Here is a 113,676-nt window from a genome sequence, read left to right as displayed (position 1 = left end):
AATGATAACGATTTTCATTTGAATTTAGGTGTCAAGAATTGGTTAATAAATATCAGTGAAGTGGGCAGAGGGAATATAGCAATGGCTATATTCCCTCTGCCGAAATGGGCTGAAATATAGCGCAGGCTATATTTTTAACTTATTGAGTAGAAACGAGAAGTTTGTATATTTTTTCCAGATCGTCGATATTTCGTACGCGAATAAGCAGGCGTCTTTGCTCTAATTGCATCACCAGCACGCCGTCTTCCGATAAATTCATCTCTTTAATACGCTTATATTCAATCCAGATATTGGCGAAGAAAAAGCCAGCCGGCTTGAAGATGATCTTTGGCGTGCGGATCCAGAACAGGTAGAGTCCCATTAATGCCAGAGCAGATAACAACCAGGTGGTGATGAGCGCGCCGTGGCTAACAATGTTGTTATAAATCAGGATGGCGGTGAGGCCGACGAAGATTATCCCGTCAACGCGGCTGCGGCGGAGCAGGGGAATGGCCAGCAGCTGCGGGCCGTTGCGGCGCGGCATAATAAACTGGTCATAAATCGCAAATGCCAGCAGAAGCAAAATAAACAGCACCAGCACCAGATCCGTGAGAGTCATCCATCCTCCGAACAAAAGCTAAAAAAAAAGCCGGGGGCAGGCCCCCGGCGTACAGCAGGATAATTACAGCCCCAGCAGGCCGATGGCGTAGCCAACGATACCGATGACGAAGAAGCCAACGATGATCCACAGGGCGTTAACTTTCTTACGCAGCAGCCACATACAGGCGAAGGTCAGCAGCAGAGGCACCAGGCCCGGCATCAGCTGGTCAAGGATAGTCTGCACGGTGGTCACGCGAGTCTGGCCATCCTGACCGGTGATGGTGGATACCACCAGCGGGATGTTCACGTGCGTCCACTTGTTAACCAGTGCCCCCATGACAAACAGGCCGAGAATCGATGCCCCCTCGGTCAGTTTCTGCAGGAAGCCGCCGCCCATATCCTTAACGATGTCGATACCTTTACGGTAACCGTACGCGACGCCGTAGTAACGGGTCAGCAGACGTACCGCGTTAAACAGGATAAAGAACAGCAGAGGACCGAGCAGGCTGCCGCTCATCGCGATACCGGCGCCCAGCGCCGCGAATACCGGACGCACGGTACCCCAGAAGATCGGGTCGCCTACGCCTGCCAGCGGACCCATCAGGCCGACTTTGATACCGTTGATGGCACCATCGTCGATCTCCGCGCCGTTAGCACGCTGCTCTTCCATCGCCAGCGTTACGCCGAGAACCGGCGCCGCAACGTAAGGGTGAGTGTTAAAGAACTCAAGGTGACGCTTAATCGCCTGTTTACGCGCATCGTTATTCTCCGGGTACAGGCGACGAATTGCCGGCACCATAGAGAAGCAGAAGCCCAGCGCCTGCATACGTTCGAAGTTCCATGAACCCTGGAACAGGTTAGAACGAATGAACACGCCACGAATATCACTCTGAGTGAGTTTTTTCTCGGTGGTATTTTTAGTCATATCAACCATTTCGCTCACCTGTTAGTCCAGTTCGTTATCGAGATCGTTATTACCAGCAGCCTGCGCTGGCGCACCCGCTACGCGGTTGTATTTCGGGCTAAGCTGGATGTAGAGGATGGCCATTACGGTACCAATCACGCCCAGAGCAACCAGGTTGAAGTTGGTGAACGCAGCGGTAACGAAGCCGAGGTAGAAGAACGGCATCAGATAGCCTGCGCGCATCATGTTGATGACCATCGCGTAACCAACGACCACGATCATGCCACCCGCGATGTTCAGACCGCCGGTGACCACTTCAGGAATGGCGTTCAGCAGGCCCTGGACTTCGCTGGTACCGACGGAGATAGCGACGATAACGGCCGGGATAGCGATACGCATGGCCTGCAGGAACAGAGACGAAACGTGAAGCCAGGAAATGGCCGTCAGGTTTCCGCTCTCCGCCGCTTTATCCGCAGCGTGCTGGAAGGCAACGGTGATCGTACGAACGATAATGGTCAGAACCTGGCCTGCTGCTGCCAGCGGGATAGCCAGCGCGATACCGGCACCAATGCTCTGGTGGCCGGCGATAACCAGCACGGTCGAGATGATGGACGCGAGGGCGGCATCCGGCGCAACGGCGGCGCCGATGTTCATCCAGCCCAGGGCGATCATTTCCAGGGTACCACCGATGATAATACCGGTTTTCATATCCCCGAGAACGGCGCCAATCAGCGTACAGGCCACCAGAGGACGGTGGAACTGAAATTCATCAAGTACCGACTCCATACCCGCAATACACGCGACGATGAACACCAGCACAATCTGAAGAAGGGTAATCTCCATTGTACTTCTCCTGTTGATTAAGTCTTAAGTTGAAAAGTCAGGCGCGAGCGCAGGGTTATTTATTAACCTTGGCGATCAGGTCCATCATTTTCAGTTTCTGGTCGGTGGAAACTTTTCGTGCTTCCAGTTCGATACCGCGGGCGTTCAGCTTCCTGAACGCTTCAATATCTTTCTCATCGACCGAAATCGCGTTGTTCACCTGCGTTTTGCCCTGGCGGAAAGCCATGCCGCCGATGTTAACGGTGGTGATATTCACGCCACCTTCAACAACGCGTTCAACGTCAGTTGGGTTAGTGAACAGCAGCATAATGCGCTCGCCGGCGTATTTGGGGTTGTTGTAGACGCGGATCATTTTAGCCACATCGACAACGTGGGCGGTGACGCCCGGAGGTGCAACCTGAGTCAGCAACGTTTTGCGTACGGTATCGGCGGCGACTTCATCGCTGACGACAATAATACGGGTGACGTTGGTTTCTTTGGTCCAGCGGGTCGCGACCTGTCCGTGGATAAGACGATCGTCGATACGCGCCAGGCCGATAACCATGTAATCGTTTGGACCCATCGGTTTAGCTGGGGTTGCCGCTTGCGGCGCTGCCGCCTGAACGGGAGCCGGAGCCGCTTTTTCTACCGCTTTCGCTTTCAGCGCCTTAACGCCTTCACGACCGGTTTCCACCGCTAACGCCACCAGCTCGTCGAACGACGGATCGTCGTCACGGGCCATCAGCGTTTCAACCAGCATTGGAATGTTAACGCCGGCGATGACTTCGTAGTGTTCTTTATCGACGACAATGCGGCTCGCCGCGTTGAACGGGCTGCCTCCCCACGTATCGACGAGAAACAACGCGCCTTTAGTCGTGTCCAGCTTCGCCAGCTGTGCGTTGTACTTCTCGATCAGCGTTTCGGCGTTTTCACCGGGAACGAAATCAATCCAGCCAACGTTTTCCTGCTCGCCCAACAGCATTTCTGCCGTCTTCAGCAGCTGTTCTGCAGCCCAACCATGTGTGCCTATTACAATAGCAATCGTCACTTGCTACCTCCTTTATTATGGTGAATGCATCATCTGTTGTGATACATCCTGAATCACTCTTGCGAACAAAATCGATTCAGTAAGGGTGTAAGATCTAAAATAATCACTACAGCGAATTATTTTAGATAGTGAAAAAATAATTAATGTGATGAAGATCCGTTAATCACGCATCTACGAATAATAATTTCGCGGCGCAAAAAATAGCCTTAGCTATTGCAAAAACAGGTAAATTTTTTTCCAATCCGCTTCTGTTTTTTGCTATGTTTAGCTTCCGTTTAACTACTCAGGAGTATAGGGCATAAGCCCGCTGTATGGACCCTCATCGACGTCTTTTCACCCTTTGGCACCTTTCTGCCACCGCTACCTGCTACGCTTTTTTACCAGCAACAATTGTCTCGCCTGTGCATGACATAGCGATGACTGCGTCCGTCGTTAACTGGAGCAACTCATGGAATTCTTAATGGATCCCTCTATTTGGGTCGGCCTGTTGACGCTGGTCGTCCTCGAGATCGTGCTCGGTATCGACAACCTGGTATTTATCGCCATCCTTGCGGATAAACTGCCGCCAAAGCAGCGTGATAAAGCACGCCTGATTGGCCTGTCGCTGGCGCTGTTCATGCGTCTGGGGCTGCTGTCGGTTATTTCGTGGATGGTGACCTTAACCAAACCGCTGTTCAGCATCGCTGATTTTTCCTTCTCCGGGCGCGATCTTATTATGCTGCTGGGGGGGATATTCCTGCTGTTCAAGGCGACGACCGAGCTGCACGAGCGGCTGGAAAACCGCCAGCACGATGCCGGTCATGGGAAAGGTTACGCCAGCTTCTGGGTGGTGGTGCTGCAGATTGTCGTGCTTGATGCCGTGTTCTCGCTGGATGCGGTGATTACCGCCGTGGGCATGGTGAACCATCTCCCGGTGATGATGGCGGCGGTGGTGATTGCGATGATGGTAATGCTGCTGGCCTCGAAGCCGCTGACCCGCTTCGTGAACCAGCATCCGACGGTGGTGGTGCTGTGCCTTAGCTTCCTGCTGATGATTGGCCTGAGCCTGGTGGCTGAAGGCTTTGGTTTCCATATACCGAAAGGCTACCTGTACGCCGCGATTGGCTTCTCGATAACCATCGAGTTCTTCAACCAGGTGGCGCGCCGTAACTTTATCCGCCATCAGTCGACGCTGCCGCTGCGCGCGCGAACCGCCGATGCGATCCTGCGCCTGATGGGCAGCCGCAAGCAGAATCAGGTCACGCACGATGGCGACATGCCTTCTGCGGTACCGGTACCGGAAGGCGAGTTTGCCGAGGAAGAGCGCTACATGATTAACGGCGTGCTGACGCTTGCCCAGCGCTCGCTGCGCGGCATCATGACGCCGCGCGGTGAAATCAGCTGGGTTGACGCCGAGCAGAGCGAAGATGAGATTCGCCGCCAGCTGCTCTCTTCCCCGCACAGCCTGTTCCCGGTGTGCCGGGGCGAGCTGGATGAGATCATCGGCATCGTTCGTGCCAAAGAGATGCTGGTGGCCCTGGAGGCCGGTGAGAACGTGGCGGCGCTCGCTTCGGCGTCGCCGGCGATTGTGGTTCCGGAAACCCTGGACCCGATCAATCTGCTGGGCGTTCTGCGCCGGGCCCGCGGCAGCTTCGTCATTGTCACCAACGAGTTCGGAGTGGTGCAGGGGCTGGTGACGCCGCTGGACGTGCTGGAGGCGATTGCCGGCGAGTTCCCGGATGCCGATGAGACGCCGGAGATCGTTGCCGATGGCGACGGCTGGCTGATCAAAGGCTCGACCGATCTCCACGCGCTGCAGCAGACGCTGGGGCTGGATGATATCGTCAACGAAGAAGAGGATATTGCGACGGTTGCCGGGCTGGTTATCGCCGTCAACGGCCATATCCCGCGCACCGGCGACGTCGTTGAGCTGGCGCCGCTGCAGTTCACTATCGTTGAGGCTAACAGCTATCGTGTCGATCTGGTCCGCGTCGTCAAAACGCGCCACGAGCACGACGAAGAAGAGTAATCCCGCCGACCTGCCGGCCTCCGCAAGGGGCCGGCAGGCTATTCGCTATCCTTTTCCCCCACAGTCGCCAGGCTGTGCATCGCCAGCCATTGCGGGAATTCGTTTATCGGCATCGGCCGGGCGTAGCGAAACCCCTGCAGGATATCGACGCCCTGGTCACGCAAATACTCCGCCTGCTCATGCGTTTCAACGCCTTCCGCGATAGTGACAATTTCCAGGCGATGCGCGAGGGCAATAATCATATCCGTTACCGTCGAATTTACGCTGTCGATGCCGATAGCGCTGGTGAAGGACTTATCAATTTTTAAGATATCGGGGCGCAGTTTTTTCAGCCATGACAGCGAGCTGTTGCCGGTACCGAAATCATCGATTGCCAGCTGCACGCCTTTGTAATGCAGGTGTTCGGCCATATGACGATCGCCATCCTGCAGCACGTCGCGCTCCGTCAGCTCCACCACCAGCTGCTGGATGGGATGAGCGCTAAACCAGTAGTGATGCAGATCGCGCAGCAGCTCGCCGTTAGCAAAGTGGCGGGCGGCGACGTTGATCGAAATATGGAAGCGCTTGTCCTGGGGGAAGAGGTTGAGCTGGCGCGCGGTCTCCGCGATGACGTAGCGGGTGAGGGGAACGATAAGATTATAGCCCTCGGCAATGGGAATAAAAACGTCGGGGGAAATTTTCCCGCGACGCGGATTGTTCCAGCGCAGCAGGATCTCGACTCCGCAGCACCTTTGGCTGCGCGCATCCTCCAGCGGCTGGCACCAAAGCTCGAACTCGCGAGAAGCGATCCCGAGGCTGATTTCACGGGAGAAGCTGAGCCTGCCGGCGGTGGTTAGCCAGGCAATGCCGGTCATCAACAGCGTAAGGATCAGCGCCAGCGGCAGCTCGGCGGGCAGGTCGTTGAGGGCGATGGCCGAGGCGCCCGGGCCGCTGACGTTGATGGTAAAGGGAAACTGCGAAGAGCTCTGGCGATAGATAATGCGCTCGCCGGGAATGGCGTCGCGGTCCACCAGGCCGAGGCCGTAAATAAAGCTTTTATCTCCCACCTGCAGCCCAATACCGGTAATCAGCGGTGATTTCGCGTTGAGAATTAACTCCCCCAGCAGCTCAATGTTAATCATCAGCATGACGCCGTCGGCGCCGCTGAGAGAGACCGGATACCAGCGAATTAATACCGGCGAGCCGACCAGCAGCGACCCGTCGGTGGAGAAGGCCAGAAGAGGGCGGTTGCTCGGCAGCATGGGCTGCCGCTGATGAAGGTTAATATTACGTTCGCCATAAATACTGGAGCAGTAAAGAATATCGGATTTCACCAGCGCGATGGTGCGTACCGTCTGCAGCGAGGCCGCCAGCTTGCGTAAAGGCAGGTGAATATCCCGACACGGCTGGCCGACGAAACTGAGCATCGAGGCGTGGTGGCTCTCAAGCGGGAGAAGAATTTTATCCATGGCCAGCACCATCTGGTCGGTGACGGTCTGGATCCGCTGCTGATTTAGGCTACGCTGCGAAATAAATCGGATAACCAGCGTGGTTGTTAGCGTTAATAACGCAACAATCAAACAGACGGTAATACGTTTGCGGCGGTATGTCGTGATGACCTTATGTGCAGTCTGCATGCGCGACACCCTGTCGACTCTGAGTAACCTTCAGAATATCAATCGTCAGAGAGTAAGTGTAGTGGATGTAAATGAATAGCAGAAGAAAAATGCGCCGGTTAGGGCGCATTTCGTTTGAGATGGTTTAGTCACACTGTACTTTGATGGCCAGACCGCCGCGGGAGGTCTCGCGATATTTGGCGTTCATGTCCTTGCCGGTTTCGTACATCGTCTCGATAACTTTATCGAGGGAGACGCGCGGTTCGCTGGTGCGGCGCATCGCCATACGCGCGGCGTTAATCGCTTTAACCGATGCGATAGCGTTGCGTTCGATGCACGGCACCTGGACCTGGCCGGCGACGGGATCGCAGGTAAGGCCAAGATTGTGCTCCATGCCGATCTCTGCCGCCACGCACACCTGCTCCGGGCTGGCGCCGAGCAGCTCTGCAAGACCGGCGGCGGCCATCGAGCACGCCACGCCAACCTCGCCCTGACAGCCCACTTCCGCGCCTGAAATAGAGGCATTCATCTTGTACAGCGCGCCCACGGCGCCGGAGGCCATAAAGTAGCGAATGTAGATATCAGGGCTGACCGATTCAATAAAGTGGTCGTAGTAGGCCAGCACCGCGGGCACAATCCCGCAGGCGCCGTTGGTCGGGGCCGTAACCACGCGGCCGCCGGCGGCGTTCTCTTCGTTGACGGCGAGGGCAAACATGTTCACCCAGTCAATGACGTTCATCGGGTCGCTGGAGAGCTTATCGCTGGCCACCAGCAGGCGGCGCAGCGCCGAGGCGCGACGCGGTACGCGCAGCGGCCCTGGCAGTACCCCTTCGGTATTCATGCCGCGATCGATACAGGCGCGCATGGTCTGCCAGACGTTGGCAAAATAGTCTTCGATCTCTTTTTTGTCGTGCAGCGCCAGTTCGTTCTGCATCACCATTCCGGAGAGCGACAGTCCGGTCTCTTTGCAGTAGCTCAGCATCTCCTGCGCCGATTTAAACGGGTAAGGTACGCTGAGCTCGCCCGCATTTTCTTTGCCGAAATGCTCTTCGTCGACGATAAAACCGCCGCCGATGGAGTAGTAAGTTTTGCTGTAGATTTCTTTGTCGCCGGCCCAGGCATGAATCGTCATCCCGTTCTCGTGCAGCGGAAGGTTGTCGCTGCGAAAACGCATGCCGTCATCCTGCGGGAAATCGACTTCCTGCTGCCCTTGCGCCAGCAGCAGGCGTCCGCGCGCTTCTACGTCGCGAATAAATGCCGGAATCGCGTCAATGTCGACCGTATCGGGCTGATTGCCCGCCAGCCCCATGATAATGGCGATGTCCGTGTGGTGGCCTTTGCCGGTTAATGACAGCGAGCCGTAGACGTCAACCGCCACGCGCGTTACGTCATTAAGTAGTCCCTTTTCGACCAGGTCATCGACGAACTGTTTACCGGCCTTCATCGGCCCTACAGTATGGGAAGATGAGGGACCAATCCCCACCTTGAACATGTCGAATATACTAATCACCATAACACTCCAGTACAGGGTTGCCACGGCTGCGGCAACGATGTGATAACTGCGCATAGTGTAAGAGGGAACCGTAGCATCAGCTTAACTATTCACATGAATTAAACTAATGGATAACCATGAATTTACTAATGCTGAGAGCGCCGTCATATTTAAGTATATACCCTAAGTAACGGGCCCGACGGGGGAGCCGCAAGAGGGGGGCGCAAAGGGCGGTGCGGGGGAGTTCGGCGAGCGAACGCAGCCGCAAGAAGGGCTGCGCAAAGTCGATTAAGGCGTCAGGGCTTGACGCCGATTTGCAGGGCCAGCTCGCGGATAATCCCCGCGGTCATTCCCCAGACAAAATAATGCTGATACCAGGAAAGCCAGACCCGATGCGAGTTCCCGCGGCGATGGATATCCAGAGGGTGATAGCGGCCCAGGCGCAGCGCTTCGGCCAGCGGCATTTCAAAGACCGCCGCCACCTCATCCTGGCTGGCGTGATAGCGCAGGTTAGGCGGAATGATCCCCACCACCGGGGTGACCTGAAAGCCGGTCACGCTATCCACCGGCGGCAGAACGCCGATGATTTCCACCTGTTCAGGGGGAATAGCCACCTCTTCCTGCGCCTCGCGGAGCGCGGCGGCAATCAGCGACGCGTCGCTGTTATCGACCGCTCCGCCCGGGAAGGCCACCTGGCCGGCGTGCTTACGCATCCGCGGCGAGCGCTGGGTAAGCAGCAGCCCCGGCTGCGGGCGACGGACAATCGGTACCAGCACCGCGGCCTGGCGCTGATTGAGGGCGCCTTGCGAAGGCTGCGGGCGCAGTAATTGAAAGCGCGAAAGAAAGTCGTCCAGCTCAAGGGCGCTATCCGCCATATCTTAACTCTCCAGTTGGTGCAGAATGCGGTTAACTTTATCAAAGGTTTCCTGGTATTCAGCGTCTTCTTCGCTATCTGCGACAATCCCGCCGCCCGCAGAGCAGTATAGCTGTCCCTGCCACGCCGTCAGCGTGCGGATCGTAATGCTGGTATCCATATTTCCGCACAGGCTGAGATAGCCGATGCTGCCGCACCACGCGTTGCGCCGCTGCGGCTCCAGGCTATCGATAATTTGCATCGCGCGCACCTTGGGGGCGCCGGTAATGGAGCCGCCGGGAAACGCCGCACGCAGCAGGTCGCTGGCGTGAAGATGGGCCGGTAGCCTGGCGGTAATGGTGCTGACCAGATGGTGGACCGCCGGGAACGGCTCAACGACGAAGAGCTCGGGTACGCGAACGCTGCCGGGCTCGGCAACCCGGCCAATATCGTTGCGCATCAAATCGACGATCATCAAATTTTCAGCGCGATCCTTTGGCGAGTTAGCCAGCCTTTCTGCCTGGCGGGCGTCCTGCTGCGGATCGGCCAGCCGCGGTAGGGTGCCTTTAATCGGCCGGGTCTGGATTTCACCCTGATGGAGCCGGATAAAACGCTCCGGAGAGAGGCTCAGCACCGCGCCGTCCTCGAGGCGAATAAAGGCGCTGAACGGGGCTCTGTTAGCGCGGTTAAGCTGACAAAATGCCTGCCACTCGTCGCCCTGATAGCGGGCCTGGAAGCGCTGGGCCAGGTTGACCTGGTAGCAGTCACCGCTCTGCAGCCACGCCTGTACCTGGCGAAATTTCTCGCCGTACTGCTCGCGGCTCATGTTAGAGCGCCAGGCCGAGGTCAGGCTAAAAGGGGCCGCCGCTGGGGCAGCTTGTGCCGTCAGCCAGCGCAGGCGCGCGTGGGGATCGTCGTAGCTCAGCAGAGAGACCTCACGCTGCTGGTGATCGACGATCAGCGCCCAGTCGTAAATACCGACCGCCATATCCGGCAGGGCAATATCCGCGTCGGCATGAGACGGCAGCTTTTCGAAGCGGCGCCCCAGATCGTAGCCGAACAGCCCCAGCGCGCCGCCAAGGAACGGCAGGTGCGGATGGGCCTGCGGCGCGAGTCCACACTGCGCCAGCTGCTGCTCCACTATTGTTAGCGGATCGTCAGCCGAAGTCGTCAACGTTTGGCCGTCGTTCACCGTGGTGATACCGCCGCGGGTCGTCAGGGTTGCGCGCGGCTCGGCGACGATAATATCAAAACGGTTGTGCGGATGATCGGCAAAGCCTGAGTGCAGCAGCATCGCCCAGGGCGCTGCGCTTATCGGCGCAAAGTAGCGCTCGGCGGCATCCGGATGCCAGGGCAGGGTAATAATAGCGGGGGACAACATCTTCCTCGATCCTGATCGTTACCGCCCGCTGGCTAATAAGGGGACGGCGTGAAATAATTACGCCCCACAATGTAGCAGGAGTCAGTTATGTTTGCAGGTTTACCTTCGCTGAGCCACGAGCAGCAGCAAAAAGCAGTAGAGCGTATCCAGGAGCTGATGTCGCAGGGGATGAGCAGCGGTGAGGCGATTCGCCTGGTGGCCAACGAACTGCGCGCCACGCATACCGGGGACCGGATCGTAGCGCGCTTTGAAGATGATGAAGACGATGAGTAAGTAAATAGCGTCTTTGATATATCAGCAGGGGAGCCCGTTCCCTGACAGTCCCCCCTTCGGGCCGATGATTACCGGCGAAAAAAGTTAAACGCGCCCTCCGTTACCGGAAGGCGGCGGGTCAAATAATCGCATCTGGCAGCAGGCCGGGATCTTCATGCAGCGTTACGTGGGTCACGCGCTCACCACGCCAGAAGTTCAACTGAGTACCGAGGGGCGTGTGATGTACGCTCACTTCGGTCAGCGGTGACGTTTTCGCCAGATCCCAAACACAACAAAAACGCGCCTGCGGCAGATGGTTGCGTAATACCAGATAGCTGAGGTCGTCGATCGCCGGATTATCGGGAGCCAGCCCTTGCCACAGTTCACCGTCACCGGCTAGCCACAGGGCAAAGGTGTCGTTCTCGCGGGCAAAGTGGCGCGGCTGACAGCCGTGAAGCGGCGTCACGGTTGAGTCCCGCATATTACGCAGCGGCCCTTTGAGCGAAAAGGGTTGCGGCATGCCGCTTTGGTCGAGCGCCTTCGCGGCCAGATGCAGCGTCCAGTCGAGCTGCTGACGATGCGGGTTTTCCACCGTTGACAGGTCAATCAGCACATCCTCCAGCCACAGCAGGCGACGGCGAAAGCGCACTTCGCGCCATGCCTCGACATCCCATTCTACCCGCGTATGGCTGTTAAGCGTTGGCGGCGGCTTCTTCCAGTTAACTTCGGCGTCGATCCAGTGATAATCATCGCCCATATGCCAGCCTAAGACCTCGGTGTTGGCAGGCGGCTGATTGGTCTGGTTGACGGACAGCGTGTTGTGGGTGGCGCTGTTTTTGTAATAATCGTAGTGCATTTTCGCACCGTAGCCCGTGGTGCCGAGATCCGGAAGTAACCAGCCGTTGCGTTGCCACAGCATCAGACTCAGCCGATCGTAGTGATCGTGCTCGCCGCCCCAGGGGCTGTGTTTGATCAACACCGCCAACTGCTGCTGCGGGCGTCGCCACAGCGTCAGCCCGGCGCCCGGAGCAAAGATCGAGCGTTGCGGGATCGGATTGATTGTGGTTTCAGGCAGCGCCCGGTCGCGCCACAGCAGCGTCTCCCGCCAATCCGCGTCATCTTCAGTCAACTGCAGGACCGACGCGTAGAGCGGGTCATGCCAGATAAACCAGGCAAATTCGTACAGATCGCGGTGATACAGCTTCTCTTGTCCGGCGAGGCAATCGTTCAGTCGTGGGAAGGTACCGTCAGGGAGCACAAGCGAGAGTGGGAAACTGAGCATTCGTGGATACCACGGGCCATCAAGCAGGCTCCAGCGGGTGCCACGCGCCAGCTTCTCAAAGGCAAAGAACCCCTGCAGCGCGTAGTAGTGGTAGTGAATCGAACCTTCAAACCATAAACCTTCAGCCAGTAATCCATGCTCGAGCTGCCAGCGTAGGCCGTAGGGCTGATTTACGGCAAAATCCAGCAGGCGCTCATCTTCCAGCACAAACCCCAGCACCCCGAGCGCCGCGCTGATTTTCACTTCATGGTTATGGATTTGTGGGCTGCGATGCGCGCGCAGAAACGTTGCCGCGCAGCGCAGCAGGGTCTCGCCAATGTGCTGCTGCTCATCGGGCGGTAAGCTGTCGCGAATAAAATCATATCCTAGCGCCATATCCAGAATGCAGTTGGCTTCGCACAGCGTCTGGGCATTCATTTTGCCAGGACCATTGTGCGGGATATCGCCATGGACTTTATAGTCGGGATAAACATCCGCATAGCCCATTAGCAGCGTGCGGACTTTGTCGCGGTACGGCGTTTCCCCGGTCAGACGCCAGAGCAGCCCCAGCTGCTGGCAGGCGCTGGCGTTGCGACCGTTCATTTCACGCCACCATGCGCCGTCCCAGGGCTCGCCGCTGAATGTTTCGCCATCCACCGGGCAAGCGTGCTGGTGGGGAGAGTCCGCCTGCCACGTCAGCCGCACCCCATGGTGCGGACAAAAGTAATAAAGATTCCAGCTGGCTATCCCGGTTTGCGGGATGCGAACGGCGGCTTCAAGTATCGGTTGTGCATCCTTCACGAGCCGTTCAATCTGCTCGACATTACCGGCTGCACGTCTGGCGATGTCGGGCCATAGCCCAGAAAATTGTTTCATTATTGGTTATCCCTGACCTCGGTTGACGCAGGAAGCGGGGCGATGAGCGTGGTGATATCGTCAGGATATTTCGCTCTCAGCCAGCGCGCTTTCTCGCTAAATAGCGGATTGTTCGGCCATGCGTGGGCGGCGCTCGCAATGTTGCGTAGCGCTTTTTTATCGTCCATTTTGTCGAGGTCTTTCCATGGCCACGGCGTACCGCTGTTAATAAAGCCAGCCACATATTGATAGCCTTTTTGCAGGCTATGGTCGTCGAGGGTAAAGTTCCAGATATCGACACCGGCTTTTTCGCCCAGACGTCCCAGACGGTTATAGGCTTCGAGGTTGAAGTTGCTGTAGTGCCACGGACGGGTGCGCTCAAGCTCAGCCATCTGGCGGCCTTGCATATCAAACTGCCCGGCGATACGGCGCAATTGAGTGATGTACAGGCGCTTTTTCGCTTCTTCGATTTTGCCGCTGAACAGCGCAAAGGTGGCGGCTTGCATATCAAAATAAGTGCCGTGATTGTTGTGCCAGTTCTCTTCTTCAAAGCCGTTCTGGCTGGTGGTCATCCAGTGATAAAACTCGCCGAACCACTGTTTAAGCGCCGTTACGTCCGTTTCACTCAGCGCGCTGGATGATTGCAGCAGGGCGATGGCATCAACCACCTCAACCAGCGCCCGGCTATCGATAATGCCAATGCCACGTCCGGTATTAATCCCGGGGATGGCCTGCGCGTATTGCAGGTTCGGGGTCATGCGGGTATTGGCGTCGAGGAACCAGCTTTTAATCTGTTGAACGGCCTTCTGCGCGTAGCGTTCATCCTGAGAGAAATACCATGCCAGCGCCAGCGTCGAGACATCGTTGCTCATTTTCACCAGGCGATTTTTATCAGTGGCATTACTGTTTGCGTCCGGGTTAGTTTGCCCATCTTTGCGGATGTACGGCAGACCGTCTTTGGTCTCCGGGTTTGGCCACCAGTACGGCGGAAAGCTGTAGTAATCGTGCTTATTGCCGCTGGCGGCGACCAGCGTTTTATCCATCACCGAAAGCAGCGGATGTTTAAGCGCCAGATCCGCCTTGTTGAACAGCGCGCTTGCTGCCTGCACGAACAGCGGGTCTTTAGCCGCTATCTGCTGGCGGCTATAGGCTAAATCTTTACCGTCAAGGGTATAGGGTTCAGCGGCATACAGGGATGCACTGACGCTACAACAGAGAAGCGTAATGCCTAATATTCCTCGGCGAGGTATTGAATACATAGTAATAACCCTTCTTCAAATATGAGAAAAGATAACAAGAGAATTATGCCTGTTGCGTATTTCCATGACGCAAAAGGTAGGCGGATTAATTAAAAAATAATGCTTTGATGAATAGCATGGCGTGCAGTGTAAAAGACAAAGTAATTTTTTTTGTGATGTTCATCATGATTGTTGCGGCGGATGAGAAATGACTCATTTAATGCGGTATAGTTCACGGTTTTCGATGTTTTTCAATTTTTATTGATAAATTTAACAAAATAAATAAGTTTATAACTGATTGATTTTTAAATATTAAGTTTTTATGTCACTTTTTGTGTCACTCTTTTATGTGATCTGATTCAACTTTTAAGTTTTTGAAATGCGATTTCTTTTTTGTGTGGTTGTATTGAGAAATACATTTCTATTTAATGTTTGGAAATACTTTTTTATGCATATTGAATTAATGCCGCGATGTTAATCGCGCTCACAGAAAAACAGCTGTTGCGAATTTAATTACCGTTGTGCCCTACAATAAAGGATATGCAATCATGTCTGCGAATAAATTACGTTCATTATTACTTGTTACTGCTCTGGGCGTTGGCGTCGGGCAAAGCTACGCCGCCACGACCCTTAACGTGTGGATCCGTGCAAGCAATGACTCCAAAAATATCTATAAACAAGAGGCTGAAAAGTTCGAAGAGAATACCGGCATTAAAATTGAGTATTTCAACGCCACGACTGATTTTGAACAGCGCCTGGCGAGGGCGACGGCGGGCAACGCCTTACCGGACCTGATTTTTAACGATGCGGCATCGCTGGGACAGTTTATTCAACTGGGCATTGCGGAAGAGATCGACCCCTCAGGTATTAAGGGGGGTGACCAGCTGTATCAGACCGCCTGGAACAGTACCCGCTATATCGACGGCAAATACTATGGCGTTCCAACATCCGCGCAAACCTTCGCGCTATTTGTGCGCAAGGACTGGCGCGAGAAATTAGGCCTGCCGCAGCCGAAAAGTTGGGATGATATTCAAACGCTGGCCAAAGCCTTTACCACCCAGGACCCGGACGGGAACGGCAAAAACGACACTTACGGATTTGTTGTTCCGGCGTCCACGACCCGTGGCTATGCCAGCTGGTTTATGAGCAGCTTTATCTGGCAGGCGGGCGGTGATTTTGTCAAAGAGAATAACGGCAAGTTCAGCGCCTCGCTGCAAACCCCGCAAGTCGCGCAGGCGTTGACGTTTATGCGTACCATGATGTGTGAAAAAGTCACCCAGCCGGGGGCGATTAACGCCACCACCGCCGACGTTATCCCATCCTTCCGTTCCGGACAAAGCGGCATGTTCTTTAGCGGCCCATACCACATCGCGCTGTTTGATAAAGACCCGGGCAAAGACAGCTTTGAGGTCTTGCCGGTGGTGGGGCCAAAAGGGGAAGCGACTCTGGCTGAAGGGACCTCCGTCTTTATGATGAAAAGCAGCAAGCAAAAAGAGGCGGCGCGTAAATTTATCGAATTTATGATTTCGACCGAAGGCCAGGAAATTGGCATGGGTAAAGGCAGCAAGCACATTCCGGTGGTACGCCTGCCGGTAAATAAAAATGTCGATGTCAAAGCAGTCTATCAGGACCCGCGCTGGGAAACCTTCGCTCGGCTCTACAACGAGCAGGGCCGTTACGTACCGCAAATTCCGAACTGGACGCCGGTTCGTCAGGTGGCTGCCGATGGCTTTAACCGTATTTTCGCCGATTGCAACAGCGATATTGCCGCTGAGCTGAAAGCGATAGATGGCAAGGTCGACGCCGAGTTGCAAAAGCAAAATGTGCTGGCTAAGTGAGGGAGTAAGTTATGACGCTGCATGAGACGAAGTCTTCGCCGCTAAAGCAAACCGCTTCGCCTGACGCCACCGGATGGTTGACGCCAAAGCGCAAGCGGGCGCTGATTCCGTGGCTGTTTTTAGCCCCGGCGCTGATTATTTTTAGCTGGTTTAAGTTCATCCCGATGATTCAGGGGCTGGTGATGAGCTTTTACAAGGTTAACTTTAACCAGCCGGACGAGTGGGTGGGATTGGCGAACTTTACCCGCGCTTTCGCCGACGTTGAGCTACATGCGGCAGTGGTGAATACCCTGCTGTACGTGGTGGCGACCATGTTTGCCGCCGCAATCCTGGCGTTTTTCCTCGCCATGCTGCTTGAAGGGCCAGCGCGCCACCTGCGATTTATTCGCACCGCCATCTTTTTACCGGCAGTGACCAGCGCGGCAATTGTCGCCGAAATGTGGCGCATCCTGTTTAACCCTACGCCAAACGGGGTGGTAAACCATATTCTGAGCTGGTTTGGCGTAGCCGATCAGGGTTTCCTTGCCAGCTCCGATCAGGCGCTGGGGGTTATCATGTTGCTGCATATCTGGAAAGCAGTGCCCTACAACATGGTGATTTTTATTGCCGGGCTGGCGGGCATCAGCCGCGATCTGTACGACGCCTCGAACGTTGACGGCGCAAACTGGTGGAACCGCCTGCGTTACGTCACCCTGCCCGGAATGATCCCGGCGCTGTCGGTGGTGCTGATGCTCTCCTTTATTCGTGGTTTCCGCGTCTTTGCGGAAGTGTACGCCACCACCGGCGGCGGGCCCTCTAACGCCACGGAAATGGTCATGACCCACATCTATAAACTGGGTTTTGAGCAGTTCGACTATGGCTACGCCTCGGCGGTGTCGTTCCTGCTGTTCACCTTTACGGTGATCTTAACCATCTGTCATTTAACGCTAAAAAAACGTATCGCACGTTACTAAGGAGCCGTGATGTTAAGTAAACGTTGGGATACCGCAGGACGCTGGTGCATTTACGCGCTGTTGTTGATTGTTTTTGTCGGCCCGTTCTGGGGCATCGTCGCCACCGCGTTCAGCGGCGCGCCGGTCAAGCCGGGCGAACTGTTGGCCTGGCCGCATCAGTTCTCCTTCGATAACTTTATCTTCGCCTGGATGGATATCGGCGTCTGGCAGTACCTGCTGAACTCAGTGCTGGTGGTGTTCTTCGGCACAGTTTTGCAGGTCTCGGTGAGCGCGCTGGCGGCCTACGCGCTGGCACGCAAAAAGTTTCGCGGCGTGGCGCTGGTCAGTCTGGTGATTTTGTCCACCATGATGCTGCCGGAAGAGGTTATCGCCATTCCGCTGTACATGATTATTAACTGGCGGCTGCCGTTTATCGATGCGTCGCTCTACAACAGCTACCTCGGGATGATTCTGCCGGTGGTGGGCTGGGCATTCTCCATCTTTGTGCTGACCGAGTTTATGTCGGCCATCCCGAAAGAGCTGGAAGAGGCGGCACGCATCGACGGCGCTAACGAATGGCAAATCTTCTTCCATGTGATCCTCCCGCTGGTGAAACCGGCGCTCGGCACGGTAGTAACCTTTGGCTTCATCATGATTTGGGACCAGTACCTGCTGCCGCTGATTGTGGTTAACCAGGACAGCCTGAACACCATTCCGGTGATCCTCGGTACGCTGCGTACCGATGAGAGCATCACACCGAACATTTTTATCGCCATTACGCTACTGGCGATGCTGCCAAGCATCATCGTCTATCTGGGTCTGCAAAAACATTTCAATCGCGGGATTATGTCCGGCGCGGTCAAAGGATAAGGAGTTACCTATGGGATCTGTTGTATTGAATAGCGTGCGGAAGTCTTATGGTGATGCGCACGTCATTAAAGACGTGTCGCTGACTATCCCGGACGGTGAGTTCTGCGTCCTTGTCGGGCCAAGCGGCTGCGGCAAATCGACCCTGCTGCGCATGATTGCCGGGCTGGAAGAGATATCCGCTGGTGAAGTGCATATTAATGAACGCAACGTCACCGATGTGGAACCGAAGCGGCGTGATATCGCGATGGTGTTCCAGAGCTACGCGCTGTATCCGCAGATGACGGTGCGCGAAAACATGGGCTTTGCGCTGAAAATGTCGCGGTTGCCGAAGGCGGAAATCAACCAGAAGGTTAACGATGCGGCGGCGTTGTTGGGGCTGGAACCGCTGCTTGAGCGTTTGCCAAAAGATCTCTCCGGCGGTCAACGTCAACGTGTGGCGATGGGACGCGCCATTGTACGTAAGCCGCAGGTATTCTTGTTTGATGAACCGTTATCAAACCTCGATGCCAAGCTGCGTACCCAGGTGCGCGGTGAAATCCGCGAGCTGCATCGTCGGTTGAAAACCACCTCGGTATACGTGACGCACGATCAGATTGAAGCCATGACCATGGGGCAAATGATCGTCGTGCTGCGCGACGGGCGAATCGAGCAGGCGGGCACCCCGCTGGCGCTGTACGACCAGCCGGCGAACCTGTTTGTCGCCGGTTTTATCGGCTCACCGGAGATCAACCAGCTGCAGGGCGAAGTGGTGCTTAACGGCAACATCGCCGCTCTGCGTCTGAAGGACGGTTCGCTGCTGGCGCTGCCTGCGGGATCGCGGGTGCAAAACGGGCAGCAGGTGGTCTACGCTATTCGCCCGGAGCAGGTCAACGTGGTGCACGAAGCGCGCGACGACGCGCTGGCGGCAAAGGTCACGGCGGTGGAGAATACCGGCTCGGATATGCAGCTGTTCTGCGATACCGGCGGCGGGGCATTCACTTCGGTGTTCAAACAGCGTCTGGCGGTCAAGGAGGGCGATAATATCTGGCTGCAGCCGAAGCTTTCCGGCGTGCATCTGTTTGATGCGCAAAGCGGCCTGCGCATCGCCTGTGCGGAGGATGAATAAGGTGGCGATGAAGCTGTACACCCTTGATGAAAGCTGTCTTGAGAATGCCCGCGCGGGACTAAAGCAGCCATTTTCTCCACTCCAGCAGGCGCTCGGGAAACTGGTGACGGAAGCGGACTTGCTGCGCCGCGAGCCGCCGGAAAGCGTGGTGCATAAAAAACTGCGTCCGGCGAGCGGCGACGCCCATGATTACTACAGTCTTGGTACCTACTGGTGGCCTAATCCGCGGCGGCCCAGCGGGCTGCCCTATATTCGCCGCGACGGGCATATCAATCCGCAGTGCGAAAATAACGACACCGACACCACGCGCATTATCCGCATGTGCGAACGTTGCCTGACGCTGGGGCTGGCCTGGTATTTCACCGGCCAGCGACAGTACGCGCAGGCCGCCGCGCAGCAGATCCGCTGCTGGTTTCTTGATGCGGATACGCGGATGAACCCGCATCTGAACTACGGTCAGGCGATCCCGGGGATTGTCTCCGGTCGCGGTACCGGGCTTATCGACACGCGCCTGCTATGGATGGTGGTTGACACCATCGGACTGATTAATGCGGCAAGCGTGCTGGATACGGATGATATCATCGGCCTGCACCAGTGGTTCCGCGACTTCAACCATTGGATGTATTACAGCGAAATAGGCCATTCTGAGTATGTCTGGCACAACAACCACGGCACCTGGTATGACGCCCAGCGTGCGGTGAACGCGCTGTTCTATGGCGATAAAGGCCTGGTGGCGCGGATAATCGAGCAGGGCATTACCCAACGGATGGCGGCGCAAATCGACCAGGACGGCAAGCAGACGATGGAACTGGAGCGCACCATTCCGTTTCACTATTCGCTGTTTAACCTGGAAGCGCATCTGCTGCTTAACCGCTACGCTGAACACGTTGAGTTCGATCGCTGGAATACAGTCCGCGACGGGCGAGGGGTGAAGCAGGGGATTGATTATCTGGTGCCGTTTATCCGTGAGCCGGACCTGTGGCCGTATAGCGACTTGCAGGGAATTGTCTGGGATAGCGCGCTAAGAGTGTTACTGCAGTCGGCGCGGGGATATCCGCAGCAGCTGGCAACCTATCGCGAAGCCCTGAAGTGCTTGCCTTCGGAGACGTTACCGTTAAAAGAGCAGTTGATGTGGTGCCCGGCCAGATAGGGCAGGTACCTTTCCGGGCGAGGCGCCTGCGCCGACCCCGGAAAGGCTCAGCGTAAAAGTGCTTACGCCGCGGCGATAATTTTAATTTCGACTTTGTATTCTGCTTTCATCAGCGCGGCCTGCACGGTGCAGCGAACCGGCGCGTGACCGGCAACAACCCAGGCGTCCCAGGCTCTGTTCATCGCGGCAAAATCGCTTTTGTCCGCAAGGAAAATGGTGGCGTCGAGAATACGCGACTTGTTGCTGCCCTGTTTCTCAAGCACCGCGTCAATCTGCGCCAGGGTGTTGGCGGTTTGCTCTTCAGCGCCCGCGTCGAGATTTGCCGGCACGCCGGTGTAGTACAGGGTCTGGTTGTGGATCACCACATCAGACCAGCGGGCTTCCGCATCGATACGCGTAATAGTCATTTCAGTTTCCTCTCAATCCAATGAATTTCAGGCGGCGTTGCCGGCAGAACCGGCGCGGGAACCGCCCGAAAGACGACGGGTATATCCGTTTGACGGGGGCAAGACTGCCATAATGTTCCGCTCGCGTCACTACCCGGGCTGGTGAAAAGAGCTCCTCCCTGACATAATCACTGTCCAAATAACCAGGGGGCATTGTGATCGACGATTTTGCAGCAGACGGCCAGTTGGCCAACGCGATTCCGGGATTCAAACCGCGCGAGCCGCAGCGCCTGATGGCGGTGGCGGTGACGCAGGCTATTGAGGAAACGCGGCCTCTGGTGGTTGAAGCGGGGACCGGAACCGGTAAAACCTACGCCTACCTGGCGCCCGCGCTGCGGGCCAACAAAAAGGTGATTATCTCCACCGGCTCGAAGGCGCTGCAGGATCAGCTCTACAGCCGCGACCTGCCTACCGTCGCTACGGCGCTGAAATTTACCGGCAAGCTGGCGCTGCTGAAAGGGCGGTCGAACTACCTGTGCCTGGAGCGTCTCGAGCAGCAGGCGCTGGCCGGGGGCGATCTGCCGGTGCAGGTTCTGAGCGATGTCATCCTGCTGCGATCTTGGTCTAACCAAACGATTGACGGCGACGTCAGCACCTGCGTCAGCGTGGCGGAGGACTCGCAGGCCTGGCCGCTGGTCACCAGCACCAACGACAACTGCCTTGGCAGCGATTGCCCGCTGTATAAAGAGTGCTTTGTGGTTAAGGCGCGTAAAAAGGCGATGGATGCCGACGTGGTGGTGGTCAACCATCACCTGTTCCTCGCCGATATGGTGGTTAAAGAGAGCGGCTTCGCCGAGCTCATCCCCGAGGCTGAAGTGATGATCTTCGATGAAGCGCATCAGCTGCCGGATATCGCCAGCCAGTATTTTGGCCAGTCGCTCTCCAGCCGCCAGCTGCAGGACCTGGCGAAAGACATCACCATCGCCTACCGCACCGAACTGAAAGATACCCAGCAGCTGCAAAAATGCGCCGATCGCCTGGCCCAGAGCGCGCAGGATTTTCGCCTGCAGCTCGGGGACCCCGGCTATCGCGGCAACCTGCGCGACCTGCTGGCCGATAGCCATATCCAGCGCGCGCTGCTGCTGCTCGATGACGCGCTGGAGCTCTGTTACGACGTGGCGAAGCTCTCCCTTGGGCGCTCCGCGCTGCTGGATGCCGCCTTTGAGCGGGCGACGGTTTACCGCGCGCGGCTCAAGCGGCTGAAAGAGATTAACCAGCCGGGCTTCAGCTACTGGTACGAGTGCACCTCGCGCCACTTTACGCTGGCCTTGACCCCGCTGACCGTCGCCGAAAAGTTTAAAGAAGTGATGGCGCAAAAGCCCGGCAGCTGGATTTTCACCTCGGCAACGCTGTCGGTAAATGACGATCTGCGCCACTTTACCTCTCGCCTCGGGATTGAAGAGGCCGAGTCGCTGCTGCTGCCCAGCCCGTTTGATTATGCTCACCAGACGCTGCTCTGCGTGCCGCGCAATCTTCCGCTGCCGAATCAGCCCGGCGCGGCGCGTCACCTGGCGGCGATGCTCAAGCCGCTGATTGAGGCTAACGACGGGCGCTGCTTTATGCTGTGCACCTCCCACGCTATGATGCGCGATCTGGCGGAGCAGTTCCGCGCCACCATGACGCTGCCGGTTCTCCTGCAGGGGGAAACCAGCAAAGGCCAGCTGCTGCAGCAGTTCGTCAGCGCCGGCAACGCGCTGCTGGTGGCGACCAGCAGCTTCTGGGAAGGGGTCGACGTGCGCGGCGATGCGCTCTCTTTGGTGATTATCGACAAGCTTCCCTTCACCTCTCCCGACGATCCGCTGCTGAAAGCGCGAATGGAAGACTGCCGGCTGCGCGGCGGAGACCCGTTCGACGAGGTTCAGCTGCCGGATGCGGTGATCACCCTCAAGCAGGGCGTAGGGCGACTGATCCGCGATATTGACGACCGCGGCGTGCTGGTCATTTGCGATAACCGTCTGGTGATGCGCCCCTACGGCGCGGTATTCCTCGCCAGCCTGCCCCCGGCGCCGCGAACCCGCGATATCCGCCGGGCGGTGCGCTTTCTCGCCGTGCCGCCGGGGCGGTGATCCGGCGTAAAATGTGATAAACTGCGCGCCATTTTGTCAATCTGCTATAGCGAGAGCGCGACAACCCATGCGAATTTTAGCTATCGATACCGCCACGGAGGCCTGCTCCGCGGCGCTGTGGAATGATGGCACCCTTTGTGCTCATTTTGAAATCTGCCCCCGCGAACATACGCAACGTATTCTGCCTCTGGTGCAGGATGTCCTTAACGAAAGCAACGTCCTGCTGACCGACCTGGATGCGCTGGCGTTCGGCCGCGGGCCGGGTAGCTTTACCGGCGTGCGCATCGGCATCGGCATTGCGCAGGGCCTGGCGCTTGGCGCCGAACTGCCGATGATCGGCGTTTCTACGCTGGCCACCATGGCGCAGGGCGCATGGCGTAAAACCGGCGCTACCCGCGTGCTGGCAGCCATTGATGCCCGCATGGGCGAGGTTTACTGGGCGGAATATCAGCGCGACGAACGGGGCGTCTGGCACGGCGAAGAGACCGAAGCGGTCCTCAAGCCGGAGGCCGTCAGCGAGCGTCTGCAGCAGCTGGAGGGAAGCTGGGCAACGGTTGGCACCGGCTGGCCGGCGTGGCCCGATCTGGCGAAGGACTCCTCGCTGACCTTAACCGACGGCGAAATTGAGCTGCCGGCAGCGGAAGACATGCTGCCGCTGGCCTGCCATCTGCTTTCCGTTGGAAAAACCGTTGCCGTAGAGCACGCCGAGCCGGTTTATTTGCGTAACAACGTGGCCTGGAAGAAACTTCCTGGCCGTGGATGAATCTCAGTAAGCATAAGACTGAGAGAAGGAGTCGCATCATGGCGGGTCAAACTAAAGTAGTACGTTGGCTGTTGGCGGGCGCCGCTGCCGCCGCGTTAAGTGGCTGCGTTTCGGTACCGGATGCCATCAAAGGCTCTACCCCGACGCCGCAGCAGGATTTAGTGCGGGTTATGGCCGCACCGCAGCTGTACGTTGGCCAGGAAGCTCGCTTTGGCGGCAAAGTGGTCAACATCACGAATCAGCAGGGCAAAACCCGCTTAGAAATTGCCACGGTGCCGCTGGACAGCGCTGCCCGGCCGGAGCTGGGCGAGCCTTCGCGCGGGCGTATCCTCGCCGACGTTAACGGCTTCCTCGACCCGGTCGACTTCCGCGGTCACCTGGTGACGGTAGTTGGCCCGATTACCGGCGTTGTCGACGGTAAGGTCGGCGGCACGCCGTACAAGTTTATGCAGATGAACGCCACCGGCTATAAGCGCTGGAACGTTGTGCAGCAGGTGGTTATGCCGCCGCAGCCGATTGACCCGTGGATGGTCGGCCCGCGTCCGTGGCGCTACGGCTACGGCTACGGTTATGGCGGCTGGGGCTACGGTGGAATGGGCTGGTATAATCCGGGTCCTGCGGAAGTAAGAAATGTGGTAACCGAATGATTTTGCGGTTTTTATAAGCTATTTGAAAGCTAAAAGAAACAGCGGCCTGCCCGCTGTTTCGTCATTTTTGGTCTGATAAGAAAAATAAATAGTGACGCGCTTCGCAACCTGCAAAACGCCTAATTAATAAACTGGTACGCTGAGTTAATATAATGTTAACAGAATGTTTGTTGATCAGGGGCTGTGATGACGACGAATAACTATTTCAGAGGTGATGCAGTGAAAAAGGTTTGGCTAAACCGTTATCCCGCCGATGTTCCTGCGGAGATAAATCCTGACCGCTATCAATCCCTGGTTGAATTGTTTGAACACGCCGCCACGCGCTATGCCGACCAGCCGGCGTTTATCAACATGGGTGAGGTGATGACCTATCGTAAGCTGGAGGAGCGCAGCCGCGCCTTCGCCGCTTACCTTCAGCAGGGCCTGGGGCTGCAAAAGGGCGACCGCGTGGCGCTGATGATGCCTAACCTGCTGCAGTACCCCATTGCGCTGTTCGGGATCCTGCGCGCCGGGATGATCGTGGTTAACGTCAACCCGCTGTATACGCCGCGCGAGCTTGAGCATCAGCTTAACGACAGCGGCGCCGCGGCGATTGTGATCGTCTCAAACTTTGCGCATACCCTCGAGAAGGTGGTCGATAAAACCCAGGTCAGGCACGTTATCCTGACGCGAATGGGCGATCAGCTGTCGACGGCGAAAGGGACCCTGGTTAACTTTGTCGTCAAGTATATCAAGCGGCTGGTGCCGAAATATCATCTGCCCGACGCTATTTCGTTTCGCAGCGCGCTGCAGCACGGCTACCGGATGCAGTACGTCAAACCGGAAATCGTCTGTGAAGACCTGGCATTCCTGCAGTACACCGGCGGGACAACCGGCGTAGCGAAAGGGGCCATGCTGACCCATCGCAATATGCTGGCCAACCTTGAGCAGGTCAACGCCACCTACGGGCCGCTGCTGCACCGGGGTAAAGAGCTGGTGGTGACGGCTTTACCGCTGTACCACATTTTTGCGCTGACCATGAACTGCCTGCTGTTTATCGAGCTTGGCGGGCAGAACCTGCTGATTACCAACCCGCGTGACATTCCGGGGCTGGTGAAGGAGCTGGCTAAATATCCGTTTACCGCGATGACCGGGGTCAATACCCTGTTTAACGCCTTACTGAATAACAAAGAGTTTCAGCAGCTCGATTTCTCCACGCTGCACCTCTCCGCCGGCGGCGGGATGCCGGTCCAGCAGGTGGTGGCCGAACGCTGGGTGAAGCTTACCGGACAGTATCTGCTGGAGGGCTACGGCCTCACCGAGTGCGCGCCGCTGGTTAGCGTTAACCCGCACGATATTGACTACCACAGCGGAAGCATCGGGCTTCCGGTGCCGTCGACCGAAGCGAAGCTGGTGGACGATGACGATAACGAAGTCGCCCCGGGCGAGCCGGGCGAGCTGTGCGTGAAAGGCCCGCAGGTGATGCTGGGTTACTGGCAGCGTCCGGACGCCACCGCGGAGATCATCAAAGACGGCTGGCTGCACACCGGCGATATCGCGGTGATGGACGACGATGGCTTCCTGCGGATTGTCGATCGTAAGAAAGATATGATTCTGGTTTCCGGATTTAACGTCTACCCCAACGAAATTGAAGACGTGGTGATGCAGCACTCCGGCGTTCAGGAAGTGGCTGCGGTCGGCGTACCGTCCGGCAGCAGCGGCGAAGCGGTGAAGATTTTTGTCGTCAAGAAAGAGGCGACGCTGAGCGAAGAGGCGCTGATCGCCTTCTGCCGCCGCCAGCTGACGGGCTATAAGGTTCCCAAGCTGGTTGAGTTTCGTGATGAGCTGCCAAAATCGAACGTCGGGAAAATTTTACGGCGAGAACTTCGTGACGAAGCTCGCGCTAAAGTAGACAATAAAGCCTGAGCTAAGAGTGAATCGCCAGACGCCGGCTAAGCCGGCGTTTTTTATGGGCGCCAGTTAAGAGAGCATGATTTGAACTATCAGATGATTACCACCAACGACGGTCTTCGCGCCGTCTGTGAAGCGGCAAGCGCGGCAGCTGCGGTTGCGCTGGATACGGAATTTGTCCGCACCCGTACCTATTATCCACAGCTGGGACTGCTGCAGCTGTTTGATGGCGAGCAGGTTTCGCTCATCGATCCGCTGGAAATCACCGATTGGGCGCCGATGCGTGAACTGCTGCTGAATCAAAACGTCACCAAATACCTCCACGCCGGCAGTGAAGATCTGGAAGTGTTCCTCAACACCTTCAGCCTGATGCCGCAGCCGCTGATTGACACCCAAATTCTGGCGGCCTTCTGCGGGCGCCCGATGTCGTGGGGCTTTGCCTCGATGGTCGAGGAGTACTCCGGCGTGGCGCTGGATAAGAGCGAGTCGCGTACCGACTGGCTGGCCCGCCCGCTGACCGAACGCCAGTGCGACTATGCCGCGGCGGACGTCTGGTACCTGCTGCCCATCGCCAGCAGGCTGATGGCCGAAACCGAAGCCGCCGGCTGGCTGCCCGCTGCGCTGGACGAGTGTCGCCTGATGCAGCAGCGCCGCCAGGAAATACAGGACCCGTCGCAGGCGTGGCGCGAGATCGGCAACGCCTGGCAGCTGCGCACCCGCCAGCTCGGCTGCCTGCAGCTGCTGGCGGAGTGGCGGCTGCGCAAAGCGCGCGATCGCGACATGGCGGTGAATTTCGTCGTGCGTGAAGAGCATCTGTGGAGCGTGGCGCGCTATATGCCCGGCAGCCTCGGCGAGCTCGATAGCCTCGGGCTGTCGGGCAGCGAAATTCGTTTTCACGGCAAGACGCTGATAAGCCTGGTGGCGAAGGCGCAGGAGCTGCCGGAAGAGGCGTTGCCTGAGCCGCTGCAAAACCTGATCGATATGCCGGGATACCGCAAGGTCTTCAAAGAGATTAAGGCGCTGGTGCAGGAAGTGAGTAGCGAAACGGGGCTAAGCGCCGAGCTGCTGGCGTCAAGAAGGCAGATTAACCAGCTGCTGAACTGGCACTGGCAGCTGAAGAGCGGAAATGCGCTGCCGGAGCTGATTTCCGGCTGGCGTAGTGAACTGATGGCCGATCGCCTGCGGGCGCTGCTCAGCGAATATCCGCGCTAGGTCACGGCAGCGCTAAGCTACGGCAAATAGCCCGGGAGATCTCCGGGCTATGCAACAAACTGGCCCGACGGCGCGAGGCTATCGGGCGCATCCAGCGTCAGGATTTCGACTCTTCCGGTTCTGGTAAAGTCACGTTCAACTCCAGAATCGAAATATCACCGTCTCGCTGCTCCAGCTGCACGCTGACCATTTCCGGGTCGATCTGCACGTACTTACAGATGACTTCCAGAATATCTTTTCGTAGCTGCGGCAGGTAATGCGGTTCAGCATCGCCGCGACGACGCTCCGCAACGATGATTTGCAGGCGCTCTTTCGCAATGTTGGCCGTGTTCTTTTTCCGCGAGAGAAAAAAGTCGAGTAATGCCATAATTTATCCTCCGAACAGGCGTTTGAGGAAACCTTTCTTCTCTTCTTCAATGAAGCGGAAAGGACGTTCTTCTCCGAGCAGACGTTCGACGGTGTCGGCATAGGCCTTACCTGCGTCCGACGCATCATCCAGAATAACCGGCTCACCCTGGTTTGACGCGCGCAGCACGGACTGATCTTCCGGGATCACGCCTACCAGATTGATACGCAGGATCTCCAGCACGTCTTCCATGCTCAGCATGTCGCCCTTATTGACGCGACCTGGGTTGTAGCGGGTCAGCAGCAGATGCTCTTTAATCGGCTCTTCGCCATTTTCCGCACGGCGGGATTTGGACGCAAGAATACCGAGGATGCGGTCGGAGTCACGAACGGAGGAGACTTCCGGGTTAGTGGTGATGATGGCTTCGTCAGCGAAGTACAGCGCCATCAGCGCACCGGTTTCGATGCCTGCAGGGGAATCGCAGACAACAAAATCGAAATTCATTTTTTTCAGTTCTTCAAGAACCTTGTCTACGCCTTCGCGGGTCAGCGCGTCTTTATCACGCGTCTGGGAAGCGGGGAGGATGTAGAGGTTTTCGGTGCGCTTATCTTTGATTAACGCCTGGTTCAGCGTGGCGTCACCCTGAATAACGTTAACGAAGTCATAAACCACCCGGCGCTCGCAGCCCATGATCAGATCAAGGTTACGCAGGCCAATGTCGAAGTCGATAACGACGGTCTTCTTTCCCTTCTGGGCCAAACCAGTAGCGATGGCCGCGCTGGAGGTGGTCTTGCCAACGCCCCCTTTACCCGAAGTCACAACAATAATGCGTGCCATAGAAATTCCTTGTTAAAAAGGGACTAACTCAACGGTTGAATAGTCAAAGCGTTATCGCCCAGACGCAGACGCGCCGCTTTGCCATAAAATCCGGCCGGGATATTATCACTCAGCCAGTATTCCCCAGCGATGGACACCAGCTCCGCCGCGAGGTGTGAACAAAATATTTGGGCTTCCCTGTCGCCGCCTGCGCCTGCGAGTGCGCGACCTCGCATCGTGCCATATACATGGATATTACCGTCGGCGATAAGTTCCGCACCGGCACTCACATGGTTTGTAACAATTAGATCACAGTGTGGTGCATAAATGCGCTGACCGGAACGTACCGGCAGGTCAATCAAACGCGTTTTTGTGATCTGATTAACAACTGGCGGGGCGACAACCGGTTCTGGCGGCGCCTGACGAGGCATTTTTTCTTTCCCTTCCGTCAGTAAAGGGATCCCGGTGCGGTCGATTTCTGCTTTCAGCCGCGGGACCTTGCAGCCGCTCACGCCGATAATACGTAAACCGGTGGTGGCGATGGCTTCCTGCATGGTGCGCCAGTCGACGACATTTTCGATGCTGCTAATATTCACAACGACCGGGGCGTGACGTAAAAACGCAGGGGCCTGGGCGATTTTGTCTTCTAACGCCTGACGAATAACCTCGGGATTTGCGTCGTGCAAATGAACGACAGATAAGGTGAAGCTACTGCCCTTAAGTTCGATTGGCGTATTTGACATCCTGGCCTTACTCAATTTGCTGTTTATCACCTGCCGAAGTGCGGTGATATTCCGAAGACTAAAAGGCATGTTATAGTCACTCATATATTGAGGCAAGTGACCACGGGTCTAATTCCGAGTAAAACTATGTTTTGTGTGATCTATCGAAGTACTAAACGTGAGCAAACCTATTTATATGTCGAAAAAAAGGACGATTTCTCACGCGTGCCCCCGGAATTAATGAGCAGCTTCGGCACGCCGAAAATGACCATGCTGCTGCCGCTCGACGGGCGTAAAAAACTGGCTGGCGCTGACCTGGAAAAAGTAAAACAGGCGTTGAGCGAACAGGGCTATTATCTGCAGATTCCTCCACCGCCTGAGAATTTACTCAAGAAGCATCTGGCGGAACAGGGGAATAATCCTTAAATAATTCAGACTGCGGGAAGGGGAACGTCGTTCGCGCCGGAGCAGCCTGAAGGAAAAGGGTATCACTCTGATTCACCCACTAAGGGGAAATAATGTACCAACATCATAACTGGCAGGGAGCATTACTGGATTTTCCGGTAAGCAAAGTCGTTTGCGTGGGCAGCAACTATGCAAACCACATCAAGGAAATGGGCAGTGCGACGCCGGAAGAACCGGTGCTGTTTATTAAACCTGAGACGGCGTTGTGCGATATCCGCCAGCCGTTGGTGCTTCCTGAGGGGCTGGGGTCGGTGCATCACGAAGTGGAGCTGGCGGTGCTGATTGGCAGCACGCTGCGTCAGGCGACCGAAGAGCACGTGCTCAAAGGGATCGCGGGCTACGGCGTGGCGCTGGATCTGACCCTGCGCGATCTGCAGGGCAAGATGAAAAAAGCCGGCCAGCCGTGGGAGAAGGCTAAGGGGTTCGACAACTCCTGCCCGATCTCCGGTTTTATTCCCGCCGCCGAGTTCCACGGCGACCCGCAGAGCACCGCGCTGAGCCTGAAGGTGAACGGCGCTGTCCGCCAGCAGGGCACGACTGCCGATATGATCCATAAAATTGTGCCGCTGATTGCCTACATGTCGCGCTTCTTTACGCTGAAGGCCGGCGACGTGGTGCTGACCGGCACCCCGGAAGGCGTCGGCCCGCTGAATAGCGGCGACGAGCTCGAAGTCGGTTTTAACGGTTTCTCCCTGTCGACCCGCGTGCTGTAACCTCCTGTTGCCGCCTTCAGAGGCGGCAAAACTTGCATCGGCGTGCCAGACTGGTTATAAGGTGCACCCTGAATTGCAATGACGGACATCCCTATGAGCGAACAACTCTTCTGGCAACATAAAACGCTGGAGCAAATGACCGACGCGGAGTGGGAATCACTGTGCGACGGCTGCGGACAGTGCTGCCTGCATAAGCTGATGGATGAGGATACTGACGAAATCTATTTTACTAACGTCGCCTGCCGTCAGTTAAATATTAAAACCTGCCAGTGTCGTAACTATGAACGGCGCTTCGAGTATGAGCCGGACTGCATCAAGCTTACGCGGGATAATCTGCCGACCTTTGAGTGGCTGCCGCCAACCTGCGCCTATCGCCTGCTGGCGGAAGGCCAGCCGCTGCCGCACTGGCATCCTCTGCTGACCGGCTCGAAGGCGGCGATGCACGGCGAGCGCATTTCCGTGCGCCATATCGCGGTGAAAGAGTCCACCGTTAACGACTGGCAGGACCATATTTTAAACAAGCCTGACTGGGCGCAGTAGCGCCCGCTGCCCGCAGCGCTAAGCAGTACGGCTAAAACAAAAATCCCGCCAACGGCGGGGTTTTTATTTTAGCTCGATGGTCACCGATGATAAAATGTTTCCGTTTGCAATTAATGGAAACATAAAATGAAAAAAATACTAATGATAGCGATTACCGGGCTCCTGCTTGGCGGATGTTCGGCGAAATACAACACAGCAGAAGTCACCAAAAGTACCGAGCTGTTGCTGAAAAATAAAATGGTTGTTATTGCTCAGCCGGCAAATGGGGTTTATGAAACCAAAGTATACAACGGCTCCGGGGCAGCTACGGCCCTCGCGGTCCAGTCTGCGTTCTCCCGTTATACCGACAACGTATCCGTTGTTCTGGAGTGTACGACGCTGAGCTGCCTGAAGGATAAACGCCCGCTCAGTGAAGGCTATTATGTGGTTCCTCAAATACTGCATTGGGAAGACAGAGCGACAGAGTGGTCAGGAATTCCGGATAAAATTGAAGTGAAAATAACGGTCTATCATTCCGTCACGGATCGCGTGGTCGCCTCATCCATCCTGAGCGGTAAGAGTAAGTGGGCCACTTTCGGTGGCGATCATCCTCAGGATTTATTACCGCAACCGATTAATAGCTACGTTGCGGGCTTGTATTAATCACCACGTCCAGCGGCGTTCGAATTAGCCTTTCATCCCTGTCTGCAAAAACCCGCCAATCGGCGGGTTTTCTGTTTTCAGCCATCGGCAGGCGGGATTACGATTTTTTGCTGTGGAACAGCCCGTTTTCGCCGTCGGCGTCATCCTCAACCCAGAAGTTGATATTGAACTGGGCGTCGTCGCTTAATTCGATGCGGTGCCAGTACTGAGGCGGGCTGGTCGCAAACTGCCCGGCGTTAATCACCACTTTGACCTCCGGTTCCGTCGCCTGTTCGTCGGCGAAGCCGTAATACGTCACCGTCCCTTCCATCACGCAGAGCTGGCCGAAAACGGCGGCAGCGGTGTTGTGGTGGGTGAGCAGGGCGGCAGGTACGTTCTCTTTGGTAAAGAAGGGCGTGGAGCGTTTAACTTTCCAGTTAGCCGGAATACGCAGGTGAGACATCGTGAGCTCCTTAGCGGATGCGAATAAGATGTATTTAATATGCAACTTATGGGGCCTGACGTCAACTCGCGGGAGAGAAAAATACCCTAAAGGCGCGGTGCCGGCGGTCGGGGTCCGCTGCGCTCAACGAACGTCGGACAGAAGCTGCGGCCTCCCCGGGTCTTTTCATCGCCGAACCTTCGGCATCGTGGAGAGCTGCTGGGGGGCGAGGCAAAAAAAACCTGCCAGCGATTGCTCTGACAGGTTTTACTCTTAGCGGTGCGGCTTTAGCGCAGCGGGGTTAGCGGCCGAACAGATCGCGTTTTTTCGGTTTGAACGGCTGAGCAATCAGAACCAGCACGGCCACAACCAGATAGGCGGCAAAGATCCCCACCAGCCACTGCGGCATCTCCAGCGTCAGAAACTCCCACTGACGCACGGAACAGTCGCCGCTGGCCACGAACATCTGCGGCAGCCACTTATCCAGCGGCAGCCACGTTGGGAAACGGGCGGCAAAGTCGCAGGTCTGGAACGGAGAAGGGTGAAGCTGAATCATGGTATGTTCCCACGCCAGCTGCAGCCCCCGCAGCGCGCTGTAGAGCCAGATAACCAGCGCCACGTAGCGCAGCGGCGTTTTCGGGGCGATAGCGCCGACAATACCGGCTGCCATAATGCCTAATAGCGCACAGCGTTCGTAAATACACATTACGCAGGGCTGCAGCAGCATAACGTGCTGGAACCACAGCGCAACCATCTCAAGCGCGAAAGCGGTGAACGCCATCAGGAGCCAGGCTCCGCGTCCTCTTGAGCACTGGTTTAAATATCGCAACATAGTCTTTTCCCTGAAAAATGCTAAATCATGGCAGTGTAAACGAAAACCGAACCGACGCCAGCAGCTAGTCCGAAAATATTACGTAAAAATATTGCACATCCGCCGGTAGATTGCGGATGCGTCAATATCGCGTCAGGCTCAGGGAAGCTGCGGCGTCACGAGCCAGCCGTTTTCGAGCATCCACTGCGTCGCCGGCATCAGCGTAAACTCAACGCACAGCAGCCCGACCAGGGTCATCACGATGGTGTAAGGCAGCGCCATCCACACCATTCGCCCGTAGGAGAGGCGAATCAGCGGCGCCAGGGCAGAGGTCAGCAGGAACAGGAACGCCGCCTGGCCGTTAGGCGTGGCGACCGAAGGCAGGTTGGTGCCGGTATTGATAGCGACCGCCAGCAGCTCAAACTGCGGCAGGCTGATGTTGCCCTGCTGGAGCGCGGTTTTGGCCTCGTTGATATAGACCGTGCCGACGAAGACGTTATCGGAAATGGATGACAGCAGGCCGTTAAACAGATAGAACAGCGACAGCTGGGCGTGCGGGGACGCCTGCAGCACGAACTGAATCAGCGGCGAGAACAGGTGCTGGTCGATAATCACCGCGACCACGGCGAAAAAGACCGTCAGCAGCGCGGTGAACGGCAGCGCCTCGGTAAAGGCTTTACCGATAGCGTGCTCGTCGGTCACGCCGGAGAAGGTGGTCGCCAGAACGATCACCGACAGGCCGATCAGCCCGACCTCCCCAAGATGCAGGGCCAGCGCGGTAATCAGCCAGATGCCGATAATTCCCTGGGCGATAAGCCGCAGGCGATCCTGACGGCTGCGCTGCTGGCGGCTGCGATCGTCGTAATCCTGCAGAACCTTACGCACCGCCGGCGGCAGGGGTTCCCCGTAGCCGAACAGGCCGAACTTCTCTACCAGCAGGCAGGTGAGCAGGCCGCAGACGATGACCGGCAGCGTCACCGGTGCCATGCGTAAGAAGAACTCGCCGAAGTGCCATCCGGCCGCTTTGGCGATGATCAGGTTTTGCGGTTCGCCCACCATGGTCATCACGCCGCCCAGCGCGGTACCGACGCCCGCATGCATCATCAGGCTGCGCAAAAAGCCGCGGAACTGCTCCAGCACGTCGCGATAGTGCTGGTCGATGTGGCTATCGTCCAGAAGATCGAGATCGTCGGGGCGCGCGGAGGCCACGCGATGATAAATGCCGTAAAATCCCACCGCGACGCTAATCACCACCGCCACCACGGTTAACGCGTCGAGGAAGGCGGAGAGGAACGCCGCCGCCAGGCAAAAGGCCAGCGACAGCAGCATCTTGCTGCGGATCCCCAGCAGCAGGCGGGTAAAGATAAACAGCAGCAGCTGCTTCATAAAGTAGATCCCGGCCACCATAAATATCAGCAGCAGGATCACCTCGAGGTTGCCGGCGATCTCATCGCGAATATGCTCTGCGGTAGTCATCCCGATAAATACCGCTTCGATAGCCAGCAGGCCACCGGGCAGCAGCGGATAGCACTTGAGCGCCATCGCCAGGGTAAAAATAAACTCAACAACCAGCAGCCAGCCGGCGACGAACGGATTGAGGTAGAACGCCAGCGGGTTAATGATTAAGAAGATAATTAAGGTGAGCTTATACCAGTCCGGAGACTGGCCAAGAAAATTACGCCACAGGGCGCGGCCATAAGACATTTCCACGACAGACATCCTTCCCCGTCAAATATTGACATGAATTTACGTATTGCGATTGGCAAGACTACCAGCTGAGCAAAAGGGGAGGCAACCTGGTTCGCATTGTGCCCGACCTCTGTCAAACGCGAAGAGCAAAATCTCAAAATGAAACGGCGATCCCTTTTTAATTACCTCCTGGCGCTATCTGCCCCATAGCGGCTCTGGTATGATGAGTAGAATTTGCAACGCTGTGTAATGGAAATCTTACTATGGTCATTAAGGCGCAGAGCCCTGCGGGTTTCGCGGAAGAGTACATCATTGAAAGTATATGGAATAACCGCTTTCCCCCGGGCACCATTCTCCCCGCCGAACGTGAGCTTTCTGAACTTATTGGTGTGACCCGTACGACCTTACGCGAAGTTTTGCAACGTCTGGCCCGTGACGGTTGGTTAACGATACAGCACGGCAAACCGACGAAGGTGAACAATTTCTGGGAAACGTCGGGTCTGAATATTCTCGAAACGCTGGCGCGCCTCGATCACGACAGCGTTCCGCAGCTGATCGATAACCTGCTGTCGGTGCGGACCAATATCTCCACTATCTTTATCCGCACGGCCTTCCGTCAGCATCCTGAAAACGCCCTGCAGGTTCTCGCCGCGGCGCGTGAGGTGGAAGACCACGGCGATGCGTTCGCCGATCTCGACTACGGCATCTTCCGCGGCCTGGCCTTTGCCTCCGGTAACCCGATCTACGGCCTGATCCTCAACGGCATGAAGGGCCTGTATACCCGCATTGGCCGTCACTATTTTGCCAATCCGGAAGCGCGCAGCCTGGCGCTGGGCTTCTATCACCAGCTGGCTAAAGTCTGTGAAGAAGGGCAGCACGAGCAGGTTTATGAGATCGTCCGTCGCTACGGACATGACAGCGGTGAAATCTGGCATCGTATGCAGAAAACGCTGCCGGGTGATTTAGTCATCGGTATGCGCTAAGTCCCGCAGTAAGATAAAAAACGCCCGGCGATTATGCCGGGCGTTTTGCTTTATGCGATTTAGCGCCGCGCGATTTACAGCGCGTTTTGCCGCGGCGGGCTGCGCTCCAGCAGTTCGATGCTGCCATCGGCATTTTGCTGCTCCAGCAGGATGTCGAATCCCCACAGGCGATGGACGTGCTTGAGCACCTCACGGCGGCCCTTATCCAGCGGTACGCGGTTATGCGGCACGTAGCGCAGCGTCAGCGAACGGTCGCCGCGAAGGTCGACGTTCCACACCTGAATATTCGGCTCGAGGTTGCTCAGGTTGTACTGGGCGGAAAGCTTGGCGCGAATCTCCCGATACCCCTCCTCGTTATGGATGGCCGAAATCTCCAGGTAGTTGTGATGGTCGTCATCGAGCACCGTAAAGAAGCGGAAATCACGCATAATTTTCGGTGACAGGAACTGGCTGATAAAGCTCTCATCCTTGAAGTCGCGCATGGCAAAGTGCAGCGTCTCCAGCCAGTCGGAACCGGCGATGTCCGGGAACCAGTATTTGTCCTCTTCGGTCGGCGACTGACAAATGCGCTTAATATCCTGGAACATGGCAAAGCCCAGCGCGTAGGGGTTAATCCCGTTGTACCACTGGCTGTTATAGGGCGGCTGGTAGATAACGTTGGTGTGGCTGTGCAGAAACTCCAGCATAAAGCGTTCCGTCACCTTGCCTTCATCGTACAGGTGGTTGAGGATCGTGTAGTGCCAGAAGGTCGCCCAGCCCTCGTTCATCACCTGGGTCTGCTTCTGCGGATAGAAATACTGGCTCACTTTACGCACGATACGCAGGATTTCACGCTGCCATGACTCCAGCAGCGGGGCGTTCTTCTCCATAAAGTAGAGCAGGTTTTCCTGCGGCTCCGAAGGGTAGCGGCGCGCGGTTTCGATGGCTTTCTCTTCTTCCCGCTTAGGCAGGGTGCGCCACAGCATATTCACCTGGCTTTGCAGATACTCTTCCCGGCTTTTCTGCCGCGCCTTCTCCTCCTGCAGCGAGATTTTCTGCGGACGCTTGTAGCGGTCGACGCCGTAGTTCATCAGCGCGTGGCAGGAGTCGAGCAGTTTCTCCACCTCATCAACGCCGTAACGCTCCTCGCACTCGGTGATGTATTTGCGGGCGAAGATCAGGTAGTCGATTATCGAGCTGGCATCGGTCCAACTGCGGAACAGGTAGTTATTCTTGAAAAAGGAGTTGTGCCCGTAGCAGGCGTGAGCCATCACCAGCGCCTGCATGGTGATGGTGTTCTCCTCCATCAGGTAGGCGATGCAGGGATTAGAGTTGATGACGATTTCGTAGGCCAGCCCCTGCTGGCCGTGCTTATACGCCTGCTCGGTTTCGATAAATTTCTTACCAAACGACCAGTGCGGGTAGTTGATTGGCATGCCGACGCTGGAGTAGGCATCCATCATCTGCTCGGAAGTAATGACTTCGATCTGATGCGGGTAGGTGTCGAGACGATACAGCTTCGCCACCCGGTCAACCTCGGCGAGATAGGTTTCCAGCAGTTCAAAAGTCCAGTCGGGTCCATCGCTTAAACGAGTCGTGTCCCTGTTTATGGAATCAATCGTAGCCATTAGCGCGCCCTCATTGTCGGTGACTCTCTCTATACGGAGAGCCTCACAACAAGCATAGAACACGGCTCGGCAAACTGCGTCTGCGGACAATTTCTTTTCTTCGCGATTTAGCAATCTTAAAGGCCTGGTTTAGCCTTTAAAGCAGAATTTTATTCTGAGGAAAAATGAAGCGCAGCAGGAGATAGTAAATCTTCGGGGTCAGTGCTGGTGCGGTTCGGTGTGAGATAAGTCACCATAAATAAAGCGTATGTTGAATAATATTTTCAACTGAGTTATCAATTTGTAATCAGATGATTGTTCTTTAACTATTACGGAGTCGCTATGCGAGTCGTCATACTGGGAAGTGGGGTGGTTGGGGTAGCTAGTGCGTGGTATTTGAGTCAGGCAGGACATCAGGTCACGGTTATCGATCGTCAGCCGGGGCCGGCGGAAGAGACCAGCGCCGCCAACGCTGGACAAATTTCTCCGGGCTACGCCGCCCCCTGGGCCGCGCCCGGCGTGCCGCTGAAGGCCATTAAGTGGATGTTCCAGCGCCACGCGCCGCTGGCGATCGGCCTTGACGGCACGCAGTTCCAGCTCAAATGGATGTGGCAGATGCTGCGCAACTGCGATACCCGCCACTATATGGAAAACAAAGGCCGCATGGTGCGTCTGGCGGAGTACAGCCGCGACTGCCTGAAGGCGCTGCGCGAAAGCACCGGCATCCAGTATGAAGGGCGCCAGGGCGGGACGCTGCAGCTTTTCCGTACCGAAAAACAGTATGAGAACGCCACCCGCGACATCGCCGTGCTGCAGGATGCCGGCGTGCCGTATCAGCTGCTGGAGGCGAAACGTCTGCGGGAAGTTGAACCCGCCTTAGCCGAGGTGAGCCACAGGCTGACCGGCGGCCTGCGTTTGCCGAACGATGAAACCGGCGACTGCCAGCTGTTTACCACGCGCCTGGCGGCGATGGCGGAGCAGGCGGGCGTCATCTTCCGCTTTAATACCTCGGTTGATGCCCTGCTGTACGAAGGCGAGCAGATCGCCGGCGTGAAGTGCGGCGATGAAATTGTCAAAGGCGATGCCTACGTCATGGCCTTCGGCTCCTACTCAACGGCGATGCTGAAAGGGCTGGTGGACATTCCGGTTTACCCGCTGAAGGGCTACTCGCTGACGATCCCTATCGCCGAGGAGGACGGGGCGCCGGTATCGACTATCCTTGATGAGACTTACAAAATTGCGATTACCCGCTTTGACCAGCGGATCCGCGTCGGCGGGATGGCGGAAATAGTCGGCTTTAATAAGGAGCTGCTGCAGCCGCGTCGCGAAACGCTGGAGATGGTGGTGCGCGATCTGTTCCCGCGCGGCGGCCACGTAGAGCAGGCGACCTTCTGGACCGGCCTCCGTCCGATGACCCCGGACGGCACGCCGGTGGTCGGGCGCACGCCGTATAAAAACCTGTGGCTCAATACCGGGCACGGCACCCTCGGCTGGACCATGGCGTGCGGCTCGGGACAGCTTTTGAGCGATTTGATTTCGGGTCGCACTCCGGCTATTCCGTACGACGATCTTGCCGTCGCCCGCTATAGCCCGGGCTTCACTCCGGCGCGTGCTCAGCACCTGCACGGCGTTCACAACTAAGGAGTTTTCATGTCCCGTCCGGTACTGGCCAGCATTGATTTGTCGGCCCTGCGGCAGAATTTGCAGATTGTCCGGCGCGCGGCTCCGGGCTCGCGGCTGTGGGCGGTGGTGAAAGCCAACGCCTACGGCCACGGCCTGGCGCGCGTGTGGAATGCGCTCAGCGGCGCAGATGGCTTTGCGCTGCTGAACCTTGAAGAGGCGATCCTGCTACGCGAGCAGGGCTGGAAAGGGCCGATTCTGCTGCTCGAGGGTTTCTTCCACGCCGACGAGCTGGCGCTGTTTGATAAGTATCGCCTGACCACCAGCGTGCACAGCAACTGGCAAATTAAGGCGCTACAGCAGGCGAAGCTGCACGCTCCGCTGGATATCTACGTTAAGGTCAACAGCGGTATGAACCGGCTGGGCTTTATGCCGGAGCGCATCCATACCGTCTGGCAGCAGCTGCGGGCGCTGGGCAACGTCAGCGAAATGACTCTGATGTCGCACTTTGCCGACGCGGAAAACCCGCAGGGCATCGTCGAGCCAATGCGCCGCATCGAGCAGGCGGCGGAAGGGCTGGCGTGCTCGCGCTCGCTGGCGAACTCGGCGGCGACCCTCTGGCACCCGGAAGCGCATTTTGACTGGGTCAGGCCGGGGATCGTGCTGTACGGCGCCTCGCCGTCCGGCCAGTGGCAGGATATTGCCAACAGCGGCCTGAAGCCGGTGATGACCCTCAGCAGCGAGATTATTGCCGTGCAGAACCTGAAGGCGGGCGAGGCAGTGGGCTACGGCGGCCTCTACCGGACGACGGAGGAGCAGCGGATCGGCATCGTGGCCTGCGGCTATGCCGACGGCTATCCGCGCATCGCGCCGGCGGGAACGCCGGTGCTGGTTGACGGCGTGCGCACCACGCTGGTGGGGCGCGTGTCGATGGATATGCTGGCGGTAGACCTCACGCCATGCCCACAGGCCGGGATCGGCGCGCCGGTCGAACTGTGGGGCAAAGAGGTTAAAATCGACGACGTGGCCGCCGCCAGCGGTACCGTCGGCTATGAGCTGATGTGCGCTCTGGCGCCGCGCGTTCCCGTTGTGACCGTGTAACTTCTCGTGAGGCGGATTATTCCGCCTCATCTTCCGCTACGCGAACGCCCACCTTCAGAACGTGGTCCTCTTCTTTTTCCGCGACCGTCCACACCATTCCGGCAAACTCAACGTGGTCGCCCACCACCGGCGCGGCCCCGAGCTGGTGCTGCACCACGTCGCCCAGCGACTGCTGGCGATCGCGATACTCTTCCCCGCCGTCAAGGCCATAAATTTGCGCGACGTCGGCAAACTTAGCGCTGGCGTCAAGGATAAAGTCGCCGAAGAAGCGCTGATCGAGCGCCACCGGCGGCGACTGGCTGAACATTTTACCCAGCGCGGGCAGGTCGCGCTCGCGGCCGATAACGCACAGAATATCGCCTTCCAGCAGGCGGGTGCTGCCGGTGGGGTGCAGCAGCGCGTTATCGCGAAACAGGGCGGCAATGCGCGTTTCCGGCGGCATATGCAGATCGCGCAGCGCCGCGCCGACGCACCATTTATCCGCGCTGAGCTGATAGACGAACTGCTCCCACGGATTCTCCGGATGAATATCCAGCCCGACCCGGGAAATGGGCCAGCCCACCGGCGGGACCACCACTTTGGCTTTTTTCGCCGCCCACGACAGCGAGGTCCCCTGCAGCAGCAGCGAGACCAGCACCACGAAGAAGGCGACGTTGAAGAACAGCCGCGCATTCTCAAGCCCGGCCATCATCGGGAATACGGCGAGGATAATCGGTACCGCGCCGCGTAATCCCACCCAGCTGATAAATATCCGCTCGCGCAGGTTAAACCCGCGAAACGGCAGCAGGCCGGCGAAGACCGACAGCGGACGGGCGATAAAAATCATCCACATCGACAGCAGCAGCGCCGGGATCGCAATCGGCCACAGGTCCGACGGCGTCACCAGCAGGCCGAGCACCAGGAACATGGCGATTTGTGCCAGCCACGCCAGGCCGTCGAAGTTTTGCAGAATGCCGTGACGGTTGCGAATCGGCCGGTTGCCGAGCAGGAAGCCGCACAGATAGACCGCCAGGATGCCGCTGCCGTCCAGCGAGGTGGTGACGGCGAAAATCATAATTCCGCCGCTCAGCGCCAGCAGCGGATAGAGGCCGGTCGGCAGCACGATGCGGTTTATCATCTGCAGGAGCAGATAGCCGCCGCCGAGGCCGATGACGATCCCGAGGCCAAACTGCTGCACAATGTGCACCGCGAACATCCAGCTGAGGCCGGTTTGGTGCTGCTGAATCATCTCGATAAGCGTGATGGTCAGAAACACCGCCATCGGATCGTTGCTGCCGGATTCGATCTCCAGCGTTGAGCCGACGCGTTCGTTGAGGCCCTTGCCGCCGAGCAGGGAGAAGACCGCCGCGGCGTCGGTGGAGCCGACAATCGCGCCGATTAGCATCCCCTCAATCAGGTTGAGATGAAACAGCCACGCCGCCATCAGCCCGGTCAGGCAGGAGGTGATCAGTACCCCGACGGTGGCCAGCGAAAGCGCGGGCCACAGCGCCACGCGAAAGGAGCTGGCCTGGGTGCGCATCCCGCCGTCGAGCAGGATCACCGCCAGCGCCAGGTTACTCACCATATAGGCGAAAGGGTAGTTGTCAAAAGGGATGCCGCCGATACCGTCAACGCCCGCCAGCATGCCGATAGCCAGGAAGATGACCAGAATCGGAATGCCGAGACGTGAGGAAAAGGAACTCAATAAAATGCTACAGGTTACTAATACAGAACCCAGAATAAACAGACTAATAACCGCACCGGCATCCAATGTTCATGCACTCCTTACGCGTATGAAGATTTTGATAATTTGACATCATATTAACCATCCGCGGGGGATCCGGAAATGTGTCACGGAAAATTTTATTCCGTCAGCACCGGATGGCCGCTCAGCGTGAGGGTGGTGGTGGCCGCATTGTTCACCAGCAGCGCCCGCGCGCCGAGCGGCAGGGTGACGGTGCGCTGCTCGTGGCCGAAATCTAAGCCGTCGATCAGCGGAATAGCGAGCTGCGCGCGCAGGTAAGCGTAAACCGCCGGTAAATCGTATCCGGCGTCGTAATCGTTGGGCGCGGCGCCGCTGAAGCTGCCGAGGATAATCGCCCGCTGGCGCGCAAGAATGCCGCTGTGCAGCAGCTGCAGCAGCATGCGCTCGACGCGGAACGGATGTTCGTTGATATCTTCCAGCACCAGAATGCCGTCGGCAATCTGCGGCAGCCACGGCGTGCCGATAAGCGAGGTGAGCATCGCCAGGTTGCCGCCCCACAGCGTGCCCTGCGCGCGGCACTCCGGACCGTCTCCGTCCCATTCGAGGGTAAACTGCGGGCTGCTCAGCGCCTGCCAGAAGTGAAATTCCGTGAACGGATCCAGCGTTTCTGCACCAAAGTTACCTGCCAGCATCGGCCCGCTGAAGGTGATTATGCTACCCTTTGCCAGCAGACCCAGCTGGATCGCCGTGAAATCACTGTGGCCGCAGATCAGCAGCGGGTCCTGCCGCTGGCGCGCGGTCAGGCCCTGCCAGTCGATATGCGGGAGCAGGCGGCTGGCGCCGTAGCCGCCGCGCACCGGCATGACGATGCGGTTGCTGCCGTCGAGGGTGGCGAGCTGGTTGATATCGTCCAGGCGTTGCTGCTCAGTCCCGGCAAAGCGCTGCTGTCGGCGGGTAATGACCTGCTGGTTCATCACCTGGTGTCCTGCTTCCAGCAGACGGCTGACGCCGCGGGCCGCCGCCTGCTGGTTGGTGCAGTAGCCTGAGGGGGCAACCAGATAAAACTGAGACATGACAATTCCTTGCTAAGAATGAAAGGGTTATCATGCCGCCTGGAGCGATTATTGTCATCTCCAGGCGGCAAACTTCAGCCAATAAGGATAGATGTGTGAAATTGAGATGGTGCGTTTTTTTATTTGTGTTCCTGGCCGGCTGTAGCTCGAAACATGATTACCGCAATCCGCCGTGGAACGCCGAGGTTCCGGTGAAGCGGGCGATGCAGTGGATGCCAATCAGCGAAAAAGCCGGTGCGGCGTGGGGCGTTGATCCGCAGCTGGTGACGGCGATTATTGCCATTGAGTCCGGCGGTAATCCGACGGTAGTGAGTAAATCCGGCGCGGTTGGCCTGATGCAGCTGAAGCCTTCGACCTCCGGGCGCGATGTTTACCAGCGCATGGGCTGGCGCGGCGAGCCGTCGGTGAGCGAGCTGAAAAATCCGGAGCGCAATATTTCGATGGGCGCGGCCTATCTGAGCATTCTTGAGAACGGTCCGCTGGCCGGGATTAAAGATCCACAGGTGATGCGCTACGCGGTGGTGGTCTCCTACGCCAACGGCGCCGGCGCGCTGCTGCGCACCTTCTCGTCGAATCGCCAGGACGCGATTGACGAGATTAATGATATGGATGCCGACGACTTCTTCGAGCACGTAGCGAAAAAGCACCCGGCTCCGCAGGCGCCGCGCTATATCTGGAAGCTGCAGAAAGCGCTGGACGCGATGTAATCATCGCCGCCTTGCGCCACTCGCGCCGCGCTTAGCGGGACGACAGAACGCGTGATTCTGTCGCCCGCAGGCGCGGCATTTTAGACCAGAGCTTAGAAATCGTAGCCGACGGTGGCCGTCACGCTGCGCTCCGCACCCCAGTAGCAGTTACCGGTTCCGTAGCAGCCGGAGAGGTACTCCCGGTCGCTGAGGTTATTCGCATTCACCTGCACGAACGCCCCTTTCAGCGACGGCGACCAGACGCCGAGATCCGCACGCACCATGGCATCCAGCAGGGTCACCGACGGCAGACGCTCGGTATTGGCATCATCCGCCCACTGTTTCCCAATGTAGCGTACCCCCGCACCGGCGCTGATCCCCGCCGGGAACTGATAGCGCGCCCAGAAGGAAGCCATCTGATCCGGCGAGAGCTGCGGCGTATTATCGTTGGTACCGTCCCTGGTTTCCTGGAAGCGCAGGCGGTTCCAGGTATAGGAGGCGATGGTGCTGAGCTGCGGCGTAATTTGGTTATGCATCTCCAGCTCGACGCCCTGAGAGTGAACTTTCCCGGCCGGAACAAAGGTCGCGGTGGCGATATTCGGATCGCGGGTGGCCACGTCTTTCTGGGTTAAATCATAGATAGCGATACTGTACATATCGGCGCTGCCCGGCGGCTGGAACTTCAGACCCGCTTCTACCTGTTCCGCGGTCGTCGGTTTGAGCAGGGTGCCGTCGGCTCCCGGCAGCATCGCCGGAGTAATTGCCTGGCTGTAGCTCAGGTACGGCGAGAGGCCGTTTTCCAGAGCGTACAGCAGGGAGGCGCGGCCGCTGATATGGTCATCGGAACGGCGGCTGGAGGTGCCGAACGTGTCGCTGACCTGCTGGGAAACGATGCGATCGTAGCGGCCTGAGAGGTCCAGATGCCAGCGATTCCACACCATCTCATCCTGCAGATAGAGCCCGGTTTGATAGTAGCGGCGGTTATTGTTATCGCTGTAGGTGACGGTATGCCCGCTCTGAGCGGTATAGCCGCTAAACGGATCGAGCGGCGAGGCGCTGCCGGCTCCGGTCCATAAATCGTTGCGGAAGCGGTGATATTCCGCGCCGAGGATGAGGGTATGCGCCAGCTCGCCGGTATTAAAATCGGCGCGCAGGCGGTTATCAGTAGACCACGCGTCCAGCGAGCCGCGCGAGCCGCTGTAGCCGCGGGAGAGCATATTGCTATCGTCAACCCAGCCCACCTGATACACCTGGTCTAACGAGACGTTGGTGTGGGTATAGCTGCCGGCGGAGTAGGCCGACCAGACGTCGCTGAACTGATGATTAAACTCATAGCTGTAGATCTGCTCGCGACGCTGATAGCCATCGGCCGGATCGCCTTCGTTGGTGCTGGTGGAGAGCTTGCGCCCGTTGTGCGCGTAGCGGGTGCCGTCCAGCGGCAGCGATCCGTGATAGCCGCCCGACGGATCTTTTTGCAGATAGGCGCGCAGCAGCAGCGACGTGTCGCTATCCGGCTGCCAGAGCAGGGACGGCGAAATGGCGTAACGCTCTTCGCGGGAGTTGTCATACTGGGTATCGCTGGATCGCGTCATGCCGATGATCCGATAGGCCCACTGGTCGTTAATGGCATCGGTATAGTCGAAGGCGGCGCCTTTGGTATTTTGCGTTCCGCCGCTGAGGCGGAAATGGCCTTCGGAGGTGAACTGCGGGCGCTTCGAGGTCAGGTTGACCAGGCCGCCCGGCACGCTTTGCCCGTACAGCGCGGAGGAGGGGCCGCGAATAACGTCCACCCGCTCGATAAACCACGGGTCGACCTGAATGACGTTGTGGCTCCCGCCGTCGCTCATCAGGCGCATGCCGTCGAGGAACAGGTTGTCGACGTCGCCGCCGTGATAGCCGCGCAGGGAGACGGTATCAAAACGCGTCGCGCCGCCGCCAAAGCTCGAGTAGACGCCGGGCGTGTACTGCAGCGCCTGGCTAATCGTATTCGCGCCCTGATCGGCCATTTGCTGCCGGGTAATAACCGACACCGACTGGGCGGTAGTAATCAGCGGCTGATCGGTTTTGGTGGCCCCTGCGGAGGTCTTTGCGCTATAGCCCGCGGTTGGCGAGCTGGCGGAATCGACGGGCTGGGCGGTAACCACGACCGTCTCTTCCGCAAGGCCTGCGAGAGGGAAAGCGGTAGCGAGGGCGCACAGCAAGGCGGAGCGTTTGAAGGTGACGCGAGCGATCATTGCATAATCCTGATGTTACGCAGCCTGGTACTCCTGTACGCCGCCGCGTGAAAAAGCGAAAGTGTCAATTTTCGTCATAAAGTAATGCGAATTATTATTGTTTATCTTTTCGTTATCAAGGCGTAATTGGCGCGCAGAAAAGTAAAACCTCATGATAAATATGGTATTTATCGACACAGGCGCGGCGGGCGGGGAAGGGTGCGGCGAAAGCTGCCGCGCCGGGCTACCAGATTTGGTAGCCCGGCGCTAAGGAGCGGCGGGAGCTAAGAGCGGCTTTGCAGACGCAGCAGCGCCAGCGCTCTCCAGCCGTCGGCAAGGAACGGCATGGCCGAAAGCGCCAGCAGTTCCTCCGGCGTCCCGCCGTCGCTAAAGACAATGGCCTGCACCCGGCTAAGCGGCCAGCCGGCCGCCGGCCGATCGAGCAGCACAAAGCCGTCGCTGCAGCCGGTCTCGCCGGGGGTCAGCACCCGGTAAAACCAGCCGTTGCGCGACTGCTGGTGCATCAGCTCCGGCGCGTGAGGGTCCCTTAGCCGCTCGGCCATGGTCTGACAGGCCACGCGTCCCCAGGAGATCTGGATTTCAGCGCTGCCGAGGCGAAAAACATCCCCCGGACAGACGTTGGCTTCCGTCATCCCCCGAGTGGAAAAGTTCTCGCCGAACAGACCGATATGCAGCTGCTGTCCCGCCAGAGCCGGGTAGCGCTCGCGCCAGTAGTCGTAATGCTCCCGCGCGTAGTGCATCAGCGCGCAGTCGGGATCGGCAAAATGCTCCTCGATACCGTTCTCTGCCTGCAGGCCGTGGGTATTGAGAAACACGCGTCCGCTTAGCGCCGTTTTACGCAGGGAACCGTCCGCCTGGCGCTGATTGCCGAGAATGCTGCGCAGCATTACCGGAAAATCTGTCATCATGGTGCTCTCCTTGTTCTCCGCCGCGGCGGAGAAGGTCTCAGAATTTATACTCCACGCCGGCCCAAAAGTTACGCCCTTCCTCAATAAATCCTTCACCGTAGTAGTACCGGGTATCGAAGAGGTTATTAACCGAGGCGTTGACGCTAAAACCGTGGCCGATGGCGTAATCGGTCCGCAGATGGGTGATGGCAAATCCCGGCGCTTTTTGCGATCCGTCGCTGTTGCTGTAGCTGGAGGAACGCGCCTCTTCAGAGAGCGTGATTTGCAGCGGCTCGACGGGCTTGAACGTCAGCCAGGCGGTCAGCGTCTGCACCGGAAGGTCGGTGACCTTGCCCGCCTCTTCGCGTTTGGCATCCGCGTGAATCAGGCCGTAGCTTAGCCCGACGTCGAGCTGCTCGAACGGCGAGCCTTTGATCCCCAAATCCAGGCCGGTATAGTCAACCCGGCCGCTGTTCTGGTTCTGCACCGTATCGGCATCGATATTGATCGCCAGGATGGCGTCGCTGACCCGGTTATAGTAGGTGCTTATCTCGTAGGCCCAGCGGTCGTTGAGGCGTCCATTCCAGGTCAGGTCGACGCCGCGGGCGCGCTCGGCCTTGAGCTGCGGGTTGACCAGCGCAATCTGGTCTTTGGCGGGCTTCGAGGTGGTATAGCGCTCTTTAAGCGTCGGGAAGCGGGTGCGATCGGACCAGGAGAGCGAAAGGGTATCTTCGTTGCTAAAGCGGTAGCGAGCCATCGTTTCCCAGTTAAACGCGCTCTGCCGGTTGTCGTCGTAATGGGTCAGGCTGCCGTTCTTTTCGTGCTTCATTCCCTGAAGACTGTTGCGCCAGTCATAGCTCATCCCGGCGACGAGGTCGAGATTATCCGCCGCCGCCCACTGGTATTCGCTGGCGACGGACCAGGTGCGATCCTTATAGCGATCGTAAGGACCGTTGACGGCGCTCTTCTCCCGATGCACATCATCTTTCCAGTTAACGGCAAAAGAGAGCTGGTCGTTCTGGCGGACGTCGGCGGCGAGCTGCAGCCCCGCGCCGGTGCTGTAGTCGCTATAGTGGCTGTAGCTGCCGTTCTTATTGTGCAGGTCCGCCAATGAGTTATACATCAGCAGGGTATTTTTGAAAGTATCGTGGTAGAGGCGGCTCTTCAGGGTCAAGCTGTCGCCGAGGTGCGTCGTGCCCTGGTAGTAGTAGCTTTCTTTGTCGTACTCCGGCCACTGCCAGTAGCGAGATTTCTGGCTGCTGGTGCCGGCATAAGGCGGGTTCTGCTTCTCGCCATCCTGCTTGATATAGGTCAGGGCGTACTCGTCGTTTGCACGCGGCGTGAAGCCGAGCTTAATTATGCCGCGCTTATCGTCGCTGGCCGAGTTGACCAGCTTGCCGTCTTCCCCGGCGACGGGGTTATTCGTTCCGTGAGGCAGGCCGAGGAAATCCTGCTTCAGGCGGCTGCCGCTGAGCTGAATGTAGCCCAGATCGCCGCTGGCCCCAAGGGAGGCGTGGGTGTCATAGGCGTTAGTTTCGCTGCGGCTCCAGCCCTGACGATAGCCGATGCTGGCTTCCAGCGGTTTACTGGGGCGCGGGGTGGTGATGTTGATCGCCCCGCCCATTTGGTTGGGGCCCTGCAGCAGGGAAGAGTAGCCTTTTGATACCTCCACCGAGGCGATATCGGAAGTGAGAAACCGGCCCAGGTCGAGGTTGCCGTCGTAGGGGACGTAGATCGGTACGCCGTCAAAAAAAACCGGGACCTGACGGCCATCGAAGCCGCGGACCTTCACCTGCAGCTCGTTGCGGCTGCCGGATTTTTGTAACACCACGCCGGGCACCGCCGATAGCGCGTGGGCGACATCCTGCTTATCCAGACGCCTGATGCTCTCCTGTCCGAGGATATTGGTTGTTGCCGCCGGGACGGGGCTTGACCAGACGGTCATGGACTCCTCCGCCGGGTCTGCCCAGGCGGTTTGACCTAAGCTGAGGCTAATCAATGTGCAAAGATAGCGCTTCCTGATTTTCATTTTTATTGTTCCTGTTTTCGTTTTTTTTATCTTGAACTGTCCGGCTCCAGGCGAACCTGAATATCCGCCGGCGGCGCATACCACGGCGCCGAAGTAATAAACAGTTCAATCCCACAATCGAGGTAGTTGGTTAAGGTGGTTAAGGTAATTCCGCCCGTCAGTGCCAGCGTGCAGCGTGGGGCAATACGCTGCGCCAGGTCAGCAACCTGGCGCGCCTGCTGCGGGGTAAATTTATCCAGCTGCAGGATGTCGGGTTCCGCCTGCAGCGAGGCCAGCGCTTCTTCGAGCGTGTCGGCCTCAACGGCAACCTTTTTCTCCGGTGCCGATCGGCGCAGGAGCTGAACGGCGTGCCGCCAGTCGCCGCCGTCGGCGAGGAACCGGCGATGATTGGCGAACAGCAGCAGGGTTTCCGCGCAGCCGGCCCGGTGGATCAGCCCGCCGGCGGCGACGATGGCCTGGGTCCCGAGCAGCCGGGTACCGGGAATGGCTTTGCGGGTACAGGCGATGTGGGCGGCCGGGAGGCGGGCGCGCAGCAGCGTCAGCATTTCCGCGACGTAGGCCGATACGCCGCAGCTCCACTCCAGCACGTTCTGCGCCGCTTTCCAGCCCTGATGCAGCGCCTCCGCGCTGCCGGTCGCGCGCAGCAGCGGCGCATCGGGCGGGACGTGCGCGCCCTCTTCCTGGAGCGCGGTAACGGTTAATCCCAGGCTGCTCAGCATCTGTCCAGCCGGAGAGATACCGCTGACGCAGCCGCCCTGACGGTGGCTGAAGGTCATGACGCCGGGGCGCGCGCCAATCGCCAGCGCACGGGTGGTCAGGTCGCCGCCCTGAATATCCTCCATCAGCCACGCGTCGGTCAGCGCCTGGGGGAAGTAGATCATACGTTTTCCCCACACTCCCAGGAGATCAGCGCCCAGTCGCGGCTGGGCGGTGCGATGGCCTGCGGATCCTGCCGCTGATACCAGTGGCGCAGCCGCGCGCGGTCCTCTTCGCTGAGTACGCCAAGCGTCCATTTGACGTTCTCTTCAAAACGTTCAAAGGTGGCGTTATCCCGCTGGCAGCTGGGGCCGCGGATAAAATCGACCCGCGCGTGAATGCCCATTTGATACAGCACGTTTAGCGCGTAGATATAGTTCGGCAGTTCGACCACTTCGCGTCCCAGCGCGCGCTGGATTGCCGGCGGCATAAACGTCGGCTGGACGAGGTGGGTGGTATAGACGCGCAGCCGCGCCTGGCGGTTGAGCTTATCCATCGCCTGGCGCATATTGCCGACCAGCGTTGAGCGTGAGGCCACGGCAATATCACAGCGCGGAATATCGTGCCACGACTCCTCCCATGCCCGCAGATGCCAGCAGGCGTTGGCGATGCGCATCTGCGCCGCACGCTTTTCGGCTACCTCCAGCATTCCCTGGCTGTAGTCAACGCCGTGTACCGCAGCGAGTTTGTCCGCCAGCGCCAGGGCGACGGTTCCCGGCCCGCAGCCCATGTCAAACAGGCTGTGCGCATCGGTTAAGTCTATTTTCGCCAGCAGCTGGAGAAGATAGCCGTCCGTGGGCTGGGCGCAGCTGTCGGCCATTTTCTCCGCCCGGGCGTCCCAGTGGGCGGGGGATTTCTCGCTGCGGCCGGCGAGCCTCATCTGCTGTTGGTAAAGCCCGGCAAAATCAATTTCATCAATAAGCATAATTATTCCTGAAGGTGGGAGTGACCCAGGTGATGGCGGATCTGTGACGGCGTCACGCCGTACAGGGTGGCAAGCTTGTCCGCAGCGAGCTGCTCCGCCGCCGTCCCTTGGGTGACGAGGCCGCCTGGCTCGACCGCGATCACGCTATCGGCGATGGCGAGGGCGTGCAGCGGATGGTGGGTGGCCATAAACAGCGTCACCCCGGTTTGCCGCAGCTGGCGCAGGGTGTCGAGCAGGCGGATCTGGTGGCCGAAGTCGAGGCTTGAGGCCGGCTCATCCAGCAGCAGCAGGCGCGGGCGCTGGACCAGCGCGCGGGCAATTAAGGTCAGCTGGCGCTCGCCGCCGCTCAGCGTGGCCCAGTTCCGCCCGGCGAGATGTGCGATGCCCAGCGCCTCCAGCTGAGCCAGTGCGCTACTGCGATCGCTTCTGGCGGGCTGGGTGAAGGTACCGATATAGGGGCTAAGTCCCATCAGCACCATATCGAGGACGCTGAAGGCGAAGGCCCCGTCGTGCGCCTGCGGTACCCAGGCAATCGCGCGGGCGCGATCGCGGGAGCACAGCTGGGTTACCGGCAGGCCGTCAATCAGGATCTGGCCGTCGCGCAGAGGAAGGAGGCCGAGTACGCTGCGCATCAGCGTGGTTTTACCGCTGCCGTTGGCGCCGAGCAGGCAGCACAGCGTGCCCGGCAGCAGCGAAAACGAGACGTCGCGCAAAACGGCGCGTTTGGGATAGCCAATTTCGGCATGGCGTACCGTCAGCAGCGTCATGGGCGGCTCCTGCGCAGCAGCAGCGCCAGAAAGAACGGCGCGCCGATAAAAGAGGTCAGGATCCCGAGCGGGATTTCGCTGGCGCTCAGCCCGCGCGCCAGGGTGTCGGTTAAGAGCAGCAGCACGGCGCCAAGCCCCATCGCGACGGGCAGAAGGCGCTGATGATTGCTGCCGGTGAGCAGGCGTCCGATATGGGGGACGATCAGCCCCACCCAGCCGATAATGCCGGCAATAGCGACCGCGCTGGCGGTCGCGAGGGTTGCGCAGGCGACCACAATCAGCCGCAGGCGCGCGACGTTGATCCCCAGCGATCGCGCTTCGTCATCGGAGAGGGTCAGCAGATTGATGCGCCAGCGCAGCAGCCACAGCGGCAGGCAGCCGACGAGCATCAGCGGAGCGGCGACGGTCAGATCGCCGGGGGTAATATCGGAGAGCCCGCCCATCAGCCAGAAGGTGATCGAGGGCAGCTGGGTGTAGGGGTCGGCGAGGATTTTGATCAGCGAAATCCCGGCCCCGCATAGCGTGCCGAGGCAGATCCCCACCAGCACCAGCGTCAGCGCCGGATCGTGGCGGACGATGGCGCGAGAGACGACGCCGACGCCGGCGACCACCAGCAGGCCGCCGCAGAAGGCAAACAGCTGGATATAGAGCGTCGACATTCCGCACATCAGCGCCAGGCAGGCGCCGAGGCCGGCGCCTGCGGCGACGCCAAGGATATCCGGCGAGACCAGCGGATTGCGAAACATGCCCTGATAGGCGGCTCCGGCGGCGGAGAGCGACGCGCCGATGGCCAGCGCGGCGCCGATGCGCGGCAGGCGTATCTGCCAGAATACGATGCCGGCCTGCGGGGGAAGGGCGGCGCTATGCGGATCGAACAGCAGATCGAGCAGCCGTCCGAGGGTCAGGTTCCACGGGCCGGTTAGCAGGGCTGCCGAGAGGACCAGCAGGCCGGCAAGCAGCAGCGCGGCGCTCAACGTTGAAGGCTTCATGGACGATTCACCAGCCTCGTGTAGCGCTCGGGGGTTAACGCCGCGTGCCAGAATAGCGTGCTGTAGCGGGTTAAATCCTCCTGCAGCGTGGCGCGGACCTGCGGATCGAGCCAGGCGTGCAGGCGACGCATCCCGGCGAGGCGGTTGATCCCCGGCGGCGCGTCCAGCCAGCCAAACGGCAGACCGTCGAGCAGCAGAACCCGCCCCTGCGCCACGGCGCTGACGCCCTGCCAGGCGGGGTCCTGTAAAATTGCGTTTCGCGTGGTGGCCTGCTGGGTGAGGATGATATCCGGCTGCCATTCCAGCAGATTTTCCAGCGAGACCTGAGCCAGCCCGCTGCGTCCGCTCACCCGCGCGACGTTCTCTAATCCCAGCAGCTCCGCCGCCTCCGTGTGCAGCGAACCGGCGAGGCCCGTTTCCAGCCCTCGGGCGCCCCGGGCGGCGTAAAAACGCGTGCGCGCCCCGGCGCCGGAGGAGAAGGCGAGCGCCTCGGCGATAAACGTTTGCGCCAGCGCCGCCTGCCGCCGGGTGCGTTCGACGGTGCCGACGATATCGCCGATCGTCAGCAGCTGCTGCGCCGAGGAGGCCAGGGTGCCGGTAATCAGCACCCACGGAATATGGCTGCGGGCGTGAACCCGGCGCGCCTGCGAGATCCAGGTATCGTCCGCACTCCCGCAGTCCACCACCAGATCGGGCTCAAGGGCCAGCAGCCCCTCCAGCGACAGGGTGCTGGCGCGTCCGGCAAGACGGCCCGTTTTCGGCAGCCGGGCGATGCTATCGGGCAGCGGAGCGTCCGGGAAGAGGGCAAAATCAAATGAGGAAAACCCCAGCAGCTTTTCCGGCGCGGCGGCCAGCAGCAGCATATCGGCGGGTCCGCCCGCGCTGACAATCCGCCGGATAGCCGCAGGCGCAGGGCGTTCGCCAATGCTCAGGGCTAATGGCGTGGCGGCGCGACTCTTCTGGCCGGGGAAGCACAGCATGAGGCTTAAAGCCTGCAGGAACGTACGGCGCGAAAAAGGCATATGTTTCTATCCTGAAACAAAGTGATGAAAAAACCGATATATATTTACATATATAACGTTGATGAATTTGCCGGAGATCAAAAATCGACACATTAGTTTCCGCCTTACTCCATAAGGGTGAGATGAAGTCGGGGTGTCATTGGGCAGGTTATTCAGGAGGGAAAGCGCCCGGCATGGCTGAGCTGCCGGGCGTATGCTGGATGCGGTGAGGAGTTAATGCGCGGCGGCGGGCGCCGCTTTATCCGTGCCGCCTACGCTGTCGTTTGCCGCCGGCTTAGCGGCGGGCGCCGTTTTATCCGTTCCGCCTGCGCTGTCGTTCGCCGCCGGCTTATCCGTGCCGCCGGCGCCGTCGTTTGCCGCCGGTCGCGCGGCAGGGAGCGAATCGCAGGGCTTCTCTTTCGGGCACACCAGGTCGAGCATTTTCAAGGTCACGCCGTTGGTCCAGCCGAAGCCGTCCTGCAGCGGATACTCGCCGCCACCGCCGCCGGTGCCGGTTGAGCTGACGTCATACTTTTCCACCAGCTTCTGCTTGCTGTCATAGGTGTGCTGGACGTTGCTGAGGAAACGCCAGCTGACCTCCATCGCGATTTTCTGCTGGCCGTAGTTCTGCAGCCCTTCGGCGGCCACCCACTGCAGCGGCGCCCAGCCGTTCGGCGCATCCCACTGCTGGCCGCTGTTGACGGTGGTGGTGGTTAAACCGCCCGGTTTCAGCAGGCGAGACTGCGTCGCGGCGGCAACTTTGGCCGCCCGTTCGCTGGAGGCGGCGTTGACGTACAGCGGGAACAGGGCCGCGGCGGTGAGCTGATTGCGCACCTTGTGGCTTTTCAGATCGTAATCGGCGTACCAGCCCTCTTTGTCATTCCACAGGTATTTCTCCAGCGCCTTCTGGCGGTCGTTGGCCAGGGCGTCGTACTGCGCCGCTTTCGCACTATCGCCGGCGGCTTTGCTGGCGCGGGCGAGGGTTTTCTCCATGCGGAACATCAGCGAGTTAAGATCGACCGGAACGATGCTGGTGGTGCGAATGGTGCCCAGCTGCTGCGGGTTATCCATCCAGCGGGAGCTGAAGTCCCAGCCGGAGGCCGCGGCGGAGCGCAGATCGCGGTAGATCTCGGTCGCCGGACGGTTGGGGTTGTTTTTGGCGGTGGTCACGTCATCGAGCCAGGACTCAGGGCGCGGCGTATCGTTGTCGTCCCAGTAGCGGTTCAGCAGCGCGCCGTCTTCCATGCGCACCACGCGCTTATTGGCTTTGCCCGGCGACAGCGCATCGGCGCCCTCCATCCAGTATTGGTACTCTTTCTCCATCTGCGGCAGCCAGGCTTTCAGCGCCCGATCGCCGTCGTGGGTTGCCAGCAGCTCCACCATAAACGGGAAGAACGGCGGCTGCGAACGGCTCAGGTAGTAGCTGCGGTTGCCGTTGGGGATATGTCCCCAGGTATCGATCTCGTGGCCGAAGTTGGCCACCATATCGGCCACTTTATCCCAGTGTCCGCTTTCGGCGAGGCCCAGCATGGTGAAGTAGCTATCCCAGTAGTAGACCTCGCGAAAGCGGCCGCCCGGGACGACGTAAGGCCTGGGCAGCGGCAGCAGCGAATCCCACTTCTCGACCTCGACGGTGCTGCGGGTCAGCACCGGCCACAGGCCGTCAATATGCTGGCGCAGGGTTTGGCCCTTGGGCGGGACGTAGGTGTCGTTATCTTTCGGCAGCGCGAAGTTGAGCTCGACGAAGTGGCGCAGGTCGAAGCTGGCCTGATTTTTCTGCATCCGATAGTCGGCGAGGATCATCAGCGGATCGCCGTTCGGTACCGCGTCGGCGAAGGTTTTCTGATCGGGGAAGAGTTTGGCGCTTTGCACGTCGTTGAACAGCGGGCCTAACAGAATATCCGGCGACTGCGGCGGGGCGGGTTTTGTCTCATCGGCCTGGGCCGCCAGCGCTGACAGCGCAAAGAGGGCGCCTCCCAGCGCCAGACGCAGCGCGTAGGGCTGCGCTGCCGGGCGACGTGAAACGGATCTCGTCATGGATAGTTCTCCTTATCATTACAGACGATTTTGCCACTGCGATTGATCATCAGAAAACCTTAGACGAATATCTGCCGCTACGCGTGTCACAGCTAACATTTTGGATGAAAACAGATAATTTACCTGCATTCTGCGGCGGTGCGGACAAGAAATAAAACGCCTGTCGCCATACTTTAGCCATACTCATGTGCTGCAATGAGCGCAACTCAAACTGATCGGAGCGGCCGGTGAATCGACGTCATTTTCTGCTGTTCAGCGCGGCGGCGCTGCTGATAACCCACCGTACGCGAGCCAGCGATAGCACCCAGGAGACGCTGCCTTTATGGTCGGCGGAGCCGCCTGGGGGCGGCGGGCCTGGCGGCGCTGTGCGGCTGTCGGCGCGCGGCGCGCTGAGCCATATCGTCCGACCGTCGCTGACGGTATGGCGACCGGCGGTACCCAACGGCCACGGCGTGCTGGTGGCCGCCGGCGGTGGCTACCGGCGGATTGAAATGGCAAAGGAGGCGTGGCCCGCCGCCCGCTGGCTAACGGCCCGCGGCTATACCGCCTATGTGCTGAGCTACCGTCTTCCCGGCGAAGGCTGGACGGCGGGTGGCCTGGCGCCGCTGCAGGATGCCCAGCGCGCGCTGCGCCTGATTCGCCAGCGCGAGCAAAAGGTCAGCCTGCTGGGCTTTTCCGCCGGCGGCCACCTGCTGGGCATGGCCGCCTGCCGGGCCGATTTTGCCTCTTATCCGCCGCTCGACGCGGCGGATGCGCTCCCCACCCGCGCCGACGGAGCGGCGCTGATCTACCCCGTTATTTCGCTGGAGCCGCCCTACAGCCACACCGCCACCCACCGGATCCTCGCCGGGCCTCACGCCTCGCCGGAGGTTGACCGCGCCTGGTCGGTACAGACCTACGTGAACGGGCGGACGCCGCCCTGCTTTTTGACCCAGGCGCTGGACGATCCGGTGTCCGATCCGCACAACACCCTGATTATGGCCGACGCCTGCCGCCAGCATCAGGTGCCGGTCAGCCTGTATCGCTACGCCAGCGGCGGTCACGGCTTTGCGATGGGGCGTCCGGGCACGCCAACCGTCGACTGGCCTGGGCACTATGCGGCCTGGCTGGAGACGCTCTCGCCGTCATGGCGCAAAGCGGTTTGCCGTGCCTCATTGTGGTGCAGACCGGGCGAAATATAAGGAAAACGACGGGTTGTTTTTTGCACAATCAGGCGGCGCGAGGCTGCGGGCTTGCACAGCGACGTCACCGGCCGCGATCTGGCATAATTAATGCTTATCTCTTCCCGGGGTTACCCCAAAGTGAGTACAACCGGAGGAGACGGCCATGATAAAAATAACGCTTCCTGACGGGCATTATTATGACGAGATGCTTACCGTCGAGGGACAGCAGCGCCAGCACTATAACGCCTGGTGGCAATGGTTTCACAACACCGATCAATTCTCTATCCGGCAAAAAAAAGAGCAGGCGGAGCTGCTTTTTCACCGCATCGGCATCACCTTTAACGTGTATGGCGAAGGCGAGGGGACCGAACGGCTGATCCCGTTTGACAGCGTACCGCGCATTATTCCCGCCGCAGAGTGGCGGCGCATCGATCGCGGCATCCGCCAGCGGGTGAAGGCGCTAAACGCCTTCCTTTACGATATCTACCACGAGCAGAATATCCTGCGCGCCGGAATTATTCCGGCGGAACAGGTGTTGGCCAATGAGCAGTACCAGCCCTGCATGCAGGGAATTAATCTGCCCAATAATATCTACGCCCATATCACCGGGGTCGATATGGTGCGCAACAGCGACGGTCAGTACTACGTGCTGGAGGACAACCTGCGCACGCCGTCGGGCGTCTCCTATATGCTTGAAAACCGCAAGATGATGATGCGCCTCTACCCGGAGATGTTTGAGCAGCACCACATTGCGCCGGTGGAGCGCTACCCGGGCTATCTCCTGCAAACCCTGCGCGAAAGCTCCCCCGTGGACGATCCCTGCGTGGTGGTGATGACGCCGGGGCGCTTTAACAGCGCCTATTTTGAGCACAGCTTTCTTGCCCAGCAGATGGGGGTTGAGCTGGTGGAGAGCGCCGATCTGTTTATTAAAGCCGGCGCGGTCTACATGCGCACCACCGAGGGGCCGCGGCGGGTCGACGTTATCTACCGCCGCGTCGACGACGCCTATCTCGACCCGCTGGCCTTCCGCGCCGATTCGATGCTCGGCGTTCCCGGCCTGCTGTCGGTCTACCGGGCGGGCGGGGTGGTGCTGGCGAACGCGATCGGCACCGGCGTGGCCGACGATAAATCGATCTACCCCTTCGTGCCGGAGATGATCCGTTTCTACCTTGGCGAACAGCCGATCCTCAACAACATCCCGACCTGGCAGTGCCGCAAGCCGGAAGACCTGCAGTTCGTGCTGAACAACCTCGAGCGGATGGTGGTCAAGGAAGTGCACGGCGCCGGCGGCTACGGCATGCTGGTCGGCCCGCGCTCGACGAAAGAGGAGCGCGAAGCGTTCCGCCAGCGCCTGCTGGCAAACCCGGCCAACTACATCGGCCAGGATACCCTCGCGCTCTCGACCTGCCCGACCTTCGTCGAAGACGGCCTGTCGCCCCGACATATCGATCTGCGTCCGTTCGTGCTTTCCGGCCAGGAGATCCGCCTGGTGCCCGGCGGCCTGACGCGGGTGGCGCTGACGGAAGGCTCGCTGGTGGTGAACTCATCGCAGGGCGGCGGCACCAAAGATACCTGGGTGATGGAGGATGACGAATCATGCTAAGTCGTACAGCGAGTGAACTGTTCTGGATGGCGCGCTATCTGGAGCGTGCGGAAAGCTACGCCCGGGTGCTCGACGTAACCTGCAAACTCTCGATGATCCCCCGCCATAGCCAGCAGGCGCGGGATCTGGCCCTGCCGCTGAACCTGTCGCAGACCCACGAGCTGTTTCAGGAGCGCCACGCGCGTTTCTCGATGGGTAACCTGTTCAACTTTTTTGCCCTCGACGGCAACAACCCCGGCAGCATCTACAGCTGCGTCGAGATGGCGTGGAATAACGCCCACGCGGTGCGCGGCAGCCTCTCCGCGGAGGTATGGGAGTGCATTAACGCGACGCGCATTGAGCTGCGCAGGCTACGCCAGCAGGGGATTAGCGAGCTCGGCAGCGACGGTTTCCTTGAGTGGGTAAAAGAGCGGGTGCACCTGTTTCGCGGCGCGGTGCTTGGCACGCTGCTGCGCAACGACGCCCTCAGCTTTATCGGCATCGGCACGCTGATTGAACGGGCCTACGCTACCACCCAGCTGCTGCTGGTCAAGGATCAGCAGCTGAGCAGCGACCCGGATCCGGTGCGCGAGTACTACCGGCTGGACACGCTGCTGAACGCGGTCAGCGCCCGCGAAGCCTACAACAGCATCTACCGCCAGCCGGTGAGCCGGGAGACGGTGATGGAGCTGCTAATTTTGCGCAACGACGTCCCGCGCTCGCTCAGGGCCTCCATTTCCGACCTGGTCGGCCAGCTGGAGCATATCGCCAACGATCGCTCCCATCTGCCGCTGCGCCTGGCGCATCAGCTGAACGTCGATCTGCGCTTCAGCACCCGGGAAGAGCTGGCCAGCGCCGATCTGCAGAGTTACCTCAACGGGCTGCTGGCGCGAATTAACGCCCTGTCCGACAGCATCAGACAAACCTATCTGGAGGCGCTATGAAACTGGTTATCGACCACCTGACCCGCTACGGCTACGATGAAGAAGTCAAGTTTTCGACTCAGTACCTGCGCCTGACGCCGCGCAGCTCCGGCCGGCAAAAAATCACCTCCTGGACGCTGACGCTGCCGGACGGGGCGAGCATTACGACCACCGACGCGTGGGGCAACGTGCTGCACGTATTGACGCTGGATAACCCGCATAAAGAGATCTCGATTCGCGCCAGCGGGGTGGTCGATATCGCGCAGGAGGACGAAGAGAGCGGGGTAGACGAAGAGGAGCTGCTTTCGCCGCTGGTCTTCCTGCGCTGCACGCCGCTGACCCGCGCCGACGAGCGGATCCGCGAGTTCGCCCGCGGCCTCTATCGCGCCGACGAGCCGGAGGAGAGCCTCAATCAGCTGATGGCGGAGCTGCTGGTCAAAATGCCCTACTCGCCTGGCGCCACCCAGGTGCAGGACTCCGCCGCCGACGCCTTCGCGCGATCGCAGGGCGTGTGCCAGGATCATACTCACGTTTTCCTCGCCTGCTGTCGGGCGATGGCGATCCCGGCGCGCTACGTTAGCGGCTATGTTTATAGCGATAACGCGCAGCACGTGGCGATGCATGCCTGGGCGGAGGTGTGGCTCAACGGGCGCTGGAAATCGTTTGATATTACCAATAATACCCGTAACCTGAATCAGCACCTGCGGCTGGCGACCGGGCTGGACTATCTTGACGCCTGTCCGGTGCGCGGTACCCGTCTGGGCGGCGGCGGGGAAGTTATGTTAACCAACGCTGAAGTGCGCGAACATTCTCAACAGGCGCAGCAGCAATAGAGGCAGGAACGGAGAACGATGACCTACTGTGTGGCCATGTGTTTAGCGGATGGACTGGTATTCGCGTCAGATTCGCGCACCAATGCGGGCGTGGATCATATTGCGACTTTTAAAAAGCTTCATGTTTTTCAGCAGGAGGGCGAACGGGTGCTGGTGCTGCAGTCCGCCGGCAACCTGGCCACCACCCAAAGCGTGATTAGCCTGCTGAGCGCGCGAATTCGCACCCAGCAGGAGCCTAACCTGATGCAGGTCAGCTCCATGTACGATGCGGCGATGCTGATTGGCAAAACGCTGCAGGAGGTTATTCAGCGCGACAGCAGCAACCAGCAGAACTGCGGCAATACCAACTTTAACTGTAACCTGCTGCTGGGCGGCCAGCTGGCGGGGGAGACGCACCGCCTGTTCCACATCTACCCGGAAGGTAATTTTATCGAGGCCACGCGCGATACGCCCTATTTCCAGATCGGCGAAAGCAAGTACGGTAAACCGATTATCGATCGGGTGCTGACCATCGACACGCCGCTGGAGCAGGCGATGTGCTGCGCGCTGATCTCCATTGATTCAACGCTGCGCAGCAACCTCTCCGTCGGCCTGCCGCTGGATACGCTGCTCTACCGCAGCGGCAGCCTGAGCAGCGCCGAGCAGCATCGCATCACCGAAAGCGATCCTTACTTCACGACCATTCGCCGGGCGTGGTCCGAAGGGCTGCAGAACACCTTCCAGAAGCTGCCGCCGTTCGCGCCGGAGGGCGAGCGCTAAACCGCCGCCGACGACGAAAGATAGCGTCCCGGCGTCATGCCGGTCATGGTGCGGAAAAAGTAGATAAAGGCGCTGTCGCTGGCGAAATCCAGCGCCTGCGCGGCGTCGGTGATGCGCTTCCCCGTCGCCAGCAGCTCCACCGCCTTCATCAATCGCCACTGCTGACGCCACTGCTGCCAGGACATCCCGGTATCGCGGCGCAAAATGCGGCTGATGGTCTTTTCGCTGGCGCCGCACTCTGCGGCCAGCGCCCGTAACGTCGGCGGCAGGCTCTGACCGCCCAGCGCGGCGAGGCGCTTATCCTGCGGCAGGGCGAGCATCATCGGCTCATGGGCCGCCGCGCTAATCTCCGCCGCGCACAGGGCGGCAAGGTGCCAGCCGGTACCGCTCTCCCAGTCGCTTTCCCACGGGCTTGCCGCCGTCCGCTCCAGCAGCTCGCGCAGCAGCGGGCCGACGTTGAGGATCGCCGGATGCGCGGGGAGATCGGGGAAACGGGAGGGCTGAAACCACACCGAGCGGTAGTCGACGATGCTTTTCATCTCCGCGCGATGGGTGACGCCCGCCGGGATCCACGCCGCCCGGGTGGGCGGAAGCAGGCACAGTAGCGCGCCGTCGTTGAGGGTCAGGCGCACGCAGCCCTGGCGGGTGAAAAGGATCTGCGCCATGTCGTGCCGGTGGCTGCCGGAGTCGTGGCTGCCGAGCGCCGAGCGGACGCCAACCACCGTTTTGTTCAGCGCATCCGGGTTGAATGCCGCCCGCGCATCGAGCCACGCCATAATGTCCGATTTCCGATATATATAGTCACTATGTTTATAATGTCCGATCCGCGACCTGCCTACAATAGCGCCTCTTATTATCAGGAGGTGGATATGTTCGGGCGTTCGGCCGTGGTGCTGGTCACCGCATTACTGATGTTTCCGCAGATGGTGGAAACCATTTACAGCCCGGCGCTGACCGATATCAGCGTCCGTTTTGCCGTCAGCGCGCAGCAGGCGGCGCAAACCCTGGCGGTTTACTTTATCGGCTTTGCTCTCGGGGTTCTTTTTTGGGGGCGGGCCAGCGATCTCTACGGCCGCCGTCCGGCGATGCTGGCGGGGATCGCGACGTACGCCCTCGGCTGCGCGATGGCGCTGGCGGCGACGGATTTCACCCTGCTGCTGCTGGCGCGGATCGTGGCGGCATTCGGCGTCGCGGCCGGGTCGGTCGTCAGCCAGACGATCCTGCGGGACCGTTTTAGCGGCCGCCGGCTCGCCGGCCTGTTTTCGCTTATCGGCCTGGCGCTGGCGGTCAGCCCGGCTGCGGGCGTCTGGATCGGCGGCCTGCTTGCCGCCGGCTGGGGCATGCGCGGCGTCTTCCTCGCCCTGGCGCTGCTGGCCGGCGTCCTGCTGCTGCTGTGCGGCTGGCTGCTGCCGGAGACGCGGCCGGCGCGGCAGACGAACGCGGCGTTTCTGCCGGTGCTGCGCCGAATGGCGACCGACCGGCAGATTGGCCTGGCGGTTATCCTGGTCGCGGCATTCAACGTCAGCCTGTTCAGCTACTACAGCCTGGCGCCGTTTATCTTCGCCCAGCTGCGCCTGCCGGTCGCCGCGTTTGGCTATAGCGGCATGGCGCTGGCCGGCGGCTCCCTGGCCGGGGCGCTGCTCAATCGCCGGCTGTTGCGCCGGGGCGTGACTCAGGGGCGGATGCTGCTGCTCGCCTGCTGGCTCCATCTGGCCGGCGGCGCGGCGGTGTATCTGTGGCGCGACTCGCTTTGGTTCCTGCTGCCGATGGCCGGGGTGGCGCTCGCTTTCGCCATGGCGATCCCGCTGGTGCTCGGTTCGGCGCTCGGCGCCTACAGCGATTGTCGCGGCACCGCCGGGGCCATTTTCGGTCTCGCCTACTATCTGCTGATTGGTCTCGGGCTGGCGCTGGTCGGCTGGGGGCAATCGCTGGGAATGTCGCTGATGATCTGCGCCGCGGCCGGCGTCATCGCCGGTATCCGCTATTTACCCTGTTTCGCCGAAAAGAGCGCGGGCGCCGTCCGGGGCGCCCGCGTCGGCTAGTCCTCCTCCGCCAGCCGTACGCCGCTGGCGGCATCGAAGAGGTGGATCTTCTCGCGTCGGGCGGTGAGATTCAGCGGCTGCTGGAGCCGGGCGTCGATGCGTCCGGCGACCTGCACGTGAACCGGGAATCCCTGCCAGTCGAGATGCAGCAGGGTGGACTCTCCGGTCACCTCCATGATGTTAACCGTCCCGGGCAGGCCGTTGGGGTCCGGCTGGATATCCTGCGGGCGCAGGCCGACGGTGACCGGCGCGCTTCCCTGCGCCGCCGCCGCCCGCTGCCAGCGTTCCGGCAGCGCCAGCCACAGCTCGCCGCAGCGCACGCCGGGAACCCCGTCGCGGCTGGCTATCTCTCCCGCCAGCAGGTTCATCGGCGGCGAGCCGATAAAGCGGGCCACGAAGGTGTTGCAGGGGCGATCGTAAATCGCCAGCGGCGGCCCCTGCTGGACGATAAGCCCCTCGCGCATGACCACGATTTGGTCGGCCAGGGTCATGGCCTCAACCTGATCGTGGGTAACGTAAATCATGGTGGTCTTAAAGCGCTGGTGCAGGGATTTGATCTCCGCCCGCAGCTCCATGCGCAGCTGGGCGTCAAGGTTGGAGAGCGGTTCATCAAACAGGAAAACCTGCGGGTTGCGCACCATCGCCCGGCCCATCGCCACGCGCTGGCGCTGGCCGCCGGAAAGCGCGCGCGGGTAGCGGGCTAGCAGCTTATCGATCCCCAGCAGGCTGGCGATATGCTGGACTTTGCTTTTCTGCGTCTCTTTATCGACCTTTTTGACCTGCATATGGAAGGCGAGGTTTTCGGCCACCGTCAGGTGCGGGTAGAGGGCGTAGCTCTGAAAGACCATCGCCACGTCGCGATCGGCGGGATCGAGATCGCCGATCGGCCGGCGGTTCATTAAAATCTCCCCGGCGGAAAGGGCCTCGAGCCCGGCCAGCAGCCGCAGCAGGGTCGATTTCCCGCAGCCGGAGGGCCCGACCAGCACCGTGAAGCTGCCGTCAGGAATGGTTAAATCCAGCGGCAGAAGCACCGTCTGTTTGCCGTAATGCTTGGCGACTTTTATCAGCTCAACGCTGGCCATCGGCGGTCTCCTCAATATGGTGTTGCAGGGTTCGCCAGTCGGGATAGTGGCGGGGAGAGGTGCTAATGGCGTGCGCGGCGACGGCGTTGCCCCAGCGCAGCGCCTGTGATGCCGGCTGGCCGCTTAGCAGCCCGGCGAGAAAGCCGGCGTTAAAGCTGTCGCCCGCGCCGATGGTGTCAATCACCTCGACCGGCTTCACCGCCGCGCGGTCGCCGCGCTCGGCGGTCCACCACCAGGCTCCCTCCGCGCCGCATTTGACGATGCAGCCGCCCCGGCCGCTGAGGCGCGACGCCAGGCTGCGGGCCGCCTGCGGCAGCTCGCTCATCGCGGCGAGGCTGAGGGTTTCGACTTCATTGAGCAGCAGCCAGTCGCAATCGGCCAGCCACTGGTTCACCGCTTCGCGCAGCGCCGGGTCCCAGCTCTGCGGCGGCCAGCCGGTATCCACGGCGACCTGAAAACCGCGCTGGCGCAGCGCCCGCAGCAGCTCGGGGTAGTGCGGCAGCAGGGCGGTGCACAAAAACGTCCCGCAGAGCAGGACGATATCGCCGGCCGTTGCCCGTTCCGGAAGCTGGGCGAGAACGTCCTCGGCGGAGAGGCGGGTAATATGCCCGTAGTTGCTGAGGAAGGAGCGCTCTTTATCCGGATGGGTAACCGCCACCGTCAGCGAGGTTTCGCAGGCGTACTGCGGCCAGCGCTCGGCGCTGCCGGGAAACTGGGCCGCCAGCCAGGCGGTAAAGGCGTCATCGCCCTGGCAGCCGATGGTGCGATGCGGGATCTGCATGGCGGCCAGCGCCAGGGCGCAGTTGCCCGCCGAGCCGCCGGGGCGCAGGGCGCTGTGCTCCAGCATCACCTCCGTGCCCGGTAGGGGCCACTGCGCGAGAGTGCCCATAATCAAATCAATATTGTAATTGCCCGCGATATAGAGCACGGGCGCGGTGAGCTTGTGCATAGTTATCCTTTACTTCCACCGTTAGTGAGGCCGCTGACCAGCGTTTTTTGTAACCAGATAGCGATAAACAGAGGCGGGACCGAGGCGAGAATGCCGACGGCGGCCACCAGGCCATCGTCGGTGGCGCGACCGGCGGTAAACCCGGCGATGGTGACCGGCAGGGTCTGGGCGGCGATATTGCTGGTAAACAGCAGCGAATAGAAAAACTCATCCCACGCCAGCAGCCAGCCGAACAGCGCCGAGGCGCCGAGCATCGGTTTCGCCAGCGGTATCGTGATGCGCAGCAGCACCTGCCACACCCGCAGCCCGTCGAGGCGCGCGGCCTGCTCAATGTCCTGCGGCAGCGCGTCAAACTGGTTTTTCACCATCCAGGTGAGGAACGGCATAATCAGCGAGCAGTAGACCAGCACCAGCCCGCTGCGGGTATTGAGCAGCCCGAAGTGTTCGAGAATAAAGTACAGTGGCAGGACGAAGGCCACCGGCGGCACCATGTAAATCCCCAGCCCGGCGTACAGCCAGCCGTCGCGGCCAGGATAGCGCGAGAAGCTGAAGGCGGCGGGCACCGCCAGCAGCAGCGAGACCAGCGTCGCCCCGGCGGCGACCAGCAGGCTGTTGCGCAGCGCGGGTAAAAATAGCGCCCCCGGCTCGCCGGGCTGCAGGGAGAGCAGGCGGCCGTAGCGGCTAAAGTCCCACTGCCGCGGTAGCCACTCCAGCGGCACGCGGGTCAGATCGGCGGGAGTGCTGACGCTCATTAAAAATAGCCACAGCATCGGCGCCAGAATCGACAGGGCGACCAGCAGTGCCGCCAGATAGCGCAGCAGAGTGCGGATTTTACGCTTCATATTCGGTGCTCCGGCGGCGCTGGCGCAGCAGCATAAACAGATACAGGGCGATCAGCAGGGCGCACATCAGGGTCATCAGAATGGCGTAGGCCGCACCGCTGCCCGCCCGCAGATAGCTGAAGGACTCCTGATAGACGAAAAAGCTGAGGGTTTTGGTGCTGTCGAGCGGGCCGCCGCGGGTCATCACGTAGATGATATCGAACACCTTGAAGGCGTCGATGGTCCGCAGCACCAGCGCCACGCCCAGCGGGGCGGCGATGGCCGGGAAGGTGATGGCGCGAAAGCGCCGCCACGATCCGGCCCCGTCGAGGCGCGCCGCCTCGTACAGATCCTCAGGAATGGACTGCAGCGCCGCCAGCACCAGCAGCGTGACCAGCGGATAGTTTTTCCAGATATCCGCCAGCATCACCGCATTCAGCGCCGAGTCCGGCGACCCCAGCCAGCTGCGATAGCCGTCGATGATCCCCAGCTGGCTGAGCAGCGCGTTAATGCTGCCGTAGTCCGGGTTAAAGTTAAGCCGCCACATCATCGCGTTAACGATGGTCGGCAGCGCCCAGGGCAATATCACCAGCACCCGCAGGATATTGCGTCCGACAAAGCGCTGATTGAGCAACAGCGCGACCAGCACGCCGATAACGCCCTCAATGGCGACGGAGACCACGGTAAAGTAGAGCGAACGGGCGAAGGCGGCGCGAAAATCCGGGTCGGTCAGGGCATAGAGATAGTTCTCCAGCCAGACGTAGTTCGTCGCCTCGCCGTTTCCCACCAGCGCGGTATCGGTAAAGCTCAGCCACAGGGTGCGCGCCAGCGGCCAGGCCGTCAGCAGGAACATCGCTACCAGCATGGGCGCCAGCAGCACCCATGCCTGACGACGCTCGCGTTGTTGCAAGCTCAGCATCAAAGCTCCTTAACGCAGGCGGGCCGCGCTTTTATCAACGGTCTGCATGGCGGCTTCAGGGGCTTCTTTACCCTGAAGCACCGCCTGAAGCTGCTGCTGCAGGGTGTTGGAGAGCCGCGAATAGTCGGCGGTTTCCGGACGTGAGAGCATCACGTTCAGCGATTTATCCGCGGCGGCGATCAGGCTCTCCTGGCCCTGGGCGACCGCCGGGTCGTGGTAGGAGGATTTCCACACCGGCAGGCTGAGTTTGGCGTATTTATCCTGCACCGGCTGCGAGGTCAGGTAGTGGATATACTGCCACGCCTGCTCCGGATGCTGGCTGGCTTTGGCGATGCCTAAGCCCATCGAGCCGTTGACGGCGCCGGCTCTATCCGGGGTATCGCCGGGGGCGGGAATAATGCCGACGTCGCCGGCGACTTTACTCTGTTTGGGGTCGTTGGCCATGTTGTACATATAGGTCCAGTTCAGGGCGAACGCCGCGTCGCCGTTGGAGAAGGCTTTACGCACGTCCTCTTCGAGATATTCGCGCGAGGCGGGGTTGGTCAGGCCGTCGTCCAGCGATTGCTTCATCAGGGTGACCGCTTTCAGGGAAGCAGGCGTCGAGAAGTCGAGCTTGCCGTCCTGATAGAACTTGCCGCCGAAGCCGGAGACGAGGGTGGTGTAGTCGCAGACCAGAGCTTCCGCCTGGGACCAGCTCCACACCAGCGGGTACTTCACCACGCCTTTATCTTTAAGAATTTTGGCGTCGTCCAGCACCTGCTGCCAGGTGGTTGGCACCTGCTTGATGCCCGCCTTTTCGAGCATGGCTTTGTTGTAGTAGAGATACTTGGTGTCGAGGATCCACGGCATCCCCAGGGTTTTGCCTTTGTAGACCACGGTATTCATTGCGCCAGGGAACACCTTCTCCCGCTCGTCGGCGGGGATCCGCGCCGAGACGTCCTGCAGCAGGTCGAAGCGGCTAAACTCCGCCGGCCAGATGGCATCGAAGAGCACCACGTCATAGCCGTTACCGCCGGCGCCGCGCGCCGCGACAATCTTGTCATGCAGCGCTTCGTAGGGGACGAACTCGAGGTTGATCTTAATATCCGGATTCTGCTTTTCGAAGTCGGCGGTCATCGCACGAATATCGTTTTCGCTGTACGCCGCCTGGGTCATAAACAGGGCGTTGACCTGGGTGGCGGCCGCGGCCGCGCTACCGCTGATGACGAGCATAGCCAACAGACCGGCCTTCACCCGAAGTGTGCTGTGGTATTTCATGTGGCTCTCCGCTGTACTGAGAAAAAGGGGTTATGATTTATTAAATCAATTTGATTGATTTAATCGGGGCGACAATACAGCCGCAAGGTCATTCGTGGCCCTTGGCATAAGCGTAGCAAAGCCTGTGCCATGCGAAAGTCCGCCCGAGAATGTGATTGCGGGATTTGTGACGAGGGCTAGAATTGCAGCATCGGGCGCCTGGGAAAGGCAAGGAAGGGAAAGGATGAAAACATCGGGAACAAACCTTGAGCACGCGCGGGTGCACAACCGGCGGGTGGTGATTGAAGCCGTGCGCCTGCACGGCAAATTAACCCGCGCGGAGCTGGCGCGCTTGACCGCGCTGACCCCGCAAACGGTCTCTAATATTGTCGCCGAGCTGCAGCAGATGGAGATCCTCACCAGCCACGCGCCGCGGCGGGCGGCGGGGCGCGGCCAGCCTGCGGTACCGGTGAGCCTCAACCCTTCCAGCGCGTGGTCTATCGGCATTCATCTCGATCACCAAACGCTGATCGTGGTGCTGGTCGATCTCACCGGCGAGATCCATTTTCGCCGGCACATTTTGGTGCAAAAGCCCCAGCCTGGTGCCACCTTTGCGCGCATCGGCGAGGTGATACAGGAGCTGCGTACGCTGCCGGGGCTCGACTGGGGCCGGGTGCTGGGGATCGGCGTGGTGATGCCCGGGCCCTTTGGCGTGGAGGGGATCTCCTCCACCGGGCCGACGACCCTTAACGGCTGGGAGGGCGTGGACGTCGAAGCCGAGCTGGCGCGGCTTAGCGGTCTGCCGGTGACCCTCGAAAACGACGCGACGGTGGCGGCCATCGGCGAGCGTTTTCACGGCGTTGCCCGCCACCTGAACTCCTTTGTCTATCTCTATATCGGCACCGGGCTGGGCGCCGGTATTTTTACCGACGGCCATATTTATACCGGACACGCGCACAACGCCGGGGAGGTCGGGCATATCGTCGTCCAGCCCGGCGGGCGGGCGTGCTACTGCGGCAATCAGGGCTGCCTTGAGCGCTATGTTTCGCTGCAGGCGGCCTATGAGTTCTGCGGCCTTGACCCCTATCGGGCGCTGCCGGAAGATCTGCTGGCGGTAGATGAGGCGCTGTTCGACCGCTGGATTGACAGCGCGCTGCCGCCGCTGCGCCAGGCGATCAACCTGCTGGAGTGCGTCTTTGATGCCGAAACGGTGGTGGTGGGCGGGACGATGCCGGCGCCGCTGCTGGAAAAAGTGCTGACGCGCCTGCCGCCGCTGTATCAGTCGGTGCGCGGGCGCTACCTGACGGGGATGCGGGTGAAAATGGGCATGACCGGCACCGATACCGCCGCGCTCGGCGCCGCCGCGTTGCCTATTTTCGACGAGTTTAACCCGCAGTTTCAGGCGCTGATGAAGTAGCCCGGCGGGACTATGGCTGAGGGGTGAGCAGGGCCTGGGCCGTCAGCTCGTCGGTAATCAGCCCGCGCAGCAGGCCGCTGGCCAGCACCGCGCGCAGGGCCGGCACTTTCGCCGCGCCGCCGACGAGGGCCACAATGTTGTCCCGGCCGTGCGGATCGAGCGGTACAGCCAGCGTTCTGGCGGTGAGGCCGTTATCAATGCGCTGCCCGCGGGCGTCAAAGAAGTGGCCGAGCATCTCGCCCACCGCGCCGGACGCGGAGATCTCGTGCATCTCCTGGGCTTCCAGCATCCCGGCTTCCACCAGCTGCGCTGCCGGTTCAACGGTGCCGATGCCCACCAGCTTCAGCGTGCTCGCCGCCGCCATTGCAAATATCTGGCTAACGCCGCGCTGGGAGAGCAGCACGTCGCGGTCTTCCACGGTGTTGGCAAAAAACGGCACCGGCATAATATAGGCCCTGGCCCCGGTTTTCTCGGCGATACGGTGCATGACGTCGTGCTGATTGAGCGCGTAGTTGCGGGTCAGGCAGCCGAGCAGCGAGACAAAGCGCACCCGCTGCGCGTCGAGACGCGGCAGCTGGTGGATGGCGGCCGACAGCGTGCGCCCGTGGCCCAGCCCGATGGTCATATCCGGATTGTTCGCCAGCACCGTGCGCAGATAGTCCGCCCCCGCCACCCCCAGGGCGCGCACCGGCAGCCCCTCTTCGGCGACGTCCGGCGCCACGCGGCAGAAATCGAGCCCGTAGTCGTGACGCAGGCGCGACTCCAGCTCCACGCAGCCGACGATATCGCCGTCAATCGTCACCTTCACCGCGCCTTCCGCCACCGCGCGGGCGATCAGGCGATGGGTTTTGACCGACGGTAGACCGAGGCGTTTGGCCACCTCGGCCTGGGTGAGCCCGCCCACGTAGTGGAGCCAGGCCGCCCGCAGGCTCAGGGAGTCGTCGCCGTCGGGAAGAGAGGTTAATTTCATCTTCTCAGGCTTTTGACAGCGGCAGGCGATGGATCTGCAGGACCGCCTTCGCCGCTTCCTGGCCCTTTTTCACGAAGTGATCGCGGTAAAAATCGATAAATTCGGCGGCGGGCTGGAAGTTGTGCGGCGTCAGAGAGACCGAGAACATCGGCACTTCCGTTGCCAGCTGCGCCTGCATCAGGCCGCTGACCACCGCCTGGGCCACGAAGTCATGGCGATAGATCCCGCCGTCAACCACCAGCGCGGCGCAGACGATGGCATCATAGCTGCCGCTTTTCGCCAGCCGCTGGGCCAGCAGCGGCATTTCAAACGCCCCGGGGACATCCCAGCTCTCGACGGCGTAATCCGCCTGCTGGCGATCCAGCTCCTGGCGGAAACCGGTCTCGGCCTGGCTGACGATATCCGCGTGCCAGTTGGCTTTGATAAAGGCGACTCTTAACGATGGCATGACTCACTCCTGTTAAACGGCCGGCATCGGGCGATGCGGGCCCAATCATTTAGACCAGCAGATCCTCGACTCCGCTATCGATATAGGGGGCCCAAAAGGCCACGCTTTCAGCGATATCGGCGACAACCTGGCTATCGGTCGGTTCGCGTTCTTTAAAACTGAGCTCAAGGCAGATCTCGTTATCCTCGGCGCCGCCGCGCCTGAGCGCGTCGAGCAGCGGTTGGGGTTGGATCCGTCCGTTAACATTATACTGTAATGTAAAGGGTCGATGCCCGCCTTTATCCAACATGCTTTGTTTAATATGGATAATCGGCGAGTCGCGGGGGACGGTTTCGGCCCAGGCGTAGGGATCATAGTCGCGCGGGTCGGGGGAGGTGACGTCGCCGTGGTCAATATCCGCCATCATCCGCATCGGCAGCGCCATTCCCGCAGCGGCCAGCCGCGCCTGCAGCGCCCGGCAGGCGGCAAGGGTTTCGCCAAACTCGCGCCCGACGCTCATTGGCTCCCAGAACAGATACTGCAGTCCCGCCGCCTTCGCATGCTCCGCAACCTCCGCCCAGCACTCAGCCGCCGCGTCGATTAACGCCTCCCGCCGCCGCGCATCGCCGTAGTCGCGGTAGGTAAAAATGGCAAACTGGGAGCCGACGGCGCGGCCGCCGAGCTCCGCCGTGATATCGGCAAAGGTTTTAAACCAGTCAATATAGTAGCGGCGCACGGCGGGGTCGGGATGGCCAAAGTGGTTCAGCCGCCCGTAGGGGCCGGTCATCCCGGAGGTGACGCGCACGCCGGTTTTGCCCAGCGCCGCGCGCATTCTCCGCGTCATTCGGGTGATGGTCGGTGCGGGCCAGCCGGGATTGATAAACTCGTGCGTCAGCTGCAGATCGCGGATGCGAATCCGCCGCGCCACGGTATCAATCAGATCCTCAGGTTCGGCAAAGCGGTTAACCAGCGGATTGGTATTCAGGGACAGAGTCAGCGCCATTATGCTCTCCTTAACCGGCCCGGGCGCGAGGCGGCGCCTCGGCAAGAGGCACGAAGCTCATGGCGAACCAGTCGCTAAAGCGCTGCTGCTGCTCCCCGGTCAGGTGCAGCCGGTGCTTGGTGCGGCGCCATAAAATATCCTCTGCCTGCCGGGCCCACTCGTTTTCGACCAGATAGCGGACTTCGGCTTCGTAGAGCAGGCCGCCAAAATGCTGCCCTAAATCCTGCAGCCCGCGGGCGTCACCCAGCAGCTGCGGCAATCTGGCGCCGTACAGCCGGGCGTAGTGCCCGCGCAGCGCCGCCGGCAGCCAGGGGAACTGCTCTTTTAGCGTCTGCAGGAAGGTGTCAAAGTCGGCGTTGGCGATTTCGCCTCCGGGCAGCGTGGCACCGCGGGTCCAGTCGCCCCCCATCTGCGGGAAATAGGGCGCGAGCTTTTGCACGGCGTGTTCGGCCAGCTTGCGGAAGGTGGTGATTTTACCGCCGAAGATATGCAGAATCGGCAGCTGCTGCTCATCATCAAGGTCGAAGACGTAGTCGCGGGTCACGGCGGAGGGGTTGCCCTTGCCGTCGTCAAACAGCGGACGTACGCCGGAGAAGCGGGTGATAACATCCTCAGCCCGCAGCTTGATTTTGAAATAGCGGTTAACGGCGTCAATCAGATACTGCTGCTCCCGGTCGTCGGCGCTGACGGAGTCGGCGTCGCCCTCCCAGGGAATATCGGTAGTGCCGATCAGCGCCTTATCGCCTTCATAGGGGTTGATAAAAATCACCCGCTTATCGTGGTTCTGGATCAGATACGCCTGCTGTCCCTGCCAAAACTTATCGACGATGATATGGGAACCCTTCACCAGCCGGACGCTGCGCCTGCTGCGGGTGCGGGTGACCTGAGTAATGATATCCAGCACCCACGGGCCGGCGGCGTTGACCAGCGCCCTGGCGCGGACGGTTTCCTGCGCACCGGTCAGCGTATTCTGCAGGGTAATTTCCCAGGCGCCCTCGGCGCGTTTTGCCGCGACGCAGCGGGTGCGGGTCAGGATGGTGGCGCCGCGCTCGGCGGCGTCCCGGGCGTTGAGCACCACCAGCCGGGCGTCATCAACCCAGCAGTCTGAATACTCGAAGCCCTTAGCATACTGGTCGAGCACGGGATCGCCCTGCGGATCGCGGTGTAAATCGAGGGTGCGGGTGCCGGGGAGCTTTTTGCGCCCGCCGAGGTTGTCGTAGAGAAACAGGCCGAGGCGGACCAGCCACGCCGGACGATCGATGGGGCTGTGCGGCAGGACGAAGCGCATCGGCCAGATGATGTGCGGCGCGGACTGCAGCAGGACCTCGCGTTCGATCAGCGCTTCCCGTACCAGGCGGAACTCATAGTACTCGAGGTAGCGCAGCCCGCCGTGCACCAGCTTGCCGGATCGCGACGAGGTACCCTGCGCCAGATCGTCCTTCTCGCACATCATGACCGACAGGCCGCGTCCGGCGGCGTCGCGCGCTATGCCCGCGCCGTTGATGCCGCCGCCAATGACAAATAAATCGAGGATCTTTTCACTCATTTTGGGACTCCATTAATCCGGTTAACGGCCCGCGCCCGGCTGCCGCAGGGCGTGCCAGACCGGCGGCAGTTCGCTGCGAACCTGCTGGTAGCTGTGAAAAAGGTGCTGATAGCGTGCAACCAGCGCGGGAGAGGGGGCTTCCGGGGCGTCCAGCAGCGGCGTTACCCAGGTTTCGACGCAGCGCGCCATGGTGGGATAGGCGCCGATAGCGACCGCCGCCATCATCGCCGCCCCCGCGGCGCCGGCCTCTTCCCGGCGGCTGCTGCGCACCGGCACGCCGACGCAGGCCGAGAGGATCTGCCGCAGCTGCGGGGAGCGAATGGCCCCGCCGGTGAGCCGCAGCTCTCCGGGCATGCTGTGGCCCATGGCCTGATAGCAGTCGCGGGCGGCAAAGCCGATCCCCTCAATCACCGCCCGCACCATGTCGCCGAAGCCGTGGCTGTAGCTCAGCCCGACAAAGCTGGCGCGGGCCTCGGCGTTGACGAAGGGGCCGCGCTCGCCGGCTTCGGAAATATAGGGGTGATACAGCAGGCTGCCGGGCTGGGCCTCGCTCAGCCAGCGGTCGATATGGCCCACCAGCCTGGCGTGGTCGACCTCGCAGCCGAAGTCGTTGAGCAGGTCGCTGGCAACGTGCAGCAGCCAGTCGAGGTTCAGGGTTGAGGCCATGTTGGTCTGCACCTGGGTGACGTAGCCCGGCCAGGGAAGGGGGATGACGTATCCGGTTTGCTGCGGGTTGAGCCAGACCTCGGCGGTGGGGAGCGCGCGCAGGTGCACCCCGGTTGAGCCGACGATGGAGCAAGCGCTGTTTGCCGCCCCGGTATGCACCCCGGCGCCGAGCGCGGTCATCGCCATATCGACGTAGCCGAGGCTCACGGGGGTGCCCGCCCGCAGGCCGGTCGCCGCCGCGGCCTCGGCGCTAAGCGGATGGGTCGTTTGCGTTCCGTCGACGATCTCCGGCAGCAGGTGGCGACGGTGCTCGAGCTCGAGCGCGGCGATGGCCTGCGGATCGTAGCGCCCGGTGCGGAAGTTGCCGAAGGTGAAGCTGGCTTCCGAAGGGTCGGTGGCGCGCACGCCGGTCAGGTTAAGATAGAGCCAGTCTTTACAGTGCAGGGCCACTTCGCTCTTATCCAGCAGCGCGGGATGGCTGCGATCCATATGCGCCATTTGCGACCCCTGCTGGCAGGTGTTCAGGCCGGTTCCCGTCGCCTCAAAGCGCGCGCGCGCCAGCGGCGAACGCTTCAGCCGCTCAACCGTCGGCGCCGCTCGGGCGTCGAGCCAAATCCAGGCGTCGTCAACCGGTCGGTTTCCGGCACCCACCAGCCAGGTGCCGTCTCCCTGGCCGGTGACCGCCACGGCGACCACGCGGGCGGCGAGGTTATCGATACGCTCACCCAGCCGGCGGATGGCGTCGACCGCATCCTCCCAGGTCTTGCTCATCGACTGCAGCGCGGCGCCGCCTTCCGCCCGGCGATAGCTGTTGCGCGCGGAGGCGGAGCCCAGCTGCTCCCCTTCGAGATCGAAAGCCACCGCTTTGACCACCGAGGTACCCGAATCCAGCCCCAGAATAATGTCGCGATTATCCATCGATGCCTCCGCAGCGCCGGTGTACTCCTCGTGGAGGAAGGGAGAGAATGTTCATCTGTCGTCACCAGTGTGTTAATTAAGTGTGATTGTTTTGATAAATAACTTCATACACTATCTATCACACAGTTAACACTACCGATGTATTATTTTTCTTTTTGTGTAATAAATTTCAGATAAGAAAGCGGGGACGATCACAGTTTTAACCTTTACCTGGCGATCGATAGCCCTGAGTGTTTTCCTTTGTCGCCTTACGTTACCCATCTTTCAGCCCGTTTCCCGCTGCGATAAAATTTTCGATCCAGATCGCGCTCTGTAGAAAAAACTCAAACCCATGTTGACAATCGTGCAACAAACGAACAATTCTCATCACATATAGTTATCGTATTTATAACACTAAGGCGCGCTATCAGCGTCAAAGCTAACTCTCTGTGAGGTCAACATTATGTCCGGTGTTTCCGCCCTCTCTGCCCGGCACTCGCGTCAGCGCATTCGCCGCTACGCGCTAACCGGCCTCGCCGTCGCGGCGGCCATCGCCGCCATTGCGGCAGATACCAAAGTCGTCAAAACGGGCTCCGGCGCGGCGGCGCAGGCGCAGGGGTTCTCCGTCGAAACCTATGGCGACAAAACCTTTCCTGACATTAAGCGCGCCGTTGAAAGCCGCGCGGTGGAGGCGAACGAGCTGGCTGCTGCGTTAAAGGCCGACCCGCAGGCGGCGATAAAAAAATATGGCGTTGGCGCCACGCTGCCGGTGATGGCGGTGCGTTTTCAGGGCGCGGTGGGCGACGAAAAGGCGGGGATCTTTAGCGTCGCGGTGCCCGGACTTCCCGAAGGATGGAAGATTCGCCTGCAGACGGGGCCGGTGCTCACCGGCACCGAACTGCGGGACGCCACCGGCAGCATCCAGTTTGGTGATTTTACTAACCAGATCGAGTACCAGAACGCCGGCGCGGCCCTCAACCGGACGCTAAAGGCGACGCTGCTGGATACCCTCGACCGCCAGGCGCTCCCCGGCAAGCAGGTCGCTGTCGTCGGCGTGTTTCGGCTGCTGACGCCCAATAACTGGCTGGTCACGCCGGTCAGCCTGGAGGTGAAATGAAACAACCCAAACTGCATCCGGCGCTGCTGAAGGGCGAGGTTATTCTCTCGGCGCGCAACGTGAGCAAAGTCTACGGCTCCACCCACGCCCTCAAAGGCGTCAACTTTGATATTCGCCGCGGCGAGGTCACCACGCTGTTTGGTGAAAACGGCGCCGGAAAATCGACGCTGATGAAAATACTCTCCGGCGTGATTACGCCAAGCAGCGGCGAAATCGTGCTCGACGGTCAGGTGAAGGTCTTCAGCTCCGCCAGCGATGCGCGGGACAGCGGGATTTCGATTATCCACCAGGAGCTGAACCTGGCGCCGAACATGAACGTTCGCGACAACATCTTTATTGGCCGCGAAATCATGAAGCCGGGCGGCGTCGATTATGCCGAAGAGACGCGGCTGACCGCCCACCTGATGAAGTCGCTGGAGGAGGGGATTGAGCCGCTGGCGCTGGTGGAAAATTTACGCCTTGGCCAGCAGCAGATCGTGGAGATTGCGCGGGCGCTGTCGGTGGATTCGCAAATTCTGATTATGGATGAACCGACCTCGGCGCTGAGCGCCGCGGAGGTCAGCGTGCTGTTCCAGGTGATTCGCGATCTCACCAGCCAGGGGGTGGCGATTGTCTACATCTCCCATCACCTGGAGGAGGCGCTGGAGATAACCGACCGCGCGGTGGTGCTGCGCGACGGCGTAATGACCGCCTGGGCCCGCCGGGATGAGATCGACCTCGACTGGGTGGTGCGCAACATGGTGGGCGACAGCTTCGATCTCGGGTCGCCGCCGGAGGGCTATGCGTTCGGTGAAACCGCGCTGGCGGTCAGCGACCTGACGGTAAAAGGCAAAGCCGGGATTCGGCTGGTGGACAACCTGTCGCTGACGGTCCGCGCCGGGGAGATCGTCTGTATTTATGGCCTGATGGGGGCCGGGCGGACCGAGCTGATGGAGTGCATCGCCGGGCGCTTAAGGCAGTCGGCGGGGACGATTTCGCTGCGCGACGGCGACGTCTCTGGCCTGTCGATTGCGCAGCGCATCGCCAGCGGCCTGGCGCTGGTGCCGGAAGATCGCCAGCGCGACGGGCTGGTGCAAACCATGTCGGTGGGGGAAAACCTGACCCTCGCCAGCATCGGCGAGTTTATTCGCGGCATGGTGCTCTCCACGCGGCGGGAAAAGCAGCTCATTAACGACAGCATCCGCAGCGTGACGGTCAAAACGGCCGGCGGGGAGGCGGCGATCGGCTCGCTCTCCGGGGGGAATCAACAGAAGGTGGTGATCGGCAAAATGCTCGCTACCCGGCCAAAGGTGATTTTACTCGATGAGCCCAGCCGCGGGATCGATATCGGCGCCAAAGCCGAGGTCTTTCGGCTGCTGGCGGAGAACGCCAGGCAGGGGCTGGCGGTGATCTACTCCACCTCGGAAGTGGGGGAGTGCCTAAGCATTGCCCACCGTATTGTGGTGATGAGCAAGGGCCGGATTACGGCCGTGTTTGACGCCAACGTAAGCAAAGAACGCATCATGGCGGCCTCCGGCGAGTCGCTGGTGGCATGAAAATAAAACCTGGAGTAGAAACCATGACCGACAGAACTCAGTCGTTAAGCCCCGCGACGCCGCTGGCGCGCGCAGGACGGGTAAATAAAGGGATGAGCGTGGCGCGTATCCTGCTGGAGGGGCGCGCCTTTTTCGCCCTGCTGCTGATTATTGCCGTGTTCTCATTCCTGTCGCCGAACTATTTAAGCGGCGCCAACTTTCTCACCATGGCCTCGCACGTCGCCATTTTTGGCCTGCCGGCCATCGGCATGCTGCTGGTTATTCTCAACGGCGGCATCGATTTGTCCGTGGGCTCCACGCTGGGCCTGGCGGGGGTCTGCGCCGGCTATATGATGCAGGGCATTCATCTCGATGCGGCCGGCGTGGTGCTCTATCTGCCGGTGTGGGCGGTGGCGCTCCTGACCCTCGCCGTCGGGGCGCTGGTGGGGTTGATCAACGGGGTGCTGATCGCCTGGTGCCGGGTGCCGGCGTTCGTCGCCACGCTGGGATCGCTGTACGTGGCCCGCGGCGTGGCGCTGCTGATGACCAACGGCCTGACCTACAACAAGCTCTCCGGCGCGGCGGAGCTGGGGAATACCGGCTTCGACTGGCTGGGGTTCAACCGTATTTTTAACATTCCCGTCGGCGTGCTGGTGCTGGGGGCGGCGGCGCTGGCCTGCGGCTTCCTGCTGAGCCGTACCGCGTTTGGCCGCTGGCTGTACGCCTGCGGCGGTAACGAGCGCGCCGCTGAGCTATCCGGCGTGCCGGTTAAGCGCGTCAAAATCAGCGTCTACGTGCTGTCGGGGCTCTGCGCGGCGATGGCCGGGCTGGTGCTCTCTTCGCAGCTGACCTCCGCCGGGCCCACCGCCGGAACCACCTACGAGCTGACGGCGATCGCCGCGGTGGTGATCGGCGGCGCGGCGCTGACCGGCGGGCGCGGCAACGTGCGCGGCACCCTGCTGGGGGCTTTCGTTATCGGCTTCCTCTCCGACGGTCTGGTGATTATCGGCGTCTCCGCCTACTGGCAGACGGTCTTTACCGGTGCGGTGATCGTGCTGGCGGTGCTGCTGAACACCCTGCAATACGGCCGGAAAGGCCGCTAGCCCGAAACTTGTCCGCAGCGGAGGCCGTGTCGTATCCGTTCTGACGTTAATCCGTAACCTGTACCCTAAAAATAACGGAGCACTACCACTATGATGTTTGATAACAGCAAGCGTTTTATCCTCGTTGCCGCCGCCGCGGCGTTAACCGCCTTCTCTGCGCCAACCTGGGCCGATGGGCTGATGACGATTATCGTTAATGACCCCTCTAACCCCTACTGGCTGGCGGAGGGGCAGGTGGCGCAGAAGACGGCGGAGAAGCTCGGCTACACCGCGAAAGTTAGCGCTCATAAAGGCGATACCAATACCGAAAGCCAGCTGATTGATACGGCAATCACCAATAAATCAAAAGTGATTATCCTCGACCCGGCGAACGCCGACGGCTCTATTGGCTCGGTGAAAAAAGCCATTGCCGCCCACATTCCGGTGTTTATTATCAACGCCGAGCTGAATCAAAGCGGGCTGGCAAAAGCGCAGCTGGTTTCCAATAACGCGCAGGGCGCCGCGCTGGGGGCCCAGCAGTGGGTGCAGCAGGTCGGCGACAGCAGCGACTACGTCGAGCTGAAGGGGCCGCCGTCCGACAATAACGCCGCCACCCGCGCCAACGGCTTCGAAACCGTGCTCGGCCAGTATCCGGACCTCAAGAAGGTCGGCTCGGAGGTGGCTAACTGGGATCGCACCCAGGGCTTTAACAAGATGCAGTCCCTGCTGCAGGCCAATCCGAACGTTAAGGGCGTCATCAGCGGTAACGATGAGATGGCGCTCGGCGCGATCGCCGCGCTGAAGGAGGCCGGAAAGCTCAAGCAGGTGACTGTCGGCGGCTTTGATGGCTCGCCGGATGCGGTCGATGCGGTGAAGGAGGGGAGCCTGGCCTATACCGTGATGCAGCCGGTGGCGACCTTTACCGCCAAAGCGGTGGAGCAGGCCGATACGTTCCTGAAAACGGGCAAGACCGGCGCCGCGGCGGAGAAGCAGCTTTTTGACTGCATCCTGATAACCAAAGATAACGCCGCGAAAATGACCTCACCGTTTATCCTCTCCGAATGACCGCGTAGTCTCCGCATCGGGGCGCTCGCCGCCCCTTTGCGCGAAAGCCGCTTGAAGTATGGCGGCTATAGCGCTGTAATTGACGCTGTTCAGGCCCTTTACCGATCTCTTTATGGACGAACTATGACGCAATTTACGCAGGATCATTCACTCAACGCTTTTCTGGCGGAAGGGCTGCCAGGCGATAGCCGACAGGCCCGCCAGCGCGCGCGTCGCCAGCTGATTGTCGAAGCCGTCATGGTCGAAGGGGCGATTCGGATTGAGGATATTACCGAGCGCTTTGGCATTAGCCTGATGACCGCCCATCGCGATATCGACGAGCTGGTCGAGCGCGGCCTGCTGCATAAATCCCGCGGGGTGGTGTCGGCGACGCCCACCAGCCTGGTGGAGTCCAGCGATATCTACCGCTCAACCCGCCAGCTGGAAGAGAAGCAGGCTATCGCCGAGGTGGCGGTCAGCTACCTGGAGCCGGGGCAGTCCACTTTTCTCGACGACTCCACCACCGTCTTTCAGATGGCGAGGCTGCTGCCCGCCAGGGCGCCGCAGACCATCATCACCAACTCGCTGACCCTTATGAGCGAGCTCAAGGGCCTGCCGGATATCACCCTGCTCGGCCTTGGCGGACAGCTGCACAACTGGTGCAACGCCTTTATGGGGCACATGACGCGCAGCGAGATTGCCGGGCTGCGCGCGGATATGTTTTTTCTCAGCATGTCGGCGATCGTGGACGACGCCGTCTTTCATCAATCTGCCGAAATGGTCGAAACCAAGCGCGCGATGTTTGAATCGGCGCAGCAGCGTATTCTGCTGATGGATCACACCAAGTTCGAGCGCCGGGCGCTGCACCGGTTCGCCGACCTCAGCGAGTTTGACGTGGTGATTGTCAATCAGGGGATCCCTCTCCCGGCGCTCAACCGGATGCGCGAGCAGGGGGTGAACGTGGTGGTGGCGCCGATGAAGCCGGCGGCAGCGCTGAAGTAAACCGGCCGGCCTGATTCACGTTTCTGGCAAAGCTAAGTCATTTAAATACTTTGTTATTTTCCGTGTTATCTCACATCTTCGAAGGATAAAAGATAACGCGGAAACGGTATTTGCAGTAATGACCAAAAAAACGTCTCTCTATTTGCACCCGCAGCAGCGCGACCTGATCCGCCAGCTTTCGCGCAGCCGCTTATGGCGCAGCGAACTTCCGACCTGGCTCCTGATTATCACCATCTACGGCGGCTGGTTTGCCACCCTCGTATACTGGCAAACCCTGGGGCTGCTGCCGGCAACGCTGCTGCTGATCTGGTTTAGCGCCTGGTACATGTCCCTACAGCATGAGCTGATACACGGCCACCCGACGCGCTGGCCGCGGCTGAATCAGCTGCTGGGCATCCTGCCGCTGGCGGTGTGGTATCCCTACGGCCTGTACCGGGATTCGCACCTCGCGCACCACGATAATCACCATCTCACGCTGCCGGTCGACGATCCCGAATCCTACTATTTTACCGCCGAAAGCTGGCGGCGCTTTGCGCCCTGGCAGCGCCGGGTGATTCATCTGCGCAATACCTTTATCGGACGACTGCTGCTGGCGCCGCTGCTGGATATTGCGCAAACGCTCGTCAGCGCGTGGCGCGCCTTTCGCTTTCGCCAGAAGGCGGCGATGGCGATGTGGGCTATTCATGGCCTGCTGCTGGCCGGCCTGTTTGCGCTGATGGCACACGTCGATTTTTCGCCGCTCTATTTTGTCGCCGTCGTCAGCTATCCGGCGCTGGCGCTCACCAAGGTTCGCTCCTTCCTTGAGCATCGGGCCGCCGACGATCCGCTGGCGCGCTCGGTGATTAATGAAGCGGGGCTGCCGTGGCGGGTGCTGTTTCTTAACCTGAACTATCATTCAGTCCATCACGACCTGCCGGGAGTTCCCTGGTACGGATTGCGTAAACTCTATCTGCTCGAACGGGAGAGCTACCGGCAGCGTAACCACGGCTTTGTGGTGCGCGGCTATGGCGAATGGCTGCGGCGCTTTTCGTTTCGCGCGGTGGCGGTGAACGCCCATCCCGGCGTAAAAAAGCGGCCCGACGCGGGGGAGAACCATGAATAACGTTGTCGATTTTCCCATGTATGCGGTTAATCATGAACAGACGCGGGCGCTGTGGCTGGCGCTGCGCGAGATCCTCACGGCCCGCGGGGTGACGGTGGCCGACCTGCCGACCCGCTGGCCCCGGGATGAGCTGCTGAGCCACTGGCGCGATCCGCAGCTGCTGCTGAGCCAGACCTGCGGCTATCCGCTGGTGACCCTGCTCCCGGAGGTGCAGATCGTCGGCTGCTTTCACTACGCGGCGCCGGGCTGTGAAGGGGCGAACTACCGTAGCCTGCTGGTGAGCCAGGCGGTAAATCAGCATTTGTCTCTGGCCGATTTTCGCCATCGGCGGGCGGTGTGCAATTCGCCAGACTCCCAGTCCGGCTACAATGCGCTGCTGGAAAGAGTGGCATCGCTGGCCGAGAGCGGCCGCTTTTTTTCCGCCGTGCGCTGGAGCGGCAGCCACCGCCGGTCGCTGATTGAATTACAGCAGGGAACGGCTGATATCGCGGCGATCGACTGCGTCAGCTGGGCGCTGCTGCAGCGCCACGAACCCGCGCTGCTTGCCGGGCTGAGCGTTATCGGACGCAGCCCGTCGGCGCCGGGGCTACCGCTGATAAGCAGCAAAGATACGCCGCCGGCGACGATGGCGCTCCTGCGCGAGGCGCTGCATCAGCTGGTCAGCGGGGCGCAGTACCAGGATATTTGTCGGGCGCAGCTGATCGACGATTTTAGCGTCGTGACGCGCCGACCCTATGCGCAGCTGCTGGCGTGGCGCGCCGAGGCGGCGACAAGGGGCGTGACCCAGCTGTAGGCGGGTGAAGGAGGCCGGGCCTCCTTCGGCGTAGGCTAGCGCGGAGCCGGGGCGGTAAAGCGGTTTTCCGCCGCCGGCAGCCCGAGCTTCTCCCGCAGCGTGCCCGGCGGATAGCTGGTGCGCATCGCGCCGTTTCGCTGCAGGATCGGCACCACCTGGTCGACAAAGCGATCGAAATCCCCCGGCAGCAGCGGGAACATCAGGTTAAATCCGTCCGCCGCGCCGGCGCGCCAGGTGGCGGTCAGCGCGTCGGCGACCTCCTCCGCGCTGCCGATCAGCAGCCAGCTGTCGGAGCTTTGCAGCAGCAGGCGGCCCAGCTGCAGAACGGTCAGGCTGGGATCGTAGTGGCGGATAAGCCGCAGCGCGGTGCGGATGCCGTCAAACGTCTCCTCGTCCGGCAGCGGCGGCAGGGGTTGGTCCGGCGAATGGGCGCTTAAATCCATCCGCAGATAGGATGAGAGCAGATCTATCGCCATCTGGTCGCTCATTAAACGCTCGTTCAGCCGCTGGCGCTCCTCCTTCTCGGCGTCGGAATTGACCACCACGGGCAGAACGCCGGCGATGATTTTAAAGTGCGCCGGATCGCGCCCGTAGTCCCGCAGCCGCTGATTCATCTCCTGACGATAGGCCAGCCCCTCGGCAATGGATTGAATAAATACGAAGTGCATATCTGACCACGCCGCGGCGAGGTTTTTCCCCGCCTCGGAAGATCCCGCCTGGACCAGCACCGGATGACCCTGCGGCGGGCGCGGGACGTTGAGCGGCCCGCGGACGTTAAAAAACTCGCCGCGATGGTTGAGGTGGTGCACCTTCGGCGCGTCGGCAAACAGGCCGCTCGCTTTGTCATACAGCACCGCATCGTCCTCCCAGGAGTCCCAAAGCCGGGTGACGACATCGATAAACTCCCCGGCGCGCTGGTAGCGGTTGCCGTGCTGCGGAAGCTGGTCGAGGCCGAAGTTTGCCGCTTCCTCTTCCAGCCACGAGGTGACCACGTTCCAGCTTGCCCGGCCGCCGCTAAGGAAGTCCAGCGAGGCAAAGTAGCGGGCAAGGTTGTAAGGCTCGTTGTAGGAGGTGGAGGCGGTGCCCATCAGGCCAATATGTTCGGTCACGGCGGCGAGAGCGGCGAGCAGGGTGATGGGCTCCAGCCGCGCGTTGGCGTAGTGGGTGAGGCCGCTGGGCACCGTATCCCAGATCGAGATATGGTCGGCGATGAAGATGGCGTCAAGGGTGGCGGCCTCGGCCCTCTTCGCCAGCTCCGCGTAGTAGCCGAGGGTAAAAATTTCTTTGCCCGGTGCCTGCGGATGGCGCCATGAGAAGCGGTAATCCCCCTGCGGATTAAAGAAAAACAGGTTCAGAATCATATGATTTTCAGACATGTGCGGCTCGTTTGCGGTTATTGCCGATCCCTGGCATGGAGAGGTTAGCGGTTTGCCAGATGATCGTTGACCCACGCTTCCGCCACGGCGGCCGGATCTTTATGCTGCAGATCGACCTGCTGGTTGAGTTCAATCAGGGTGGCGTTGTTCAGCTTGCCGGAGACGTCGTTCAGCACCTTGCTCACCGTCGGCGTCAGGCTGGCTTTACGCACCAGCGGCACCACGTTCTGGCTCGGCTGCTCGTGCTTATCGTCGTCCAGCACCACCCAGTCCTCTTTCGCCAGGTTGCCCTGGGTGGAGATAACCGTCGCGACGTCGATTTTACCGGAGTTGAGCGCCAGGCGAGTCAGCGGCCCGCCCATATCGAGGGATTTTACCGCCTTAAATTCGAGGCCATAGACGCGCTTAAGCCCCGGCAGGCCGAGCGCGCGTACCGCCAGCTCCGGCGGCCCGCCGATGGTCAGCTCATGAGCAATGGGCTGCAGATCGGAGAGCTTGCTCAGGCCGTACTTTTTCGCCGTGTCGGCGCGAACCGCCCACGCGGTAATTGAGGTCGCCGGCGAAGGCGTCAGCAGCGTGAAGTCGGCGGGCAGAACCTTAGCCAGCTCGGCGCTGACGTCGCTCTGGCTGGTGGCCAGGGTTTTACCGTCGTAGTAGTTAAGCAGGGCGCCAAGATACTCCGGCACAATATCAATTTCGCCGCTCTTTAATGCCGGAATAATAATCTCGCGGTTGCCGAGATTAAGCCGGGTGCTGACCGCAATATTATTTTTCTTCAGCGCGCTGGCGTAAATATTGGCGAGAATAGAGCTCTCGGTGAAATTAGCGCCGCCGATCGTGACGCTTTCCGCTAATGAGCTAAAGCTTAAGCCGAGTAATCCGACGGCTAATAGTGACAGGCGAAAACGGCGACGGTGAAAAGGGAAAGCTAATATATTGTGCATAGTGCCTCGCTAGGTGAATAAATATCCGTGATGCGCTAAGTCAGCCACGGGTACGCTGCCGCCCGTGTGAAATATTCGGGCCGCGGCGATGGGTGATAAAAACTAATACTCCGGAGTGCCGATGGTATGGGTGAAGCGTCGGTCAATCAGTGAAAAGAGCAGCTCGCTGCCGATGGCCAGCAGGGAGACCACCAGCGAGCCGGCGATCACCTGCGGAATATCGCGCTGGCCGAGCCCGTCAATCAGAAAGCGGCCGAGGCCGCCGAGGCCCGCATATGCTGCGACGACGGCGGTGGCGATAAGCTGTACCAGCGCGGTGCGCATTCCGGCGAAAATAAGCGGTGCGGCCAGCGGGATCCGCAGCTGCCAAAGGCTTTGCAGCGGCGTCATGCCCAGCGCCTTCGCCGCATCGCACAGCTGGCGGTCGGCGTGATAGATCCCGACCCAGGCGTTGGTCAGAATCGGCGGAACGGACATGGCGACCAGCGCGGCGAAGAGCGGAATATCGTTAAAACCAAACAGCAGAATGCACAGCAGAATTAATCCCAGCGCCGGAACTGCCCTGCCGATATTAAATAAGTTAATGACCACGAAGGCGCCTTTGCGCCAGTAGCCGAGCGCAATTCCCGTGGGTAGGGCAATGGCGGAGGCGATCAGCATGCTCAGCGTAACGTAATAAATATGCTCCCGCAGGCGCACCAGAATACCGCCGTCGCTGAGCCAGTGTTCGGGCTGCAAAAACCAGCCCAGCGTTGCCTGTAGGATATCCATCAGCGCGTCCAGGGCGTAAGCCAATAGCCAACGCGGGCGATCAGCGAGTCAAATAACAGCGACAGCGCGAGGCTCAACGCCAGGCTGACAATGACAGGAGTAATAAAATCCTGGTTAAACCCCGCCAGCAGCAGCTGTCCCAGCCCGCCCTGGCCAATCAGCGCGGTCACCGTCACCAGCCCAACCAGGGTGACGGAAGCGATGCGCAGGCCGGCAAAAAGCGACGGCGCCAGCAGGTGTAGCTCGATATCAAAAAAGCGGTAGCCGCGGGTGTAGCCCAGCGCGCGGGCCGACTCCAGCACCGCCGCCGGCAGCTTCTCGATGCCGGCAAGCGTGTTGCGCAGCAGGATCAGCAGGGAATAGATCGTCAGGCCGATGACCGAGGTGCTCAGCGACAGGCCGGTAAACGGCAGCAGTAAAATGAACAGCGCCAGCGAGGGGATCGTAAACAGGATCCCGCAGAGATAGAGCAGCGGCTGCGCGGCCTTCGGCCAGCGCAGGGTCAGGCCAATCAGTAACCCCGTTATCAGGGTGCCAAAAAAGAGCGGGATAGCCACCAGCTGGGTATGCTGCCACAGCAGCGCGCCGATCGTCATTCGGTTGTCGAGGATCCACTGCCAGTCAACCATAGCGGCGAATTTCCACCAGACCATCCAGCACGCGCTGGAGCAGCGAGTGCGAAACGGTGCCCTGATATTTTCCGCTGTCGTCGACGTGCACCAGCACGCCGCCCGGCGCATCCAGCAGCGCGCTGTAGGCAAAGCGCAGGCTGTGCAGCGCGGCCAGCGGCTGGGTGATGGGCAGCGCGATGCGCCTGTGCGGATCGAACCACTGCAGCGGACGCTGGTGCCTATCGAGGATCAGCTGCAGCGGGCTGCTGAGGGTCGGGTGGTGGCTGGCGATGGGCGCATGCTGCTCGTCAACCAGCGCCACGTCGTGGCGCGGCAGCTGGCCGACCTGAATCATGCCCAGCCGCTTGAGGTTGGGCTCGGGACCGATAAAGCGGCGGACGAAGTCGCTGGCCGGGTGCGATAAAATATGGTCAGGGGAGGCAAACTGCGCCAGCACGCCGCCCTCCTCGAAAATGGCAATTCTGTCGCCCAGGCGGATGGCCTCGTTAATATCATGCGTCACCAGCACTATCGTTTTATGCAGGCGCTGCTGGAGCAGCAGCAGCTCGTCCTGCAGGCGTTCGCGCACTAGCGGGTCGATGGCGGCAAAGGGCTCATCCATCAGCAGCACCGGCGGGTCGGCCGCCAGCGCCCTGGCGATAGCGACGCGTCCCTGCTGGCCGCCGGAAAGCTGATGCGGATAGCGCTCAAGCAGCAGGCGGTCCAGCGACATTAAGTCGACCAGTTCGGCAATGCGCGCGCGGATCTGCGTTTTGCTCCAGCCGAGCAGGCGCGGTACCGTGGCGATATTTTGCGCCATCGTGCGGTGCGGAAATAACGCCGCACTCTGCATCACAAAGCCAATTTTGCGGCGCAGCTGGATAATATCGCTTTCGGCTATTTTTACTCCTTGAACGTAGACGTGACCGGAGTCCGGCTTATCGAGCTGATTAATCATCCGTAATAGGGTGGTTTTACCGCAGCCGCTGGGGCCAACGAAGGTGCAGAGTTCGCCGCTATTAATCGTCAGGTTCAGATTGCTTATTGCCGCATGCGCGCTGCCGGGGTAGGTCTTATAGATATTTTCGAGTCTAATCATTTGCCGCCGTCGCGCCCTGAAGTTTATTTCATGGAAAGCATGAATAAACTACAAGCTACAGAGGCGGTGATTAACCGGCAAATATGATATTTGCATTTGCAATGCCGCTATTTGAATTTAACGCGTGGGGGAAAGCTGATAATGAAAAGGCCACGATAACCGTGGCCAGGAGCATAATTAAAGCAGCAGATAGCTGAGTGCGGAAAAGGCAACCATCCCGGCAATTACCGTAGCAAACAGGCTGCGGGTGAGGGCGCCTGCCACCGTCGCGGCGGCGGCGGCCAGCAGCGAAATGCTGATGCCCGAGCCGCTTAGCGCCGGCTTGCCGAGCAGCTCTGCGGCGATAATCGCCGCCATAATGGCGGACGGAATAAAGCTCAGCCACTGCTGGATAACCGGCGCCAGGCGAAAACGCGAAAGCAGTAAAACAGGCACCGTGCGCATCAGGGCGGTGACCAGCGCGGAGGCGAGAATGGCAAGGATGATATTTCGTTCCATCTATTTTTCTCCTTTGGACGTCAGGCGCAGCCCGACCGTTGCCAGCGTTGCCGCGACCGACGCCGCCACGATGACCACCACGCTCATATCGGTGTGGCCGGCGGTGAACAGCGTGATGACCACCGCCGTCGCAATGCTGAAGGCCTCCAGCGCTTTACGCCGGCTGGCAAACCAGATCATCAGCACCAGCCCGATAAACATCGACACCAGGCTGAAGCTCAGCCCCTCCATCAGCGACGGCGGAAGGGCGGAGGCTAACCCCGCGCCGACCACGCAGGCGAGGATCCAGTTCAGCCACGCGGCGACGTTGAGTCCGAGCATCCACGCGTAGGGCACTTTGTTGTGCCCGCTGCCGCGCTGGACCGCGACGCCGAAGGTTTCATCGGTCAGCAGCAGCCCGCTGATAATTTTTTGTCCGGTCGTGTATTCCCGAAAGAATACGCTCATGGCGGAGCTCATCAGCAGGTAGCGCAGGTTCACCAGCAGCACGCTCAGCACCACCGAGGCGACTTCGGCACCGGTGGCCCACAGCGAATAAAACAGAAACTGGGCGGAGCCCGCGTACAGCGCGCTCGCCAGTAGCGCCGTCTGCGCGGTGGTGAACCCTGATAACGTGCCGATAGCGCCGGCGGCAAAGCCAATGCTCCAGTAGCCGGGGATGGTGGGCAGGCAGGCGATAATGCCCGCGCGAAACTCCGCGGCTGCCTCATCCCTGGGCGAGGTCTTCTTGTTCATCAACATCAAATAGTCCCGAATTGTCCGTCACTGAATGATAATCTTAAGAAATCGTCAGGATCGCTATAGTAAAATCCTGCTCATTGGCTGAAATATCAATTTTGCGCAATAAAAAGGGTGCCGGAGTGGCGAAAGAGATACGGGATGATATCAGGCTCTGGCGGGACAGCGAGCTGCACGGCGGGATGGAGATCCTCCGCGCCTCCTGCTACGAGCATAGCTATCCGCCGCACTTTCACAATGAATATGTGATTGCCGCCTTTGCCCGCGGCGCCCAGCGCACGCGCATCTGCCGGGAGCGCGGCATCGCGGCGGCGGGGACGGTGATGGTGATCATGCCCGGCGAAGTGCATACCGGCGAAGCGGTGCAGCGTGACGAAGGCTGGGATTACTGCGCATTTTATCCTTCAGCGCAGCTGATCGATGAGGTGGCCGCAACGGTGCTTACCGGCACCGGGGAGGTCCATTTTGGCGGCGAAGGGATGCGCCACGACCCGCTGATGGCGCGCAGCATGCTGCAGGCCTCCGCGGTGCTTGGCGCCAGCCGCGACCCGCTGGAAAAAGAGTGCCTGATGTACCAGGTGCTGAATATGCTGGTGGGGCGCTATGCCGGGCGCAGCGCCCGCGGTGGCCGAAGGGATGCGATCCGCGCCGACATCCGTCGCGCCATCGAGTTTTTACACTGCGCCTATCAGCAGCCGCTGACGGTTAAGGAGATTGCCGGGGTCGCCGGGCTGAGCGAGTTTCATTTTATGCGCACCTTCCAGACGCAGACCGGGCTGTCGGTCCATCAGTACCTGACGCAGCTGCGCCTGGTCAGAGCCAAAGGGCTGCTGGCGAAAGGCTTCGGCGCCGCCCAGGTCGCGACGGACGTCGGGTTTTACGATCAAAGCCACCTGATTAAATACTTCCGCCTGCATTATGGCATCACGCCCGGCGTCTTCGCGGCCTCGTCGATATAGGCCGTTCGGCAGACGCTTCCCGGCGCAGCGAATGATTTTGCGTATGCAACTAACATATCCGTATTTGCGCGATGGCACCGATCGGTTATTGATTGCGGCTGGCATTCGCCTGCAGGAGGCATTGATGGAGATTAACTCTGTATACCGGATCGCCGCCGGGCTGGAGCAGGTCTGGCAGTCGCGGGTATTGGGCGCGGTAGGCAATAGCGCCATAAAGGTCATAAAAATGGGCGGCGAGGGGATCGCCGCCGAAGCGCACGATGACTTCGACGAACTGCTGCTGGTGCTGGAAGGGGAGCTTCCGCTGGTTATTGACGGCACGCGGTTCAACCTCGCTGCCGGCGATTACTGCTTTGTGCCGAAGGGCGCCGTGCATCACGTTCCGGCCGGCAGCTTCGGCACGCTGCTGCTGGTTGATGTCAGAGACGCGCCGCCGGATTAATCGCTGCCGACCGGCGGGTTTCAGAACGGACTGGCGCTGCTGGCGTTGATTAGCTCCCCGCTGACCGGGTGGGTAAAGCGCAGCTCGCTGGCGTGCAGCATCAGGCGCGGCGCGCGCTCGGTGCCGGGTAGCAGCAGGCCGCCGTAGAGATCGCAGCCTAAAATGGGGTGCCCCGCGAGCTGACAGTGAATGCGCAGCTGGTGGGTGCGACCGGTCTCCGGGCTGAGCCGCACGCGGGTCAGCGGCAGCAGCGTCCCGTCTTCACCCGGGCGCTGCAGGCGCTCAAGCACCCGATAGCGGGAGCGGGCCGGCTTGCCGCGGGTGGCGCAAATGGTCATCCGCGGAAACAGCGCCGGGTCTTTGGCGATGGGGGCGTCTATCACGCCTTCGTCATCGGCCAGGTGCCCGCACAGCAGCGCGCTGTAGACCTTGCTCACCGCGCGCTGGCTAAACTGCTGGCAAAGGGCGGCGTTGATGGCCTTGCTGCGGGCAATCACCATCACGCCGGAAGTGCCGAAATCGAGACGATGAACCAGCGTACAGCCGGGAAAGGTCTGGACTAACCGATGGTGCACCGAGTCGAGATTGCGCGGGTTTTTCCCCGAGAGGCTGAGCAGGCCGGCAGGTTTTGCGATCAGCAGCAGATAATCGTCCTGATAAAGGATCTCAATCTCTGCATGGCACGGCGGGGCAATAAAGGTATCAACGATCGTAGACATCGGGCGGCTCGCCTGGGAAAGAGGAGGCGGATGATAGCGAATTTTGTGCCAGCTGGCGAATTCGCTATTTAGCCGGCGACGGGTACAAGCCGCCGGTTTTATTGCTCAGGACTGGCGGGCATCCCGGGATTTAATATGCTGCCAGAAGCGCTCGGCAGACTGGTTAAGCCGCGAGCCGGAACGATACATATAGGCCCCGATCGGCAGCGAGAGCGTGGCGTCCATAATGGCCAGGCGGCCCTCATCGAGCTCGCGCTGGATAGAGTATTGCGGCAGCCAGCCCACGCCGTCGCCGTTGAGGATCATACGCTTAAGCAGCTCGCTCATCGACGAGACGAAGGTCAGGGAGAAGGTGATCCCCGGCGTGCGGTCGATAACCTGATTCACCTGGCGCCCCATATAGCTATCGTTGGCATACCTCATCAGCGGCAAAACGCCGCGGTGCAGATGAAAGAGCGGTCTGCCGCTCTCATCGCAGGGCGTAACAAGGTGCACCGAGGAGTCGAAAATTTTGTGGTTAATAAACGGATAGTTCATTAACTCCTCATTATAAAACGACAGAATAAAGTCGCTCTTGCCTTCCTTGAGGTTAAATACGGCTTCGTTAACGTTAATGGATTCGACGTGGAAGGTTTTATTTTTTATATCGGTGTAGCCGGCAATTAATTCCGGAAGGACTAAAACAGAGAGCGACGGAGCGGCATCGATTCTTATTTTCTGAGTAGTATTATTTAGCCCCTTAATGCGACTAATCTGAAAGTCCATGTCGTCCAGCATATTTCGCGCATAGCCGACGAAAATTTTGCCACGAGTGGTGAGCTGCAGCGGGTTAACCCCGCGGTCGAAGATGCTGAAACCCAGCGACGCCTCAAGCGCCTGAATCCTGCGGCTGAACGAGGATTGCGATATATTTCTGGTTTTAGCCGCCAGGGTAAAGCTTCTGGACTCCTCCAGAGCAATGACATCGTACAGCCACTTCACTTCAAGATTAGCCAGCACGGATCCGTTCCTTAACGCTGTATTTAATGCTATGCAATTTTAGCATAACGCATAGAAACTATGCAATTAACATAACCAACCACAGGTGTTAACATTTTTCTCAGATTTAGCGTATTCCTAAGCAGTTAATACGAGTTGTCGTAAAGCACAGGCGATACCCTACGAGCACCGCTATAATATCGCTGCTCCAGGCGGCTCATCCCGTTATTTCATTTTGCTGTGGGTTTTTGTACACCGGAATTCACAGAAGAACGCAATGACGGGCTGAAATAATGAATACATCTTACCTAGCCAGCTGTTTGTCAGGAGTTCCATGCCACGTATCGAATTAGTAAAACAGGCTCTGCACGAGCTTGGTATTAAGGATAGCAGCGAGTTATTTTATAACCCCGATTACGACCTGCTGATTGCCCATGAAACCAGCCCGGAACTCACCGGCGCAGCGCGCGGCGTGATGACCGCATCCGGCGCAGTGGCCGTTGATACCGGGATATTTACCGGACGTTCGCCGCGTGACAAATATATCGTCAGAGATGACCTGACCCGCGATACCGTCTGGTGGTCCGATGCCGGGCTTGGCCGCAACGACAATAAACCGTTAACGCCGCAGATTTGGGCCAGCCTCAAAACGCGGGTTGCCGGACAGCTGAGCGGTAAAAAGCTGTACGTGGTTGATGCCTGGTGCGGGGCAAGTCCTGATACGCGCCTCGGCGTGCGCTTTGTCACCGAGGTGGCGTGGCAGGCTCACTTCGTCAAAAACATGTTTATCGTTCCCGACGCTGAGGAGCTGGAACAGTTCACGCCGGACTTCGTGGTCCTCAACGGCGCGGGCTGCACTAACGACCAGTGGCAGGAGCAGGGCCTCAACTCCGAGAACTTCGTCGCCTTTAACCTGAGCGAGAAAATTCAGCTTATTGGCGGCACCTGGTACGGCGGAGAGATGAAAAAAGGGCTCTTCTCGGTCATGAACTATCTACTGCCGCAGCAGGGCATTGCTTCGATGCACTGTTCGGCTAACCGCGGCGAAGAGGGCGACGTGGCCCTGTTCTTCGGCCTTTCCGGTACCGGCAAAACGACCCTTTCCACCGATCCTCTGCGCCAGCTTATCGGCGACGATGAACACGGCTGGGATGACGACGGCGTCTTCAATTTTGAAGGCGGCTGCTACGCCAAAACCATCAACCTCGATCCGCAGGCGGAACCGGAGATTTATCAGGCGATTCGCCGCGATGCGCTGCTGGAAAACGTGGTGGTCAGGGCTGACGGCACGGTGGATTATGCCGACGGCAGTAAGACCGAAAATACCCGCGTTTCATACCCGCTGTCGCATATCGAAAATATCGTCAAGCCGGTCTCTCGCGCCGGTCATCCGGCGCGGGTGATTTTCCTCGCCGCTGACGCATTCGGCGTTCTGCCGCCGGTTTCGCGTCTGACGACCGAACAGATGCAGTACCATTTCCTGTCGGGCTTCACCTCGAAGCTGGCCGGCACCGAGCGCGGTATCACCCAACCGACGCCAACTTTCTCCGCCTGCTACGGCGCGGCGTTCCTGCTGCTGCACCCCACGCAGTACGCCAGCGTGCTGGCCGCCAAAATGGCGGAAGCCGGCGCCGAAGCCTGGCTGGTCAACACCGGCTGGAACGGAGAGGGTAAACGCCTGTCGCTGCGCGATACCCGCAGCATTATCAGCGCTATCTTAAACGATACCACCGGTCCTCTGCGTACGGAGACGATCCCGGTCTTTGGCCTGGCGATTCCGCAGAGCATTCCGGGCGTTGACAGCGCGCTGCTCGATCCGCGCAGCGGCTGGCGTTCTGCCGACGGCTGGCAGGAGAAAGCCGAGAGTCTGGCCCAGCTGTTTATCGATAACTTCAGACAATACAGCGATACCGAGGCCGGCGCGCGCCTGGCCCTGGCGGGCCCGAAGCTTGAACCGTCCGCCGCTACGGCAAACTAATTCGCGACGTCAATAGCGTCGCCCGCGCGAAACCCGGATGGCAACACGTTTGCTGTCCGGGTTTTTCTGTTTCTGGCAACCGGCCGAACGTGCATTAGCGGTCAGCGTCGTCCGCGCCGGCTTTCTCCTGCTTGCTTCTTTAGTCAATACCACTCCTTACGTCAATACCGCCTGCTCCTCTCCTTGTGGCGTTTTAAATGTCCGACACTGGACTTGAAAAATATTATTTTATTATTTCATTTATTAATTTGGCATTCTTATTATTGTCGTGAATGTTATTTGTTTTTGCGGTGTGGGTTTATTTTAAATAAATATTAACGGGCGACAGGTGCGCCAGGCCTGTTATGTCGGGCTTATGGCGCGTGTTGCTTTTAATTAGCGATTGCCGTTACGGGTTGTTTGAGTTTTTCAGGCTTTACGCCGCGATGAATTTAGAGTAAAAACAAAAAGCCGCATCCTCGATAGTGACAATATTTCAGGTTAAGTGATTAATTTATTCAGGAGATAAGTATATATGTCTGAATCATTTCAGAACGAAATACCTCGTGCGCGTGTAAATATAAAGCTGGATCTTTTGACGGGGGGAGTTCAGAAGAAAGTTGAGCTTCCGCTAAAGCTCCTGAGCGTGGGTGACTTCAGCAACGGCAAGGCAGAGGGCACGCTCTCTGAGCGCGATAAGATAGACATCAACAAGAATAATTTTAACAGCGTCCTGGCTAATCTTAATCCGGAAGTCAATCTCACCGTTAAAAACACCCTCGCCAACGATGGTTCTGAAGAAAACGTGAAGCTCTTTTTTCAGAATATGAAGGACTTCGAGCCGGAGGCGGTGGCGCGTCAAATCCCGCAGCTTCGGGCAATGCTCGCGATGCGTAATCTGCTGCGCGATTTGAAATCAAATCTTCTGGATAATATGACTTTTCGGAAGGAGCTGGAAATTATATTAAAAGACCCCGCGCTTTCCGCAGAGTTGCGTAATGAACTGAATGCGCTTGCCCCGGCCCAGGATTAATTACTGGACGTTTTTATCACGGAATAATGACGAGTAAATGCTAATGTCAGTCAATAACGAATCCCAAAATCTGGCGGGTGGCGCCGTTGTCGAAAAACACCTGCCGCAGGGTGGGGTATATGCCTCACTGTTTGACAAAATAAATTTAACGCCGGTGGCTGAGCTCGGTGATTTAAACGGTTTTGATGATACGACCGTTATGGCGGAAACCTCCGCCGACGCGCGCGTGACCGCCGCGGTGAAAGTATTTATGCAGTGTCTGCAAAAATCCGGGCGCAAAGTGGAGAAGCTGGATAAAACGATCCTCGACCATCATATTGCGGAGCTGGATTTTCAGATTGGCCGTCAGCTTGATGAAGTCATGCATCACCGGGATTTTCAGCGCACTGAGGGCGTCTGGCGTGGGCTCAAATCGCTGGTGGATAAAACCGATTTTCGCCAGAACGTCAAGCTGGAGCTCCTCGATTTGTCGAAAGAGGAGCTGCGCCAGGACTTCGAGGACTTTCCGGAAATTATCCAGAGCGGGCTGTATAAGCAGACCTATATCGCAGAGTACGACACCCCGGGCGGCGAGCCTATTGCCGCGGTTATCTCCGCCTATGAGTTCGATGCCTCCGCTCAGGACGTGGCGCTGATGCGTAACATCTCAAAGGTCTCCGCCGCCGCGCACATGCCGTTTATTGGCTCCGCGGGACCGGCGTTCTTTTTAAAGGAGAACATGGAGCAGGTTGCGGCCATCAAGGATATCGGCAACTACTTCGATCGCGCCGAATATATCAAATGGAAAAGCTTCCGCGAAACCGACGACTCTCGCTACATCGGCCTGGTGATGCCGCGCGTGCTGGGCCGCCTGCCGTACGGCCCGGACACCGTGCCGGTGCGCAGCTTCAACTACGTCGAAGAGGTGAAGGGGCCGGAACACGACAAATACCTGTGGACCAACGCCTCCTTCGCCTTTGCGGCCAATATGGTGAAAAGCTTCATCAACAACGGCTGGTGCGTGCAGATCCGCGGGCCGCAGGCCGGCGGCGCGGTGCAGGACCTGCCCATTCATCTGTACGATCTCGGCACCGGTAATCAGGTGAAAATTCCGTCAGAGGTGATGCTGCCGGAAACTCGTGAATTTGAGTTCGCCAACCTCGGTTTTATTCCGCTTTCTTATTATAAGAACCGGGATTACGCCTGCTTCTTCTCGGCAAATTCGGCCCAGAAACCGGCGCTGTACGACACCGCGGACGCTACCGCAAACAGCCGGATTAACGCGCGCCTGCCCTACATCTTCCTGCTGTCGCGCATCGCGCACTACCTGAAGCTTATTCAGCGTGAAAACATCGGTACCACCAAGGACCGCCGCCTGCTTGAGCTGGAGCTCAACGCCTGGGTGCGAAGCCTGGTGACCGAAATGACCGACCCGGGCGACGAGCTGCAGGCGTCGCATCCGCTGCGCGACGCCAGGGTGGTGGTGGAAGATATTGAGGATAACCCGGGCTTCTTCCGCGTGAAGCTGTTTGCCGTGCCGCACTTCCAGGTGGAAGGCATGGACGTCAATCTGTCGCTGGTTTCCCAGATGCCGAAAGCGAAAGCGTAGGGAGAGGGAGAGCGGGGATGAAGATTTACCGTCCATTATGGAGCGAAGGGGTCCTGTTAGCCCCGCAGCAGTTTCAGCAGCAGTCTGAGTGGGAGTCGTTTTCTCGTGCCGGATTGTCCACGCTGATCGGCGCCTTTTCGTGGGGCGTTGAGCGGGTCGAGTTCAACGAGGCGCTTCTGACATCCGGTCGGATCCAGGTGCAAACGCTGCGTCTGTGGCTACCGGATGGCACGCTGATTGATACCCAGAGCAGCGATTTGCCACCCGAACCGAGGGAAGTCGCGCTGCCGGCCTCCGGTCGTGCGGACAGTGTGACCGTTCTGGTTGCACTGCCGGTGATGCAGACCGGGATCGTCAATGTCCAAACGGAGACGGCTCCTGCAGAGCGCCCGCTACGCTATCGGGAAGAGTGGGTAACGATTCAGGATGCTTTTGGTCAGGAAGAGGAGCCGATGGCCGTTGCCCGGTTCAACCTCGCCTTTCGCTTTGATCATGAAAGTAACGATGCCTGGCAGACTTGTGCTGTGGCACGCCTGTTCAGGCGCAGAACGGGGAGATGCACATTAGTGCGGAGCAGAAGCTCAGTCTGGTCTCGGCGAGCGACATGTTGTTTGCGGGTAAGAAGAAGGTGACGCTGATAGGCGGTGGGAGTTATCTGATTATTGAAGGTGGGAAGATTGAGTATGGAACGGACACGACGTATACGCGGAAGGTAAAGCGAACTCATCTGACAGAATCTGCATCATTGAGCGGATTGGTGCCCTCATTTAGCCAAAGTGGCATCTGTTTGAGTTGTCTTTTTGAAGCTGCTGAAAACGGTGTGCCGATCCTAATTAAAGGTGAATAAGAATGAAGAATTCAATAGTAGAGCGTCTGAAAACAATACAGAGTGAAAGCGATAAAAGAAAAATATATGTTCTTGTTGATGGTGCTCAGTATGATCGTTTCTGCACAATAGAATTATTTAAGTGTAATGGTGTAATGCCTTTGTTTGATAATGTGGATGATAGGGATATCGCATTTGCAGGTCCTTGGTTATTGTCTTTTGAAAATGTTGATGATGATCTCTTTTGTATGTTAAATGAGCTGGAGTTGAAATACCCTTCGATTTCTTGGCTGTTAAGTTCGTTATCTTTTGACGATCTTTTTATTCATTTGAAAAAAAATCTAGAAGTGATCATGCCAAATAATAAGATCGCATTGCTGCGATACTATGATCCTCGAATACTTGTTTTTCTACCAGAAATATTAACAAGTAAGCAACTGAAGGTTTTCTTGTCCTCAGTTATAACATGGGGCTGCAAATATAATGATGAAGATTATTATATTATTTGATTTTGTTTTATGCATTTCGCAGAAAAGGATCCTTTATGGGAGTGAATGGGAATATTCAAAGTCCGTCAGAAGTATCACGGTGCGAAGATCCAGCCATCAGTGCGACTTTACCATGTGCATCTTGCTGGAATAAAGACTATGCTAAAGAGATTAAGGTGAATCCTGTAAAAAGATATGCAGATCAATTAAATTCTGAAGGTGAGTCATATGGGTATGATTTTGGTTCGAGGCAATATAATCTAGCAATTTTTTGTAAGACACTAAGAAAAGTGAGCGTAGAGATACGTTTGAAGATCGAGCCAGATTCAGGTGTATATGGCACAATTATAGAAAAATCCAAAGAATCCTTGCGTAAAGGTGTTAGGGAAAATTGGGAGAGTAAGTTTTCTTTAAGAATAAAAGATCCTAAATGTGGAATTAAAATATTTCCTATAGAATTTAAAGTGGTATTTGTAACAGCAAATGAGCATTATGTTTTTAGAATTCATGAAAAATATGAACGTGAAGGGGTTACCGGAAAATTTCTAGATGTATCCAAAGATACCAGATCTTGGGTATATGCCCATGAGTTTGGCCATTGTTTAGGGCTGCCAGATGAATATGGTTATAAATCAGGTTTGCAGCATAGGGATCAGGTTGTTTATTACAAGCCCGATGGCACTCTTGATACACCACTTTCGGTTCCCTATAATGGCGGTAACCCGGCAGACCCATCGTCGACAATTATGGCAGCATATGGTAACACAGCTATTTTGAAAAGGCATGGATGGCTCATTGCAATTGAAGCAAGAGATATGCTCAATGAATCAGGTTTAGGAAGAAAAATCGAATGCGATATAATATGATATTAGCCTTTGTCGTTTCTTTTTTTTCGCTCACTGCAAATTCAAAAGGAATTAAAATGATTGAAAATAACTACTTTATTATCAGTGCGGCTTGTGAGTCTCATAGAGAGTGTATTTACAATAATGAGAGAGAGATTTCTATTGTTATTACTATTAAAAATATTAGCTCAAAAGGTTTTTATCTTCCGTTGACATTCATTGAGAAAACCGGCCCTGGTGTTGAACTCATTGATCTTCACACTAAAAAAAATATGCCATTGAGACCTAATCTTGTTAGCTGGGATTTAAAAAAAGAAATGACATATATTTCGGCCAATGGAAGTGTTTCATTTAAATGGGTTATATTAGATGTGGAAATATCATCCTTTATTGTTGATGGCTCTCTTGATATCTCTGCAGATTTTTCTGTTCTTACCAATGTGTATGACTCAGAAAGAAATGATAAAGGTGAGTTCATCTCATCAACAAATTTAATCATTACCGGGAGGAATTTGGATGAAGATGAGCACTGAACAGTTAGCCTTACTTGATTTTTATTCTGAGAATGCTTTCGTCAATGAATTATCTGAACATTGTAAAAAAATATTTCCAAAGATATCTAATGAGTTAGGCTCGAAAAAATTAAAAGAAAGTCTCACAAAATCAATTAATAAGGCTAAAGCGTCAAACATAACACAACGTGGCTCTCTGCAATTATATATTGACATGAGTATAGTGCTTGGTTCGGGTTTTGACACTGATCCAACGTATTCTTCTTTAAGTTCTATGAGTGTACAATGTACATCAAGTACAGAATTAGAAAGATCTATGAGAATACATAGTGAATTTAATACATATCTAACAGGCGTTATTGGTGAGAATAATACTTACATCTTAGATTTTAAACATAGGCTTGCCAATGAAATTTTTCATGGTTTTAGTCACCTCAATTTCAATGAGAAAGTATTTCATTTGCTGAGTGAGCTTTATCCACAGAAATGTATATATTTGAGTTCTGATAAAGTAAAAGAGATTATAAATATTGGCTTTGAGTATTCTGCAGCATACTACCTGAGTTTTAATGTTCGCGCCGTTTTTATTCTTGTATTGTTTATTGTTGGACATAATTTTGAAACGGATTACTTTCATTTGCATGAAGCTTTTTTCTCTTCAGAAAAAAAATATGATGATTGGGGTTTGATTTGCAAAGCAAAAGAATTTGTAATGCAATACATAGATGCACTGATTACATGATAAATAAACGATCATGTTGAGGTGCTTAACAAATCGACCTGCCTGCATTTGTTCAGCAATGCGGCGCACCTGACGCCGGGTATGGTGCTGGAAGCGGACGGCAGCATGCTGAACGACCTGGAGGCGGATATTACCAGCCAGACAGCGATGTTTAATCAGCAGCTGAAAGCGCTGAATGAGATGATCCACTTCCATGGTCCTCAGGGTGTGGCCTTCACCAGCGGCGAACATATGCAACTGGCCGCCAGCAAGAATATGGCGATGAACGCCGGTGGGGATTTTAGCTACGGGTCGCTCGGGAATGCCGCCGTTCTGGCAGGCGAGCAAATAGGGCTGTTTGCTCGCATCGGCTCACTGACCCTGAACGCCAGCGAAGGCCCGGTGCAGATACAGGAACAGAGCGGGGGCGATGAACATCATCGCGGAGCAGAAGCTCAGTCTGGTCTCGGCGAGCGACATTAATTTTTAATTTATTCAGGGGGAGATATTTTGCAGGGCTACTTTCCAATTGAACACTTTAGTATTATTTCAGGAAATGCGTCTTTGTATCCGTTATTTTTATCTTTAGAGAAAGATAAAGTATATGCTTACTCTGCCCGATTTATGATAAAACCTGAGGACTTACCAGTTGTTGAACAAGTGGTTGAATTTTTTTCCATGGGAAGTTAACGCAAGAGAAAAAAATATTTGCAGATCATGATAAAATACTCATTTGTTATAAATTTAAAGAGTTTAATCAGGATGTTGTAAGGTTCATCACAAATGATAACGGTTTTATAGCCTGCATTTGTGAAGAGAAATTAGAGCCACCAGGGCCGGAAGAAATACTCCCAGATAGAGATCTTAGTACTTATGGTAGTTTGCAAGGAGATATGCAATTTTGGTGGGATATCTACTGGGGACCCTTCTGGAGTCATTTAACAGAAGATGAAAAATTTAAATATTTTGAACGAGGAGATTTGGCTGAAGATACAATCCAGTTTCTAGGATTTCATCGTTAGTCCATAATACATATGGAGAATAGTTTACCTTCATGCTACGAAATTATTTATGGCAATTTCACCTGCAGCCTCGATCTCCATCAGGTCAAAGAGCAAAACCAAATGATGTCGTCCATGTTCGACAATATGCAGCTGATCCTTAACAATCGTGCTGGCTGCGGATATTGCCAGCCAGATAGCGATGTTTAATCAATGGCTGAAAGCGCTGAAAGCGCTGAAAGCGCTGAATGAGATGATCCACTTCCATGGTCCTCAGGGTGTGGCCTTTACCAACGGCGAACATATACAGCTGGCCGCCAGCAAGAATGTGGCGATGAACGCCGGTGGGGATTTTAGCTGCGGGTCGCTCGGGAATACCGCCGTTCTGGCTGGCGAGCAAATAGGGCTGTTTGCTCGCCGCGGCTCACTGACCCTGAACGCCAGTGAAGGCCCGGTGCAGATACAGGCGCAGAACGGGGAGATGCACATCAGCGCGGAGCAGCAGCTCAGTCTGGTCTCGGCGAGCGACATGTTGTTTGCGGGTAAGAAGAAGGTGACGCTGATAGGCGGCGGGAGTTATCTGATCATTGAAAGTGGAACGATTTTCTTTAGTTAAGAGATCATTGCTATCTTATTGGGATGAAGGCCGTGGTGACTGAAAAAATACGTCTGATGGGGGAAGTAGATTCCTGTTTTTACTTATAGATAATATACCATACTGGTCAGATACTATTGGACGGATTCCGTTTGCGGTTGGTACTTATCGGGCCTTTCACTCGATAAAAGCGACTATTGATACAGGCATGGTACGGGCTACGGGAAAGCCATTAGATGCATTGATGAAAAAATCTGACTCAACTAATGAGTATGATAATTTTTTTGTTCTTTGTGGGGCACTGTATGCAAGTAAAAAATTCTCATATAGTGTCAAAACCAATGGAGGAAATTATCCCGCAGTTGATATTGTAGAACCCTCAGTTGATGTAAGTGCGAAAATATTAGGGAGAAAGAGCAGTATCACTAAAGGGGAGTTAGAACAGTATGGGGTTTGGAATGAAAAATAAAAAAAATATTAAATATTTCAATTTTTCTTGGCGCAATAATTGTGATGATAGGATTGTGTTCGATTGTTTTTAAAATTTATGAGGGTGTTTTTTATATATATTCTCACAAAAGTGTTGGGATGATTTTTATAACATTTTTTTTTGTGTTTATAGCATCGCCAGCTTTGTTTTTGACATTGTATGTGTCAAGAAAAAAAGCATGACTATCGTTTTTCTTGCGTTGCTATATTTGTATTATGAATGGTTTTCAGTACATCCTTTCCGCGTTGTACTTATGGGGGGATGTTTTTTAGTTGGGTATGTTTTTACACTTATTACGAATAAGTATATACATAAAGTCGACAATCATCATAGTTTGAACAAAGACTGATTTCATCATGCAGAAATTCAAGGCACTTTCCCGGCTCATTTTTGAAAACCAGGAACAAAGCTATATCTATGCCCATTTGGATAAGCAGGCGGATACAAGGGGGAGATTAGATTTCAGCTACTCCCATATTTAATTGATCAGGGAAACTATGCCACACAATACCCCCTCATTATATGAAATTCTCTACGGCAACTTCACCGGCGGCCTCGACCTCAACCACGTCAACGAGCAGGACCAGGCGATCCTGTCCGTGCTGGACAACATGCAGCGCATTCTCAACTGCCGCGCCGGCACGCTGGCGCATCTGCCGGACTACGGCCTGCCGGACATGACCAAAATCCTGCAGGGTATGCCGGGCACCGCCCATGAGCTTATGGGGACGCTGTCGGCCGTTTTGCTCAAATATGAACCGCGGCTGAAAAGCATTAGCGTTATTCTGCTTGAGCAGGCGATCCCCGGCGAGCTGCGCTATGCGATCGATGCGGAGCTGAAAGGGGTGGGGCTGGTGCGCTATGGTACCGAGTTTATGCCCGAGGGGCGGATATTCATTCGCCACCTAAAGCAGCAGCATTATTTCGACAGAAATCCCCGCATGTAGGGATGCCGGGCAGGCCGGCACGATATCTTCCTCGGGACGAGTGACCGCCAGCTCCCGGAGTGAATCGCCAATCTCTGCCTGCCCATCCACGGATGAATTCATTATGAAAAGCACAGAACCCCGAGATATTCGCACGGGCGGCGATCCGCGCCCGTTTCCTGACTTCATCGCCCTTCGCGATGAAATGAGCAAGCAGACGCATCCCGCCAGGCCTGATATTCACTGGGAGCGGGTGGAGAAATTGTCGCTGGCGCTGTTTGATAAAAACGGGATTGAGCTGCAGACAGGGGCCTGGTACACCCTGGCGCGCAGCCATCTGGCACGCGTGGAGGGCATGAACGAAGGTCTGAAGATCGTTGCCACGATGCTCAGCCGCCAGTGGGCGCAATACTGGCCACGGGCCAGCCACCTGCGGGCAGAAATTCTCTCAGGGCTGTTTCAGCGGCTGCAGAAAGTGTTCCGCACCTTTACCCTGAGCCATGAGGATTATCATCAGCTCCTGCAGCTGGAGTCGACGCTTGATTTCCTGAGCAGCATCCTTGCCCGCCAGGAACTGCTGCAGATAAGCCAGATAGAGCCGCTGGTGCAGCAGGTGTGCAGCGCGGTGACGCGCGTGGAAAATGCGCCAGAGCCACAACTATCCGCTGCAGCCATTGCTCTTCCTGCCGCGCAGGTTCCGCCGATCGGATTGAACGAATCAACGTCAGAGCCCCGGCGACCGGATGCAATCCCGCCAGCTTCCGCCGCCGCCGTTAACAGGAGCCACAAAGCGGTGCCTGCGTCAAAGCGGGTCGGTCTATTCGCCTGCGGGATGCTGACGGCCTTTGCGCTGAGTGCCGCAGTCTTTATCGGCGGGCACTACCTGGCTCGCTCGGATCAAGCGGGTCAACAGCCCGACAGCAGCCAGCAGCCGCTACCCTGGCTGCCCAGCGCGGCGGCAGGCGAGACGTTCAGCTCTTCTGGCTCAGCCGCCGGCTGGTTGAAGGATGCCTCGCTGAGGTTAGAGGCGCTTTCTGCCCTCCCGCCTGACTGGCATCTCCGCTATGGTCAGGATCTGATAAACCAGGCTTATGCACTGTGGCCGGAGCTTCCCGGAACTGAAGAGTTGGGTACTCAGTGGCGGCAAAAGCTTGCCCTGAACGGGACGCCCGATGATTCGCTGGCGGGCTGGCATCAGGGCATGCACAGGCTCCAGAGCCTGAGCGAGCAGCTTAACGCGCTGGATGGGCAAAAGGGGAGATACCTGACGGTCAGCGAGCTGAAATCGCAGGTGTTTGCAGCCATTCAGGCATTTAATCAGTCGGTGCCGGCGGAGGAGCAGCTCCGGCAGATAGCTGCACGACGGGAGCCGGGGATGATCCCGCAGGCGCAGAAACTTGAGGTGGAGCAGCACCTGCAGCAGCTCATCATCCGATACTCGGCGCTAACCACCACGGAATAGCGTTGCTCTCCGGGGAGCTTGTTCGCCACGCAACCGGGTATTGTTCCGCAGTCAGCCGAGCGCTGAATAGCCATATGGAAATGCGCCCGGGGCATTTTTACAAACTGCGCAGAGCGGCCTGCAGTATCGCCCGCGTCAAAAATAAAAAACCACGCCATGGCGTGGTTTTTTTATGCTGCTTTGCTGCTGCTATGAGATTTTGTGAAACCTCATGACACAGCCGAAGTGATTTAGACGTTGAACCGTGATTTTGAATTTATTACATTGATTTAATTGATTATTTTAAATTATTTTTTTAATTACACTCATAATTGTACTCATTATGGAGTCGGCTCGAATTCGTAATGCGAAGGCTGTAGTTTCGACTCCTCTTTGGGATCTTGGAAGAAATAATTTCAAACATCCAGGCTGTCGTTGATTCTGGCTACAACGTGGTGCAATTTCATTGCGGCGCCGAGCTGGTGGACCGATTACCAACCTGGTACTAGTATGAGAAAGCTATGAAGGTTGAAGACATTATTAATGATGTGTTGGTGGGTGTAGGCAAGACGCCAGAAGAGCTGCTAAAAGCAACGATTTTCGATAGCATGCCAGACAGTATAAATGTGTTGGCAAAAGAGCAGGGATGGTGTGATATAGAAGTGCATGAAAAGGTGTACGCTGTGGCCTGGAAAATGTCAATCGTTAGCCAACAGATGCATCGCTTACAAGGAATCGCGAATGACTGATACAGCATACTCAAAAGCTCTGCAAAAAGAGGTAGACCCTGAGCAATATGTAGCACTATTGGGTTTAGATGACAGCACAGTACATGCCTTTGCTCGTGAAGATATAGTCTGTCCAATATGCGAGGCTAATGGTGGTTCTTATGTAAGAGCATCTGTAAACGGTGCTTATCGCAAAAAAGCTCATTTCAGGTTTGTGGGAGATAACGATATTAGCGCACATCACCCATCTTGTGATTTTTATGGCGATCGGCTTTCTAATGAAGTCAGACAACATCTTGTGCAGTTCACTACGGATCGCACGAAAATCACTCATGTGATTAGAAAGATGGTTTGCGCAGGTATTCAGGAAAAAATCTTCACGCAAGAAGCAATGCGCAATATGAGGCAATGGTTCTTTGCTAAACGGTGCGAGTCAACATTCGAAATCGCCTTGAGCGAAGAGCAAATCGATTGGTTAGCATATATTGTTGCGCTGCCTGTTTATCCGTATGCGTGGCATAGAGATGACCTTTTACCTTTCCACCCAATGCAGGCTATCGTGCCTGGTTTCGATTGGGATAAGGCTATTTCGAGAGAAACGGTAAGATTGCATCAACCGACGTTGAGGCGTCTGGATGAACTAAACCTTCACCGGAAGCACATTGAAGAACTGCAAAATTATATCTCTAAAACCCAACATACTACACTTTTGGACCCTGAGCTATTGAAAGAGGAGTATGCAAAGACCCTTCAGTTAAACTCTTTCATTATCAATAACTATCTAGAATTCCAGAATAAGTCAGTTAAAGACAGAGCAAATGGAGAGGAAAAGTTACTCGCATTTTCCGCCTTGCTGTTGTTCGTTGCAAACTGGGATATTGATGAGGCAATTGCGAAGTTTTCGGTCATTGCCACGGTTCGGCATGTAGAGGATTTGCTCGCTGGCAATTTCATGGGGTTGAACCCATACTTTAAGTTTTCAATTGCCAACACAGCTAAAACACTACAGGACAACTGGCCGGTTGATTACCAGGAACTTGAAGGATGGCAGGTTGAACAGTCTATGAGAGAGTCTTATGTGAGTTATAGCCTTACGAGATCGCTTCCGCTTCCCCCTCTACTGCCTGATATTTACGTCACGAATCATTTAGAAAGAACTAGGAGAGAGGCAGAGATAAATCGCATGATAGAAAACGACATCATCGACTTTTAGTTACACATATCTACAGAAATAATACGCAACTCGTTGACATTGGCGGTCACAAATTGAGGATTTCTATAAGGATTCGGTGATCGCAACTTCCGCTACCCTTCAAGTTCACTCAAGCCTTGGCATTTATTAGACACATAAGAAAAAATAAATATTGCGTTAACGTAAAATCAATGAGTTAGACTGATTGATCGAATTGTTGACAATTCCGCTAGGCATTTCATATACCCAAAACCAGCGCGCCAGTACTCATAGATAAACCACTACTGGCGGTATGTGTGGATGGAGATTGTTTGGTGAGGCGTATCGAGTAGGAGTAGTCGCTGGTGTAGTGGTTTACTGAATATGACCAGCCCAGAATAAGTTCTGACTATCCATCGATTGAAATTTAACAAGGTTCCTTGGCAGGCGATAAGAAGTAGTCGCGAGATAAATCTGGAACGCATGGAATCATCGTAATGTGATGCTTGGAACTGATTTTTTCGCAAAAATCCTCGCACGCGAAAAAAAACAGGTATAAAATCCTCATTAACGAAATGTGGATAGGGTGGCAAGATGCGTCAAAATATTCCAGGTACTTTAGTAAAAAACTTAACCAAGGATTTGGTTATGGGGATCAATGAGTCACTTTTTGCTGGCGCAGAGCGAGCCTATGTGCGTGCCAGGCATGATGCGACCGGTCATCGTTCATCTATCTTGGGGAATATGCGTCATTGGTGCATGAACGAAGAGTTTTACAAGTCCTTACTGGCAAATGGTTGTACTCCTAGCCCATTGAAAGGTAATAATTTAGTAACTGGTAAAAGTGGGATTTTCAACATTGGGCGTATCAACGACAACAACGTGTCATGGAACAATCTAACACGTGCAAAAACCAGACAAAGACTAGCCGAGCATAATCGTTTCATTGAATCACTTGTACAGCCCAGCCTTTTTGGTGATCCAGATGATATCCCTACAGCTACAGTGTTTTTCCTAGCTCGCTTTTCAGGTAGTTTCTCCGAGCAACCAGAAGCACCTCTTTCAATAGAGTTGGTTGTTCCAAGCCATGACATGCGGTCTTGGCTTTTCCGCGAGGACATAGCCTCGTTTCTAGCTAGGTATGAGCCGGCTATCGCGCAAAGTGATAAAGCATTGCCAAAACTGAAAAGCAACAAAATTAAAAAAGATGGAACAGAGGAATAAATTGAATGAGTAGAGGTATTGCAGAGTTCCAGCCAGACAGGCTAGTGCAGGTGCTCGCAGCCAGGAGACTCTCTCAAACTCAACTAGCTACAATGGTTGGGGTATCACCTGCAACTATTAGCAAATGGCGTTCGGCACAGCAAGCTCCTGAAGCGGAGGCTCTCCAGAGATTGGCTACTGTGGTTAATGTTGCCCCTGAATGGTTTACGCGCCCACTTCCTGCGAAAATGTCTAAGCCGCTTTTCCGTAGTAACGCGAGTGCACATGCCGCCGCACGAGCTATGCTGGAGGCCCGAATAGAATGGGCTAATGAAGTGGTGGTCAGGTTAGAAGAATATGTAGATTTACCTGAGATTTGTTTACCGGTTCGCTTTTTCTCCAACATTGATGAGATAAGCGATTCTGATATTGAGGATGCTGCGATTGAATGCCGCACTAAGTGGGGATTAGGAAAAAACGAGATCCCCGACCTAGCATTAGCTGCCGAGAGTAATGGCATAATTTTAATCCGAGAGGAGACTGGCATTGCTCAAATCGAAGGACTCTCAGCTTGGAGCTCTGAGCTTGAAAGGCCATTTGTTCTGCTCTCTTCTGATAAAGATAATGCTTTCAGGAGTCGCTTCGATCTTGCTCATGAGATAGGGCATCTGATCCTACATAAAAATGTGGGCAATGAACTCGACTCGGAACGCTATAAACTGAAAGAGAGCCAAGCTCATAAATTCGCAGGTGCCTTGTTACTACCAGCAGAGCCACTAGCAGAACAGGTTCGATTACCTGTAACGTTAGATAGTTTGTTGCTACTAAAACAGCGTTATGGTGTTTCTGTTGCAGCAATTATCATGCGCTTACACGCTTTGAATTTGATTTCTGATGAAGATAAATCAAATCTTTTCAAGCGGCGCTCTGCTAGATGGGGAGCAAAATTTGAGCCAGGTGATGATTATAGACAACCCGAATTACCTCGATTGCTTAAGCGTACAATCGACTTATTAATCTCTTCAGGCCTGTTTACCTTGGACGGTATTACTGGCTTCTTTGGATTGTCAGCCACAGATCTCGAAATGCTATTGGGTTTGCCAAGTAACTACCTAAAAGGTCAAGCATCAGTTGTACATTTGGCAACTTTAAAAAATAAGATCCAGAAGGCACGAGAACAGTCTCAGCCAAATGAAAGTAGTGTGGTAGAATTTATTAGGCGTAAATAATAGAATGGATTTATTGAATCAAGGGATATAGAACTTAAAATATTCCTATTATTTAAGTTGTGTCCTTGATGTAAAGGCCATTTTGAAAGGGGAGCATTAGATACTGAATACTCTTTTGCTCTCTTTTTTATTCATTTCTGAATGAATGTTACTAGAGTGTATTAGTTTTTTTGGATATTACCTCAAGCAATTTTCTCAGATGCAGAAGTTAAAATAATTCGTGGTAGAACAAGAAGTGATTATGAATATTTTCACTTTAGAGTTAAGGGGGTAAAAATTGTTGATCTTACTCTTTACTTTTGGATAATGGTTGGTTTCTAACTTTCAGATGCCTCTAAATCAATAATAGTAATGGATTTTATTACGATAGATTGGATATGGCCCACGTGGGACAGAACAATATAAAAATCATACAAAACCAAAAGGGGGAAATAATGTTTGCAATAAATATAGGTCAAAGGTTCGAGCAACTTACAGCTGATATATTGGAGACAGTTGGATTTACTATAAAGGATAAAGATTTTAAAGGGCCGGAATCAGGAAGAAGGGTTGATCTTATTGTTGAATGGAAAAACGTAGAATATATATGTGAAATAAAAGCATACAGGACCCATAGAGCACAATTGCCTTTATTGTTTTCTGCTGCTGCAACATTAAATTTATTGCGTGATGAGTTAAGGCTTCCAGGGCTGCTAATTGTTTCATGTAGAGTCGATGAAGTAAACAAAAAAAACATAATGAATAAATTCAATGTAGCGTTAATAGATATTGAAGATCTTTATCTATGGGCTGGGAAATCAGGGGAGTTTTCTGATTATCTAATTTCTCTTTTCGAAATAGATAGGGCCGAAGTCGATACTTTCATTGGAAGAGAAGTTGATGATATTATTTTTAATGATTATTTAGGACTTCAAGAAGAACCAACTAAAGAGATTTTGGCTGAAATAAAACGTCATGACGAAGGTGAGATGCTAATCACTTCTTTAATGGAGATAGAATCTGGCTCAGGCATGTGGCGTGAGTATGAAAAATCATGTCAAAATATCCTACAATATCTTTTTAAAGATGAATTAAAAGGTTGGCACCCACAAATATCAACCTCTGATGGATTAAATCGTTACGATTATATATGCCGAATAAGCGGCACTAAGGAGTTTTGGGCGTTTTTAGTCGGCCAACTGAACTCTAGATATGTTGTATTTGAGTTCAAAAATTACACGGACGAAATATCTCAATCACAAGTATTGACAACGGAAAAATATCTGCTAGAAAATGCTCTAAGAAAGGTCGCGATAATTATTTGCAGAACAGGTTGTGATAGCAATGCTAAGAAAATGATTGAAGGTGCTATGAGAGAATCAGGAAAATTAATAATGGTTCTTACGGACGAAGATATGAAAAAAATGATTCAATTAAGGATAGGTGGCGATGATGCATCGGATTACCTATCAACCAAGGTAGATGATTTTTTATTAAAATTACCTAGGTAGCAATATTATATAAATACCCAAGGAAAATACTTTTAAATAATGCATTTACATTTTTTTTACAAATCACTGTAAATTGTATTGTGTGAATCTTGGGTAACCTATTCATAAATGTGGTTTGCTGTGTGTTGTTTTTTAAGTAGGGAGATATCTTTCTGGTTTTGTTGTTTTTTTTGTGCTGAATCAACTAATCCCCATATTGACATAACGGTAAATGTGTTGCTTTTATTTATTTGGTTCCTTTTGGGATGTAACATGAACTACTTCACCCAAAAGGAACCCAATGTTATTCAGTGATTATAACCCTGATACGTTTATATAGAACTGACCTTTACCTTCATCAGTTTTTTGAATCCGGTAGGTGATTGGAAGGGAATTTTGCAAGTCTGGTTTTGTAAACGTTAAATCAGCAGCGCACTGATAAACATCCAGACCTGATTCATGGCTAATTGTTCTAACATTTTCTACAGAAATATGCACATCCTTATCCAGTATCATGCTTTTCTCGATGGTCTTTCTAGCAATATCCACGACCAGATTTTTTGCGTCAACACTACTACATTTGGGCGTTGTTTCGCCACAACCAGCCAGCAAACCAGCCGCAATTAATACCAGAAGCATTGTTCTTTTCATCTATAGTTCCTTCGTTAATTAACTATACTTTTATTTCTTATTAAACAGACCATCCATTGCACCTGTTGCGGGGGCTCCGCAGTAACCTTCGCAACCACGAGTCATAACGCTGGCCTTACCGTTTTTCAGTTCACTAATTACTGCAACACACTGGCTGGCATTGTCATTCCAGACCCAGCGACGTTTCTGGCTTTCTCCGGCAGCTATTTGCTGTGCCGTACCATCCATATTGCATACGCCCAAGCCATCTCCTTTTGAGGCATTAATGTTGAATTCAGCATTGCCCTTTACAGGATGCAGGGATAGAACCGCTCCGGGTTTTACGTACTGCGCTGCCGCAACAGGTAGCGTTATGGCTGCCATCAATAAGGCCAACAGTTTTCTGTTCATTAATTAATTCCCTGTTAATTGATACGGATGTTTTTGGTGATTTTCCCCAGTGCCAGCGGTCTGCGTTTTTCCACAAAGAAATAAACGACGTTGAATGCGGACTTGCGGTGATTCCCTCGACCGAGAGTGGGCCAGTTACGGAAGGACTCAATCTGTTCTTCTGAGTAGGGCGTGTCAGAGAAGTCAAACAGCACAAGCAAGGCTTTGCCCTCGTGCTTCATCAATTTCTTTACTTCTGTACTGTTGACGGTTGCGGAGACATTGGAACGTGCCGCAGTTGGTTTACGTACTGCAAACTCAACGGCTACATCATCAATGACAAAATCAATGTAACCGTGCCCGGATACAGTTCCTGGCAGTTTGCTTTTTACTTCCGGTGAGACATTATCTGCAAACCAACCCAGCAAATAGCAACGTACCAAAGGCAGTAATTCCCGCTCGCTACATTCATTCAGACGCAGTGTTTTGACAAATTCTCGCCGGTAAAGAGAGCTGAAAAAGTACTCAAAGCAATCCGTTATCTCAGTAATGGTGGTTGCCACAATGTTCTCCTTTTTGTCCACCTTTGCTCTGCTGCTCAACAGATGGGGCTTTCAATCCAGCCTAGTTGATCGGCTGCAGTTGTTTTGGTCTATAAAAGACGCAAATATCAATTTTATGTCCATTAGTGATGTTCATGCAAGAGTAAAAAAGCCCCAGAATTCCTCTTATGGATGTTCTGGAGATAAAATGATGGTTAAACTGATGGCAGATTCAGCTGATAAGCTGGTAGGACAGCGTATTCAGGCCAGACGTAAAGAAGCAGGGCTAACTGCAGCCGATCTTGCAGAGACTATCGATATCTCTCAACAACAACTTTCCCGCTATGAACGCGGAACGAATAAGATCAATATTGCTCATTTAGTCAAAATCGCCGTTGCTTTAAAAACTCCAATCAGCTGGTTCTTTATTGATTGTATGGAGGATTTAAATGTTTCTGATATCCCGATTAACTATGCCACTGGGCTTGACGTTGAATTAAAACAACGTCTCGAGCAAGTCTGGAATAAGCTCGATAATACTAAGAGAAAAAGCTTAATTATGTTTTTAGATGAGTTTATAAAATAACAACCAAATTAGTTCCTGAGTGAAACTATTTGCATTAAAAGCATGACCCTGGTAAAATAACATTGCTGGATAGTGTCATATTGTCCAGTGGCTGATACAAACTAATTGCCAACTTAGCATTTCATTTTATTATCCCATTCTGATGGGAGGACGTCTATCGTCTAAACAGTCAGTATGGGCAATGGTCAATTATTGGTTTGTATCATCAATCCAAATGCATATTTTCGGAATGAAAACGATGAGTGTTATCCATCAGGAAGGGCTGGCTATGCCCGTCGATCAGGAATTGATAAATATCATAATAAATAAAGCGGGAAATCCACCGCCGCATAAAGCCAAAATTACAGCCGTCAGTCTGTTATTTAAAGACCTGAGTTACAGCGCTGAAAAGGGCGGTTACCATCCCGTCGAAATACGGATTATTTCACGCAATGATGAATGGTATTTCGATTACATTACCGACTTCAGTTATATGGGGACGGTATACCCTGAACTGGAAAAGGAATTTGATTTTAGCTGGAGTCAGCAATATGTCTTTCTTGCTCATGTTGGTGATCTGCCTGTTAACGCCGGAAGGGAGTTGTTTGAACTCTGGCAATCCAACTTTATTCAGTATCACGCCATGAACGCTTACACCATTACCGTTCTCTGGGAAAGCTAATCCCACCACACTAATCATCACTATCATATGGGGAATTATCTGTGACTGATAACAGAGGGATACGCGCGTCTCAACAGGGCGAACTGGACTGTCTTTGCGGTGCTTATTGCGTGGTTAACATGCTGAGCTGGCTGTATGACGGCAGGGTGAAACGACGCCCGTTAATGAACCGGCTTATTCAGGCTTACCAGCAGCGCTGGCCTTTGCATGAGTGGCTGACCGAAGGGATTGAAGAAGACCGTTTAGACTGGCTGATGGCGCAGGTGTTACAGAAAGGACATTACAACCGCCAGTTTCCGGTTCAAATTACCAGACCCTTTTCAGGGAAGCGAGGGTTATCAGACGGGCGGCTTTTCAGGGAAATGCAGCGTTTTATGGACGTCACTGACTACTCCCGCCTGATTATGCTCAGCGACCAGTTTCACTGGTCTCTTCTGGTCAAAATAGATGAAGAAACGCTCTGTTTCTTCGACAGCAACGGGCGAACCACTATGCCCCGTAAAGCTTTCTCCCTGCGTACTGGCGTAACCCGCCGCCAGCTGTTTCCCGACGCCATTTACTTCATTGAACGGGAGTTCTGACATGACCATGTTTACCCAACGTGAAACGCGTATCCTCGATCAGGCGCGTGACATTATTAGCCGGTACTACCAGCGTGGGGTTCAACTCTGTTCCCCTGATGATGTTCGACGGTGCGTAATGGTTGAGCTGGCACCGCTTGAACATGAAGAGTTTGGCATCATCCTGCTCGATAATCAGAATCAGCTGCTGCACCGCGAAATCCTCTTCAGGGGGACGTTAAACTCGGTTAGCGTTCACCCCCGCGAAGTTATCAAACGCGTACTGAAACATAACGCCGCCGCAGCCATCCTTGTCCACAACCACCCCAGCGGCGAGCCTGAACCCAGCCGTTGCGATATCAAGTTGACTAAAAAACTACAGGAGTTGCTGGAAATGCTGGACGTGCGGTTGCTTGACCACTTTATCGTGGCAGGAACTGAAACGGTGTCGATGGCTGAACGGGGGCTGGTGTGATGCTGAAAGTTACTTGGTTTAATGTACGTTATTGCGGGTTAGGCGCATGAGCCGGGCTGCGTTACGTCAGATCGTGCCTATGGTGCAAGCCACCGTGTTCGATGCGTATATTGACGGTCTTGCACCATCGGGACGGCGAGGTATCACCAGCCTGTTGAACCGCAGTGCCAGCATACTTAAACGCGGTGCGGATGCAGATTGCTATCCATGGGAACAACTTAACTACGCCGCTGTTGCCAAAGTACGTGCGGCACTGCTGGATGACGGTTACTCCGTGTCGTCGGTGAACATGGCGCTGTCAGCACTGCGGGGCATGGCGCAGACGGCCTTTAACCTTAACTGCATGGATGCCGAAACGCTGGCACGTATCCGATCAGTGAAGCGCGTGAGCGGTGATATCCAGCGTAAGGGAAGGGCGCTGGACAGGCAGGAAATCCGGGCATTGATTCAGGCTGCAAAACAGCATCCGCAATCTGTACGGCGCTGTCGTGATGTCGCCATTGTGCTGATGCTTTGCGGAACGGGCCTGCGGGCCGGGGAACTGGTTAAACTTGAGTGCCGGGACTATGACAACGGCATCCTGACGGTGAGGCAAGGGAAGGGGCGTAAATACCGTGAAATTCACGTGGCGGATGCGGTGGACAAGGCCATCTGCGCATGGCTGAAAGTTGGCGCAGATGAAGCTGACAGCGCACTGTTCAACCGTATCCAGCGCAACGGTAAGGTCGCCAGCCAGCCTCTGACAACAACCGGGTTAACAGGTATCCTGGCTGAGTTACAGCAAACGGCAGGCATAGCACGTTTTACCCCGCATGATATGCGGCGCACCTTCATCACCCGTTTGCTGGAGCAGGG

The 113,676-nt window shown here is 57.3% G+C and carries 109 protein-coding genes and 3 pseudogenes (1 of these 112 only partly in view); 60 read left to right on the top strand and 52 right to left on the bottom strand.

The window, feature by feature from the left end:
* Nucleotides 1-139: 139 nt before the first annotated feature.
* The 4 genes from EDF75_RS08365 to manX all read right to left on the bottom strand — a co-directional run bounded on the left by EDF75_RS08365 (nt 140) and on the right by manX (nt 3,353).
* Nucleotides 140-598, bottom strand: coding sequence for a DUF986 family protein (locus EDF75_RS08365; protein ID WP_123709091.1), 459 nt, complete (start codon nt 596-598; stop codon nt 140-142).
* A gap of 63 nt (nt 599-661) precedes the next feature.
* A complete protein-coding gene (locus tag EDF75_RS08360) occupies nt 662-1,513 on the bottom strand; it encodes a PTS mannose transporter subunit IID (RefSeq protein WP_041146195.1) in 852 nt (283 codons plus the stop codon).
* Between the two features lie 12 nt (nt 1,514-1,525).
* Nucleotides 1,526-2,326 carry a PTS mannose/fructose/sorbose transporter subunit IIC gene (locus EDF75_RS08355; RefSeq protein ID WP_045859157.1) on the bottom strand — a complete coding sequence of 267 codons (801 nt, stop codon included), beginning with the start codon at nt 2,324-2,326 and terminating at the stop codon, nt 1,526-1,528.
* A 55-nt stretch (nt 2,327-2,381) separates the two neighbouring features.
* Nucleotides 2,382-3,353: a PTS mannose transporter subunit IIAB gene (gene manX / locus EDF75_RS08350; RefSeq protein ID WP_133598472.1), complete on the bottom strand. Its 972-nt coding sequence runs from the start codon at nt 3,351-3,353 to the stop codon at nt 2,382-2,384.
* A 448-nt stretch (nt 3,354-3,801) separates the two neighbouring features.
* Between manX and yoaE the strand changes: the two genes are divergently transcribed.
* Nucleotides 3,802-5,361 carry a CNNM family cation transport protein YoaE gene (gene yoaE, locus EDF75_RS08345; RefSeq protein ID WP_133598470.1) on the top strand — a complete coding sequence of 520 codons (1,560 nt, stop codon included), beginning with the start codon at nt 3,802-3,804 and terminating at the stop codon, nt 5,359-5,361.
* A gap of 38 nt (nt 5,362-5,399) precedes the next feature.
* Here the strand turns inward: yoaE and EDF75_RS08340 are convergent, their stop codons facing one another.
* From EDF75_RS08340 to pabB, 4 genes are all read right to left on the bottom strand, one after another.
* The gene (locus tag EDF75_RS08340; RefSeq protein ID WP_133598468.1) at nt 5,400-6,977 is read right to left on the bottom strand and encodes an EAL domain-containing protein; all 1,578 of its coding nucleotides are present in this window, start codon (nt 6,975-6,977) and stop codon (nt 5,400-5,402) included.
* Nucleotides 6,978-7,101: 124 nt separating this feature from the next.
* The gene (gene sdaA, locus EDF75_RS08335) at nt 7,102-8,466 is read right to left on the bottom strand and encodes an L-serine ammonia-lyase (RefSeq protein ID WP_133599415.1); all 1,365 of its coding nucleotides are present in this window, start codon (nt 8,464-8,466) and stop codon (nt 7,102-7,104) included.
* 278 nt (nt 8,467-8,744) lie between these two features.
* Nucleotides 8,745-9,323 (bottom strand): CoA pyrophosphatase, encoded by a 579-nt coding sequence (locus EDF75_RS08330; protein WP_133598466.1) that lies wholly within the window; start codon nt 9,321-9,323, stop codon nt 8,745-8,747.
* 3 nt (nt 9,324-9,326) lie between these two features.
* Complete coding sequence (gene pabB / locus EDF75_RS08325) at nt 9,327-10,682, bottom strand: aminodeoxychorismate synthase component 1 (RefSeq protein WP_133598464.1); 1,356 nt, start codon at nt 10,680-10,682, stop codon at nt 9,327-9,329.
* Nucleotides 10,683-10,769: 87 nt separating this feature from the next.
* Between pabB and EDF75_RS08320 the strand changes: the two genes are divergently transcribed.
* Complete coding sequence (locus EDF75_RS08320; protein ID WP_133598462.1) at nt 10,770-10,955, top strand: YoaH family protein; 186 nt, start codon at nt 10,770-10,772, stop codon at nt 10,953-10,955.
* Between the two features lie 118 nt (nt 10,956-11,073).
* Here EDF75_RS08320 and EDF75_RS08315 read toward each other — a convergent pair whose 3' ends face one another.
* Complete coding sequence (locus EDF75_RS08315; RefSeq protein ID WP_133598460.1) at nt 11,074-13,071, bottom strand: heparinase II/III domain-containing protein; 1,998 nt, start codon at nt 13,069-13,071, stop codon at nt 11,074-11,076.
* Nucleotides 13,071-14,309: an alginate lyase family protein gene (locus EDF75_RS08310; RefSeq protein WP_133598458.1), complete on the bottom strand. Its 1,239-nt coding sequence runs from the start codon at nt 14,307-14,309 to the stop codon at nt 13,071-13,073. The genes EDF75_RS08315 and EDF75_RS08310 overlap by 1 nt, the downstream gene beginning before the upstream one ends.
* A 527-nt stretch (nt 14,310-14,836) precedes the next feature.
* On the opposite strand from EDF75_RS08310, the gene EDF75_RS08305 reads away from it, so the two are divergent.
* The 5 genes from EDF75_RS08305 to EDF75_RS08285 are packed head-to-tail and all read left to right on the top strand — an operon-like array spanning nt 14,837 to nt 20,183.
* Nucleotides 14,837-16,126, top strand: coding sequence for an ABC transporter substrate-binding protein (locus tag EDF75_RS08305; RefSeq protein ID WP_133598457.1), 1,290 nt, complete (start codon nt 14,837-14,839; stop codon nt 16,124-16,126).
* Nucleotides 16,127-16,137: 11 nt separating this feature from the next.
* Entirely contained in the window at nt 16,138-17,079 is a 942-nt protein-coding gene (locus EDF75_RS08300) for a carbohydrate ABC transporter permease (protein WP_243733520.1), read from the top strand.
* Between the two features lie 9 nt (nt 17,080-17,088).
* Nucleotides 17,089-17,928, top strand: a complete 840-nt coding sequence (locus tag EDF75_RS08295; RefSeq protein WP_133598455.1) for a carbohydrate ABC transporter permease — start codon at nt 17,089-17,091, stop codon at nt 17,926-17,928.
* Nucleotides 17,929-17,938: 10 nt separating this feature from the next.
* Nucleotides 17,939-19,033 (top strand): ABC transporter ATP-binding protein, encoded by a 1,095-nt coding sequence (locus EDF75_RS08290; RefSeq protein WP_133598453.1) that lies wholly within the window; start codon nt 17,939-17,941, stop codon nt 19,031-19,033.
* A 7-nt stretch (nt 19,034-19,040) separates the two neighbouring features.
* Entirely contained in the window at nt 19,041-20,183 is a 1,143-nt protein-coding gene (locus tag EDF75_RS08285) for an alginate lyase family protein (RefSeq protein ID WP_133599411.1), read from the top strand.
* A gap of 62 nt (nt 20,184-20,245) precedes the next feature.
* On the opposite strand, the gene EDF75_RS08280 is transcribed toward EDF75_RS08285, so the two are convergent.
* Nucleotides 20,246-20,590 carry a RidA family protein gene (locus EDF75_RS08280; protein WP_133598450.1) on the bottom strand — a complete coding sequence of 115 codons (345 nt, stop codon included), beginning with the start codon at nt 20,588-20,590 and terminating at the stop codon, nt 20,246-20,248.
* 194 nt (nt 20,591-20,784) lie between these two features.
* Here EDF75_RS08280 and EDF75_RS08275 point away from each other — a divergent pair, with 194 nt between their 5' ends.
* From EDF75_RS08275 to rnd, 5 genes are all read left to right on the top strand, one after another.
* Nucleotides 20,785-22,695: an ATP-dependent DNA helicase gene (locus EDF75_RS08275; protein ID WP_133598448.1), complete on the top strand. Its 1,911-nt coding sequence runs from the start codon at nt 20,785-20,787 to the stop codon at nt 22,693-22,695.
* A gap of 67 nt (nt 22,696-22,762) precedes the next feature.
* Nucleotides 22,763-23,458: a tRNA (adenosine(37)-N6)-threonylcarbamoyltransferase complex dimerization subunit type 1 TsaB gene (tsaB, locus tag EDF75_RS08270; RefSeq protein WP_133598446.1), complete on the top strand. Its 696-nt coding sequence runs from the start codon at nt 22,763-22,765 to the stop codon at nt 23,456-23,458.
* Nucleotides 23,459-23,496: 38 nt separating this feature from the next.
* Complete coding sequence (locus EDF75_RS08265; protein WP_133598444.1) at nt 23,497-24,105, top strand: Slp family lipoprotein; 609 nt, start codon at nt 23,497-23,499, stop codon at nt 24,103-24,105.
* Nucleotides 24,106-24,324: 219 nt separating this feature from the next.
* A complete protein-coding gene (gene fadD / locus EDF75_RS08260) occupies nt 24,325-26,010 on the top strand; it encodes a long-chain-fatty-acid--CoA ligase FadD (RefSeq protein WP_133598442.1) in 1,686 nt (561 codons plus the stop codon).
* Between the two features lie 81 nt (nt 26,011-26,091).
* Entirely contained in the window at nt 26,092-27,207 is a 1,116-nt protein-coding gene (gene rnd / locus EDF75_RS08255) for a ribonuclease D (RefSeq protein WP_166646163.1), read from the top strand.
* 97 nt (nt 27,208-27,304) lie between these two features.
* Here the strand turns inward: rnd and minE are convergent, their stop codons facing one another.
* The 3 genes from minE to minC are packed head-to-tail and all read right to left on the bottom strand — an operon-like array spanning nt 27,305 to nt 29,112.
* Nucleotides 27,305-27,574 carry a cell division topological specificity factor MinE gene (gene minE / locus EDF75_RS08250; protein ID WP_041146181.1) on the bottom strand — a complete coding sequence of 90 codons (270 nt, stop codon included), beginning with the start codon at nt 27,572-27,574 and terminating at the stop codon, nt 27,305-27,307.
* 3 nt (nt 27,575-27,577) lie between these two features.
* Nucleotides 27,578-28,390, bottom strand: a complete 813-nt coding sequence (gene minD, locus EDF75_RS08245; protein ID WP_041146180.1) for a septum site-determining protein MinD — start codon at nt 28,388-28,390, stop codon at nt 27,578-27,580.
* Nucleotides 28,391-28,413: 23 nt separating this feature from the next.
* Nucleotides 28,414-29,112: a septum site-determining protein MinC gene (gene minC / locus EDF75_RS08240; protein ID WP_133598438.1), complete on the bottom strand. Its 699-nt coding sequence runs from the start codon at nt 29,110-29,112 to the stop codon at nt 28,414-28,416.
* Nucleotides 29,113-29,238: 126 nt separating this feature from the next.
* Between minC and EDF75_RS08235 the strand changes: the two genes are divergently transcribed.
* The 4 genes from EDF75_RS08235 to EDF75_RS08220 all read left to right on the top strand — a co-directional run bounded on the left by EDF75_RS08235 (nt 29,239) and on the right by EDF75_RS08220 (nt 31,451).
* Nucleotides 29,239-29,517 (top strand): YcgL domain-containing protein, encoded by a 279-nt coding sequence (locus tag EDF75_RS08235; protein WP_123709073.1) that lies wholly within the window; start codon nt 29,239-29,241, stop codon nt 29,515-29,517.
* A 92-nt stretch (nt 29,518-29,609) separates the two neighbouring features.
* Complete coding sequence (locus EDF75_RS08230; RefSeq protein WP_045859128.1) at nt 29,610-30,269, top strand: fumarylacetoacetate hydrolase family protein; 660 nt, start codon at nt 29,610-29,612, stop codon at nt 30,267-30,269.
* A 93-nt stretch (nt 30,270-30,362) separates the two neighbouring features.
* Entirely contained in the window at nt 30,363-30,809 is a 447-nt protein-coding gene (locus EDF75_RS08225) for a YcgN family cysteine cluster protein (protein WP_041146176.1), read from the top strand.
* A 126-nt stretch (nt 30,810-30,935) separates the two neighbouring features.
* On the top strand, nt 30,936-31,451 hold the full coding sequence (locus tag EDF75_RS08220) for a DUF4823 domain-containing protein (RefSeq protein WP_133598435.1): 516 nt from the start codon (nt 30,936-30,938) through the stop codon (nt 31,449-31,451).
* A gap of 97 nt (nt 31,452-31,548) precedes the next feature.
* Here the strand turns inward: EDF75_RS08220 and EDF75_RS08215 are convergent, their stop codons facing one another.
* The 3 genes from EDF75_RS08215 to nhaB all read right to left on the bottom strand — a co-directional run bounded on the left by EDF75_RS08215 (nt 31,549) and on the right by nhaB (nt 34,393).
* Complete coding sequence (locus tag EDF75_RS08215) at nt 31,549-31,893, bottom strand: TehB family protein (RefSeq protein ID WP_041146175.1); 345 nt, start codon at nt 31,891-31,893, stop codon at nt 31,549-31,551.
* A 280-nt stretch (nt 31,894-32,173) separates the two neighbouring features.
* Entirely contained in the window at nt 32,174-32,704 is a 531-nt protein-coding gene (gene dsbB / locus EDF75_RS08210) for a disulfide bond formation protein DsbB (RefSeq protein ID WP_041146174.1), read from the bottom strand.
* A 138-nt stretch (nt 32,705-32,842) separates the two neighbouring features.
* Nucleotides 32,843-34,393, bottom strand: coding sequence for a sodium/proton antiporter NhaB (gene nhaB / locus EDF75_RS08205; RefSeq protein WP_133598433.1), 1,551 nt, complete (start codon nt 34,391-34,393; stop codon nt 32,843-32,845).
* Between the two features lie 242 nt (nt 34,394-34,635).
* Here nhaB and fadR point away from each other — a divergent pair, with 242 nt between their 5' ends.
* Nucleotides 34,636-35,355: a fatty acid metabolism transcriptional regulator FadR gene (gene fadR, locus EDF75_RS08200; RefSeq protein WP_041146172.1), complete on the top strand. Its 720-nt coding sequence runs from the start codon at nt 34,636-34,638 to the stop codon at nt 35,353-35,355.
* Nucleotides 35,356-35,429: 74 nt separating this feature from the next.
* Here fadR and EDF75_RS08195 read toward each other — a convergent pair whose 3' ends face one another.
* Nucleotides 35,430-36,962 (bottom strand): SpoVR family protein, encoded by a 1,533-nt coding sequence (locus tag EDF75_RS08195; RefSeq protein WP_041146171.1) that lies wholly within the window; start codon nt 36,960-36,962, stop codon nt 35,430-35,432.
* 321 nt (nt 36,963-37,283) lie between these two features.
* Between EDF75_RS08195 and EDF75_RS08190 the strand changes: the two genes are divergently transcribed.
* Both EDF75_RS08190 and dadX read left to right on the top strand, forming a co-directional pair.
* Nucleotides 37,284-38,582, top strand: a complete 1,299-nt coding sequence (locus EDF75_RS08190; RefSeq protein WP_133598431.1) for a D-amino acid dehydrogenase — start codon at nt 37,284-37,286, stop codon at nt 38,580-38,582.
* Nucleotides 38,583-38,591: 9 nt separating this feature from the next.
* A complete protein-coding gene (gene dadX, locus EDF75_RS08185; protein ID WP_133598429.1) occupies nt 38,592-39,662 on the top strand; it encodes a catabolic alanine racemase DadX in 1,071 nt (356 codons plus the stop codon).
* A 16-nt stretch (nt 39,663-39,678) separates the two neighbouring features.
* Here the strand turns inward: dadX and EDF75_RS08180 are convergent, their stop codons facing one another.
* Nucleotides 39,679-41,412 carry a potassium/proton antiporter gene (locus EDF75_RS08180; RefSeq protein ID WP_133598426.1) on the bottom strand — a complete coding sequence of 578 codons (1,734 nt, stop codon included), beginning with the start codon at nt 41,410-41,412 and terminating at the stop codon, nt 39,679-39,681.
* 92 nt (nt 41,413-41,504) lie between these two features.
* The gene (gene ldcA / locus EDF75_RS08175) at nt 41,505-42,419 is read right to left on the bottom strand and encodes a muramoyltetrapeptide carboxypeptidase (RefSeq protein ID WP_041146167.1); all 915 of its coding nucleotides are present in this window, start codon (nt 42,417-42,419) and stop codon (nt 41,505-41,507) included.
* A gap of 95 nt (nt 42,420-42,514) precedes the next feature.
* Here ldcA and emtA point away from each other — a divergent pair, with 95 nt between their 5' ends.
* Nucleotides 42,515-43,126 (top strand): membrane-bound lytic murein transglycosylase EmtA, encoded by a 612-nt coding sequence (gene emtA / locus EDF75_RS08170; protein ID WP_041146166.1) that lies wholly within the window; start codon nt 42,515-42,517, stop codon nt 43,124-43,126.
* 92 nt (nt 43,127-43,218) lie between these two features.
* Here the strand turns inward: emtA and EDF75_RS08165 are convergent, their stop codons facing one another.
* From EDF75_RS08165 to EDF75_RS08125, 9 genes are all read right to left on the bottom strand, one after another.
* Nucleotides 43,219-45,339, bottom strand: coding sequence for a TonB-dependent siderophore receptor (locus EDF75_RS08165; RefSeq protein ID WP_133598424.1), 2,121 nt, complete (start codon nt 45,337-45,339; stop codon nt 43,219-43,221).
* A gap of 263 nt (nt 45,340-45,602) precedes the next feature.
* The gene (locus tag EDF75_RS08160) at nt 45,603-46,247 is read right to left on the bottom strand and encodes an MOSC domain-containing protein (protein WP_133598422.1); all 645 of its coding nucleotides are present in this window, start codon (nt 46,245-46,247) and stop codon (nt 45,603-45,605) included.
* A 37-nt stretch (nt 46,248-46,284) separates the two neighbouring features.
* Nucleotides 46,285-48,255 carry a TonB-dependent receptor plug domain-containing protein gene (locus tag EDF75_RS08155; RefSeq protein WP_133598420.1) on the bottom strand — a complete coding sequence of 657 codons (1,971 nt, stop codon included), beginning with the start codon at nt 48,253-48,255 and terminating at the stop codon, nt 46,285-46,287.
* Between the two features lie 26 nt (nt 48,256-48,281).
* Nucleotides 48,282-49,136 (bottom strand): ModD protein, encoded by an 855-nt coding sequence (gene modD / locus EDF75_RS08150; RefSeq protein ID WP_133598418.1) that lies wholly within the window; start codon nt 49,134-49,136, stop codon nt 48,282-48,284.
* Nucleotides 49,133-49,936, bottom strand: a complete 804-nt coding sequence (locus tag EDF75_RS08145; protein WP_133598416.1) for a class I SAM-dependent methyltransferase — start codon at nt 49,934-49,936, stop codon at nt 49,133-49,135. The genes modD and EDF75_RS08145 overlap by 4 nt, the downstream gene beginning before the upstream one ends.
* Nucleotides 49,937-49,938: 2 nt before the next feature.
* The gene (locus EDF75_RS08140; protein ID WP_133598414.1) at nt 49,939-50,703 is read right to left on the bottom strand and encodes an ABC transporter ATP-binding protein; all 765 of its coding nucleotides are present in this window, start codon (nt 50,701-50,703) and stop codon (nt 49,939-49,941) included.
* The gene (locus tag EDF75_RS08135; RefSeq protein ID WP_133598412.1) at nt 50,700-51,692 is read right to left on the bottom strand and encodes a FecCD family ABC transporter permease; all 993 of its coding nucleotides are present in this window, start codon (nt 51,690-51,692) and stop codon (nt 50,700-50,702) included. The genes EDF75_RS08140 and EDF75_RS08135 overlap by 4 nt, the downstream gene beginning before the upstream one ends.
* Nucleotides 51,689-52,714: an ABC transporter substrate-binding protein gene (locus EDF75_RS08130; protein ID WP_133598410.1), complete on the bottom strand. Its 1,026-nt coding sequence runs from the start codon at nt 52,712-52,714 to the stop codon at nt 51,689-51,691. The genes EDF75_RS08135 and EDF75_RS08130 overlap by 4 nt, the downstream gene beginning before the upstream one ends.
* A 213-nt stretch (nt 52,715-52,927) precedes the next feature.
* Nucleotides 52,928-54,730, bottom strand: coding sequence for an alpha,alpha-trehalase (locus EDF75_RS08125; protein WP_133598408.1), 1,803 nt, complete (start codon nt 54,728-54,730; stop codon nt 52,928-52,930).
* Between the two features lie 227 nt (nt 54,731-54,957).
* Here EDF75_RS08125 and EDF75_RS08120 point away from each other — a divergent pair, with 227 nt between their 5' ends.
* The 5 genes from EDF75_RS08120 to EDF75_RS08095 all read left to right on the top strand — a co-directional run bounded on the left by EDF75_RS08120 (nt 54,958) and on the right by EDF75_RS08095 (nt 59,990).
* Nucleotides 54,958-55,911, top strand: coding sequence for an alpha/beta hydrolase (locus EDF75_RS08120; RefSeq protein WP_133598406.1), 954 nt, complete (start codon nt 54,958-54,960; stop codon nt 55,909-55,911).
* Nucleotides 55,912-56,056: 145 nt separating this feature from the next.
* Entirely contained in the window at nt 56,057-57,496 is a 1,440-nt protein-coding gene (locus EDF75_RS08110) for a circularly permuted type 2 ATP-grasp protein (RefSeq protein WP_133598403.1), read from the top strand.
* Nucleotides 57,490-58,419 (top strand): alpha-E domain-containing protein, encoded by a 930-nt coding sequence (locus tag EDF75_RS08105; RefSeq protein WP_133598401.1) that lies wholly within the window; start codon nt 57,490-57,492, stop codon nt 58,417-58,419. The genes EDF75_RS08110 and EDF75_RS08105 overlap by 7 nt, the downstream gene beginning before the upstream one ends.
* Nucleotides 58,416-59,231, top strand: coding sequence for a transglutaminase family protein (locus tag EDF75_RS08100; RefSeq protein WP_133598400.1), 816 nt, complete (start codon nt 58,416-58,418; stop codon nt 59,229-59,231). Before EDF75_RS08105 ends, EDF75_RS08100 begins: the two co-directional genes overlap by 4 nt.
* An 18-nt stretch (nt 59,232-59,249) precedes the next feature.
* The gene (locus EDF75_RS08095) at nt 59,250-59,990 is read left to right on the top strand and encodes a proteasome-type protease (RefSeq protein ID WP_133598398.1); all 741 of its coding nucleotides are present in this window, start codon (nt 59,250-59,252) and stop codon (nt 59,988-59,990) included.
* Here EDF75_RS08095 and EDF75_RS08090 read toward each other — a convergent pair.
* Nucleotides 59,987-60,766 (bottom strand): AraC family transcriptional regulator, encoded by a 780-nt coding sequence (locus tag EDF75_RS08090; RefSeq protein ID WP_133598396.1) that lies wholly within the window; start codon nt 60,764-60,766, stop codon nt 59,987-59,989. The genes EDF75_RS08095 and EDF75_RS08090 overlap by 4 nt on opposite strands.
* Before the next feature lie 93 nt (nt 60,767-60,859).
* Here EDF75_RS08090 and EDF75_RS08085 point away from each other — a divergent pair, with 93 nt between their 5' ends.
* Entirely contained in the window at nt 60,860-62,032 is a 1,173-nt protein-coding gene (locus EDF75_RS08085; protein WP_133598394.1) for an MFS transporter, read from the top strand.
* On the opposite strand, the gene EDF75_RS08080 is transcribed toward EDF75_RS08085, so the two are convergent.
* The 5 genes from EDF75_RS08080 to EDF75_RS08060 are packed head-to-tail and all read right to left on the bottom strand — an operon-like array spanning nt 62,029 to nt 67,060.
* Nucleotides 62,029-63,114 (bottom strand): ABC transporter ATP-binding protein, encoded by a 1,086-nt coding sequence (locus tag EDF75_RS08080; RefSeq protein WP_133598392.1) that lies wholly within the window; start codon nt 63,112-63,114, stop codon nt 62,029-62,031. The two genes, EDF75_RS08085 and EDF75_RS08080, sit on opposite strands and share 4 nt — an antisense overlap.
* A complete protein-coding gene (locus tag EDF75_RS08075; protein WP_133598390.1) occupies nt 63,101-64,063 on the bottom strand; it encodes a carbohydrate kinase family protein in 963 nt (320 codons plus the stop codon). The genes EDF75_RS08080 and EDF75_RS08075 overlap by 14 nt, the downstream gene beginning before the upstream one ends.
* Before the next feature lie 2 nt (nt 64,064-64,065).
* Nucleotides 64,066-64,905 carry a carbohydrate ABC transporter permease gene (locus tag EDF75_RS08070; RefSeq protein WP_133598388.1) on the bottom strand — a complete coding sequence of 280 codons (840 nt, stop codon included), beginning with the start codon at nt 64,903-64,905 and terminating at the stop codon, nt 64,066-64,068.
* Nucleotides 64,895-65,803, bottom strand: coding sequence for a carbohydrate ABC transporter permease (locus EDF75_RS08065; protein WP_133598386.1), 909 nt, complete (start codon nt 65,801-65,803; stop codon nt 64,895-64,897). The genes EDF75_RS08070 and EDF75_RS08065 overlap by 11 nt, the downstream gene beginning before the upstream one ends.
* A 9-nt stretch (nt 65,804-65,812) precedes the next feature.
* The gene (locus EDF75_RS08060; RefSeq protein WP_133598384.1) at nt 65,813-67,060 is read right to left on the bottom strand and encodes an extracellular solute-binding protein; all 1,248 of its coding nucleotides are present in this window, start codon (nt 67,058-67,060) and stop codon (nt 65,813-65,815) included.
* A gap of 223 nt (nt 67,061-67,283) precedes the next feature.
* Between EDF75_RS08060 and EDF75_RS08055 the strand changes: the two genes are divergently transcribed.
* The gene (locus EDF75_RS08055; RefSeq protein ID WP_133598382.1) at nt 67,284-68,456 is read left to right on the top strand and encodes an ROK family transcriptional regulator; all 1,173 of its coding nucleotides are present in this window, start codon (nt 67,284-67,286) and stop codon (nt 68,454-68,456) included.
* Between the two features lie 10 nt (nt 68,457-68,466).
* Here the strand turns inward: EDF75_RS08055 and EDF75_RS08050 are convergent, their stop codons facing one another.
* Genes EDF75_RS08050 through EDF75_RS08030 form a run of 5 tightly spaced genes read right to left on the bottom strand, consistent with a single transcriptional unit; the run spans nt 68,467 to nt 73,986 of the window.
* Complete coding sequence (locus EDF75_RS08050) at nt 68,467-69,426, bottom strand: sugar-binding transcriptional regulator (protein ID WP_133598380.1); 960 nt, start codon at nt 69,424-69,426, stop codon at nt 68,467-68,469.
* A gap of 4 nt (nt 69,427-69,430) precedes the next feature.
* Nucleotides 69,431-69,874, bottom strand: a complete 444-nt coding sequence (locus EDF75_RS08045; protein WP_133598378.1) for a 6,7-dimethyl-8-ribityllumazine synthase — start codon at nt 69,872-69,874, stop codon at nt 69,431-69,433.
* A 49-nt stretch (nt 69,875-69,923) separates the two neighbouring features.
* Entirely contained in the window at nt 69,924-70,856 is a 933-nt protein-coding gene (locus EDF75_RS08040) for a sugar phosphate isomerase/epimerase family protein (protein WP_133598376.1), read from the bottom strand.
* A 10-nt stretch (nt 70,857-70,866) separates the two neighbouring features.
* Nucleotides 70,867-72,402 (bottom strand): glycerol-3-phosphate dehydrogenase, encoded by a 1,536-nt coding sequence (locus tag EDF75_RS08035; protein ID WP_133598374.1) that lies wholly within the window; start codon nt 72,400-72,402, stop codon nt 70,867-70,869.
* Nucleotides 72,403-72,423: 21 nt separating this feature from the next.
* On the bottom strand, nt 72,424-73,986 hold the full coding sequence (locus EDF75_RS08030; RefSeq protein ID WP_133598372.1) for an FGGY-family carbohydrate kinase: 1,563 nt from the start codon (nt 73,984-73,986) through the stop codon (nt 72,424-72,426).
* Between the two features lie 442 nt (nt 73,987-74,428).
* On the opposite strand from EDF75_RS08030, the gene EDF75_RS08025 reads away from it, so the two are divergent.
* From EDF75_RS08025 to EDF75_RS07995, 7 genes are all read left to right on the top strand, one after another.
* Nucleotides 74,429-75,082, top strand: a complete 654-nt coding sequence (locus tag EDF75_RS08025) for a DUF2291 family protein (protein WP_133598370.1) — start codon at nt 74,429-74,431, stop codon at nt 75,080-75,082.
* Nucleotides 75,079-76,617, top strand: coding sequence for a sugar ABC transporter ATP-binding protein (locus EDF75_RS08020; protein ID WP_133598368.1), 1,539 nt, complete (start codon nt 75,079-75,081; stop codon nt 76,615-76,617). The genes EDF75_RS08025 and EDF75_RS08020 overlap by 4 nt, the downstream gene beginning before the upstream one ends.
* A gap of 23 nt (nt 76,618-76,640) precedes the next feature.
* Nucleotides 76,641-77,699 (top strand): ABC transporter permease, encoded by a 1,059-nt coding sequence (locus tag EDF75_RS08015; RefSeq protein WP_133598366.1) that lies wholly within the window; start codon nt 76,641-76,643, stop codon nt 77,697-77,699.
* A 93-nt stretch (nt 77,700-77,792) separates the two neighbouring features.
* Nucleotides 77,793-78,743 (top strand): D-ribose ABC transporter substrate-binding protein, encoded by a 951-nt coding sequence (locus EDF75_RS08010; protein ID WP_133599409.1) that lies wholly within the window; start codon nt 77,793-77,795, stop codon nt 78,741-78,743.
* Nucleotides 78,744-78,866: 123 nt separating this feature from the next.
* The gene (locus EDF75_RS08005) at nt 78,867-79,724 is read left to right on the top strand and encodes a DeoR/GlpR family DNA-binding transcription regulator (RefSeq protein WP_133598364.1); all 858 of its coding nucleotides are present in this window, start codon (nt 78,867-78,869) and stop codon (nt 79,722-79,724) included.
* Nucleotides 79,725-79,842: 118 nt separating this feature from the next.
* A complete protein-coding gene (locus tag EDF75_RS08000) occupies nt 79,843-80,826 on the top strand; it encodes a fatty acid desaturase (protein ID WP_133598362.1) in 984 nt (327 codons plus the stop codon).
* The gene (locus tag EDF75_RS07995; protein WP_133598360.1) at nt 80,819-81,619 is read left to right on the top strand and encodes a phosphate/phosphite/phosphonate ABC transporter substrate-binding protein; all 801 of its coding nucleotides are present in this window, start codon (nt 80,819-80,821) and stop codon (nt 81,617-81,619) included. The genes EDF75_RS08000 and EDF75_RS07995 overlap by 8 nt, the downstream gene beginning before the upstream one ends.
* A gap of 35 nt (nt 81,620-81,654) precedes the next feature.
* On the opposite strand, the gene EDF75_RS07990 is transcribed toward EDF75_RS07995, so the two are convergent.
* The 7 genes from EDF75_RS07990 to EDF75_RS07960 all read right to left on the bottom strand — a co-directional run bounded on the left by EDF75_RS07990 (nt 81,655) and on the right by EDF75_RS07960 (nt 87,659).
* Nucleotides 81,655-82,980 carry an LLM class flavin-dependent oxidoreductase gene (locus tag EDF75_RS07990; RefSeq protein WP_463671427.1) on the bottom strand — a complete coding sequence of 442 codons (1,326 nt, stop codon included), beginning with the start codon at nt 82,978-82,980 and terminating at the stop codon, nt 81,655-81,657.
* A gap of 59 nt (nt 82,981-83,039) precedes the next feature.
* Nucleotides 83,040-83,939: an ABC transporter substrate-binding protein gene (locus EDF75_RS07985; RefSeq protein WP_133598356.1), complete on the bottom strand. Its 900-nt coding sequence runs from the start codon at nt 83,937-83,939 to the stop codon at nt 83,040-83,042.
* Nucleotides 83,940-84,041: 102 nt separating this feature from the next.
* Nucleotides 84,042-84,710, bottom strand: coding sequence for an ABC transporter permease (locus tag EDF75_RS07980; RefSeq protein WP_133598354.1), 669 nt, complete (start codon nt 84,708-84,710; stop codon nt 84,042-84,044).
* Nucleotides 84,710-85,339: an ABC transporter permease gene (locus EDF75_RS07975; RefSeq protein ID WP_133598352.1), complete on the bottom strand. Its 630-nt coding sequence runs from the start codon at nt 85,337-85,339 to the stop codon at nt 84,710-84,712. The genes EDF75_RS07980 and EDF75_RS07975 overlap by 1 nt, the downstream gene beginning before the upstream one ends.
* A complete protein-coding gene (locus EDF75_RS07970; protein ID WP_133598350.1) occupies nt 85,332-86,420 on the bottom strand; it encodes an ABC transporter ATP-binding protein in 1,089 nt (362 codons plus the stop codon). The genes EDF75_RS07975 and EDF75_RS07970 overlap by 8 nt, the downstream gene beginning before the upstream one ends.
* A 177-nt stretch (nt 86,421-86,597) precedes the next feature.
* The gene (locus tag EDF75_RS07965) at nt 86,598-86,918 is read right to left on the bottom strand and encodes an AzlD domain-containing protein (RefSeq protein ID WP_045859039.1); all 321 of its coding nucleotides are present in this window, start codon (nt 86,916-86,918) and stop codon (nt 86,598-86,600) included.
* A complete protein-coding gene (locus EDF75_RS07960) occupies nt 86,919-87,659 on the bottom strand; it encodes an AzlC family ABC transporter permease (protein WP_045859037.1) in 741 nt (246 codons plus the stop codon).
* A 131-nt stretch (nt 87,660-87,790) separates the two neighbouring features.
* Here EDF75_RS07960 and EDF75_RS07955 point away from each other — a divergent pair, with 131 nt between their 5' ends.
* Together EDF75_RS07955 and EDF75_RS07950 are read left to right on the top strand one after the other, a co-directional pair.
* The gene (locus EDF75_RS07955; RefSeq protein WP_045859628.1) at nt 87,791-88,615 is read left to right on the top strand and encodes a helix-turn-helix transcriptional regulator; all 825 of its coding nucleotides are present in this window, start codon (nt 87,791-87,793) and stop codon (nt 88,613-88,615) included.
* A 124-nt stretch (nt 88,616-88,739) separates the two neighbouring features.
* Nucleotides 88,740-89,057, top strand: coding sequence for a cupin domain-containing protein (locus EDF75_RS07950; protein WP_133598348.1), 318 nt, complete (start codon nt 88,740-88,742; stop codon nt 89,055-89,057).
* Nucleotides 89,058-89,077: 20 nt separating this feature from the next.
* Here the strand turns inward: EDF75_RS07950 and EDF75_RS07945 are convergent, their stop codons facing one another.
* On the bottom strand, nt 89,078-89,776 hold the full coding sequence (locus tag EDF75_RS07945) for an RluA family pseudouridine synthase (protein ID WP_133598346.1): 699 nt from the start codon (nt 89,774-89,776) through the stop codon (nt 89,078-89,080).
* Between the two features lie 105 nt (nt 89,777-89,881).
* Nucleotides 89,882-90,775, bottom strand: a complete 894-nt coding sequence (locus tag EDF75_RS07940; RefSeq protein ID WP_041146137.1) for a LysR substrate-binding domain-containing protein — start codon at nt 90,773-90,775, stop codon at nt 89,882-89,884.
* Between the two features lie 313 nt (nt 90,776-91,088).
* On the opposite strand from EDF75_RS07940, the gene pckA reads away from it, so the two are divergent.
* The 19 genes and pseudogenes from pckA (at nt 91,089) to EDF75_RS07845 (ending at nt 108,998) form a co-directional block, all read left to right on the top strand.
* Nucleotides 91,089-92,732 carry a phosphoenolpyruvate carboxykinase (ATP) gene (pckA, locus tag EDF75_RS07935; protein WP_133598344.1) on the top strand — a complete coding sequence of 548 codons (1,644 nt, stop codon included), beginning with the start codon at nt 91,089-91,091 and terminating at the stop codon, nt 92,730-92,732.
* Between the two features lie 514 nt (nt 92,733-93,246).
* Nucleotides 93,247-93,744 (top strand): type VI secretion system contractile sheath small subunit, encoded by a 498-nt coding sequence (tssB, locus tag EDF75_RS07930; RefSeq protein ID WP_133598342.1) that lies wholly within the window; start codon nt 93,247-93,249, stop codon nt 93,742-93,744.
* Nucleotides 93,745-93,781: 37 nt separating this feature from the next.
* Nucleotides 93,782-95,332 (top strand): type VI secretion system contractile sheath large subunit, encoded by a 1,551-nt coding sequence (gene tssC, locus EDF75_RS07925; protein WP_133598340.1) that lies wholly within the window; start codon nt 93,782-93,784, stop codon nt 95,330-95,332.
* 17 nt (nt 95,333-95,349) lie between these two features.
* Nucleotides 95,350-95,874: pseudogene (tssK, locus tag EDF75_RS07920) on the top strand (type VI secretion system baseplate subunit TssK); the annotation flags it as partial.
* 14 nt (nt 95,875-95,888) lie between these two features.
* Nucleotides 95,889-96,179 carry a DUF2345 domain-containing protein gene (locus tag EDF75_RS07915; protein WP_133598336.1) on the top strand — a complete coding sequence of 97 codons (291 nt, stop codon included), beginning with the start codon at nt 95,889-95,891 and terminating at the stop codon, nt 96,177-96,179.
* A gap of 2 nt (nt 96,180-96,181) precedes the next feature.
* Complete coding sequence (locus tag EDF75_RS07910; RefSeq protein WP_133598334.1) at nt 96,182-96,667, top strand: DUF4123 domain-containing protein; 486 nt, start codon at nt 96,182-96,184, stop codon at nt 96,665-96,667.
* Between the two features lie 35 nt (nt 96,668-96,702).
* A complete protein-coding gene (locus tag EDF75_RS07905) occupies nt 96,703-97,512 on the top strand; it encodes a hypothetical protein (RefSeq protein ID WP_133598332.1) in 810 nt (269 codons plus the stop codon).
* A 56-nt stretch (nt 97,513-97,568) separates the two neighbouring features.
* On the top strand, nt 97,569-98,024 hold the full coding sequence (locus EDF75_RS07900; protein WP_133598330.1) for a hypothetical protein: 456 nt from the start codon (nt 97,569-97,571) through the stop codon (nt 98,022-98,024).
* Nucleotides 98,014-98,745, top strand: coding sequence for a hypothetical protein (locus tag EDF75_RS07895; protein ID WP_133598328.1), 732 nt, complete (start codon nt 98,014-98,016; stop codon nt 98,743-98,745). Before EDF75_RS07900 ends, EDF75_RS07895 begins: the two co-directional genes overlap by 11 nt.
* 117 nt (nt 98,746-98,862) lie before the next feature.
* Nucleotides 98,863-99,211 (top strand): annotated as a pseudogene (locus EDF75_RS07890) (DUF2345 domain-containing protein); the annotation flags it as partial.
* Between the two features lie 686 nt (nt 99,212-99,897).
* Nucleotides 99,898-100,329, top strand: a pseudogene (locus tag EDF75_RS07885) (DUF2345 domain-containing protein); the annotation flags it as partial.
* A gap of 235 nt (nt 100,330-100,564) precedes the next feature.
* Nucleotides 100,565-100,789: a hypothetical protein gene (locus EDF75_RS07880; RefSeq protein ID WP_133598324.1), complete on the top strand. Its 225-nt coding sequence runs from the start codon at nt 100,565-100,567 to the stop codon at nt 100,787-100,789.
* Between the two features lie 518 nt (nt 100,790-101,307).
* Nucleotides 101,308-101,757: a type VI secretion system baseplate subunit TssE gene (tssE, locus tag EDF75_RS07875; protein ID WP_133598322.1), complete on the top strand. Its 450-nt coding sequence runs from the start codon at nt 101,308-101,310 to the stop codon at nt 101,755-101,757.
* A 103-nt stretch (nt 101,758-101,860) separates the two neighbouring features.
* Complete coding sequence (locus EDF75_RS07870) at nt 101,861-103,198, top strand: VasL domain-containing protein (protein ID WP_133598320.1); 1,338 nt, start codon at nt 101,861-101,863, stop codon at nt 103,196-103,198.
* Between the two features lie 500 nt (nt 103,199-103,698).
* Nucleotides 103,699-103,926 carry a hypothetical protein gene (locus EDF75_RS07865; protein WP_133598318.1) on the top strand — a complete coding sequence of 76 codons (228 nt, stop codon included), beginning with the start codon at nt 103,699-103,701 and terminating at the stop codon, nt 103,924-103,926.
* Nucleotides 103,919-105,118: a hypothetical protein gene (locus EDF75_RS07860; RefSeq protein WP_060451485.1), complete on the top strand. Its 1,200-nt coding sequence runs from the start codon at nt 103,919-103,921 to the stop codon at nt 105,116-105,118. The genes EDF75_RS07865 and EDF75_RS07860 overlap by 8 nt, the downstream gene beginning before the upstream one ends.
* A gap of 552 nt (nt 105,119-105,670) precedes the next feature.
* On the top strand, nt 105,671-106,300 hold the full coding sequence (locus tag EDF75_RS07855; RefSeq protein ID WP_133598316.1) for a hypothetical protein: 630 nt from the start codon (nt 105,671-105,673) through the stop codon (nt 106,298-106,300).
* Nucleotides 106,301-106,305: 5 nt separating this feature from the next.
* The gene (locus EDF75_RS07850; protein ID WP_130986899.1) at nt 106,306-107,508 is read left to right on the top strand and encodes an XRE family transcriptional regulator; all 1,203 of its coding nucleotides are present in this window, start codon (nt 106,306-106,308) and stop codon (nt 107,506-107,508) included.
* A 434-nt stretch (nt 107,509-107,942) separates the two neighbouring features.
* A complete protein-coding gene (locus tag EDF75_RS07845; protein WP_133598314.1) occupies nt 107,943-108,998 on the top strand; it encodes a hypothetical protein in 1,056 nt (351 codons plus the stop codon).
* Nucleotides 108,999-109,292: 294 nt separating this feature from the next.
* Here the strand turns inward: EDF75_RS07845 and EDF75_RS07840 are convergent, their stop codons facing one another.
* From EDF75_RS07840 to EDF75_RS07830, 3 genes are read right to left on the bottom strand one after another with little or no spacing between them, the layout of a single operon-like run.
* A complete protein-coding gene (locus EDF75_RS07840) occupies nt 109,293-109,628 on the bottom strand; it encodes a hypothetical protein (protein ID WP_130986895.1) in 336 nt (111 codons plus the stop codon).
* 30 nt (nt 109,629-109,658) lie between these two features.
* Complete coding sequence (locus EDF75_RS07835; protein ID WP_133598312.1) at nt 109,659-110,018, bottom strand: acyl-CoA dehydrogenase; 360 nt, start codon at nt 110,016-110,018, stop codon at nt 109,659-109,661.
* Nucleotides 110,019-110,032: 14 nt separating this feature from the next.
* Nucleotides 110,033-110,560 (bottom strand): hypothetical protein, encoded by a 528-nt coding sequence (locus EDF75_RS07830; protein WP_133598310.1) that lies wholly within the window; start codon nt 110,558-110,560, stop codon nt 110,033-110,035.
* A 190-nt stretch (nt 110,561-110,750) separates the two neighbouring features.
* Between EDF75_RS07830 and EDF75_RS07825 the strand changes: the two genes are divergently transcribed.
* From EDF75_RS07825 to EDF75_RS07805, 5 genes are all read left to right on the top strand, one after another.
* On the top strand, nt 110,751-111,125 hold the full coding sequence (locus EDF75_RS07825) for a helix-turn-helix domain-containing protein (RefSeq protein ID WP_039695432.1): 375 nt from the start codon (nt 110,751-110,753) through the stop codon (nt 111,123-111,125).
* 268 nt (nt 111,126-111,393) lie between these two features.
* Complete coding sequence (locus tag EDF75_RS07820; protein WP_133599407.1) at nt 111,394-111,786, top strand: DUF2787 family protein; 393 nt, start codon at nt 111,394-111,396, stop codon at nt 111,784-111,786.
* 119 nt (nt 111,787-111,905) lie between these two features.
* Nucleotides 111,906-112,367 (top strand): hypothetical protein, encoded by a 462-nt coding sequence (locus EDF75_RS07815; protein WP_039695382.1) that lies wholly within the window; start codon nt 111,906-111,908, stop codon nt 112,365-112,367.
* 1 nt (nt 112,368) lies between these two features.
* Nucleotides 112,369-112,821 (top strand): RadC family protein, encoded by a 453-nt coding sequence (gene radC / locus EDF75_RS07810; protein ID WP_016248784.1) that lies wholly within the window; start codon nt 112,369-112,371, stop codon nt 112,819-112,821.
* A 46-nt stretch (nt 112,822-112,867) separates the two neighbouring features.
* On the top strand, nt 112,868-113,676 hold the 5' portion of the coding sequence (locus tag EDF75_RS07805; protein WP_133598308.1) for a tyrosine-type recombinase/integrase. Its footprint extends 121 nt past the window's final position; only the first 809 of its 930 coding nucleotides appear in the window; it begins with the start codon at nt 112,868-112,870; its stop codon lies off the right edge, out of view.

This window comes from Klebsiella sp. BIGb0149, from assembly GCF_004362605.1.
Taxonomy (GTDB): domain Bacteria; phylum Pseudomonadota; class Gammaproteobacteria; order Enterobacterales; family Enterobacteriaceae; genus Klebsiella; species Klebsiella terrigena.
Note: the sequence above shows the minus strand (reverse complement) of the source record. Positions and strands in the feature narration are given on the sequence as shown.

Coding starts and splice junctions, on each gene's coding strand:
- EDF75_RS08085 (WP_133598394.1), top strand. CDS start 60,860: ATGTTCGGGCGTTCGGCCGTGGTGCTGGTCACCGCATTACTGATGTTT.
- rnd (WP_166646163.1), top strand. CDS start 26,092: ATGATTACCACCAACGACGGTCTTCGCGCCGTCTGTGAAGCGGCAAGC.
- EDF75_RS08105 (WP_133598401.1), top strand. CDS start 57,490: ATGCTAAGTCGTACAGCGAGTGAACTGTTCTGGATGGCGCGCTATCTG.
- modD (WP_133598418.1), bottom strand. CDS start 49,136: ATGATCTACTTCCCCCAGGCGCTGACCGACGCGTGGCTGATGGAGGAT.
- EDF75_RS08225 (WP_041146176.1), top strand. CDS start 30,363: ATGAGCGAACAACTCTTCTGGCAACATAAAACGCTGGAGCAAATGACC.
- pabB (WP_133598464.1), bottom strand. CDS start 10,682: ATGTTGTCCCCCGCTATTATTACCCTGCCCTGGCATCCGGATGCCGCC.
- EDF75_RS08040 (WP_133598376.1), bottom strand. CDS start 70,856: ATGGCGCTGACTCTGTCCCTGAATACCAATCCGCTGGTTAACCGCTTT.
- radC (WP_016248784.1), top strand. CDS start 112,369: ATGACCATGTTTACCCAACGTGAAACGCGTATCCTCGATCAGGCGCGT.
- tssE (WP_133598322.1), top strand. CDS start 101,308: ATGCCACACAATACCCCCTCATTATATGAAATTCTCTACGGCAACTTC.
- EDF75_RS08365 (WP_123709091.1), bottom strand. CDS start 598: ATGACTCTCACGGATCTGGTGCTGGTGCTGTTTATTTTGCTTCTGCTG.
- EDF75_RS08010 (WP_133599409.1), top strand. CDS start 77,793: ATGTTTGATAACAGCAAGCGTTTTATCCTCGTTGCCGCCGCCGCGGCG.
- EDF75_RS08285 (WP_133599411.1), top strand. CDS start 19,041: ATGAAGCTGTACACCCTTGATGAAAGCTGTCTTGAGAATGCCCGCGCG.
- EDF75_RS08065 (WP_133598386.1), bottom strand. CDS start 65,803: ATGCTGAGCTTGCAACAACGCGAGCGTCGTCAGGCATGGGTGCTGCTG.
- minE (WP_041146181.1), bottom strand. CDS start 27,574: ATGGCATTACTCGACTTTTTTCTCTCGCGGAAAAAGAACACGGCCAAC.
- ldcA (WP_041146167.1), bottom strand. CDS start 42,419: ATGTCTCAGTTTTATCTGGTTGCCCCCTCAGGCTACTGCACCAACCAG.
- EDF75_RS08130 (WP_133598410.1), bottom strand. CDS start 52,714: ATGCCTTTTTCGCGCCGTACGTTCCTGCAGGCTTTAAGCCTCATGCTG.
- EDF75_RS07815 (WP_039695382.1), top strand. CDS start 111,906: ATGCTGAGCTGGCTGTATGACGGCAGGGTGAAACGACGCCCGTTAATG.
- EDF75_RS08315 (WP_133598460.1), bottom strand. CDS start 13,071: ATGAAACAATTTTCTGGGCTATGGCCCGACATCGCCAGACGTGCAGCC.
- EDF75_RS08190 (WP_133598431.1), top strand. CDS start 37,284: ATGCGAGTCGTCATACTGGGAAGTGGGGTGGTTGGGGTAGCTAGTGCG.
- EDF75_RS08265 (WP_133598444.1), top strand. CDS start 23,497: ATGGCGGGTCAAACTAAAGTAGTACGTTGGCTGTTGGCGGGCGCCGCT.
- EDF75_RS08165 (WP_133598424.1), bottom strand. CDS start 45,339: ATGATCGCTCGCGTCACCTTCAAACGCTCCGCCTTGCTGTGCGCCCTC.
- EDF75_RS08100 (WP_133598400.1), top strand. CDS start 58,416: ATGAAACTGGTTATCGACCACCTGACCCGCTACGGCTACGATGAAGAA.
- EDF75_RS08290 (WP_133598453.1), top strand. CDS start 17,939: ATGGGATCTGTTGTATTGAATAGCGTGCGGAAGTCTTATGGTGATGCG.
- dsbB (WP_041146174.1), bottom strand. CDS start 32,704: ATGTTGCGATATTTAAACCAGTGCTCAAGAGGACGCGGAGCCTGGCTC.
- tsaB (WP_133598446.1), top strand. CDS start 22,763: ATGCGAATTTTAGCTATCGATACCGCCACGGAGGCCTGCTCCGCGGCG.
- EDF75_RS08090 (WP_133598396.1), bottom strand. CDS start 60,766: ATGGCGTGGCTCGATGCGCGGGCGGCATTCAACCCGGATGCGCTGAAC.
- tssB (WP_133598342.1), top strand. CDS start 93,247: ATGTCTGAATCATTTCAGAACGAAATACCTCGTGCGCGTGTAAATATA.
- EDF75_RS08310 (WP_133598458.1), bottom strand. CDS start 14,309: ATGTATTCAATACCTCGCCGAGGAATATTAGGCATTACGCTTCTCTGT.
- EDF75_RS08015 (WP_133598366.1), top strand. CDS start 76,641: ATGACCGACAGAACTCAGTCGTTAAGCCCCGCGACGCCGCTGGCGCGC.
- EDF75_RS08140 (WP_133598414.1), bottom strand. CDS start 50,703: ATGACGCTGCTGACGGTACGCCATGCCGAAATTGGCTATCCCAAACGC.
- EDF75_RS08280 (WP_133598450.1), bottom strand. CDS start 20,590: ATGACTATTACGCGTATCGATGCGGAAGCCCGCTGGTCTGATGTGGTG.
- EDF75_RS07850 (WP_130986899.1), top strand. CDS start 106,306: ATGAGTAGAGGTATTGCAGAGTTCCAGCCAGACAGGCTAGTGCAGGTG.
- EDF75_RS07915 (WP_133598336.1), top strand. CDS start 95,889: ATGCACATTAGTGCGGAGCAGAAGCTCAGTCTGGTCTCGGCGAGCGAC.
- EDF75_RS08230 (WP_045859128.1), top strand. CDS start 29,610: ATGTACCAACATCATAACTGGCAGGGAGCATTACTGGATTTTCCGGTA.
- EDF75_RS08195 (WP_041146171.1), bottom strand. CDS start 36,962: ATGGCTACGATTGATTCCATAAACAGGGACACGACTCGTTTAAGCGAT.
- EDF75_RS07870 (WP_133598320.1), top strand. CDS start 101,861: ATGAAAAGCACAGAACCCCGAGATATTCGCACGGGCGGCGATCCGCGC.
- EDF75_RS08005 (WP_133598364.1), top strand. CDS start 78,867: ATGACGCAATTTACGCAGGATCATTCACTCAACGCTTTTCTGGCGGAA.
- minC (WP_133598438.1), bottom strand. CDS start 29,112: ATGTCAAATACGCCAATCGAACTTAAGGGCAGTAGCTTCACCTTATCT.
- EDF75_RS07895 (WP_133598328.1), top strand. CDS start 98,014: ATGAGCACTGAACAGTTAGCCTTACTTGATTTTTATTCTGAGAATGCT.
- EDF75_RS07975 (WP_133598352.1), bottom strand. CDS start 85,339: ATGGTTGACTGGCAGTGGATCCTCGACAACCGAATGACGATCGGCGCG.
- EDF75_RS07990 (WP_463671427.1), bottom strand. CDS start 82,980: ATGATTCTGAACCTGTTTTTCTTTAATCCGCAGGGGGATTACCGCTTC.
- EDF75_RS07945 (WP_133598346.1), bottom strand. CDS start 89,776: ATGTCTACGATCGTTGATACCTTTATTGCCCCGCCGTGCCATGCAGAG.
- EDF75_RS07980 (WP_133598354.1), bottom strand. CDS start 84,710: ATGGATATCCTACAGGCAACGCTGGGCTGGTTTTTGCAGCCCGAACAC.
- EDF75_RS07840 (WP_130986895.1), bottom strand. CDS start 109,628: ATGAAAAGAACAATGCTTCTGGTATTAATTGCGGCTGGTTTGCTGGCT.
- EDF75_RS08160 (WP_133598422.1), bottom strand. CDS start 46,247: ATGATGACAGATTTTCCGGTAATGCTGCGCAGCATTCTCGGCAATCAG.
- EDF75_RS08155 (WP_133598420.1), bottom strand. CDS start 48,255: ATGAAAATCAGGAAGCGCTATCTTTGCACATTGATTAGCCTCAGCTTA.
- EDF75_RS08110 (WP_133598403.1), top strand. CDS start 56,057: ATGATAAAAATAACGCTTCCTGACGGGCATTATTATGACGAGATGCTT.
- EDF75_RS07950 (WP_133598348.1), top strand. CDS start 88,740: ATGGAGATTAACTCTGTATACCGGATCGCCGCCGGGCTGGAGCAGGTC.
- EDF75_RS07825 (WP_039695432.1), top strand. CDS start 110,751: ATGGTTAAACTGATGGCAGATTCAGCTGATAAGCTGGTAGGACAGCGT.
- EDF75_RS08075 (WP_133598390.1), bottom strand. CDS start 64,063: ATGCACAAGCTCACCGCGCCCGTGCTCTATATCGCGGGCAATTACAAT.
- EDF75_RS08145 (WP_133598416.1), bottom strand. CDS start 49,936: ATGCTTATTGATGAAATTGATTTTGCCGGGCTTTACCAACAGCAGATG.
- EDF75_RS08030 (WP_133598372.1), bottom strand. CDS start 73,986: ATGGATAATCGCGACATTATTCTGGGGCTGGATTCGGGTACCTCGGTG.
- EDF75_RS07965 (WP_045859039.1), bottom strand. CDS start 86,918: ATGGAACGAAATATCATCCTTGCCATTCTCGCCTCCGCGCTGGTCACC.
- EDF75_RS08125 (WP_133598408.1), bottom strand. CDS start 54,730: ATGACGAGATCCGTTTCACGTCGCCCGGCAGCGCAGCCCTACGCGCTG.
- EDF75_RS08060 (WP_133598384.1), bottom strand. CDS start 67,060: ATGAAATACCACAGCACACTTCGGGTGAAGGCCGGTCTGTTGGCTATG.
- EDF75_RS08095 (WP_133598398.1), top strand. CDS start 59,250: ATGACCTACTGTGTGGCCATGTGTTTAGCGGATGGACTGGTATTCGCG.
- EDF75_RS08215 (WP_041146175.1), bottom strand. CDS start 31,893: ATGTCTCACCTGCGTATTCCGGCTAACTGGAAAGTTAAACGCTCCACG.
- EDF75_RS07970 (WP_133598350.1), bottom strand. CDS start 86,420: ATGATTAGACTCGAAAATATCTATAAGACCTACCCCGGCAGCGCGCAT.
- EDF75_RS08020 (WP_133598368.1), top strand. CDS start 75,079: ATGAAACAACCCAAACTGCATCCGGCGCTGCTGAAGGGCGAGGTTATT.
- EDF75_RS07960 (WP_045859037.1), bottom strand. CDS start 87,659: ATGTTGATGAACAAGAAGACCTCGCCCAGGGATGAGGCAGCCGCGGAG.
- pckA (WP_133598344.1), top strand. CDS start 91,089: ATGCCACGTATCGAATTAGTAAAACAGGCTCTGCACGAGCTTGGTATT.
- EDF75_RS08025 (WP_133598370.1), top strand. CDS start 74,429: ATGTCCGGTGTTTCCGCCCTCTCTGCCCGGCACTCGCGTCAGCGCATT.
- EDF75_RS08340 (WP_133598468.1), bottom strand. CDS start 6,977: ATGCAGACTGCACATAAGGTCATCACGACATACCGCCGCAAACGTATT.
- EDF75_RS07880 (WP_133598324.1), top strand. CDS start 100,565: ATGAAAAAATCTGACTCAACTAATGAGTATGATAATTTTTTTGTTCTT.
- EDF75_RS08360 (WP_041146195.1), bottom strand. CDS start 1,513: ATGGTTGATATGACTAAAAATACCACCGAGAAAAAACTCACTCAGAGT.
- EDF75_RS08000 (WP_133598362.1), top strand. CDS start 79,843: ATGACCAAAAAAACGTCTCTCTATTTGCACCCGCAGCAGCGCGACCTG.
- EDF75_RS08305 (WP_133598457.1), top strand. CDS start 14,837: ATGTCTGCGAATAAATTACGTTCATTATTACTTGTTACTGCTCTGGGC.
- EDF75_RS08235 (WP_123709073.1), top strand. CDS start 29,239: ATGTTTTGTGTGATCTATCGAAGTACTAAACGTGAGCAAACCTATTTA.
- EDF75_RS07845 (WP_133598314.1), top strand. CDS start 107,943: ATGTTTGCAATAAATATAGGTCAAAGGTTCGAGCAACTTACAGCTGAT.
- EDF75_RS07910 (WP_133598334.1), top strand. CDS start 96,182: ATGAAGAATTCAATAGTAGAGCGTCTGAAAACAATACAGAGTGAAAGC.
- EDF75_RS07835 (WP_133598312.1), bottom strand. CDS start 110,018: ATGAACAGAAAACTGTTGGCCTTATTGATGGCAGCCATAACGCTACCT.
- EDF75_RS07905 (WP_133598332.1), top strand. CDS start 96,703: ATGGGAGTGAATGGGAATATTCAAAGTCCGTCAGAAGTATCACGGTGC.
- EDF75_RS07985 (WP_133598356.1), bottom strand. CDS start 83,939: ATGCACAATATATTAGCTTTCCCTTTTCACCGTCGCCGTTTTCGCCTG.
- EDF75_RS07855 (WP_133598316.1), top strand. CDS start 105,671: ATGCGTCAAAATATTCCAGGTACTTTAGTAAAAAACTTAACCAAGGAT.
- EDF75_RS08330 (WP_133598466.1), bottom strand. CDS start 9,323: ATGGCGGATAGCGCCCTTGAGCTGGACGACTTTCTTTCGCGCTTTCAA.
- EDF75_RS08135 (WP_133598412.1), bottom strand. CDS start 51,692: ATGAAGCCTTCAACGTTGAGCGCCGCGCTGCTGCTTGCCGGCCTGCTG.
- EDF75_RS08045 (WP_133598378.1), bottom strand. CDS start 69,874: ATGCCATCGTTAAGAGTCGCCTTTATCAAAGCCAACTGGCACGCGGAT.
- EDF75_RS07865 (WP_133598318.1), top strand. CDS start 103,699: ATGAAGGTTGAAGACATTATTAATGATGTGTTGGTGGGTGTAGGCAAG.
- EDF75_RS07860 (WP_060451485.1), top strand. CDS start 103,919: ATGACTGATACAGCATACTCAAAAGCTCTGCAAAAAGAGGTAGACCCT.
- minD (WP_041146180.1), bottom strand. CDS start 28,390: ATGGCACGCATTATTGTTGTGACTTCGGGTAAAGGGGGCGTTGGCAAG.
- EDF75_RS08080 (WP_133598392.1), bottom strand. CDS start 63,114: ATGGCCAGCGTTGAGCTGATAAAAGTCGCCAAGCATTACGGCAAACAG.
- fadR (WP_041146172.1), top strand. CDS start 34,636: ATGGTCATTAAGGCGCAGAGCCCTGCGGGTTTCGCGGAAGAGTACATC.
- dadX (WP_133598429.1), top strand. CDS start 38,592: ATGTCCCGTCCGGTACTGGCCAGCATTGATTTGTCGGCCCTGCGGCAG.
- EDF75_RS08050 (WP_133598380.1), bottom strand. CDS start 69,426: ATGAAATTAACCTCTCTTCCCGACGGCGACGACTCCCTGAGCCTGCGG.
- EDF75_RS08070 (WP_133598388.1), bottom strand. CDS start 64,905: ATGAAGCGTAAAATCCGCACTCTGCTGCGCTATCTGGCGGCACTGCTG.
- tssC (WP_133598340.1), top strand. CDS start 93,782: ATGCTAATGTCAGTCAATAACGAATCCCAAAATCTGGCGGGTGGCGCC.
- EDF75_RS08220 (WP_133598435.1), top strand. CDS start 30,936: ATGAAAAAAATACTAATGATAGCGATTACCGGGCTCCTGCTTGGCGGA.
- EDF75_RS08295 (WP_133598455.1), top strand. CDS start 17,089: ATGTTAAGTAAACGTTGGGATACCGCAGGACGCTGGTGCATTTACGCG.
- EDF75_RS08035 (WP_133598374.1), bottom strand. CDS start 72,402: ATGAGTGAAAAGATCCTCGATTTATTTGTCATTGGCGGCGGCATCAAC.
- EDF75_RS08320 (WP_133598462.1), top strand. CDS start 10,770: ATGTTTGCAGGTTTACCTTCGCTGAGCCACGAGCAGCAGCAAAAAGCA.
- EDF75_RS08300 (WP_243733520.1), top strand. CDS start 16,138: ATGACGCTGCATGAGACGAAGTCTTCGCCGCTAAAGCAAACCGCTTCG.
- EDF75_RS07900 (WP_133598330.1), top strand. CDS start 97,569: ATGATTGAAAATAACTACTTTATTATCAGTGCGGCTTGTGAGTCTCAT.
- EDF75_RS07820 (WP_133599407.1), top strand. CDS start 111,394: ATGCCCGTCGATCAGGAATTGATAAATATCATAATAAATAAAGCGGGA.
- EDF75_RS08055 (WP_133598382.1), top strand. CDS start 67,284: ATGAAAACATCGGGAACAAACCTTGAGCACGCGCGGGTGCACAACCGG.
- EDF75_RS08355 (WP_045859157.1), bottom strand. CDS start 2,326: ATGGAGATTACCCTTCTTCAGATTGTGCTGGTGTTCATCGTCGCGTGT.
- yoaE (WP_133598470.1), top strand. CDS start 3,802: ATGGAATTCTTAATGGATCCCTCTATTTGGGTCGGCCTGTTGACGCTG.
- EDF75_RS07995 (WP_133598360.1), top strand. CDS start 80,819: ATGAATAACGTTGTCGATTTTCCCATGTATGCGGTTAATCATGAACAG.